This window comes from Chryseobacterium sp. ERMR1:04, from assembly GCF_001297705.1.
GTDB lineage: Bacteria > Bacteroidota > Bacteroidia > Flavobacteriales > Weeksellaceae > Chryseobacterium.
Map to the genome: position 1 here is coordinate 57,672 of NZ_LIRF01000009.1, position 99,633 is coordinate 157,304.

The 99,633-nt window shown below is 34.2% G+C and carries 96 protein-coding genes and 2 rRNA genes (1 of these 98 cut by a window edge); 60 read left to right on the top strand and 38 right to left on the bottom strand.

The features are described 5' to 3' along the window. From AMQ68_RS22990 to AMQ68_RS23015, 6 genes are all read left to right on the top strand, one after another. Positions 1–1,158, top strand: partial view of an ABC transporter permease gene (locus AMQ68_RS22990; protein WP_054512947.1) — the 3' portion only. It extends 48 nt beyond the left edge of the window; the window shows 1,158 of its 1,206 coding nt (coding positions 49–1,206); its start codon lies off the left edge, out of view; the stop codon is at positions 1,156–1,158. Positions 1,159–1,208: 50 nt separating this feature from the next. Beyond that, on the top strand, positions 1,209–2,993 hold the full coding sequence (locus AMQ68_RS22995) for an endonuclease (protein WP_054512948.1): 1,785 nt from the start codon (positions 1,209–1,211) through the stop codon (positions 2,991–2,993). 60 nt (positions 2,994–3,053) lie between these two features. After that, complete coding sequence (locus AMQ68_RS23000) at positions 3,054–3,791, top strand: shikimate dehydrogenase (RefSeq protein ID WP_054512949.1); 738 nt, start codon at positions 3,054–3,056, stop codon at positions 3,789–3,791. 75 nt (positions 3,792–3,866) lie between these two features. Continuing rightward, positions 3,867–5,672 carry a DUF349 domain-containing protein gene (locus tag AMQ68_RS23005; RefSeq protein ID WP_054512950.1) on the top strand — a complete coding sequence of 602 codons (1,806 nt, stop codon included), beginning with the start codon at positions 3,867–3,869 and terminating at the stop codon, positions 5,670–5,672. A gap of 61 nt (positions 5,673–5,733) precedes the next feature. Then, complete coding sequence (gene ribD, locus AMQ68_RS23010) at positions 5,734–6,753, top strand: bifunctional diaminohydroxyphosphoribosylaminopyrimidine deaminase/5-amino-6-(5-phosphoribosylamino)uracil reductase RibD (protein ID WP_054512951.1); 1,020 nt, start codon at positions 5,734–5,736, stop codon at positions 6,751–6,753. Positions 6,754–6,758: 5 nt separating this feature from the next. Further along, positions 6,759–7,364 carry a YigZ family protein gene (locus AMQ68_RS23015; protein ID WP_054512952.1) on the top strand — a complete coding sequence of 202 codons (606 nt, stop codon included), beginning with the start codon at positions 6,759–6,761 and terminating at the stop codon, positions 7,362–7,364. Here the strand turns inward: AMQ68_RS23015 and AMQ68_RS23020 are convergent. Further along, entirely contained in the window at positions 7,361–8,071 is a 711-nt protein-coding gene (locus AMQ68_RS23020; protein ID WP_185113414.1) for a zinc metallopeptidase, read from the bottom strand. The genes AMQ68_RS23015 and AMQ68_RS23020 overlap by 4 nt on opposite strands. A 107-nt stretch (positions 8,072–8,178) precedes the next feature. On the opposite strand from AMQ68_RS23020, the gene AMQ68_RS23025 reads away from it, so the two are divergent. The 18 genes from AMQ68_RS23025 to AMQ68_RS23105 all read left to right on the top strand — a co-directional run bounded on the left by AMQ68_RS23025 (position 8,179) and on the right by AMQ68_RS23105 (position 25,018). Beyond that, positions 8,179–9,312: a hypothetical protein gene (locus AMQ68_RS23025; RefSeq protein ID WP_054512953.1), complete on the top strand. Its 1,134-nt coding sequence runs from the start codon at positions 8,179–8,181 to the stop codon at positions 9,310–9,312. Between the two features lie 80 nt (positions 9,313–9,392). Continuing rightward, entirely contained in the window at positions 9,393–9,569 is a 177-nt protein-coding gene (locus tag AMQ68_RS25445) for a hypothetical protein (RefSeq protein WP_185113415.1), read from the top strand. A gap of 71 nt (positions 9,570–9,640) precedes the next feature. Next, on the top strand, positions 9,641–10,678 hold the full coding sequence (locus AMQ68_RS23030) for a T9SS type A sorting domain-containing protein (protein WP_054512954.1): 1,038 nt from the start codon (positions 9,641–9,643) through the stop codon (positions 10,676–10,678). A 115-nt stretch (positions 10,679–10,793) separates the two neighbouring features. Beyond that, positions 10,794–11,165, top strand: coding sequence for an NADH-quinone oxidoreductase subunit A (locus AMQ68_RS23035; RefSeq protein WP_054512955.1), 372 nt, complete (start codon positions 10,794–10,796; stop codon positions 11,163–11,165). Between the two features lie 23 nt (positions 11,166–11,188). Next, the gene (locus tag AMQ68_RS23040) at positions 11,189–11,749 is read left to right on the top strand and encodes an NADH-quinone oxidoreductase subunit B (RefSeq protein WP_054512956.1); all 561 of its coding nucleotides are present in this window, start codon (positions 11,189–11,191) and stop codon (positions 11,747–11,749) included. 5 nt (positions 11,750–11,754) lie between these two features. Next, positions 11,755–12,249 carry an NADH-quinone oxidoreductase subunit C gene (locus AMQ68_RS23045; RefSeq protein ID WP_054512957.1) on the top strand — a complete coding sequence of 165 codons (495 nt, stop codon included), beginning with the start codon at positions 11,755–11,757 and terminating at the stop codon, positions 12,247–12,249. A 62-nt stretch (positions 12,250–12,311) separates the two neighbouring features. Continuing rightward, entirely contained in the window at positions 12,312–13,535 is a 1,224-nt protein-coding gene (locus AMQ68_RS23050) for an NADH-quinone oxidoreductase subunit D (protein ID WP_054512958.1), read from the top strand. A gap of 121 nt (positions 13,536–13,656) precedes the next feature. Further along, positions 13,657–14,166 carry an NAD(P)H-dependent oxidoreductase subunit E gene (nuoE, locus tag AMQ68_RS23055; RefSeq protein ID WP_054512959.1) on the top strand — a complete coding sequence of 170 codons (510 nt, stop codon included), beginning with the start codon at positions 13,657–13,659 and terminating at the stop codon, positions 14,164–14,166. A 77-nt stretch (positions 14,167–14,243) separates the two neighbouring features. Then, complete coding sequence (nuoF, locus tag AMQ68_RS23060) at positions 14,244–15,602, top strand: NADH-quinone oxidoreductase subunit NuoF (RefSeq protein ID WP_054512960.1); 1,359 nt, start codon at positions 14,244–14,246, stop codon at positions 15,600–15,602. A 5-nt stretch (positions 15,603–15,607) separates the two neighbouring features. Beyond that, positions 15,608–16,492, top strand: a complete 885-nt coding sequence (locus AMQ68_RS23065) for a hypothetical protein (RefSeq protein ID WP_123905772.1) — start codon at positions 15,608–15,610, stop codon at positions 16,490–16,492. A gap of 41 nt (positions 16,493–16,533) precedes the next feature. Further along, positions 16,534–17,532: a 2Fe-2S iron-sulfur cluster-binding protein gene (locus AMQ68_RS23070; protein WP_054512961.1), complete on the top strand. Its 999-nt coding sequence runs from the start codon at positions 16,534–16,536 to the stop codon at positions 17,530–17,532. Positions 17,533–17,611: 79 nt separating this feature from the next. Continuing rightward, entirely contained in the window at positions 17,612–18,676 is a 1,065-nt protein-coding gene (gene nuoH / locus AMQ68_RS23075; protein WP_054512962.1) for an NADH-quinone oxidoreductase subunit NuoH, read from the top strand. A 62-nt stretch (positions 18,677–18,738) separates the two neighbouring features. Beyond that, entirely contained in the window at positions 18,739–19,296 is a 558-nt protein-coding gene (locus AMQ68_RS23080; protein WP_054512963.1) for an NADH-quinone oxidoreductase subunit I, read from the top strand. Then, complete coding sequence (locus AMQ68_RS23085; RefSeq protein WP_054512964.1) at positions 19,296–19,793, top strand: NADH-quinone oxidoreductase subunit J; 498 nt, start codon at positions 19,296–19,298, stop codon at positions 19,791–19,793. Before AMQ68_RS23080 ends, AMQ68_RS23085 begins: the two co-directional genes overlap by 1 nt. Positions 19,794–19,797: 4 nt before the next feature. Beyond that, complete coding sequence (gene nuoK / locus AMQ68_RS23090) at positions 19,798–20,127, top strand: NADH-quinone oxidoreductase subunit NuoK (RefSeq protein WP_054512965.1); 330 nt, start codon at positions 19,798–19,800, stop codon at positions 20,125–20,127. 2 nt (positions 20,128–20,129) lie between these two features. Continuing rightward, positions 20,130–22,043, top strand: a complete 1,914-nt coding sequence (gene nuoL / locus AMQ68_RS23095) for an NADH-quinone oxidoreductase subunit L (RefSeq protein ID WP_054512966.1) — start codon at positions 20,130–20,132, stop codon at positions 22,041–22,043. A 2-nt stretch (positions 22,044–22,045) separates the two neighbouring features. Next, a complete protein-coding gene (locus AMQ68_RS23100) occupies positions 22,046–23,539 on the top strand; it encodes a NuoM family protein (protein ID WP_054512967.1) in 1,494 nt (497 codons plus the stop codon). A 99-nt stretch (positions 23,540–23,638) separates the two neighbouring features. Beyond that, positions 23,639–25,018 (top strand): NADH-quinone oxidoreductase subunit N, encoded by a 1,380-nt coding sequence (locus AMQ68_RS23105; RefSeq protein ID WP_054512968.1) that lies wholly within the window; start codon positions 23,639–23,641, stop codon positions 25,016–25,018. Positions 25,019–25,188: 170 nt separating this feature from the next. On the opposite strand, the gene AMQ68_RS23110 is transcribed toward AMQ68_RS23105, so the two are convergent. After that, entirely contained in the window at positions 25,189–25,956 is a 768-nt protein-coding gene (locus AMQ68_RS23110; protein ID WP_054512969.1) for a hypothetical protein, read from the bottom strand. Positions 25,957–26,046: 90 nt separating this feature from the next. Next, a complete protein-coding gene (locus AMQ68_RS23115) occupies positions 26,047–26,799 on the bottom strand; it encodes a hypothetical protein (protein ID WP_054512970.1) in 753 nt (250 codons plus the stop codon). 532 nt (positions 26,800–27,331) lie between these two features. On the opposite strand from AMQ68_RS23115, the gene AMQ68_RS23120 reads away from it, so the two are divergent. After that, entirely contained in the window at positions 27,332–29,641 is a 2,310-nt protein-coding gene (locus AMQ68_RS23120) for a GAF domain-containing protein (RefSeq protein WP_054512971.1), read from the top strand. On the opposite strand, the gene AMQ68_RS23125 is transcribed toward AMQ68_RS23120, so the two are convergent. Both AMQ68_RS23125 and AMQ68_RS23130 read right to left on the bottom strand, forming a co-directional pair. Then, positions 29,638–30,561, bottom strand: coding sequence for a bestrophin family protein (locus AMQ68_RS23125; protein WP_054512972.1), 924 nt, complete (start codon positions 30,559–30,561; stop codon positions 29,638–29,640). The two genes, AMQ68_RS23120 and AMQ68_RS23125, sit on opposite strands and share 4 nt — an antisense overlap. A 20-nt stretch (positions 30,562–30,581) precedes the next feature. Continuing rightward, positions 30,582–31,769, bottom strand: coding sequence for a Pycsar system effector family protein (locus AMQ68_RS23130; RefSeq protein WP_054512973.1), 1,188 nt, complete (start codon positions 31,767–31,769; stop codon positions 30,582–30,584). A gap of 26 nt (positions 31,770–31,795) precedes the next feature. Between AMQ68_RS23130 and AMQ68_RS23135 the strand changes: the two genes are divergently transcribed. Then, positions 31,796–35,509 carry a metallophosphoesterase gene (locus tag AMQ68_RS23135; RefSeq protein WP_054512974.1) on the top strand — a complete coding sequence of 1,238 codons (3,714 nt, stop codon included), beginning with the start codon at positions 31,796–31,798 and terminating at the stop codon, positions 35,507–35,509. Positions 35,510–35,804: 295 nt separating this feature from the next. Next, positions 35,805–36,524, top strand: a complete 720-nt coding sequence (locus tag AMQ68_RS23140) for a hypothetical protein (protein ID WP_054512975.1) — start codon at positions 35,805–35,807, stop codon at positions 36,522–36,524. Between the two features lie 274 nt (positions 36,525–36,798). Here AMQ68_RS23140 and AMQ68_RS23145 read toward each other — a convergent pair whose 3' ends face one another. From AMQ68_RS23145 to ruvX, 5 genes are all read right to left on the bottom strand, one after another. Continuing rightward, complete coding sequence (locus tag AMQ68_RS23145) at positions 36,799–37,677, bottom strand: hypothetical protein (protein ID WP_071254945.1); 879 nt, start codon at positions 37,675–37,677, stop codon at positions 36,799–36,801. Next, positions 37,677–38,450 (bottom strand): nucleoside triphosphate pyrophosphohydrolase, encoded by a 774-nt coding sequence (gene mazG, locus AMQ68_RS23150; protein ID WP_054512976.1) that lies wholly within the window; start codon positions 38,448–38,450, stop codon positions 37,677–37,679. Before mazG ends, AMQ68_RS23145 begins: the two co-directional genes overlap by 1 nt. A 221-nt stretch (positions 38,451–38,671) precedes the next feature. Continuing rightward, positions 38,672–39,229, bottom strand: a complete 558-nt coding sequence (locus AMQ68_RS23155) for a DUF5606 domain-containing protein (RefSeq protein WP_054512977.1) — start codon at positions 39,227–39,229, stop codon at positions 38,672–38,674. An 82-nt stretch (positions 39,230–39,311) separates the two neighbouring features. Continuing rightward, on the bottom strand, positions 39,312–39,884 hold the full coding sequence (def, locus tag AMQ68_RS23160) for a peptide deformylase (protein WP_054512978.1): 573 nt from the start codon (positions 39,882–39,884) through the stop codon (positions 39,312–39,314). Then, a complete protein-coding gene (gene ruvX, locus AMQ68_RS23165; protein ID WP_054512979.1) occupies positions 39,881–40,297 on the bottom strand; it encodes a Holliday junction resolvase RuvX in 417 nt (138 codons plus the stop codon). Before ruvX ends, def begins: the two co-directional genes overlap by 4 nt. Positions 40,298–40,411: 114 nt before the next feature. On the opposite strand from ruvX, the gene AMQ68_RS23170 reads away from it, so the two are divergent. The 3 genes from AMQ68_RS23170 to AMQ68_RS23180 all read left to right on the top strand — a co-directional run bounded on the left by AMQ68_RS23170 (position 40,412) and on the right by AMQ68_RS23180 (position 42,550). Continuing rightward, on the top strand, positions 40,412–40,888 hold the full coding sequence (locus AMQ68_RS23170) for a histidine phosphatase family protein (RefSeq protein WP_054512980.1): 477 nt from the start codon (positions 40,412–40,414) through the stop codon (positions 40,886–40,888). After that, positions 40,869–41,759 carry an archaemetzincin gene (locus tag AMQ68_RS23175; RefSeq protein WP_054512981.1) on the top strand — a complete coding sequence of 297 codons (891 nt, stop codon included), beginning with the start codon at positions 40,869–40,871 and terminating at the stop codon, positions 41,757–41,759. The genes AMQ68_RS23170 and AMQ68_RS23175 overlap by 20 nt, the downstream gene beginning before the upstream one ends. Before the next feature lie 236 nt (positions 41,760–41,995). After that, positions 41,996–42,550, top strand: coding sequence for a hypothetical protein (locus AMQ68_RS23180; protein WP_054512982.1), 555 nt, complete (start codon positions 41,996–41,998; stop codon positions 42,548–42,550). Positions 42,551–42,622: 72 nt separating this feature from the next. Here AMQ68_RS23180 and AMQ68_RS23185 read toward each other — a convergent pair whose 3' ends face one another. Next, complete coding sequence (locus tag AMQ68_RS23185; RefSeq protein WP_054512983.1) at positions 42,623–44,164, bottom strand: serine hydrolase; 1,542 nt, start codon at positions 44,162–44,164, stop codon at positions 42,623–42,625. Between the two features lie 78 nt (positions 44,165–44,242). Between AMQ68_RS23185 and AMQ68_RS23190 the strand changes: the two genes are divergently transcribed. The 5 genes from AMQ68_RS23190 (at position 44,243) to AMQ68_RS23210 (ending at position 46,985) form a co-directional block, all read left to right on the top strand. Beyond that, positions 44,243–44,674: a GNAT family N-acetyltransferase gene (locus AMQ68_RS23190; RefSeq protein ID WP_241775199.1), complete on the top strand. Its 432-nt coding sequence runs from the start codon at positions 44,243–44,245 to the stop codon at positions 44,672–44,674. Between the two features lie 64 nt (positions 44,675–44,738). Further along, positions 44,739–45,188, top strand: a complete 450-nt coding sequence (locus AMQ68_RS23195; RefSeq protein WP_054512984.1) for a hypothetical protein — start codon at positions 44,739–44,741, stop codon at positions 45,186–45,188. Then, positions 45,188–45,682 (top strand): metallophosphoesterase, encoded by a 495-nt coding sequence (locus tag AMQ68_RS23200; RefSeq protein ID WP_054512985.1) that lies wholly within the window; start codon positions 45,188–45,190, stop codon positions 45,680–45,682. The genes AMQ68_RS23195 and AMQ68_RS23200 overlap by 1 nt, the downstream gene beginning before the upstream one ends. A gap of 73 nt (positions 45,683–45,755) precedes the next feature. Continuing rightward, positions 45,756–46,250 (top strand): Smr/MutS family protein, encoded by a 495-nt coding sequence (locus AMQ68_RS23205; RefSeq protein WP_054512986.1) that lies wholly within the window; start codon positions 45,756–45,758, stop codon positions 46,248–46,250. An 18-nt stretch (positions 46,251–46,268) separates the two neighbouring features. Further along, positions 46,269–46,985, top strand: coding sequence for a DUF3822 family protein (locus AMQ68_RS23210; RefSeq protein WP_054512987.1), 717 nt, complete (start codon positions 46,269–46,271; stop codon positions 46,983–46,985). A gap of 53 nt (positions 46,986–47,038) precedes the next feature. Here the strand turns inward: AMQ68_RS23210 and AMQ68_RS23215 are convergent, their stop codons facing one another. Further along, on the bottom strand, positions 47,039–48,265 hold the full coding sequence (locus AMQ68_RS23215; protein WP_054512988.1) for a PorT family protein: 1,227 nt from the start codon (positions 48,263–48,265) through the stop codon (positions 47,039–47,041). 79 nt (positions 48,266–48,344) lie between these two features. Between AMQ68_RS23215 and AMQ68_RS23220 the strand changes: the two genes are divergently transcribed. Continuing rightward, the gene (locus AMQ68_RS23220; protein WP_054512989.1) at positions 48,345–48,923 is read left to right on the top strand and encodes an RsmD family RNA methyltransferase; all 579 of its coding nucleotides are present in this window, start codon (positions 48,345–48,347) and stop codon (positions 48,921–48,923) included. Here AMQ68_RS23220 and AMQ68_RS23225 read toward each other — a convergent pair. After that, positions 48,920–49,267 (bottom strand): helix-turn-helix domain-containing protein, encoded by a 348-nt coding sequence (locus AMQ68_RS23225; RefSeq protein ID WP_054512990.1) that lies wholly within the window; start codon positions 49,265–49,267, stop codon positions 48,920–48,922. The genes AMQ68_RS23220 and AMQ68_RS23225 overlap by 4 nt on opposite strands. Positions 49,268–49,349: 82 nt before the next feature. Between AMQ68_RS23225 and AMQ68_RS23230 the strand changes: the two genes are divergently transcribed. Then, positions 49,350–49,949 (top strand): nitroreductase family protein, encoded by a 600-nt coding sequence (locus tag AMQ68_RS23230; RefSeq protein WP_054512991.1) that lies wholly within the window; start codon positions 49,350–49,352, stop codon positions 49,947–49,949. A 256-nt stretch (positions 49,950–50,205) separates the two neighbouring features. Here AMQ68_RS23230 and murI read toward each other — a convergent pair whose 3' ends face one another. The 6 genes from murI to AMQ68_RS23260 form a co-directional block, all read right to left on the bottom strand. Next, positions 50,206–51,036: a glutamate racemase gene (gene murI, locus AMQ68_RS23235; protein ID WP_054512992.1), complete on the bottom strand. Its 831-nt coding sequence runs from the start codon at positions 51,034–51,036 to the stop codon at positions 50,206–50,208. A gap of 42 nt (positions 51,037–51,078) precedes the next feature. After that, positions 51,079–52,677: a DUF4139 domain-containing protein gene (locus AMQ68_RS23240; protein WP_054512993.1), complete on the bottom strand. Its 1,599-nt coding sequence runs from the start codon at positions 52,675–52,677 to the stop codon at positions 51,079–51,081. Between the two features lie 36 nt (positions 52,678–52,713). Beyond that, positions 52,714–53,838, bottom strand: coding sequence for a radical SAM family heme chaperone HemW (hemW, locus tag AMQ68_RS23245; RefSeq protein WP_082384262.1), 1,125 nt, complete (start codon positions 53,836–53,838; stop codon positions 52,714–52,716). A gap of 50 nt (positions 53,839–53,888) precedes the next feature. Continuing rightward, entirely contained in the window at positions 53,889–54,839 is a 951-nt protein-coding gene (locus AMQ68_RS23250; RefSeq protein WP_054512994.1) for a type IX secretion system membrane protein PorP/SprF, read from the bottom strand. Between the two features lie 51 nt (positions 54,840–54,890). Next, entirely contained in the window at positions 54,891–55,955 is a 1,065-nt protein-coding gene (locus tag AMQ68_RS23255) for an RluA family pseudouridine synthase (protein ID WP_054512995.1), read from the bottom strand. A 74-nt stretch (positions 55,956–56,029) separates the two neighbouring features. Beyond that, a complete protein-coding gene (locus AMQ68_RS23260) occupies positions 56,030–57,112 on the bottom strand; it encodes a PASTA domain-containing protein (RefSeq protein WP_054512996.1) in 1,083 nt (360 codons plus the stop codon). Between the two features lie 155 nt (positions 57,113–57,267). Here AMQ68_RS23260 and AMQ68_RS23265 point away from each other — a divergent pair, with 155 nt between their 5' ends. From AMQ68_RS23265 to AMQ68_RS23280, 4 genes are read left to right on the top strand one after another with little or no spacing between them, the layout of a single operon-like run. Further along, positions 57,268–58,260: a D-alanine--D-alanine ligase gene (locus AMQ68_RS23265; protein ID WP_054512997.1), complete on the top strand. Its 993-nt coding sequence runs from the start codon at positions 57,268–57,270 to the stop codon at positions 58,258–58,260. 2 nt (positions 58,261–58,262) lie between these two features. Next, entirely contained in the window at positions 58,263–58,727 is a 465-nt protein-coding gene (gene coaD, locus AMQ68_RS23270; RefSeq protein WP_054512998.1) for a pantetheine-phosphate adenylyltransferase, read from the top strand. Positions 58,728–58,763: 36 nt separating this feature from the next. After that, complete coding sequence (locus AMQ68_RS23275; RefSeq protein ID WP_054512999.1) at positions 58,764–59,126, top strand: four helix bundle protein; 363 nt, start codon at positions 58,764–58,766, stop codon at positions 59,124–59,126. 40 nt (positions 59,127–59,166) lie between these two features. Next, positions 59,167–59,799 carry a trimeric intracellular cation channel family protein gene (locus AMQ68_RS23280; RefSeq protein WP_054513000.1) on the top strand — a complete coding sequence of 211 codons (633 nt, stop codon included), beginning with the start codon at positions 59,167–59,169 and terminating at the stop codon, positions 59,797–59,799. Positions 59,800–59,914: 115 nt separating this feature from the next. Here the strand turns inward: AMQ68_RS23280 and AMQ68_RS23285 are convergent, their stop codons facing one another. Together AMQ68_RS23285 and AMQ68_RS23290 are read right to left on the bottom strand one after the other, a co-directional pair. After that, positions 59,915–60,481: a hypothetical protein gene (locus AMQ68_RS23285; RefSeq protein ID WP_054513001.1), complete on the bottom strand. Its 567-nt coding sequence runs from the start codon at positions 60,479–60,481 to the stop codon at positions 59,915–59,917. A 199-nt stretch (positions 60,482–60,680) separates the two neighbouring features. Then, the gene (locus tag AMQ68_RS23290) at positions 60,681–61,175 is read right to left on the bottom strand and encodes a dihydrofolate reductase (RefSeq protein ID WP_054513002.1); all 495 of its coding nucleotides are present in this window, start codon (positions 61,173–61,175) and stop codon (positions 60,681–60,683) included. A 75-nt stretch (positions 61,176–61,250) separates the two neighbouring features. Here AMQ68_RS23290 and AMQ68_RS23295 point away from each other — a divergent pair, with 75 nt between their 5' ends. The 5 genes from AMQ68_RS23295 to AMQ68_RS23315 all read left to right on the top strand — a co-directional run bounded on the left by AMQ68_RS23295 (position 61,251) and on the right by AMQ68_RS23315 (position 65,692). Beyond that, positions 61,251–61,859, top strand: a complete 609-nt coding sequence (locus tag AMQ68_RS23295) for a LemA family protein (protein WP_054513003.1) — start codon at positions 61,251–61,253, stop codon at positions 61,857–61,859. Then, positions 61,859–62,290 carry a TPM domain-containing protein gene (locus AMQ68_RS23300; RefSeq protein WP_185113416.1) on the top strand — a complete coding sequence of 144 codons (432 nt, stop codon included), beginning with the start codon at positions 61,859–61,861 and terminating at the stop codon, positions 62,288–62,290. The genes AMQ68_RS23295 and AMQ68_RS23300 overlap by 1 nt, the downstream gene beginning before the upstream one ends. Beyond that, on the top strand, positions 62,271–63,089 hold the full coding sequence (locus AMQ68_RS23305; RefSeq protein WP_054513005.1) for a YgcG family protein: 819 nt from the start codon (positions 62,271–62,273) through the stop codon (positions 63,087–63,089). The genes AMQ68_RS23300 and AMQ68_RS23305 overlap by 20 nt, the downstream gene beginning before the upstream one ends. A 195-nt stretch (positions 63,090–63,284) precedes the next feature. Further along, complete coding sequence (locus tag AMQ68_RS23310) at positions 63,285–63,806, top strand: NAD(P)H-dependent oxidoreductase (RefSeq protein WP_054513006.1); 522 nt, start codon at positions 63,285–63,287, stop codon at positions 63,804–63,806. A gap of 2 nt (positions 63,807–63,808) precedes the next feature. Beyond that, positions 63,809–65,692: a monovalent cation:proton antiporter-2 (CPA2) family protein gene (locus AMQ68_RS23315; RefSeq protein WP_054513007.1), complete on the top strand. Its 1,884-nt coding sequence runs from the start codon at positions 63,809–63,811 to the stop codon at positions 65,690–65,692. Positions 65,693–65,694: 2 nt separating this feature from the next. Here AMQ68_RS23315 and AMQ68_RS23320 read toward each other — a convergent pair whose 3' ends face one another. Next, entirely contained in the window at positions 65,695–66,522 is an 828-nt protein-coding gene (locus tag AMQ68_RS23320; RefSeq protein WP_054513043.1) for a head GIN domain-containing protein, read from the bottom strand. Positions 66,523–66,580: 58 nt separating this feature from the next. On the opposite strand from AMQ68_RS23320, the gene AMQ68_RS23325 reads away from it, so the two are divergent. Both AMQ68_RS23325 and AMQ68_RS23330 read left to right on the top strand, forming a co-directional pair. After that, positions 66,581–68,722 (top strand): M3 family metallopeptidase, encoded by a 2,142-nt coding sequence (locus AMQ68_RS23325; protein WP_054513008.1) that lies wholly within the window; start codon positions 66,581–66,583, stop codon positions 68,720–68,722. Between the two features lie 642 nt (positions 68,723–69,364). Further along, a complete protein-coding gene (locus tag AMQ68_RS23330) occupies positions 69,365–69,652 on the top strand; it encodes a YchJ family protein (RefSeq protein WP_262483925.1) in 288 nt (95 codons plus the stop codon). An 83-nt stretch (positions 69,653–69,735) separates the two neighbouring features. Here AMQ68_RS23330 and AMQ68_RS23335 read toward each other — a convergent pair whose 3' ends face one another. The 3 genes from AMQ68_RS23335 to AMQ68_RS23345 all read right to left on the bottom strand — a co-directional run bounded on the left by AMQ68_RS23335 (position 69,736) and on the right by AMQ68_RS23345 (position 71,458). Continuing rightward, positions 69,736–70,236, bottom strand: coding sequence for a peptidylprolyl isomerase (locus AMQ68_RS23335; RefSeq protein ID WP_054513009.1), 501 nt, complete (start codon positions 70,234–70,236; stop codon positions 69,736–69,738). Positions 70,237–70,319: 83 nt separating this feature from the next. After that, a complete protein-coding gene (locus AMQ68_RS23340) occupies positions 70,320–70,598 on the bottom strand; it encodes a VF530 family DNA-binding protein (RefSeq protein WP_054513010.1) in 279 nt (92 codons plus the stop codon). Positions 70,599–70,609: 11 nt separating this feature from the next. Next, positions 70,610–71,458: a hypothetical protein gene (locus AMQ68_RS23345; RefSeq protein ID WP_054513011.1), complete on the bottom strand. Its 849-nt coding sequence runs from the start codon at positions 71,456–71,458 to the stop codon at positions 70,610–70,612. A gap of 72 nt (positions 71,459–71,530) precedes the next feature. Here AMQ68_RS23345 and AMQ68_RS23350 point away from each other — a divergent pair, with 72 nt between their 5' ends. From AMQ68_RS23350 to AMQ68_RS23370, 5 genes are all read left to right on the top strand, one after another. Then, positions 71,531–72,619 (top strand): sensor histidine kinase, encoded by a 1,089-nt coding sequence (locus AMQ68_RS23350; protein ID WP_054513012.1) that lies wholly within the window; start codon positions 71,531–71,533, stop codon positions 72,617–72,619. Positions 72,620–72,624: 5 nt separating this feature from the next. Beyond that, complete coding sequence (locus AMQ68_RS23355; protein ID WP_054513013.1) at positions 72,625–73,299, top strand: LytTR family DNA-binding domain-containing protein; 675 nt, start codon at positions 72,625–72,627, stop codon at positions 73,297–73,299. Positions 73,300–74,088: 789 nt separating this feature from the next. After that, on the top strand, positions 74,089–74,817 hold the full coding sequence (locus AMQ68_RS23360) for an intradiol ring-cleavage dioxygenase (RefSeq protein WP_241775201.1): 729 nt from the start codon (positions 74,089–74,091) through the stop codon (positions 74,815–74,817). A gap of 134 nt (positions 74,818–74,951) precedes the next feature. Then, a complete protein-coding gene (locus tag AMQ68_RS23365) occupies positions 74,952–75,596 on the top strand; it encodes a hypothetical protein (RefSeq protein ID WP_054513014.1) in 645 nt (214 codons plus the stop codon). A gap of 99 nt (positions 75,597–75,695) precedes the next feature. Continuing rightward, complete coding sequence (locus AMQ68_RS23370) at positions 75,696–76,199, top strand: hypothetical protein (RefSeq protein ID WP_054513015.1); 504 nt, start codon at positions 75,696–75,698, stop codon at positions 76,197–76,199. Positions 76,200–76,310: 111 nt separating this feature from the next. Here AMQ68_RS23370 and AMQ68_RS23375 read toward each other — a convergent pair whose 3' ends face one another. Together AMQ68_RS23375 and AMQ68_RS23380 are read right to left on the bottom strand one after the other, a co-directional pair. Further along, entirely contained in the window at positions 76,311–77,333 is a 1,023-nt protein-coding gene (locus tag AMQ68_RS23375) for an LLM class flavin-dependent oxidoreductase (RefSeq protein WP_054513016.1), read from the bottom strand. Positions 77,334–77,792: 459 nt separating this feature from the next. Beyond that, positions 77,793–79,934: a S9 family peptidase gene (locus tag AMQ68_RS23380; protein ID WP_054513045.1), complete on the bottom strand. Its 2,142-nt coding sequence runs from the start codon at positions 79,932–79,934 to the stop codon at positions 77,793–77,795. A 601-nt stretch (positions 79,935–80,535) separates the two neighbouring features. On the opposite strand from AMQ68_RS23380, the gene AMQ68_RS23385 reads away from it, so the two are divergent. From AMQ68_RS23385 to AMQ68_RS23395, 3 genes are all read left to right on the top strand, one after another. After that, positions 80,536–81,048: a YceI family protein gene (locus AMQ68_RS23385; RefSeq protein WP_054513017.1), complete on the top strand. Its 513-nt coding sequence runs from the start codon at positions 80,536–80,538 to the stop codon at positions 81,046–81,048. A gap of 163 nt (positions 81,049–81,211) precedes the next feature. Beyond that, complete coding sequence (ygiD, locus tag AMQ68_RS23390; protein WP_054513018.1) at positions 81,212–82,039, top strand: 4,5-DOPA dioxygenase extradiol; 828 nt, start codon at positions 81,212–81,214, stop codon at positions 82,037–82,039. 71 nt (positions 82,040–82,110) lie between these two features. Continuing rightward, positions 82,111–83,280 (top strand): carboxypeptidase-like regulatory domain-containing protein, encoded by a 1,170-nt coding sequence (locus AMQ68_RS23395; protein WP_054513019.1) that lies wholly within the window; start codon positions 82,111–82,113, stop codon positions 83,278–83,280. A gap of 124 nt (positions 83,281–83,404) precedes the next feature. Here AMQ68_RS23395 and AMQ68_RS23400 read toward each other — a convergent pair whose 3' ends face one another. The 3 genes from AMQ68_RS23400 to hutH all read right to left on the bottom strand — a co-directional run bounded on the left by AMQ68_RS23400 (position 83,405) and on the right by hutH (position 87,160). Beyond that, on the bottom strand, positions 83,405–84,913 hold the full coding sequence (locus tag AMQ68_RS23400; RefSeq protein ID WP_054513020.1) for a S8 family serine peptidase: 1,509 nt from the start codon (positions 84,911–84,913) through the stop codon (positions 83,405–83,407). Positions 84,914–85,038: 125 nt separating this feature from the next. Beyond that, the gene (locus tag AMQ68_RS23405; protein WP_054513021.1) at positions 85,039–85,485 is read right to left on the bottom strand and encodes a GNAT family N-acetyltransferase; all 447 of its coding nucleotides are present in this window, start codon (positions 85,483–85,485) and stop codon (positions 85,039–85,041) included. Between the two features lie 187 nt (positions 85,486–85,672). Beyond that, positions 85,673–87,160 carry a histidine ammonia-lyase gene (gene hutH / locus AMQ68_RS23410; protein WP_054513022.1) on the bottom strand — a complete coding sequence of 496 codons (1,488 nt, stop codon included), beginning with the start codon at positions 87,158–87,160 and terminating at the stop codon, positions 85,673–85,675. 129 nt (positions 87,161–87,289) lie between these two features. On the opposite strand from hutH, the gene AMQ68_RS23415 reads away from it, so the two are divergent. Together AMQ68_RS23415 and uvrC are read left to right on the top strand one after the other, a co-directional pair. Further along, positions 87,290–88,054, top strand: coding sequence for a hypothetical protein (locus AMQ68_RS23415; protein ID WP_054513023.1), 765 nt, complete (start codon positions 87,290–87,292; stop codon positions 88,052–88,054). Between the two features lie 213 nt (positions 88,055–88,267). Further along, positions 88,268–90,058, top strand: a complete 1,791-nt coding sequence (gene uvrC, locus AMQ68_RS23420; protein WP_054513024.1) for an excinuclease ABC subunit UvrC — start codon at positions 88,268–88,270, stop codon at positions 90,056–90,058. 57 nt (positions 90,059–90,115) lie between these two features. Here the strand turns inward: uvrC and AMQ68_RS23425 are convergent, their stop codons facing one another. Beyond that, the gene (locus AMQ68_RS23425; protein WP_054513025.1) at positions 90,116–90,934 is read right to left on the bottom strand and encodes an anti-sigma factor; all 819 of its coding nucleotides are present in this window, start codon (positions 90,932–90,934) and stop codon (positions 90,116–90,118) included. 1 nt (position 90,935) lies between these two features. After that, positions 90,936–91,445 carry an RNA polymerase sigma factor gene (locus tag AMQ68_RS23430; RefSeq protein ID WP_241775202.1) on the bottom strand — a complete coding sequence of 170 codons (510 nt, stop codon included), beginning with the start codon at positions 91,443–91,445 and terminating at the stop codon, positions 90,936–90,938. Positions 91,446–91,710: 265 nt separating this feature from the next. On the opposite strand from AMQ68_RS23430, the gene AMQ68_RS23435 reads away from it, so the two are divergent. Continuing rightward, the gene (locus tag AMQ68_RS23435) at positions 91,711–92,280 is read left to right on the top strand and encodes a fasciclin domain-containing protein (protein WP_054513027.1); all 570 of its coding nucleotides are present in this window, start codon (positions 91,711–91,713) and stop codon (positions 92,278–92,280) included. Between the two features lie 84 nt (positions 92,281–92,364). On the opposite strand, the gene AMQ68_RS23440 is transcribed toward AMQ68_RS23435, so the two are convergent. From AMQ68_RS23440 to AMQ68_RS23450, 3 genes are read right to left on the bottom strand one after another with little or no spacing between them, the layout of a single operon-like run. After that, complete coding sequence (locus tag AMQ68_RS23440) at positions 92,365–93,108, bottom strand: hypothetical protein (protein ID WP_071254961.1); 744 nt, start codon at positions 93,106–93,108, stop codon at positions 92,365–92,367. Between the two features lie 10 nt (positions 93,109–93,118). Then, complete coding sequence (locus AMQ68_RS23445) at positions 93,119–94,198, bottom strand: PorV/PorQ family protein (protein ID WP_123905773.1); 1,080 nt, start codon at positions 94,196–94,198, stop codon at positions 93,119–93,121. A 20-nt stretch (positions 94,199–94,218) separates the two neighbouring features. Then, positions 94,219–95,094: a DMT family transporter gene (locus tag AMQ68_RS23450; protein WP_054513030.1), complete on the bottom strand. Its 876-nt coding sequence runs from the start codon at positions 95,092–95,094 to the stop codon at positions 94,219–94,221. A gap of 412 nt (positions 95,095–95,506) precedes the next feature. Here AMQ68_RS23450 and AMQ68_RS23455 point away from each other — a divergent pair, with 412 nt between their 5' ends. Next, complete coding sequence (locus AMQ68_RS23455) at positions 95,507–97,135, top strand: acyl-CoA carboxylase subunit beta (RefSeq protein WP_054513031.1); 1,629 nt, start codon at positions 95,507–95,509, stop codon at positions 97,133–97,135. Positions 97,136–97,192: 57 nt separating this feature from the next. Here the strand turns inward: AMQ68_RS23455 and AMQ68_RS25170 are convergent, their stop codons facing one another. The 3 genes from AMQ68_RS25170 to AMQ68_RS23470 form a co-directional block, all read right to left on the bottom strand. Then, complete coding sequence (locus AMQ68_RS25170) at positions 97,193–97,384, bottom strand: hypothetical protein (RefSeq protein WP_123905774.1); 192 nt, start codon at positions 97,382–97,384, stop codon at positions 97,193–97,195. Between the two features lie 1,012 nt (positions 97,385–98,396). Continuing rightward, positions 98,397–98,504 (bottom strand): 5S ribosomal RNA (rrf, locus tag AMQ68_RS23465). 207 nt (positions 98,505–98,711) lie between these two features. Beyond that, a 23S ribosomal RNA gene (locus tag AMQ68_RS23470) occupies positions 98,712–99,633 on the bottom strand; the annotation flags it as partial.

Genomic DNA, 99,633 nt, shown 5'->3' on the forward strand with positions numbered 1-99,633 from the left:
AAAGGGAGTACTGCCGTTACGTTTATTACGTGGCTGGCAGTAGGAGCAATGACAGTTGCTGTAACTGCAATGTTTGTAATTATTTCTGTTTTCTCAGGACTTGAAGATCTTAATAAAGATCTTATTTCCAACCTTCATGCAGATTTAACGATCAAAAGCAGTAGCGGCAAAACGATTAAGAACCTTAATAACATTGACGAAATTTTAAAGAAAGACAAAGAGATTAGTAGTTTTTCAAAAGTTATTGAGGAAAAAATTTACATCAGCTATAACGGAAAAGGAGATATTGCCTATTTAAGAGGTGTTGACTCTGCCTATACCAAGGTAAACCCTATTGATAAAGACGTTTTTTACGGATCTTATCCAAGTTTCGATTATTCGAATGAAGTATTAATGGAAAACTCTTTAGACAACAGATTATCTATTCCTGTAGCTTCTTCAAGTAATTATGCAACCTTGTTCATGCCTAAGCCGGGAACCGGTATCATTAACAAAGAAGAAGATATTTACAATAAAAAAGACATCCTGGTAACCGGAGTATTTCCGGGAAAAGATCAATTAGACAATTACATCATTTCTCCCATAGAACTCACGGAGGAATTACTTAGTTTGCCTAAAAACTCTGCGTATCAGATCGTCATTAAATTAAAAAATCCTGATAATACAGATGCCGTAAAACAAAAGCTCCTTTCTTCTCTTGGGAAAAATATTGAAATTAAGACCAAAGAAGAAGAAAATGCAGCCTTCTGGAAGATGATCAATACTGAAAAGTTATTTATCTATCTGATTTTTGCATTAGTAATTTTCATCACAACCTTCAATTTGGCAGGAGCCATCATTATTTTACAACTTGACAAAAAGGAACAAGCTAAATCTTTAATTTCATTAGGATTCCCTTTAAGTCACTTAAGAAGAATTTATTTCTATACAGGAGGTCTTATTGTTATTTTAGGTATTATCTCCGGATTAATTCTGGGCACAGCACTTTGCTATTTCCAGCTTTATACAGAATTTTTCAAAGCCAATGAAACGCTTCCTTTCCCCGTAAGAATAGTTGGGAAAAATTATTTTACAGTAGCCATTACTGCTTCCCTATTCGGTTTCATTATTTCTTGGGTATTCTCAAAAATCAGTAAAGAGTATATTACTAAAAATTAATAATCACTATTTTTAATTTTTAGGTACCTTTACGTCCCAATTTTTTATAAATGAAACGTACTTTATTCTCTTTTTTATTGAGTTTTGCATTTATGAGTGCATTTGCTCAAATCCCTGCGGGATATTACAATGCAGCTGCCGGACTTAGCGGACCAGCACTGAAAACGAAACTAAAAGAAATCATCACAAATGGTCATCAAGATCACGGCTATAATGGTTTATGGACTGGCTATCAAACAACCGACATTGATAGAACTTACGAAAATGATGGAACAATCCTAGACATTTACTCTGAAAACCCTACAGGTCCTGATCCATATAATTTTAATTATGGAACAAACCAATGCGGGAGTTACAGCAGTGAAGGAAATTGCTACAACAGAGAGCACGTTGTCCCTCAGAGCTTATTCAATGAAGCATTACCTATGAAATCTGATATCAACTTTATTCGTGCAACTGACGGTAAAGTGAATGGGATGAGATCTAACTACCCTTATGGTAAAGTAGGATCTGCCTCTTTTACCTCATTAAATGGATCTAAATTAGGAGGTTCCGTATCACCTGGATATTCAGGGATTGTATTTGAACCTATTGATGCATTCAAAGGAGATATCGCAAGGATGATCCTTTATTTTGTAACAAGATACGAATCTCAACTTGCAGGCTTTAGTTCTGGAAACATGCTTGGAGGATCTACTTTTCCCGGACTTCAGTCATGGGAACTTAATCAGTTGTTAGCTTGGAATGCCGCAGATCCGGTATCTCAGGCAGAAGTAATAAGAAATAATGCTTCTTATGTATACCAAGGAAACAGAAATCCATACATTGATCATCCGGAATATGTTGATCAGATCTGGGGAACTGTTGTTGTAGATACTCAGGCTCCAACTGCTGCAACAAACTTAGCAGCAAACAATCCGACTTCAAATTCAATTGCTCTAAGCTGGACAGCTGCTACAGATAATATTGGAGTAACATCTTATGATATTTATGCAAATGGAGCGTTAAAAGCAACTGTATCTGGTACCCTAACTTCAACCACTGTTGCTAATTTAGCATCGTCTACAGCTTATAGTTTTTATATTATCGCTAAAGATGCAGCAGGAAATCCTTCTCCTCAAAGTAATATCGCAACTGAAACTACTCTTCCAGGGCAATCTGGAGGGAATACAGCCTGTGGAACTGAAGATTTTGAAACAATTCCTTCTACAGGTTCAGGATATGAAACACAAATATGGACAAATAATAATATTACTTGGACTGCGACAGATGCAAGAACTGATCAAACAATTTCAGGAAAAGCAATTACAATCAGAAATGGTAATCTTACAAGTTCTACCATTTCAGGAGGTATTCAAAATTTAACTTTAACAACTCAATTAAAATTTGGAGGAAGCAGTGGTAGTTTTAATGTTCTTATCAACGATGTTAATGTAGGAACAATTCCTTATAGTTCAACAGTAACGACAACAACTATCAGCAACATTAATGTAAGTGGAAATATTGTGATTAAACTTACCAATTCTTCTACTTCAAATAGAGTAGCTTTAGATGACCTTTCTTGGACTTGCAGCAGTACATTAGGAACAGTTGAAACTACAAAACAGAAAGCATTCAGTATCTACCCTAACCCGGTTAAGAATAACGAACTTTTTGTAAAAGGTGAAAACTTAAGTAAAATTTCTAAGGCTGAGATTTATGATCTTTCAGGAAAATTAATTCAAGTGATTGCTAATCCTTTTAAAAATTCAAATAAAATTAACCTTCAAGGATTTATAAAAGGAAATTACATTCTTAAAACGGATGTTGCTACAACAAAATTCATTGTAGAGTAACACAAAAAAATATTTTTAAACTAAGACCGATTTATTCGGTCTTTTTTTTATTTTTGATAGATGGATTTCAATAAAAAATTAGGCTTAATAGGAAGAAATATTTCTTATTCTTTTTCCAAAAAATTTTTCGAAGATAAATTTCAAAAGCTCATGCTTAAAGGCTATTCGTATAGCATTTTCGATTTAAAAGAAATTGATGAAGTTGAAGGCTTGTTTTCCACCCCTGATCTTTTAGGTTTCAACGTAACGATCCCTTACAAAGAAAAAATCATTGATTATTTGGATGAGTTAAGTGATGAAGCAGAAAAAATTGGCGCTGTAAACTGTGTCTTAGTTCAAGATGGAAAAAAAATAGGATACAATACCGACGCTGTTGGCTTTGAAAAAACCTTACTGCTTCATAAAAAAGCACATCAGGACTCTGCTTTAATTTTAGGAAATGGCGGTGCTGCAAAAGCAGTAAAATATGCCCTCGATAAGCACGGGATTTCCTCAAAAATCATTTCAAGAAATTCTGAAATAAATTTCGAAAACTTAGATAAGGAGACTGTTCAAAATCATAAAATCATTGTACAGTGCACTCCCGTAGGCACTTTCCCTAATGTGGAAGACTGCTTAGATTTCCCTTTTGAAGGGCTGTCAAAAGATCATTTAATTATAGATTTAATTTACAATCCAAACTACACTCAATTCATTATTAAGGCTTCAGAAAAAGGGGCTAAAACCGTGAACGGATATTACATGCTTGAACAGCAAGCAGAAAAAGCTTGGGAAATTTGGAATTTTCAAAAAAAATAACATAAATTAGTACTCTAATTGGCTTTTAGCCTATTTTTAGAGGATATTAACTCCATTCACATAATAAGATTTGCTATGACAACAGAAAATAATCTTTCTGAAAACGAAGAAAATACAATTTCTAACGAAGTATCTCAAGAAGAAACATCAGAAAACACTGTACCTGCGGAAGAAAACACACATGAAGATGAAGCAGAACATCACGAAGAGCATGCAGATACTGACATTACCCTAAGTGATGCTTTGAAAGAAATGGAAAAAATCATCAACACGCCTAATGCGGGTGAAGATTTTAGAAAATTCAATCTATTAAAAGAAAAAGCAAGTCATTTTATCCACGACGAAGTGGAAGACAAAAAGCACGAATATGCTGATGGAGGAAATGCTCCGGAAAACTTTAGTTACGAGCACCCTTTACAGGCTAAATTTTCTGCGTTAGTTAATATCTTCAGAGAAAAGCACGATGACTTCCAAAAAGGACAAGAGGAAGAACAGAAAAAAAATCTGGATCACCGTCAAAGTATTATTGAAAGACTTAAAAATCTATATACCAATTCTGAACCGGGAACTAATCTTTTCAAGTCTATTCGTGATATAAAAGAAGAATGGTCTCATGCAGGACAGGTTGCTAAGTCTGAATTCAAAATTCTTAATAATAATTACTTTCATCATTTGAATCAGTTTTATCAAATGTTGGATTTGAATAAAGAATTTTTGGAGCAGGAATACAGCCACAACCTTGAAAAAAGACAACACATCATTGCTCGTGCAAAAGAATTACAGAACGAACCTGTAATTCAGAAAGCATTAAATGAATTACAATATCTGCATAAACTTTGGAAAGAAGAAGCTGAGCCTGTAGCAGAAGAATTCCGTGAAAAAACTTGGGAAGAGTTCAAAGAAATTTCCAATAAAATTCATGAAAGAAAATCTGAACTTTCTGCAGCCATAGAATCTGAGCAAAATGCAAATTTGGAAAAGAAAAATCAGATCATTACAGAAATTAAAAAACTTTCTGAGCCTTCTGACACTCCAAATCACAGCTATTGGCAAAATTCAATTAAAAGAGTTGAAGATCTACGCTCAGAGTTTTTAAAAACAGGAAGTGTTCCAAGAAAATTATCCAATCAAAATTGGAATGATTTCAAGACAACATTGAGAGCTTTTAATACAACTAAAAACAATTACTATAAGTCTTTAAAAGGATCTCAGCAGACTAATTTGGATGAAAAATTACAATTGATCCAAACTGCGAAAGACAATATGAACAATGAAGAGTGGGATATCACTGTTCCATTGTTCAAAAAACTACAGGAAGACTGGAAAAAAATTGGCCACGTTCCAAAAAGCATGACCAATAAAATTTGGGACGAATTCCGTGATGCATGTAATACTTTCTTCAATAATTACAGAGAAAAAAGCAATGCTTCTACCGATAACTGGAAAGAAAATTACAAACAGAAAAAAGAAATTCTTGAAGATCTAAAAACAGTTTCAGACGAAGAAGGAAGTGTTGAAAGAATTGAAGCTATAAAATCTGCATGGAACAATATTGGAAAAGTTCCTAGAGATAAAATTGCTATTAATTCTGAGTTCAACAAAACGTTGAGAGAGAAATTGAAACTGAATAAGATCAATGAGCTTGAACTTAAAGAAGAAGGTTTATCAGAAATTCAATTAACAGACAAAGCAAGAAAAATAAAGAGCCAAATATCTGATCTTGAAGCTGAAATCGTAAAATTAGAAAATAATTTAGCGTTCTTCAACAAGCCTTCAAGAGAAAACCCAATGTTGAAAGACACTTTCATTATGATTGATGAAAAGAAAGCTCATTTGGAATCTTTAAAACAAAATCTCCACAAAATTATCGCTGGAGAATAAATAATTTAAAAATCTAAAAAAAGGCGGAGCAAAGAAATTTGTCTTCGCCTTTTTCATTACTATGCAGGACGAATTATATATAAAAAGATGTATCGAATTAGCTCAAAAAGCATTGGGCAAAACCTACCCAAATCCTTTGGTAGGAAGCGTAATCGTTCATAATGGAGAAATTATTGGTGAAGGCTATCATCATAAGGCCGGAGAAAACCATGCAGAAATCAACGCTATACATTCAGTGAAAAATAAAGATCTTATTCCTGAATCTACTATCTATGTTTCCCTTGAACCTTGTGCTCATTATGGGAAAACTCCGCCTTGCTCTTTAAAAATTAAAGAGCTTGGTTTTAAAAAAGTAGTGATTGGAGCAATGGACTCGCATGATAAAGTGAATGGAAAAGGCAAAAAGATTATTCAGGATGCCGGAATAGAAGTGATTTCAGGAGTATTAGAAAACGAATGCATTGAGCTTAACAAAAGATTTTTCACTTATCACGAAAAGCAAAGACCTTATATTATTTTAAAATGGGCAGAATCTGGAGACGGATTTATGGATAAAGACTTCAAGCCCTACTCTATTTCAAATTCATTGGTCAATCAATTCGTTCATCAATTAAGAGCCGACGAGCATGCTATCTTAGTTGGAACGCAAACTGCTTTGAATGATAATCCAAGCTTGACCGTGAGAAATGTTGAAGGGGTAAATCTTGTACGAATTTTAATTGATTTCGATTTAAAGGTTCCGAAAGATTTCAAAATATATAATGAGGAAGCAAAAACATTAGTTTTCAATTCAATAAAAGAAGGAACAGAAAATAATATTCATTTTATTAAAATTAAAAAAGAGAATTTCTTGTCAGATTTAATGAAAGCTTTGTACAAAGAACACATTCAATCTGTTATTATCGAAGGTGGAAGTTTTACTTTACAGCAGTTCATTGATGCCAATCTTTGGGATGAAGCTATTGTTATTAAAAATGAAAATTTGAAACTGGAGAATGGAACAAAAGCTCCTGAATTTGATTTAAAGTCTAACAAAATAGAAGAATTTAGAGATAATTCAATACAATTTTATAAGAAATAAGGGGAATGACGTTCGAATACAAAACCATAGAAAAACCCATAGAAAATACTTTATTAAAAGAAAAAGGAAGCAAGTTCATAGGGTTTGCCTTTCCTGTAAATAATGAAGTTGAACTGAAAGCTGCTTTAGAAAAAATAAGATCTGAACATCCAAAAGCAACGCATCATTGTTATGCCTTCAGAATGGGTATAAATGGAGAAAATTACAGAGCAAATGATGACGGTGAACCATCAGGAAGTGCAGGATTACCTATTTACAATCAGTTATTAGCTCATGAAATCACAAATGTTCTAGTGATATCAGTTCGTTATTATGGTGGAACCAAATTAGGGGTTTCAGGTTTAGTAAAAGCCTATAAAGAATGTGCAAAAATAACCTTGGAAGAAGCTCATATTATCACCAAAGAATTAGAAACTCAAATAGAAATTGAGTTCAATTTTAATCAACAAAATATAATCTTCACTTTGTTATCTAAATTTGATGCTAAGGTTTTAAATTTTGACGCCAATGAAAACTGTATTCTCACCGCATCATTAAAAATAGCACAAAAAGAAAACATTTCTGACAAATTGTCAGAAATGCAGAATATTTCTTTTGAATTTATAGATTAATTTCTTCTTCCTCCAAGCAATAAAGATCCCCAGTAAAGAAGTTGTACAAATGAACCGATAGCAGCGACAACATATGTTCTTGCAGCCCATTTTAAGCTATCCTGAACACCAACATATTCATCAGAAGTCACAGTTCCAGTATCTTTAAGCCATTTCATAGCTCTGTTGCTCGCATCATATTCCACAGGAAGTGTTACAAAAGCAAAAAGAGTCGTAAAGGCAAACATTAAAACACCAATCGCTAAAACAGCCGTATTTCCGTTAGGATTGTCTATAGATCTCGTTGCAGCCATAATACCAATACCGGCAATAAGAACAAACTGCATTAAATTAGAACTTATATTAACAATCGGAACCAATTTTGAACGCAATTGAAGCATCGAATACCCCACTGCATGTTGCACAGCATGCCCACATTCGTGAGCTGCAACAGCCGCCGCAGCCGCATTTCGTTGCATGTAAACACCTTCCGAAAGATTAACTGTTTTATCTGCAGGATTGTAATGATCTGTCAATTGACCAGGAACAGAAATCACCTGAACATCATTAATTCCATTATCTCTCAACATTTTCTCTGCAACTTCTTTTCCTGAAAGTCCATTTCTAAGATGTACATTCGAATAATAAGCAAACTTGGATTTCAATTTTGATGAAACATACCAGCTTACCAACATTGAAATACCAATAATAATATAATAACCAATCATTTTTATTAGATTTTTATGTGTATTTTTAAGCTTTAAGATGTAAAAACTGTGCCAAAGTATTACATTTTATTTATTTATATTTGTCCTACAATTAGCCCTATTAAACTATGTCTACAGTTGCAATTATTGAAGTAAAAACCCAAAATGAATTAAAACAATTTGTAAGGTTTCCGATGGATTTATATAAAAACAACCCTTATTATGTTCCTTCTTTTATTAAAGATGAATTTAAAATTTGGGATGCTAAAGAAAATCCGGCTTTAAACTATTCAGAGTCTAAACAATTCTTGGCAACAAAAGACAACAAAGTAGTAGGAAGAATTGCGGTTATCATTAACCATAAGGAAGAGAAAGAATTAGGGGTAAAAAAAGTCCGTTTTGGATGGATAGATTTTATTGACGACAAGGAAGTTTCGGCAGCTTTGATTCAAAAAGCAATAGACTACGCTAAGGAACATAACATCGACAAAATTGAGGGCCCTATGGGTTTCACTAACCTTGACAAGGCGGGAATGCTAACGATGGGCTTTGATAAATTAGCCACCATGATTGGAATCTACAATCACGAATATTACCCTAAACATCTTGAAGAACTTGGACTGACAAAAGAAAAAGAATGGGTAGAATTTGAAATGAATTTCCCTAAAATTTTACCTGCAAAAGTAGAAAAATTCAGTGGTTTAATTGCTCAGAAATACAAGCTTAAAGTCCTTCATTTCAAGTCAAAAGAAGAGATTTTACCATATGTAGAACCCATGTTTAAATTATTAGATGAAACTTATAAACATCTTTCTACATATACTCCGATTTCTGATGAACAAATCCAGACCTACAGAGAAAAATATTTCCCATTTATTGATAAAAACTATGTAATTTGTGTGGTTGATGAAAATCAGGAATTGGTTTCTTTCGCAATCACAATGCCTTCATATTCAAAAGCTTTGCAAAAATCTAAAGGTAAATTATTTCCATTCGGATGGTGGCATTTTTTACAAGCCAGTAAGAAAAACGACAGAGCTAATTTCTACCTTATCGGAATCCACCCTGAATACCAGAGACGTGGCGTAACCGCTATTATTTTCAAAGAAATATTTGTTCGATTTACAAGTATGGGAATTGATTTTGCAGAAACAAACCCAGAATTAGAAGAAAATAAGAGCGTACAAGTTCTTTGGCAAGATTACAATCCTGTAAATCACAAAAGAAGAAGAACATATTCTTTGAATATAAGTAATGAGTAATTGGTAATGAGTAATCTTAGCCTATTCCCAACACATTCAATAACTTCATCCGTAAAACTCTCAAACCTTACTACCAAATAATGAAGCCACATCTTATTGTTTTTGCGATTTTAATTGCAGGTTTTATCGCTTATAATTTGTTTTTGCAATCACAAGACGATAGAACAAATACCGTTGTGAACATTTTATATGCAAGTATTCTTTTTGCTTATATTTCGTTTATGGCCTATACTCTCCTTAAAAAAATGAAGAAATAATCTGATAATATGAAATTACTTCTTCTTGGATAGACTAGTTATTTGTCTTTGTCTCAAACTAATAATTCTCTATGAAACCATTTATTGTAAAAATAACTTTAATACTTTTTTTATTTTCATTAAAGTTATATTCTCAGGAATTTTATGTTAATTCATATAATCAATATTTAAATGCCGTATCAAAACTTGACATTACAACCCTAACCGCAACAAATGTTCCTTTTTGCCCACCAACAGTTTATATAGGTGAAACATATTCAGATATAGCCATTGATAGCTCCAATAATCTTTATTATGTAACGACCACCGGATTATTATACAGAAAAAAAAGTAGCGATTCAAGTTGTGAGTTTTTAGGTGATTTTACTACTATTGGTTTTATAAATTCTCTAACCGCAGACTCAGGAAATTACATATATGCTGCAGGATTCGGATACAGCAAAATGTATCGATACGATATCTCTTCTGGTACTTTCACAGTAATGGGTGATTTACCAATCACTCAATCTCCTGCGGGCGATTTATTCTTTTACAATAATCACCTTTTTTTGACAACTAACACAGGGATACTCGAGATAAATATGATGAATCCATCACAAAGCTGTCAATTTATGAGCCTTTCTATACCCGATGCATATGCAGCTTTTTCTATAGATTACGGAATTCACTCAAAAGTATATATTGTTAGCGCCACTTATCCGAATTCAACATTCTATGAAGTTGATATGGAAAATAAGATAGTAAGCGGACCCATCGGAACTTTTAATGGTAGCATAAATGGAGCAGCATCAATTTATAACTCCACTTCAACAAATTCAACTTGTACACCTCTAGCTACCCTAAATGTTCAGGAAAACACAGTAATAAATTTCTATTTTAATGTAATTAGCCCTTCAAACACTAATATTATCTGTAAAACTAATATTAATAGAAGAGAAATAACCCAAGTCCGCCTGTTTGACAATTCGGGAAGAATTATAAAAGATTTTTCAAATCAAAATACTATTGAAAGCCTAGATGTTTCAGGGGTAACAAATGGAACATACTTATTAACGGTAAGTACAAAAAATGGGGAAACGTACACAAAAAAAATAATTATAGCTAGCTAATTTTTATTGATTCTAAATTACCAGTTTTCCTGATTTTAATTCCACTTTTAAGGTTATTAATTTCATGCTTTATTCTTTATTCGCTAAATTTGCAAATTGAGATAATAATGTAAAAATGAATTTACCTGAAAGTTATATTCCAATCCTTATCCAAGCCGGTGTTGCGGTTGCTTTCGTAGCAGTTTCATTACTTGGAGCGCATTTTCTAGGTCCACAACAGAAAAAAGGAAATTCTGTTAAAAACCAGAGCTGGGAATGTGGAGTTCCTGTAGAAGGAAATGCCAGAACGCCGTTTTCTATCAAGTATTTCTTGACTGCGGTATTATTCGTATTATTCGATATTGAAATCGTATTTTTTTACCCGTATGCTGTTAACTTCAGAGAATTCGGATTTGAAGGATTCTTTGCTGTACTTACATTTGTAGCAATTTTCTTCGTAGCATTTTTCTACGTTTGGAAGCGTGGCGCATTAGATTGGGATAAATAAATAAAACTTAAGAAGAAGAAATTATGTCAGATCAAAAACCAGTAATAAGAACAGATGCACCTGCTCCCGAAGGATTTGAAGGAGAAGGCTTTTTCGCAACGAAACTGAGCAGTGTAATCGGGATGGCTAGAAAGTTCTCTCTTTGGCCTTTACCATTTGCAACGTCTTGTTGTGGTATCGAGTTTATGGCTACATTGAACCCTACTTATGATGCTTCAAGATTTGGGATGGAAAGAAACTCTTTCTCACCAAGACAGGCAGATATGTTGATGGTTTGTGGAACGATATCTAAAAAATTAGGACCTGTCCTAAAAGAAGTATACACTCAGATGGCTGAGCCAAAATGGGTAGTTGCTGTTGGAGCTTGTGCTTCAAGCGGTGGTATTTTTGACACGTACTCTGTTTTACAGGGAATTGATAAAATCATCCCGGTTGACGTTTATGTGCCAGGATGCCCACCAAGACCGGAGCAGATTATTGAAGGTGTAATGCAGGTTCAGGCTTTAGCAGAAAGCGAAAGCATCAGAAGAAGAGATATGCCTGAATATCAGAAATTATTAGATTCTTACAACATAAGCAACTAACGGAAATGACGAACGAATTTGTATTAGAAGCAATCACAAGAGAATTTCCGGAATCTGTAATCTCAAGTTCAGAACCTTACGGAATGCTAACGGTTGAAGTGAAAAAAGAGGATATCAAGAAGATCATTCACTATCTTAGAGATTCATCGTTGGAGTTTAATTTCCTTACAGATATTTGTGGAATCCATTACCCAGAATTTCCAGAGAAAGAAATAGGTGTTGTATATCATTTACATAATATGATGGCCAATTTCAGAATCCGTTTGAAAATTTTTATGTCCAGAGAAAATATCGAAGTTGATTCTCTTGTAGAATTATACGCCGGAGCTAACTGGATGGAAAGAGAAACTTTTGATTTCTACGGAATTAAATTTAAAGGACACCCTGATCTTAGAGCTATTTTAAATATGGAAGATCTTGGATACCACCCTATGTTGAAAGAATATCGTCTTGAAGATGGCACAAGAACAGACAAGAACGATAGCATGTTCGGAAGATAATATAGCTTCTGGCGAATGGCACTTAGCCAATAGCCAAAAGCAAATAGCTAAAAGCAAATATTATGAAAGATAACTCATTATCTAATATACTAAACCAGTACGACAGTAAGGAGCAAATTGATGGTCAATTATACACCCTTAATTTAGGACCTACTCACCCTGCTACTCACGGGATTTTCCAGAATATCTTAACGATGGATGGAGAAAGAATCCTTCACGCAGAGCAGACCGTGGGATATATCCACAGAGCATTTGAAAAGATTTCTGAAAAAAGAAATTATTCTCAGATCACTACCCTTACCGACCGTATGAATTACTGTTCTGCACCAATCAACAATTTAGGTTGGCATATGACAGTTGAGAAGCTAATTGGTGTTGAAGTTCCTAAGCGTGTAGACTACATGCGTGTAATTTTAATGGAATTAGCAAGAATCGGTGACCACCTTATTTGTAATGGGGTAACCGGAATGGATGCAGGAGCAATTACAGGTCTTACGTATATGTTTATCGAAAGAGAACGTATTTATGATATGTATGAGCAGATTTGTGGAGCAAGAATGACAACAAATATGGGAAGAATCGGAGGTTTTGAAAGAGATTTCACTCCAAAATTCCATGAGTTACTGAAAGATTTCTTAAAAACGTTCCCTGCAAGATTTGCAGAATTCGGTCAATTATTAGAAAGAAACCGAATCTTTATGGACAGAACCATTGGTGCAGGAGCAATTTCTGCAGAAAGAGCATTAAGCTATGGTTTTACAGGTCCTAATTTACGTGCAGCAGGTGTAGATTATGATGTAAGAGTTGCACAACCTTATTCTTCTTACGAAGATTTCGACTTTATTATTCCGGTAGGAACTTCTGGTGACACGTACGACCGTTTCATGGTTCGTCAGCAGGAAATCTGGGAATCCCTTAAAATAATCAATCAAGCATACGATAACCTTCCTGAAGGACCATTCCACGCGGATGTTCCAGATTTCTATTTACCAGAAAAAGCTGATGTTTACAGCAAAATGGAAGCGTTAATTTACCATTTCAAAATTGTAATGGGAGAAACTGATGTTCCTAAAGGAGAAATTTATCATGCGGTAGAAGGTGGAAACGGAGAATTAGGTTTCTATCTAGTGAGTGATGGTGGAAGAAGTCCTTACAGACTACACTTCAGAAGACCATGTTTTATCTACTACCAAGCCTATCCTGAGATGATTACAGGTTCTGTAATCTCTGATGCGATTGTAACAATGTGTAGTATGAATATTATTGCGGGAGAACTAGACGCATAATTTAGATATTAGAAAAAAGATGAAAGAAAAAAAGACTTTCATCACCTTATATAAAACGAATTTAGAATATTGAACTTTAGAATATTTCCTTGGTTCTTTAGTCTTTAATTAGAGATAAAAAATGAGCGAAACAATAGCTTTTAAACCGGAAAGTTTAGCACAGGTACATAAAATTATGGCGAGATATCCTGAAGGTAGACAAAAATCTGCTCTTCTTCCTGTTCTACACATAGCACAGAAAGAATTCGGAGGATGGTTAGACGTTCCTGTGATGGATTATGTTGCTGAATTATTAAGTATTAAGCCAATTGAAGTATATGAAGTAGCTACTTTTTATACCATGTTCAATATGAAACCGGTTGGTAAATATGTCTTGGAAGTTTGCAGAACGGGACCTTGTATGGTTTGCGGAAGCGAAAAAATCCTAGACCATATCAGAACTAAACTGAATATTAAGGATGGAGAAACTACTGAAGACGGTATGTTCACATTAAAGCCGGCTGAATGCCTTGGGGCTTGTGGATATGCGCCCATGTTGCAGTTAGGGAAATTCTTTCATGAAAATTTAACGATAGAAAAAGTTGACGAAATCCTAGATCTTTGCAGAGAAGGACAGGTTGATTTGGGCTAAATAAATTTTAAATTAATTAAAAAAGGCGCAAAGCAAATAGCCAAAAACTAGGAGCCACTCGCTAAAAGCATATAAAAATGAGTAAAAAACTTTTACTTAAGGACGCACATATAGAAGGTATTCGCTACTTTGAAACCTACCGTAAACAGGGAGGTTACACTGCAGCTGAAAAAGCCTTGAAAATGACACCCGAGGAAATCTTGGAAGAAGTAAAAGCTTCCGGCCTTCGTGGACGTGGTGGAGCAGGATTCCCAACAGGAATGAAGTGGAGCTTTTTGGCAAAACCGGAAGGCGTACCAAGACACTTGGTAGTAAATGCTGATGAATCTGAACCGGGAACGTTCAAAGACAGATATTTGATGGAATATCTTCCTCATTTATTGATAGAAGGAATGTTGATCTCATCTTTTGTTTTAGGTTCAAATGTTTCTTATATCTACATCCGTGGAGAATATTCTTGGATTCCGGATATCTTAGAAGAAGCTATTGAAGAAGCTAAAGCTGCAGGATTTTTAGGTAAAAACATCTTAGGAACTGGTTTCGATTGTGAAATTTATGTTCAAAGAGGTGGTGGAGCTTATATCTGTGGTGAAGAAACAGCATTGCTTGAATCTCTTGAAGGTAAAAGAGGAAACCCAAGACTAAAACCACCATTCCCTGCCGTAAAAGGACTTTGGGAAAGACCAACGGTAGTAAATAACGTTGAATCTATCGCAGCAATTGTTCCTATCATTGATATTACAGGAGCTGAATATGCTAAAATTGGAGTTGGAAGATCTACAGGTACAAAATTAATTTCTGCTTGTGGAAATATTAATAAGCCAGGAGTTTATGAAATCGACATGACCATTACGGTTGAAGAATTCATTTACTCTGATGAATATTGTGGTGGTATTGCGAACGGTAAAAAGCTAAAAGCTTGTATTCCGGGAGGTAGTTCAGTGCCAATTGTTCCGGCTAATCTATTATTAAGAACCGTAAACGGAGAACCAAGATACATGAACTACGAATCATTAGCTGACGGTGGATTTGCTACCGGAACAATGATGGGTTCAGGAGGTTTCATTGTTTTAGATGAAGACCAGTGTATCGTAGAACATACCATGACGTTGGCGAGATTTTATCACCACGAAAGTTGTGGACAATGTACACCTTGCCGTGAAGGAACGGGATGGATGCATAAAATCTTAAAGAAAATTGAGAAAGGAGAAGGAAAAATGGAAGATATCGATCTACTTTGGGATATCCAGAGAAAAATCGAAGGAAATACCATTTGTCCTTTAGGTGATGCAGCAGCTTGGCCTGTAGCAGCAGCAATTCGTCACTTTAGAGACGAGTTTGAATGGCACGTGAAAAATCCGGAATTGTCTCAGACACAAAATTACGGACTGGCAAATTACGCAGATCCAATTCCTGCTGTTGAAAAAAATGCTTAGTTAAAATGAAGAAGTTATTAGTTGTTGGATTAATGATGTCGGGGCTTGCTTTTGCGCAGGTTAAAAAAGATACATTAGAGAAAGAATATAAACTGGAGGTAGCTCCTTTGAATAAAGTTGAAAAGAAGGAGAAGCCTTTACCATTAAGCAAAAAAGGTCAGTTTTTCCTTTTCTATGGATGGAACAGAGCTGCTTACAGTAATTCGGATATCCATTTTCAAGGAAACGGTTACGATTTTCAACTGAATAATGTATCAGCGCAGGACAGACCTACAAAATTTGGAATCGTTTATATTGATCCAAGTTGGTTTACCGTAACGCAGTATAATTTCAGACTAGGATATTTTATTAAAGATAATTTAGCATTGGTACTTGGGATAGATCATATGAAATATGTGATGGATCAGAACCAGACAGTAGATTTCAAAGGTCATATTTCGGATCCTAAATATGCAGGAATGGTAGAAAACGGACAGGTGAATTTAGCAGATGAAAATTTCCTTACCTTCGAGCATACAGACGGATTAAATTATGAAAATTTAGGTCTTGAGAAATACAAAAACCTTATTCATAAGAAAAATATAGATTTAGTATGGTCTTATGGAGCCGGAATCGGGTTTATGTTTCCGAAAAGTAATGTAAAACTTTTTGGTAATGAAAGAAGTGACCGTTTTCACGTTGCAGGTATGGGAACCGATATCAGATCCAGTTTAAACTTAGTTTTCTGGAAAAACTGGATGATCAGAGTAGAAGCAAAAGCCGGTTATATTAATATGTGGGATATTAAAACCACCTTAAATAACAAACCTGATAAAGCACAACAGGATTTTGTTTTCGGACAAGTTCTGGCAGGAATCGGATATACATTTAATACGAAGAAAAATAAATAACAAAGCCTATTGCTTAATGCAGAAAGCTTAAAGCATATGATATGAGCGAAGAAGTTAAAAAATTCACAATAACTATAGACGGACAAACTACCGAAGTTTTGCCTGGTACTTCTATTCTTGAAGCAGCAAGACAAATCGGTGGAAAATCTGTACCTCCTGCAATGTGCTATTACAGCAAATTGGAAACCAGTGGAGGAAGATGTAGAACTTGCTTAGTAGAAGTTTCGAAAGGATCGGAAGCAGATCCTCGCCCTATGCCAAAATTAGTTGCGAGTTGCAGAACTAACGTAATGGATGGTATGGAAGTTAAAAATCTTTCTTCTGAAAAAGCTCAGGAAGGAAGAAAGGCGGTTACCGAATTTTTATTAGTAAATCACCCACTAGACTGTCCTGTATGTGATCAGGCTGGTGAATGTCATCTTCAGGATCTTGGGTATGAGCACGGAAATCTTCAGACAAGAACTGAGTTTGAAAGAAATACCTACGAAGCAGACGATCTTGGTCCGAATATCAAGTTGAATATGAACCGTTGTATTCTTTGCGCAAGATGCGTATTGACGGCAAACCAATTAACAGAGACTAGAGAGCACGGAATTCTTTTCAGAGGAGATCACGCAGAAATTTCTACCTATTTAAATAAAGCTTTAGATAACGACTACATCGGAAACATTATCGATGTGTGTCCTGTTGGAGCATTAACAGACAGAACTTCTCGTTTTGCAAGCAGAGTTTGGTTTACAAAACCAATGAATGCTACTTGTAAATGTGGTAAATGTTCAGGAAAAGCTGTTGTTTGGATGAAAGGTGACGAGATTGTAAGAGTTACTGCCAGAAAAGATCAGTGGGGAGAAGTTGAAGAATTCATCTGTGATACCTGCCGTTTCGAAAGAAAAGAACTTTCAGATTGGAATATTGAAGGTCCTAGACATATCGACAGACATTCTGTTATTTCATTGAATCACTATGAAAAGCCTAAAGATGAGCTAAGAGTTTTAGACAATCCAATGGCTAAGGAAATCAGTGAAAAAGACGAAAAATAATTTTAATAAGATTACAGATTTCAGAAACAGATTGAATCTAATTTCTAACTTCTAATATCTAACATCTATAAAAATAAAAATGGATTTACTTACATTTAAACTTATACTTGTACTTGCGCTTTTCTTGTTATCATTAACGATAGCAGCCTACTCTACTTGGGCAGAAAGAAAAGTTGCTTCTATTATGCAAGACAGAATTGGTCCCAACAGAGCCGGACCTTTCGGATTACTACAGCCTCTTGCAGATGGTGGAAAGTTTTTCTTCAAAGAAGACTTTACGCCTGCCAATGCAGAGAGATTCCTATTTGTATTAGGACCGGCTTTGGTAATGTTTATTTCATTAATCACAGGAGCCGTTATTCCTTGGGGTAAAAGTTTAAATATTGGAGGTACTTCTTTTGATCTACAGGTGGCTAACATTGATGTTGGTGTACTTTTTATCATCGGAATGGCTTCTATTGGTGTTTACGGAATCATGATCGGAGGTTGGGCTTCTAATAACAAATATTCATTATTAGGTGCCATCCGTGCTTCGTCTCAGATGATTTCTTATGAATTGGCAATGGGATTGGCTTTACTTTCTATCATTATGATGACAGGAAGTTTAGATTTAAAAGTAATTACAGAAAGCCAGACTACAGGAAAACTTTGGGGAGTGATTCCTTGGGTTTCCGGGATGAACTGGAATATTTTCTACCAACCAATTGCCTTCCTTGTATTCTTCGTAGCTGCTTTGGCAGAAACCAACAGACACCCTTTCGATTTACCGGAATGTGAATCTGAATTGGTAACAGGATATTCTACAGAATACTCATCAATGAAATTAGGATTATACATGTTCGGTGAATATGTGAACATGTTTATTTCAAATGCTTTTATGGTTGTTCTTTTCTTCGGAGGGTATAACTATCCTGGAATTGAGTGGGTAACTCAGCACTGGGGTGAGAACACTGCAGGAATCTTGAGTGTTGTAGCATTTTTAGCGAAAACAATTATCGGAATCTTGATCTTTATGTGGATCAGATGGACCCTTCCAAGATTTAGATATGACCAATTAATGCACCTAGGTTGGAAAACATTAATTCCAATGGCTTTGGTGAACTTAATTATTACAGGTGCTGTAATTTTAGCATTTGCAAACTAAGAAATAGATAAGAATATATTTTTAACGCTGAATAAAAATTCGGCCTAAAAAAAATAAAATAAATGAAACTTACTAACAGATCAAAAGTTGTTTCTAACAAAGAAATGACCCTTGCTGAGAAAATCTACCTCCCGGCGATTTTCAAAGGTATGGGGATTACATTTAAGCATGCTGTAAGAACCGTTATGAAAGGTGCTCCTGCAGTTTATTCGTATCCTGAAGTACAGAAGCCAAGAACGACTATCTGGAGAGGTCAGCACGTTTTGAAAAGAGACGAGGAAGGCAGAGAAAGATGTACAGCTTGTGGACTTTGTGCGGTAGCATGCCCTGCAGAAGCAATTACAATGACTGCGGCTGAAAGAACGAAAGAAGAAAAAGGCCTTTACAGAGAAGAGAAATATGCCTCAGTATATGAAATCAATATGCTAAGATGTATTTTCTGCGGTATGTGTGAAGAAGCTTGTCCGAAATCTGCAATCTATCTTACAGACAGATTGGTAGACGTGGAAACCAACAGAGGTTCTTTCATCTACGGAAAGGAAAAGTTAGTCGAAAAAATAAATGAAAGGATTGATATCACTACAAGACAATCCGAGAAACAAAAAAATGCGGTAAAATAATGGATCAGTTTTTATTTTTCTTGGTGGCGTTTTTAGCAGTGGCTAGTGCAGTGTATTTTGTATTTGCAAGAAATCCTTTATATGCTATTTTGTCATTAATTGTCACGATGTTTTCCATTGCAGGAATGTACATTCTTTTGAATGCACAGTTCTTAGCAATTATTCAGATTATAGTATATGCCGGAGCAATCATGGTATTATTCCTTTATATACTGATGATGCTTAACCTTAATAAAGAAGACGAAAGTAAGAAGAGCAATACTTTAAAATTTATTGGAGTTTTTACAGCAGGTCTTTTATTAATTGGAGTTTTAGGCGTATTCAGAGGAGTACAAGACAAACACATTGTTGCAGATAATGTAGACAAAGGGGTTGGTCTTACTAAAAATCTGGGTAGACTTTTGTTTAACGAATATGTTTTGCCGTTTGAGCTTGCCTCGATTCTTATTTTAGCAGGTATTGTAGGTGCGGTATTAATCGGTAAAAAAGATTTATAAAATTATGGGAGAAGTAAATACATTTATACAAAGCGTCCCTCTAGATTATTTCATAATTCTTTCTTCAGTATTGTTCTGTTTGGGAGTATTGGGAGTATTGTTGAGAAAAAACGCTATTGTTATTTTGGGTTGTGTTGAGCTTATGCTGAATTCTACAAACCTTTTATTAGCTGCATTTTCAGCCTACAAAGGGAATGGCGACGGACAACTTTTAGTTTTCTTCATTATGGTGGTGGCTGCTGCGGAAGTAGCAGTAGGTTTGGCAATTATTGCTATGCTATATAGAAATACCCGTTCTGTGGATGTAAGTATATTTAATAAATTAAGAGGATAAGAATGGAAAATTTAGTGTATGCAATAGTACTTTTACCACTTTTAGGTTTTCTTATTAACGGTTTATTCGGGAAAAATCTTCCAAAAATAGTTGTTGGAAGTTTGGCTACGATTGCTGTTTTCGGATCTTTCTGTATCGCAGTAAGCCTTTTCATGAATTTCGATTCTGAAAGTCAGCCTGTGATCGTAAAAGCTTTTGAATGGTTTAGAGTAAATGGAATTCAGATCAATTTTGGTTTCCAGATCGATCAATTATCATTAATGATGATTATGGTTATCACAGGAATCGGATCTTTGATTCACCTGTACTCTATCGGATATATGAGTCATGATAAAGGTTTCTATAAGTTTTTTACTTATTTAAATCTATTTATCTTCTCAATGTTATTATTAGTAATGGGAAGCAACTACCTGATCTTATTCATCGGATGGGAAGGTGTAGGATTGTGTTCTTATTTATTGATTGGGTTTTGGTATACCAACGAAGAATATGGTAAAGCAGCAAGAAAAGCTTTCATCATGAACAGAATTGGTGACTTAGCATTATTGATCGGTATCTTTATGATCGCTTCTCAAACCAATGCAGTAGATTACCTTACAGTAGCTCAAAACGCAGGGAAATTTGAATTAGATGGATCTGTAATTATCTTTATTACGGCGAGTTTATTTATCGGTGCAACTGGTAAATCGGCTCAGGTCCCTTTATATACTTGGTTACCGGACGCGATGGCAGGACCAACTCCTGTATCAGCATTGATTCATGCGGCAACGATGGTTACGGCAGGTATTTATTTAGTGGTAAGATCAAATTTCTTATTTACGTTAGCACCAACCGTTCAGGACGGAATCTTATTAATAGGATTCTTAACCGCTGCTTTAGCCGGTTTCTATGCTCTTCGTCAAAACGATATCAAAAAAGTATTGGCCTATTCTACAGTTTCACAACTTGGATTCATGTTCATTGCTTTAGGATTAGGAGCGTATACAACAGCAATGTTCCACGTAATGACGCACGCTTTCTTCAAAGCATTGTTATTCTTAGGAGCAGGTTCTGTAATTCACGCAATGAGCAACGAACAGGATATGCGTTTCATGGGAGGTCTTAAAAAGTACATTCCTATTACTCACGCTACCTTCCTTATCGGAACATTGGCAATTTCAGGATTCCCTTTATTATCAGGGATGATTTCTAAAGACGAAATTTTAGTGGCTGCTTATGCTAAAAACCCTATTTACTGGGTAATGTTATTCATTTTAGCGGCAATCACTGCAACGTATATGTTCAGACTGTATTACCTGACTTTCCACGGAGAGTTCAGAGGTACAGAAGATCAGAAACACCATTTACACGAAAGCCCGACAAGCATGACATTACCATTGATCGTCTTGGCTATTCTTTCTGTATTAGGTGGATTAATTAACCTTCCTCACTTCATCGGACACGGTCATTATGCCAAACTAATGGAATGGCTAAAACCTGTTCTTACCGAGGAAAGTTTCAAACAAATGGAAAGTACCCTTTCAGGAGTTCCTTTTAATACTGAAATGATCCTTCTTGGAGCAACAGTATTAATGTTCTTCGCTGTTTGGTTCATTGTGAAAAATACTTATGTAAATAAGAAGAAAATGGCTCTTGCTGAAGAGAACTACACCGGATGGGAAAAGCTTTCTGCTAAAAAACTATATGTAGACGAACTTTACAATGCATTAATTGTAAAAACTGTTGAAGGATTAGGACGTGGAGGAAAGATGTTTGATAAGGGAATACTAGATCGTTTCGTTGACTTTGTGGGCGAAGGCGCTGAAGACAGCGGCAGATCTATGAAACGTATCCAAAACGGAAACGTTGAGACATATATACTTATCATGTCTTTAGCTGTGGGAATTATACTGATTGTTAACTTTATACTACAATAATAATGTCTTGTTTATTATTAACATTATTGCTTTTACCTCTAGTAGGATCGGGACTGGTTTTTGCCTGGAAAGATAAATCCAGCAAATATTTAGCACTAGGAATTGCATTGGTTCAAATGCTTATTACGTTTTACATCGCTGCGGATTTCGATTTTAATCCTACCGTAGACAGTGTATTACAGCACGAGATCAATTATCCTTGGTCACAATTTATTAAAAGCTCTCTTCATTTCGGGATAGACGGGATGAGCTTGCTGCTTTTATTATTGACCAACATCTTAACGCCGATCATCATTTTATCTTCGTTTAATGAAAATGTGAGTTACAAAAACTCTTTCTATGGTTTGATCTTGCTTATGCAGTTCGGATTGGTAGGAGTTTTCACCTCTTTGGATGGTTTACTGTTCTACATTTTCTGGGAAGTAACTTTGATCCCAATTTGGTTTATTGCCGGACTTTGGGGACAGGAAAATAAAAGATTAGAATTCACTACGAAATTCTTTGTCTATACATTCGTTGGATCTTTATTCATGTTGGTAGGATTGATTTATGTTTACAATCATTCCGCATCATTTGCATTAACAGATCTATACAATGCTACATTAAACGAAACGCAACAGACTGTGGTCTTCTGGTTTATTTTCTTTGCTTTTGCAGTGAAATTACCGGTATTTCCTTTCCATACTTGGCAGCCTGATACCTATACCTACTCTCCTACTCAAGGATCGATGTTGTTATCTGGTATTATGCTAAAGATGGCAGTTTATGGAGTTCTTCGTTACTTATTACCAATTACTCCAATTCCAATTGCAGGAATTTCAGGACAAATTGTAATCATTCTTGCAATTGTAGGAATTGTTCACGGAGCATTAATTGCAATCATCCAGACAGATATGAAGAGAATCATTGCATACTCTTCTTTCTCTCACGTTGGATTGATGGTAGCAGGTATCTTTGCTTCTGCAGTAGTTACTTTAAGAGGATCATTCAACATTGAAGGTGCCGAAGGAGCTTTAGTACAAACTTTTGCGCACGGTATCAACGTCGTAGGTTTATTCTACTGTTGTGATATTTTATATAAGAGATTTAAATCAAGAGACATCAGACAAATGGGAGGTTTAGCGAAAGTGGCGCCGAAGTTTGCCGTATTATTCTTGATCATTGTATTAGGTTCAATGGGAGTTCCATTAACCAACGGATTCATCGGAGAATTTATCTTGTTGAAATCTATATATGATTTTAACGGATTAGCAGCAGTAATCGCTGGTCTTACGGTAATTCTTTGTGCTGTTTACTTATTGAGATTCTACGGAAAAGCAATGTTCGGAGAAGGAAATGATGCCGTATTAAGCACCGCAAAAGATCTATCTGCAGTAGAATTTTCTGTATTGGCAAGTATCGCAGTTTTTGTGATCTTATTAGGTATTTTCCCTCAACCGGTAATTACAATGGTAAGTAGCTCAGTGAAGTTTATCTACACAGCTATGGCTAATTAAGAAATTAAAAGATTTAAAAATTAAAAAATTAAGAGAGAGTATGAAATTTAGAAGTTATTTTTATTCTAATGCTCAGTTCTCAAATCTCAAATCTATATTATGAGTGTTTTAATTATTGTTTTCCTAACGGCAATTGTTGCGTTATTTTCAGGAGTTTTCGAACAAGGAAAATTCGCAAGATACATTGGGATTTTTGGATTAATCATCGCATTATATGTAAGCTTCATGCCAGAACTTGCTTTTTTCGAAAAGTACAGACACATGTATGACTATACTGCAAATACTGCCTTATTTACAAAAATATCAATTGTAACTACTTTATTATTATTCTTTTTGGGAGGTTTTGCATTCAGCAATCACAGAAGCCACCAGTCAGAATTATATGCATTAATGTTGTTTGCATTATGTGGAGGGATCGTACTTTTCGGTTTCCAAAACTTGGTAACATTATTCTTAGGAGTAGAAATTCTTTCCATTCCTTTATATGTAATGGCGGGTGCCAACAAAACTGATCTAAGATCAAACGAAGCTTCTATTAAATATTTCCTAATGGGTGCATTTGCAACAGGGTTCCTCTTGTTTGGTATTGCGTTTATTTATGGAAGTACAGGAACTTTCGATTTATATAAAATTCATGATTTCGGAACACAGAATCCTAAAAATGTAATGTTCATTCTGGGAGTTCTGTTGATGCTTTGTGCAATGGCATTTAAAGTAGCATTAGCACCTTTCCACATGTGGAGTCCGGATGTTTATTCAGGTTCACCATCATTGATCACAGCTTTCATGGCAAGTGTTGTGAAAATCTCAGGATTCTATGCATTATTCAGATTAATGACAATTGGTTTCGCAGGCGTTACTCATGACTGGATCAATGTATTTGGAGTATTCTTAATCATTACCTTATTCTTAGCCAACGCAATGGGTCTTGCACAGACCAATGCGAAGAGAATGTTGGCGTATTCATCAGTATCTCACGCAGGATACATCGGTTTGGTTTTCTTCGGAATGACGAGCCTTTCTACCTATAACTTAGCATTCTATTTATTTGCTTATTCGTTATCTACAGTAGGTGTATTTATGTGTTTGATCTGGGTAGAAAAATTAAAGAGAGAAACTTCTTTCGGAGCATTCAAAGGATTGGCAAAATCTGAGCCCTTATTGGCAACCGTTGCAGCGATCTCATTGCTATCAATGGCTGGAGTTCCTTTAACAGCAGGTTTCATGGGTAAATTTGCTTTATTCTCTCAGGCTATGAACGGTGCAGCTTTCTTAGTATTAGTAGCCGTTTTAGGTTCTGCAATTTCAATTGCTTTTTACCTGAGATTAATTATTGCCATGTTCTTCTATAAAGAAACAACTTTCAAAACATCAGAAAAAGTAACACTTACCTATAATATTGTTGCCGTTGTTATTATTGCTTCAATCATTATGTTAGGAGTTGCTCCTGATTTATTTGCAAAACAGTTCGGATTGTAAGATCTGAATTTTAATATACAAAAGCACAACTTTTCCGGTTGTGCTTTTTTTGTGGAATTTTATGAGAGAATTATGATTAAGAAATGGTGTAATTTCTACCTTATTTTAGTCTATATATTATCATTGTCAATATATAAAACATTTAATAATCAGGGTTGGAAACTGAACTTTTAAAAAACCTTCGCCGCCAATAAATAAGGTTCAGAGAGAATATTCCCATACGTACCATAACCACAAAGACCATACAAATTAATACTGAAATCAAAAGGATTTAGCCCCGTTGATCTGATTTCATTAGTAGAGATCACAATATAAAAGCCCCACTCGCCTTTCCATGATCCAGAAATACTCTGCCAGGTATTCCAATTGGATGTTGTGTAACTCGCCGTATATGGATTGGCTCCGTGATCAGTATCCACATCTCCTTGCCAATGTTCATTAATTCTAAGGGTAACATTAGTCGCAGGTTGTTGCAGAAGCCTAAATTGAAAAGAATGATCAACTGTAGTCCCCGTGATCGTTTCGGCAAAACGTACTTCCATATTCAGTTCAGGTATTTTTAATGTAGGTTTGGGAAAATTTTGCAGATAAGAATTTCGACCTCTGTATTTCGCTTTATATATTTTAGCCCCTTCATTACCCGTAGAGACTTGTTCGGTTCGGTTCCATATAGGAGAAGTAGTGGTTCCTTTATTTATATACATCCCCGATGCCATTGCACTGTTTCCCAAATGGTAAAGAAAGAGTCCGATTGCAGGATTTGGGATCGTAATTGCATCATCAGTACTTGCAAGTGTATTTCTTGGAATCAAAAGGCCTTGATTAGAAGATTCTAAATGTAAAGCTGAAGAAGCATCTGGTGTTGATGTTCCTATTCCTATTTGACTAAAGCCAAAAGAAACGGAACATAAAGCTACTGTTACTAAGTATTTTTTCATGAGAATGTGTTTTATTTAAAAGAAATTTGATATCTAATAATTGTTCTTAGTGTATTTGGAGGATTACTATAATATTTAAATAGCTACTATCTAAAATACTTCCGCAGCCAATGTATAAGGCTCTAAACTCACACTTCCATAAGTTCCATAACCACAAAGTCCATACATGTTCATCGAGTAATTGAACGGGTTTAGCCCTGTAGCTCTATTTTCATCAGTAGATATTACATAATAATACCCCCATTCAAAATTCCATTCAATTCCCCCAACATTTTGCCATACATTCCAATTCGTAGGAGTAAATGTAAGAAAGGTACCATACGCATTATGGCTATGTCCCTGCCAATGTCCTAATAATCTAGTTGCAACATTTACAGTGGGTACTTGTAAAAGCCTAACTTGTAAATAATTATTGGTGCCATCATCACCAAATCTCATTTCTAAGTTCATCTCAGGTATTGATAACGTCGGCTTAGGATAGTTTTGTAAGTAAGAATTACGGCCTCTGTATTTCGTTTTATAGATTTTACTTCCTTCAGTGTTAGTAACACTCTGTCCGGTTCTAGTCCAGACAGGGGCGCTAGGCGTTCCGAGGTTAATATAAACACCTGCTGATAGTGCACTATTTCCAAGATGATAGACAAGAAGACCTGTAGCCGGATTAGGAATTGTAACGGCATCCCCACTCCCACTAAGGGTATTTCTTGGAGGTAAAATACCTTTTTTAGAAGATTCTAAATGTAAAATAGAAGATGGATCAGGAGTAGTTGTTCCTATTCCTACTTGACTGAATATAAAAGAAACGGGAAATAATAGGACTATAAAAAAAATGAACTTTTTCATAATATGTGTTTTAAGTGAATGTCAATTTATTTCGTAGAATTTTGAAAATAGATATAAAACTTCATTGATATTGATTTCATTATTAGGATTTTATATTTGTATATTCTCATTTTCCCAATACGATTTAATAAGCAACTCTCCTTCTATTCTCTTTCATTCTTTCGTATAAATTTATAACCGTTTATAATAACGTTAATTTTTTAAGGGGTTAATTCCTGTTAATAAATTTCCATTTACAAATAAAATCCGTTAATAAAAACAAAATCAAATAACTAATAATCAAATCATTAAAAACAACATTATGTTAAATAAAAAGTACCCTGACTTTAGAATAATTACTAACATCACCAAAAAATAATAGTTCCAATTTTATATCTTGAAAAAGCAAAATGCCTCGTAAAAAGCCTCATCAAATTCAACGCAAGAAAGAAGGAAATATATTGGATAATTTAGATGGATTGATAGATAAAAACAGCGTGTTTACAACCCTCAAGTTGTCGTTTTTTCATAACTTTACTTGAAATTTCGGTTTTTGGCAAATTTTTATAAAAAAGAAGCTCCCTTTCAGGTCTACATGTCATTCAAAAAGTATTTGGATGTGTTAGAACATATCCGATATAACGACCGTTTGGAGTATCGCGTTAATTATGCCGAGTCATTAATTGATAAAACTAAAAATTTCAAAGAGCTTAAAGATGGCTTTCAGGATGTCACATTACTAGACAAACATGAAGACCTCATCAGGCTTTTAATGGCCGACCTTTTTCCAACAGGTTTAACCAATAATGAAATAAAAGCAGCAAGTATTCCGCTTTCTAACATTACATTTAATTATACCGAAAGATTCAAAGACATTCTTAAAGATGCAGGAAAAGACTTTGAAATAGAACTTCGAAACATCGATGATGACGAGTTTTATGTATTCTGCTGCTGCCTAATTTTACAGAGTTATTTCAAAAGAGATATAAAAAGTACCCTTCCCTTTTATTATGACATCCCAAATAAACAGGGAATCATGAAGCACTATAAAATTACGGTAAACTCAGATTTTATCGAGATCTATCCGGGGGAAAAAACAGCTATTCCCTCTGATGAAGTGTTAAATATGCTATTGGAAAATATAGATGATTTCAAGCTTTGGAAGAGATATTTCCCGCCTCAATCTTGGATATTAAAAGGCTTTACCATTATTTCTCTTGTAGATTGTACTTCAGAGGTTGCATTATCTGATCTAAAATCAAGCATGATACAGATCGACCCTGAGAACATGAATCCGGATGAAAACTTAACTGAAATATTCAAATCTTACTTTGATGTTTCTCAGCTTAATTTTGGGTTAATGCTTTTCAACAAAAAAGATCAAAGACTGGAGAAACTTCCGATCTACGAAAACTTTTTCACCAATCATATTCTAGATTTCTGGATCAATGCTTTTGATGAAGAAACGAGAAAAAATACATTTGATAATTTAAATCACAATTCTAAAGCGATTGTTGTTTCGAATGTGGATAACTTGGACGAAGAAGTAAAAAGAATCCCCTCTTTCAGTATTTTAAAAGATAATAACATCAACAGTTTCATGGTAATTCCTATCATGAGAGACAGTGAATTGTTGGCCATTATGGAGTTTACTTCTCCACAAGCGAACAGTTTCAACGGATTAAAATTAAAAAAACTGGAGTTCTTCACAGATATGATCCTTTTTTCAATCAACAGATTTAGTTTTGAAAAAAATTATCAGATAGAAGCCATTATCCAGCGAGAATATACTTCCATTCACGACAGTGTAGTCTGGAAATTCAGAAATGAAGCCGAGAAATATTTCAATGCCTCCATGGCAAAAAAGATATACACGTTAAAGCAAATTTCATTTAAAACATTAACACCACTTTTTGGTTTTTCTGATATTCGTTCTTCGTCGGAAAAGCGTTTTAATCTGATGTTGGAAGATCTTAATCAGCAAATTGATGGTCTTCATGATATTTTTGTATCCATTAATTCAGATTCAGAGAAATATTTGCTGGCTTTAGATATTTTTGAGAATGAATTAAACAATGAAATAAAAGCTGATACCGAACAACGTCTTCAAAGATTATTGAGAGATGAAATTCATCCTTACTTGCAAGGCAAATTGGAAGTACAGTCTACTGATGAACTTAAAACCAAGATCAAAGATTATTTCACTCAGGTTTTCACCCAGAATGATTTATTCTATGCCAACAGAAAAAGTTTAGACGATTCTATCACGTTGGTCAATAGAAAATTGGCGGATATTTTAGACGAAAGTCAGGTAGAAGCTCAGCAGATCTTCCCCCATTATTATGAAAGATTTAAATCAGACGGAATAGAGCATAATTTATTCACAGGGCAAAATATTGCTCCGGATCTTACGTATTCGTCAAAGATTGTGCATAAGTTGAGATATTGGCAATTGAAAACTGTTTGCAAAATGGAACAGGAATTTCAGAATTTCAAAAAAGGGCTACCGATCTCTTTAGATATTGCTTCTCTTATTTTTGTTTATAACGAAAAAATAGACATCCGTTTCCGAATGGATGAAAAACGTTTTGACGTAGATGGAGCATATAATTCTTACTACGAAATTATTAAAAAACGTCTTGACAAAGCTCATATAAAAGATTCAGCGGAAAGAATAACCTGCCCAGGAAAAATCACTATTGTTTATTTCGGAATGGAAAATCAAAAAGAATATCTCGATTATATTTCCAAGCTTCAGAAAAAAGGTATTCTTCAGCCTGATGTAGAGTTTTTAAGAGTAGAAGATTTGCAGGGAATTACAGGATTATTAGCCTTAAGAGTTTCCTTTACTCAGGAAGATTAATTCACAAAATAAGAATCCGGTTTCTTCAATTCACCTTGCGGAATATTTGCCTGCTCGAAAATGGAGAACTCGATTGTTCTGCAAATACTGTTCAACGCAAGATCATTTTCTTCTTCCCCAAAAGGCTCTGCTATTTCCTGAATAATCGCATCTAAAGCAATGAAAGTGTAACTGATCAACAACACAATTAAAGGCATCATCCAGCCCAAACTATCGACTAATCCAAAAGGTAACCAAAAGCAATACAGATACACCGTTCTGTGCAGTAAAACACTGTACGCAAAAGGTAAAGGCGTATTATAAATCCTCTCGCAACCACCGGAAATATTAGAAAACTGGTTCAGTTGATGATCCAAAGAAGTTAAGACAATCGTGTCTATATTTCCTTTTTTATTCTGTTCGCTCAGCCATTCTGCAATAAATCCTAGAATAATACTTGGAATAAATTTTTTACCTTCCAGCTGCTTAACCTGTTCAGGAGAAAGCAAGCGCAAAAGATGCTCAGTTCCGGATTTATCTCTTAACTGATAATTTAATGACCAGCAAAACGCCGAAATCATTTTTACAATTTTCTTTTTATCGTTTTGAGCTTCCGGAGAAGAATCATTAATTAATGAAAAGATCTGTCTTGTTAAAGATCTGGTTTCAATCACCAATAATCCCCAAAGTTTTCTTCCTTCCCAATAACGGTCATAACTCGCAGAATTACAAAATCCCATGAAAATGGCCAAGGCAAGACCTATCAGCGTAAAGATCGTAGGATTAAGATGAACTTTATAATCGTATATTTTCCCTTTAAAAAGATAAACCGCCAAAGAGAACAACGTGATAAGAACAAGCTGAACAATAATTTTCTTCAACACAGAACCTCTCCATATAAATAGCATTTTCAGCCAGTTCGTCCGCTGTCTTACAATCATTTTCTTAGATTAATTTTAAATTAAAGTGAAAGAAAAGCATACGCAAAAGATAAAACAGAAATAATAATTCCCACCATAAAAATCTGATACGTGATGGATAAAAGCTTATATTTTCTTTCCAAAACCTTCCCTAAATAATACAGATCTTTTACCATAGAATCATAAATATAATCTCTGTCTTTGATCAAATCTTTCATCGCATCATGATAATCATTAAACAACATCTGCTGAAAGTTTCCGAAAAACAAAAGATTTACTTTTCTATCTGCAATATCCTGCTTGGTAAACTGAGTCTTGGTAACGTTCGGTTTTGTGGATAAGATGGCAAAAATAATGGTTAAAACACTAGATAGTAACAACACAAAACTAGGAATAATAAGGTGTGCATTTTTTGGAGCATCCAGTTTCGGAACCAAAACAGAAAGACAAACCGAAATGATAATGGCATTTACAGAAAGTAAAATATTCGCTTTACTGTCGGCAATATCACTTAGTCTGGTGTGGTTATTCAATGTAATTCTGAACAACGTATCTACGCTTCTGTCTGATTTTGCTTCTTTAGGTTCTTTGGGCTCCTTTGGTTCTTTCTTAGTTTCAGAACTCTCTTTCTTCTCCTCCTCCTTTTCTAGCTTTTTCTCTATCTTTTTGATATTTTTCTTTTTGAGCGACTCCCAGTTTTCCTTTGCATAGTCCGTATAAAACTGATGTTTATTTTTAAGCATCTCAAGGTTTCCGGCGTTCCATTCGTCATTAGAAAAACATCTTACATTGGTAAGCTCCCATTCTTTTCTCAGGGCATCCGAAATATCGTTATAGTCATAACTTGCAAAATGACTGCAGTCTGCATCTTTTACTATTTTCTCTAAAAGATTCTGAGGCTGGTATGTAATTTTAGTGGCTAAAATAAGTTTCGAAACATCTTCTATATAGCTTTCAGGATAGTTTTCGTTCAGCAGAAATTTTTTCAGAATCTCAACGCCCTCCTCTTCGTGATTCTGAGGACTTACGATGTAGCCTGTATCATGAAACCAAAGTGCCAACAACACTTTTTCCTGATCCTCACTAGAGACAGGGGTGTTTTTCATAATTTCCTCTGCCTTATTTACCGTGTAGGTGGTATGAATAAAATTATGGTAAGAATATACTGAAGATAACTTATCTTTGAATAAGATTTCAACATAATCTTTGGCTTTGTGTAAAATGCTCATTCCTGAATTTTTGTTAATGTAAATTTATGAATTTATCCTTTAAAACTCATCTAAAAAAAATTTCAATTCTCCTTAGAGTATTATTGCTTGCCGGACTTCTATATTCCTGCGCAACGTATAACGTAAAAAAGGGTAAAAACTTATTTGAAGTTAAAAATTCTGATATAAAATCTGAAAACGACTTTAAAATATTCTTAGTTGGCGATGCTGGAAATGCAGACGAAATTCAGGCACAGCATACGCTAAACATTCTGAAAAATAAGCTGGATTCTGCGAATGAAAATTCTATGGTCCTGTTTCTTGGAGATAATATTTATCCTTCAGGAATGCCAGAAGAATCCGATAAAGAATATCCTTTAGCCAAACAAAAACTGGAAAACCAACTTAATATTACAAAAAATTTCAAAGGAAGAACAGTCGTTATTCCCGGAAATCACGATTGGTATCACGGAATCGACGGATTAAAAGCTCAGGAAAATTTTGTAAAAAAATATCTAAACGATAAAAAAGCGTTTCTTCCCAAAAATGCTTGCCCTATTGATGATATTAGCCTAACCAAAGACATTAAATTAATTATCATTGATACAGAATGGGCTTTAATCAACTGGGACAAATATCCAGGGATTAATAAAAACTGTACGATCAAAACCCGTGAAGATTTCTTTGATGAATTTAAAGATCTCATTAATAAAAATCAGGACAAAAGAATCATCGTAGCATTGCACCATCCTATTATCAGCAGTGGAACACATGCAGGATATAATTCAGCAAAGTCTCATCTTTTCCCTTTAAAAAGTAAAGTTCCCGCTCCCGGTGTAGCAAGCATCATCAATATTCTGAGAAGTTCTTCCGGAGCTAGTTTGGAAGATATCAACAACAAACATTACGCAGATCTGGCCAATAGATTAAAAAGTATTGTTCAGGACAAAGGAAATATCATTTTTGTTTCGGGCCACGACCACAATCTTCAATATCATGAAGAAAGAAATATCAGACAGATCATTAGCGGCGCAGGGTCTAAAACGGATCCGTCAACCATCGCAGAACAAACAGATTTCTCTTACGGAGGAAATGGTTTTGCAGTGCTGAATATCAGGAAAGATCAAAGTTCAGATGTAGAATTCTTTTCAACAAAAGATAATAAGCTTAAAAACCTGTCTCATATTTCGGTGATCTCAAAGCCTGATGTATTTGTCAATAATTATCCCAACTCTTTTCCCAAGACAATATCTTCTACTGTTTATCCTAAAAAATTAACAGAGAAAAGAAGATTTTACACATGGCTTTGGGGCGAGCATTACAGAAAATACTACGGAATGTCTATTGAAGCTCCAACGGCTAATCTTTCCGAATTGGATGGTGGCTACCAACCTTTCAGAGAAGGAGGTGGAAACCAGTCAAACAGTTTACGATTAAGAGCTAAAGACGGACAGGAATTTGTAATGAGAGGGGTGAAAAAAAGTGCTGTGCGTTTCCTTAACAATATGGCATTCAAAAAAAGCACTTTCGGAAATGAATTAAACAATACTTTCCCTGATAAGTTCTTATTAGATTTTTACACGACCAATCATCCTTTCACTCCTTTCTCAGTAGGAAATATGGCAGATAAGCTTAATATCTTCCACAGCAATCCGAGATTATTCTACATTCCGAAACAACAGGCATTGGGTGACTATAATCTCCATTATGGTGACGAGATGTATATGATTGAGGAACGTTTTTCTTCAGACCCTAAAACATTACAGTCATTAGACAATGCAAGAGATATTCTTTCAACCGATGATGTGTTGGAAAATTTCACCAAAAACTATAAATATTCTGTAGATCAGGAATCTTATATCCGAGCAAGAATTTTTGATATGCTCATTGGCGATTGGGACAGACATTCTGATCAATGGAAATGGGCAGAATATAAAGACGGAGACAAAGTAGTGTATAAACCGATTCCTAGAGACAGAGATCAGGCGTTCAGTAAATATGATGGAGCCGCGTTTAGGCTTATCATGAATGTTCCCGCTATCCGCCACATGAAAACATTTAAAGATGATATTAAAAATGTAAAATGGATCAATATGGAGCCTTATCCTTTAGATCTTATCTTCTTAAAAGGTTCTACCGAAAAAGACTGGATTGCACAGGCAAAATATATTCAGGAACATTTAACCGATAAAGATATTGATGACGCTTTTGACAATCTGCCTAAAGAAGTAAAAGATGAAACGATTGCTGATATTCAAAGAAAATTAAAATCAAGAAAAACAAAATTAGAAGATTACGCAATCCGATATTATGATGTCTTACAGGAGAAAGTTCCACTAGCAGGAACCGTAAATCCTGACAAATTTGTGATTACAAAAAATGGACATTCTGTTAATGTAAAACAATATAAAATAGGCAAAAAAGACGAATCTCCCGAGTTGGTATTTGAGAAAACCTATGATGATGCCAAGACAAAAGAACTTTGGATCTATGGGTTGGAAGATGACGACATTTATGAAGTTTCCGGAACTGGAAGACCTAAAATAAATATTCGACTTATAGGAGGTTACAACCATGATGTCTACAATGTGGAAAATGGAAGTAAAGTAAAGATCTATGATTTTAAATCTCAAAAAAACACCTACAACGGTTCGGGAACGAAACATATTTCTGACGATTACGACATCAATACTTACAACTATAAACATCCGAAATATAATTTTGTAGCGGGCTACCCAAATGCAGACTATAACCCTGATGATGGGGTGATTATTGGTTTCTTAGCCAATTACACGGTAAACAATTTTATCCGCGATCCTTATACCCAAAAACATAGTTTAAAAGCCAATTTCTATACTGCCACAGCTGGTTTTAACCTTGCTTATAAAGGAATTTTCAAGAAAGCGATATCAGGATGGGATTTTAACTTAGATGCTTCTTATTCTACGCCACGCTTTTCAGAAAACTTCTTTGGTTTGTCTAACGAAAGTGTGTACGATAAAGAAAATGTAGAGAGAGAATACAACAGAGCAAGAATTTCAAAATTCTTTTTTGCCCCTTCTATTTCTAAGAAAAGTTGGATGAATCTGGAAAACAAATTCCAGCTTACTTTTGAGGATAACAAGGTACAAAGAAATGGAGACCGTTTTGTAGACCAGTCTCCAGACGTAAGGCCTGAGGTTTTTAACAATCAGCAATTTACAGGAGTAAACTATACCTTTAGTTTTAAAAATTTAGATAATAATGCCTTCCCGACGTTAGGAATGGAATTCATTTTGAATGCCGATTGGAAAAGCAATATTTCAAATTTTGATAAAAACTTTTTAACGTTAAATGGTACCTTAACCATTGATCACAGACTTGATAAAAGAGGAAATTTTGTATTGGCCAACTCCAGCAATGCCATGTTGATCAACAATAATAATTTTGAATTTTACCAAGGAGCAAGCATCGGTGGAAATAACGGAATGAGAGCTTTTAGAAATGATAGATTCTCAGGAAGATCTTATTTTACCAATAACTCAGAAATCCGTTGGGATTTTGGAAGAGTAAGAAACAACATTATTCCTGCCAATATGGGTGTGTTAATTGGTTATGACATCGGAAGAGTTTGGAATGATAAAGAAGATTCTAACAAATGGCACCAATCTGCCGGCGTTGGATTCTGGATGAGCGTTGTCGAAATGTTCTCTGCAAGATTAAACTATTTCTACGGATCTGATGGGGGAAGAATTTCTGGTGGCGTGGGAATGACGTTTTAAAAAATAATTTATCACAAATACAGCTAAAAGCCTTAGAAAATATTTTTCTGAGGCTTTTTTAATTTAAATAATCCTCAATAAAAACTTTTTTGCATTAAAAAAAAATAAATTTTATCGCTTTTATTTCTTGAATTAGAAGGTATAAAATAAATATAACCCGTAAAGGAAATATATAATATCAACAATACATATAATACACAAGCATAGCGCAATATGTTTAAAATTAATTAAAAATATCGATTGTATAAAAAAAATTACATTTGCAACCGACAAATTAAAACAAAAAACATATTTGATGAAAAAAAAGCTATTTTGTATGGCATTATTCGCTGTATCCGTAATTCACCATGCGCAAGTGGGAATCCAAACACCTACTCCACAAAATACACTACACGTTAATGGGACGTTACAAGTCGTAAAAGATCTGAATGTAGGAGGTGATTCCAGAACGAAAGGAAATTCCGGAAATAAAGGCGAATTTTTAATGTCAAACGGAACCGGAAACACACCTGTCTGGAGAAATATAGAATCTGAAAACTTTTTAAAAGTAATTTTTGTTGGTAATAAAACAGATATAAGCCCTAGCAGCGGAAGTTATACCGGTACCGGTACCAATCCTGTAAGCACTCATGAAAGTTATTCACAAACCTATATTTATAATGTGAGTAATAAAATTGATACGGCCTATCTCACCTACAATTCCAGTAACGGAATATTTACCGTCGTAAAGCCCGGGTTTTATAATATTGTACCGTATATCACCTATGACCTAAGTTTAAATGGAAATGGATACACTGCAGGAACGGCAAACTCTTACATCCAAAAAGTTTCACCTTCTACCGTATCATTGGCGGCTATCTCAACAGGCCATGGAGAAAGAACACTCGGAATTAATCACAACTTATCTTCTATCTCTTTTTTTAATGCTGGTGAAACGTTTAGAATACGCTGTCGTTATACCCAAAGTTTCAGATTATCCAGCGGTAATATTCACATCTCTTATCTTACACCATAATTATTCAGCTTCATAAGAAGTATATATCCAATCCTCGCAAATTACCTTTGCGAGGATTTTATATTGAAAGCCTGTTTAAACTAATTAAAAAAATTAACCACAAAAGGGACAAAAGCCACTCAAAAGAATAATATTTCGACTCCGCTCAATATGCAAATATTTTTAAAAACTTATGTGCTCTTATTAGCAGTTTAATAATTAACTTAAAATACTAAAGTGTTAATCTTGTGGTTCTTTTGTGGTTAAAATAAAAAGTTGAAAACAAGTTCTTAATTTAAAAGGAGTATTTATAAACGTTCCCTCCTGTTTTCTTATCTTTTTCATCAGCAATCAGCAATGTCTTATCATCAAGAAAAACAATCGATTCTTTTTGAGAATCATGATGTAAAGGTATTTTTTGAATCTTAGCTGAGTTAAAATTATCTGCCGTAAATCCTGAAAGCACCCGTATATTTTTATGATTCAACAATACAATTTTATCTTGTGTACTGTTAATTGCCGCAGAAGTAATCGCCGCATCACTATATTTGCCATCCAGCTTTAATCTACCTATCAATTTTGCTTCAAAATCTCCTTCTTTATTCGGAACCTTAAAAACTAAGAAAGTCCCGTCAAAACCCTTACTCCTGTTTTTGGTAAAGAGATAAAAATTTCCTTTCATTTCTACGAAAGCTTCGCAGTCATATAACCAATTCGATTTTTTTGGAGGAAATTCAGTCTGTCCTTCATAATGGAATTTTGTAGTCTGAATGGCTTTTGTGGTTTTCTGAGAAGCATCTTTTAAATCTAATTTCAAGATGGAAAGATTCTGCCTGTCATTATCATTATTTCCAAAATTTCCGATGTAGATATTGCCTTGGGTATCTTTTATAATATCTTCCCAATCGTCATTCTCCGCATTTTCCACAAGAACATCGGCCACCAGTTCTCCCTGTGTATTTAGCCCATACACAACATTCTTATTTCCTTTATCTTCTATTGCCCAAATTGTTTTTTTATCCGGAGACAACGTAATCCCTGAAACTTCTTTTAGTTTTTTAGGTAAAGAAAATTCTACTTTCAACGTATCTTCTTTGGGTTGCTCAGTTTGATTTTTAGGATTACACCCTAAAAAAAGCAATGAAGTTATGGCACAAAATATATACATTTTCATTAGTTTTTATTTAATTTTTTAGCTTCCTCCCAAAGCACATCCATTTCTTCCAAAGACAGATCTTCCAACTTTAGATTTTTTTCTAAAGCGATATTTTCCATTTTTTGAAATCTTGAGATAAATTTTAAATTGGTTCTTTCCAAAGCAGAATCCGGATTAATTCCTGAAATTCTTGCATAGTTAATGAGTGAGAAAAATACATCTCCCAATTCCAGTTCCTTTTTATCAATATCCGTTTCTGCATGAAATTCGGCTAATTCTTCATCCACTTTTTTCCATGCATCTTCAGCATCGTGAAATTCAAAACCAATTCCTTTTACTTTATCCTGAATTCGGTATGCTTTCACCATACTCGGAAGACTTTTCGGTACACCACCCAAAATAGACTTGTTCCCTTCTTTTAACTTTAATTTTTCCCAGTTCTGTTTTACTTCTTCTTCATCTTTTACTTCTACATCTCCATAAATATGAGGATGGCGGAAGATCAATTTTTCATTTAAAGAATTGATGACATCAGCAATGTCAAAACTTTCTTTTTCAGAACCTATTTTTGAATAGAAAACAAGATGAAGCAAAACATCACCCAATTCCTTTTTAATCTCCTGAAGATCTCCCTGCAAAATAGCATCAGAAAGTTCATAGGTTTCTTCAAGCGTCAAATGACGAAGTGTTTCTAATGTTTGTTTCTGATCCCACGGACATTTTTCGCGCAGGTCATCCATGATATCTAATAATCTTCCGAAAGCTTCTAGTTTTTCTTGTCTGGTATTCATAGTTTGAAAATTCAAAGTATTACAAATTTAAGGAATAAGAATACAATGTGTACTATTTAATGCTTTTTGTCATTCTGACGAAGGAAGAATCTAAACTTTATTTTGAAGATTCTTCACTACACTTCGTTCCGTTCAGAATGACACAACCCCGTATCAAAACAAAAAAGCCTTGTCAAGAAAATCTCAACAAGGCTTTTATATTTACCATTCAGAGGAATGAATTATCCCATCTTTCTGTGTGTACTTTTTGTAGCTGCTTTTGCTCCAGATGAAGCTTTCGCTTTTGGAGAAGCTGGTTGAGCTTTTGGAGCCGCTTTCTTAGGAGCTTCTTTATCTGTTAAAGTAACTTCCCCAGTTGTTGGATCTAACGTTTCAGGTTCAGCTTTTACAAAACTTTCAGGCGTAATATATCCCGCTTTGTGTAAAATATTGTACCATTGAGCCAATTTCTTGATATCAGAAGCATATACTCTTTCTGTATCGTAGTTAGGAAGAGATGTACCCATGAATTCCTTCAATTCGTCATCACTAGATTTGTGAGAAATCGTTTCCTTATAATCTTGGTTTTTAGCAATATTTTCAAATACTTCAAACAAAGGAACTTCTTTATCAAACGTAAACATCGCGATATTGTCTAGCAAACTTACTTGGCTAGAGTTTCCAATGCTTACTTTCTTTTTTGAAGTAACATCTTCAATAATAAAACCGTTTCTTAATTGAGAAACTAATTTGTAAAGTCCTGGTTTTCCAGAGATTGAAATTATTTTTTCTAACAGCATAACTTTATTTTTTGTGAATGTAGCAATCGGCTCAAGGCTTTTTGCTGTTTATTATTTTCTTGTTTTTTACTTACTATTCAAACTATTTCGGAAATCTCATTTTATAGCTGATGCTTACATCACCCTGAGAAATCTTTGTTAATTTACCTTTCACTAATTTCTTTTTCAAAGAACTTAAATGATCCGTAAACAGCGTTCCTTCAATATGGTCGTATTCATGTTGAATTACGCGGGCTCTAATATCGGAAAAAGTTTCCGTATGCTTAACGAAATTTTCGTCATAATATTCTATAACGATTGTACTTTTTCTCTTAACATCCTCTCTTACATCAGGAATAGAAAGACATCCTTCGTTAAATTTCCATTCTTCACCGGATTCTTCAAGAATTTTAGCGTTAATGAAAACTTTTTTGAAATCTTTCAATTCATCCTTAATATCCTCATAATCTTCATCTTCTGCTAATGGAGAAACGTCTATGATAAATACGCGGATATCCAGACCAATCTGCGGAGCAGCCAGACCAATTCCGTTAGCACTGTTCATGGTGTCGAACATGCTATCTATCAACTCTTGTAAATCGGGATAATTCTTGTCTATATCTTTGCCTACTTTTCTCAAAACAGGATCCCCAAAGGCTCTTATCGGTAAAATCATCTTGTTCTTTGTTCTAAAAAATTTTGCAATATGATGGTTGCACTTACTTTATCTATTAATCCTTTTTCCTGTCTTTGTTTTTTGCTTTTCCCACTTTGAGAAATAAAAAACGAAGCCATTTTGGAAGTAAATCTTTCATCTAAACGATGAACGGGAACTTCTGAAAATTCTTTTCTAAATTCTTCTATGAATTTTAGAATATCAGTTTCCACCTCGGAAATATTTCCTTTTAAATCTGTGGGAAGCCCCACAACAATGTCATCTACTCTATTTTCTTTGAAATATTTTTTCAAAAATTCCATTAAAGATGGAGTTTGTACGGTATCAAGACCACTCGCAATGATCTTCATATCATCTGTCGCTGCAATACCGCAGCGAGCCTTTCCATAGTCTATTGCAAGGATTTGTCCCATAGGTTTGCAAATTTAGTAAATTTTAATGATTTTATTCGTGACGTAGTTTTTTTTATAAATCATGTTTTATTCCATTATTTTTTTTATAATTTTAATCTTCCAACAAACAGAATTATGAAGAAACTTATCCTAGTAAGACATGCAAAGAGCGACTGGCCAGAAGACACAGAGGACTTTGATAGACCTTTGGCGGACAAAGGGTTAGAAGACGCTAAGAATATGTCGGGATTTTTAAAGAACAACCAAATCTCAATAGATTATATGGTATCGAGTCCGGCTGTCCGTGCCTTGAGTACCTGCGAAATTTTTAACCAAGCGTATCAGTCTGCCATGATAACGGATGAAAAATTATACAATCCTTTGGAAAGAAATTTTGAATCTGCAATCTACGGTTTGGATGATACCCATGATTCTGTAGCTTTTTTCTCGCATAACAATGGGATTTCTAATTTTGCCAACTCTATTTCTAACGATATTTTTCATTTTCCGACCTGCGGAGTTGCCGGTTTTGAAATTGACTGCAATTCGTGGGCAGAGTTTGATGGAGCCAATAAGAAATTACTTTTCTTTTATGAGCCCGGGAAAATTTAGTTTCATTTTTAACATCTTCTTCTTATCAACTTTTATATTCCTTCTTTCCTGTACAAAGAAGGAAAAAAACTATTTTGAAGCCATTTCATTGAATGATGTAAAGCTTTCTAAGCCCATACCTGGTGAATGGAGATATGATCGGGATGAGAAATTTCAAACTTTTGAGGATTTCCAGAAAATGGAAAAGATTAAACCCGAAGCCGGAAAAAATAGTATTTATTTACAACCCATTGGAACATTTAATGATTTACAGAAGAAAGAAATTCAGCTTACCCAAGAATATCTGAAAATTTATTTTCAACTTGAAACCAAAGTTTTACCAGCTTTATCCAATGATATTTTTCCGAAATCTGTAAGAAGGATCTTTAAAGACGGGCAAGAGCAAATTTTAGCCGGATATGTGCTGAATAATGTTTTAATTAAAAGAAAACCAAAAGATGCCATTGTTTTAATGGGAATTACAGAAAGAGATCTATTCCCAAAACCGGAATGGAACTATGTCTTTGGGTTAGCTTCTTATCAGGATGGCGTTGGGGTAACCTCGATGTATCGATTTGCAAATGGAAATTTATCCGAATCAAATTTTAATAAAAGTCTCGAAAGACTCATAAAAATAAGTTCTCATGAGATTGGACATATGTTTGGGATCAGCCATTGTTTACATGCCAATTGTGTAATGAATGGAACGAATCATCTTCCTGAAACAGATTCTCATTTTGCAAGAGCGTGTTCATTTTGTCAGCAAAAACTGAGTTCAAGTAATAAGTACAACAATAAAAAACGCTTAATTGATCTAAAACAATTCTTTGAAAAATACCATCTAAATACTGAGCTTTCCCGAACACAGCAGGATGTAAACTTATTTGAATAAAAGGGCAGAATATTTAGTAAAAGTATGGCGTTTTGTATCAACTCATATTTTACCAACAAGAAATCAAACCTAATTTTTTATTCAACACCAATCAATATAATGTATAAAATTCTATATACTATTGTTTTAATAGAATATAAAATCATAAAAACGAACTTATCTTTAAATTAAATCGTAAACAATTTAAAATCATCAACTTGTGCGTAAATTTGTTTCATCAAAACAAATTTATATTTATGAAAAAAATTATCGCTGTAAGTTTACTTTCTCTATTCTTATGTATGGTAAGTTGTAACAAGAAAAACAACACAACAACAGAAAACAAACCAATAATTATAGATTCTATCCCAACATTTTCAACAACTCCAAAAGATTATCAAATCAATTCCAAAACTACCTGCTATCTACAAATACATATAGATAAAAGCTATAAAGATAGTACGATGATTTCCATTAATGAGAATGGAGGAAAAATCACAGGAAAGATATTTAACAGATATTTTGGATCTGATATAAAAGAATCTGACCAAAAAGGAAATAATATTATTGTGGCTAACTTAAGTGGTATAAAGGTAGGAGATACCCTGAAAGTTATTCAGACATTAATAAGTAATGATGAGAGCTCTAAAAACCAAGGATTTTATCTTCAAAAAAATGGATATTTATATCCCGCAAGTGGTACTTTAGTCAACAAAAATGGAATAGATATGCTTGATAAGAAAACAATCAAATTTGAATTACAGGGATACAAAATGATAGATTGTAAAATGGCGAGTAAAAATTTAAAATAAAAAATTAAAAGCCTTCCAAAATAGAAATTGGAAGGCTTTTAATTATTAAGTATTGAACTAAAAAAGTATACTTTATTTCTTTTTCAAATCCAGATCATCAAAATCAAAACTGAAATCTGTAACATCGGAAATAGGTTTTAGTTTTGCAGATACCGCTTTTCCGTTTTCATCATAATTGAAAATAATATAGGCATCAGCATCGTAACTTCTGTCGTCCCATTTTATAATGAAAGAGTTATTGGAGTATGGAAGGAGCTCCCCTTTTAATCTTGGTGAGTTTTTACATGCAATAGTATAAGTATTCCCCTTCTGAGAGATTTCTACATCTCCAAACCAAACATCATTGTATTTACCCACAAATTGTTCGGCCTTAGGCTGAAGGTTTTTATCTTTTTTAAATGACTCAGATGTTGCGAAAGCTTCTTTCTTTTGCTTTTCATAAACGGCTTCATTTTTTGTCATTCTCTCGCCATACGTTTTCAGCCAATTTCTGTCTGCCACGCCTAAATAAGAATCTTTTACCGTATTGGTAATGGTGTTGAAAGCTGCCCCTGACTGTTGGTTGGTTAAAACTACAATTCCTAATTTCAGATCCGGAATTAAAGTAAACTGCGTTACCGTTCCAATTAATCCGCCTGTATGCTGAACTTGTTTGTGACCTTTAACATCACTTAAAAACCAGCCCATTCCGTACCCATAAAAACTGGTATCATAAGGATTTTTTGCCGCTACTCTATCAGGAATCTGTAAGCTCCAAAGCTGTTGTACATTTTTATCTGAAACTAATTTTTTGCCGTCTTTCGTTGTGAAATTATTCAATAGAAATTCCGCCCAAGTCGTCATATCTATAATGTTACTCATAATTCCGCCTGCTGCGTTGGCTGTTTCATTCCAGTCGTGAGGAACTGCGATTGATTTTCCGTCTACAGGCGCATGAGCATCAATTTTATTAGTAATTGCTTTTGCTCTGTTGTAACTTCCGAAACTTGAGGTCATCCCAACAGGTTTCATAATTCTTTGTTCGATAAAATCTGCCCAACTTAATCCTGAAACTCTGTGAATCACTTCTCCGGCAACAATAAACATCACATTATTATAATCTAAAGTGGTTCTGAATGGGTTTTCAGGTTGTAAATATCTTACGTTATGTATAATATCATTTACCGTTAAACTACCTCCTTCTGGGAAAAACATTAGATCACCCTGCCCTAACCCTAAGCCTGCTCTGTGTGTCACTAAATCTTTAATGGTAACATTTTGCGAAACATAAGGATCATACATTTGAAATTCAGGAATATATTTTGAAACCTTATCATTCCAGTCTAATTTTCCTTCATCTGCTAAAATCGCTAATGCCGTACAGGTAAAACCTTTTGAGTTGGAAGCAATTCCTACCAACGTATTGGCATCCATCGGCTGCTTTGTTGTTAAAGAACGTACGCCTACTCCTTTTGAATAAATCAGTTTTCCATCTTTTACAATTCCGACTGACATTCCTGGAACATCAAAAGTTTTCAACGTATTCTGGATCAGTTCGTCCAGTTTCTTTTCTTCAACCTGCCCAAAAGAGATCAGAGAGAACAGAATAAAGAACAAAGAAAAGTTATGCTTCATTATTTTTAAATTTTTACGAAGTTAATCAATTCAACATTTATTGAGTAAATTTGGTTTTCTATAAACAAAATAAAGATTATGGTGAAAATTATTTCTGTACGACAAACCCCAGAATATAAAGATATCGCTATACAATATTTACAAAAAAGCTGGCCAGATATTTATCCAAAGATGTATGAAGATTGTATAACTCACAGCATTAATGCAGAACAGTTTTTACCACAATGGTATCTTTTAGAAAAAGAATATCAAATTATAGGTTGCGCAGGTTTAATAACGAATGACTTCATCAGCCGGGGAGATTTGTATCCTTGGGTTTGCGCTATTTTTATTGAAGAAAATCACAGAGGAAACAATTACATTTCATTACTCTTAAATAAAGCAAAACAAGATACCAGAGAAGGCGGATTTAAATACCTAAATCTTTGTACAGATCATATAGGCTTATACGAAAAATATGGGTTTCAATATATTGCTCAGGGGGTATCATCCTTGGGAAGAGGAATCTAGAATTTATCAAATTACTTTATAAAGTAATTTCAAAGCTTATCTTTGCAAAAACTAACTCAATATAATGACAGCAAAAAAGCTATTTACTTTCTTTTTATTCGTACTCAGTTTTCATTTATATTTTTCACAGGAAGCCATCATCAAAGACGATAAAGTTTTACTGGATGGAAAACAGATTTTAAAAGTTGAAAAAATCAATGTTGCTCAATATTCTTTCTTTTCTATGAAAGATGACGAGGAAGTTCTGCTTTATAAATATATGGATAATGAAACTCCAAAATATGTAAACGATGATTATTTTATCCTTAATTTCCTTACAGAGAAAGTTAAAATAGAATCAACTGATATTGCAAAGATTGCCAATTTCATGAACTCAAGAAAAGGAATGGAAAAATTGATAAGATGGCTCATCAAAGAAAGAGTGCTTACTCATGATGGAGAATTAAATCCTGAGCGTGTTGCCATTTTCAAAGAAAAATATGATGAAAATATTACCGAAAGAACTGTTAGATAATGACTAAAATCCTCCTCCTTTCCGACTCACATTCTTATATTGATGACCGAATTCTAGACTATGCCCAACAGGCTGATGAAATTTGGCATTGTGGAGACTTTGGAAATCTTGAAGTTATTGAAGAGCTCGAAAAAATAAAGCCTTTAAAAGGTGTTTACGGAAATATAGACAACACAAAGATCCGATCTGAATTTCCGGAAGTAAACCGTTTTTTTTGTGAAGACTTAGAAGTATTAATGATTCACATCGGAGGTTATCCCGGAAAATACACCCCTTTAGCAAAAGAAGAAATTGCTGAAAAAACTCCTAAACTATTTATTTCAGGGCATTCCCATATTTTGAAAGCCATGTATGATAAAACGAACAAATTACTTCATCTTAATCCTGGAGCTTGTGGAAAACAAGGCTGGCACAAAATGAGAACAATGATGCGTTTTGTGGTTGAGGGAGAAGAAATAAAAGATCTTGAGGTTATTGAATTGGGACCGAAATAACTTTAAATTTGCATCAAGGATCTAAATATAAGATTCAACTGGTGTCTGAGTGACAAAATTGAAAATAATAAAAATGAAGATTGGTGATAAAGTTTCTGTGGTAGATGAAGACTTAAGCGGAATGATAACTTCTGTGCACGGAAACACTGTGGTTTTTAAAGATGAATATGGCTTCACCTATCAATACCAAGCAGAAAAATTGGTTCCGAATAATGCTTCTATCTACGAAAATATGAAAGTAGAAAGAAAGCCGGAGCCGAAGAAAGTGACGTCAAAAAAGCATCATAAAAATCAGTTAGTATTGGACCTACATTTTCATCATCTAGTAAAAAACCCGAATGATTATGATAGCTTTGAGAGACTTTTTCTTCAAAAAGAAAAGCTGTTGGAAGTCATCAGCTTTTGCAGAAAGAATAATTTAAAAAGATTAGAAATCGTTCACGGAATAGGTGATGGCGTTTTACAGAGAATGGTCATGGATGTTTTGGAGAGCCAAAGCAAACTCGATTATTATCATAAAGAAATACTTCATCATCAATCGGGTGCGGTAATGGTAGAATTTCACTAAATTTGCAACAATTGTAATATGAACGTACTTAATTTACTTTTTACCAAAGACGGATTGATCTACCAAATTGCTAAGAACAAGAGCATTTTGGAGGAAAAATCTTATTTTGTTACAGAAGAAACTCCAGAAAATTTTATTACTGATCAACTGGATAATGTTCTGATAAAACAAAGATTTGACGAAATTCATGTAATCTCGTCGCTGAACCATTTTACGTTGATGCCTGAAGGATTTTCAGAGCATGATGCAGGTTTTGAACTCATTGCCTACAACGCTCCCGTTGATAAGGAAAATGAAGAGCTGATGCTTTCTGTGAACAAGAAATTTAAGGTTCAGTTTTATTATACCTTCCCGAAAAATTTTTATAATAAGATAAAAGAATTGGCGATTCCGGTTCATTTTAATTTTTCAGGTGAGAAGTTTTTAAATTCGATTACGAACAAAAACAATAAAGAAATTCACATTAACCTTTACCATAACCAATGTGAGTTCTTTGCCATTGACAATAAAAAAATAATCTTATACAATAATCTGGATGTAAATTCAGAGGTAGATTTTCTTTATTTTGTAATGTTTACATTAAGCAAAATAGATTTTGGAATTAATGAAACCAACTTTTTTGCTTACGGAGAAACCACTGAAAATGAAACCTTTATTTCAGAATTACAAAAATTTGTAAAGAATCTGAAAATTGTATTTGATAATATTCCTAATAAGAATTTCATTTTAAATTAAAAATAAAAAAAGGAATGCAGAGCATTCCTTTTTTATTTTCTGTGTTGAGTATATTAAAATAATGTATATCCAAAAATAAGAGAGATTGTTTTATAATCTGACTTAATATCCTTCCCTAAAATATCCCTTTTTGTATGATAATTAAATTCTAAACTATATCTATTATCATATTTATAGCCAATTCCAAATGCAAAATTAATATTAGGTTCTAATTTAAACTTTCTTGGAAGATAATTATATTCTTCATAAGTAATCTCTGATCCACCTAAAACAACATCATAAACAAAAGAAGCATTGACGAAAACCTTTGATTTAGCACTAATAAAACTATAATGCCTAATTCCTAAAGGAACTTCTATCGAAGAATACTTTAATGTTGTTTTATTAGGTACTGCTTCATTTAGTATTGTTTTTGTAGTATATTCTTTTTCAGAATTATAGTATTGATAAGTTGGTTCTATAATTAGAGCCCATTTATTATTATTAAAAGGCATTACAAATTCAGCTTCAACTCCTACTCTAAAATTGGTTTGATTTCCAAAATCTGTATTATATAAACTTTGGTTATCATTACTTGATATTGCCAGAGAAGAAAAGTTAACTCCAGGTCTTATAGATAAATGGAATGATTTTTTTTCTGATTTTTTTTCAAAACTTTTATAATTTTCATTTTTACAAGTATTAAATCTAATAAAAAATTCTTTCAAATCCGATTCTCTATATTGAATACTTAAAATTTGAGAATCATTGATATCATCACAATCTGATAAACTTTGCATTTGTTCAATAAACATATTATTTTTAGCAACCTGTGTATCTGATATTGAATATTTTTTATAAACTAGTGGTTTAATGTCAGAATCTGTTTGATAAAAAAAACGTCTTACATCTTCATAAGAATATTGATATAACGTATATTTCCCTTCAACTAGGGCTTTAAGAAAAACAGTTTTTTTAGTAAATATTGGATCTTTACTATCACTTAAGGTACTAAGATTATCACTCGACATTTCAACTTCGACATCAGCTCTTACATATTTTACTTTCCCTTCAATTTCAAATTCCTTAACAACGCTGATTCCTTTTAATTTTGAAGCACTTGTTGCATCATTTTTAAATTCAAACTGAACAAGGCTTCTACCCCATTCCATATTTTTTATCAATCCTTCAACTTTACTACCTTGATTATCGATATAATATCCTTTTTCAAAGACATTCTGACCAAATGATTTAACACTAAAAATGGCCAACATCACAAATGGCAGCAGATACTTTCTCATAGTTATAATTTTTAAGTTGCAAAAATAGATATTTATATAAAAGAAAGAGAATTTTACTTATAATAATTACCTTTGCATAATGTACAGAATAATATCCGGCAGATGGAAAGCCAAAAAAATAGCAGCTCCAAAGAATTTTGATGTAAGACCCACAACGGATTTTGCCAAAGAAGCTTTGTTCAGCATTTTAGAAAATACGTATGATATGCAGTCGATTTCTGTTCTGGATCTTTTCGCAGGAATTGGGTCTATTACTTTCGAATTTGCGTCAAGAGGTTGTAAGGATATCGTTTCTGTAGAAATGAACCCTAAACATACAAGCTTCCTTAATTCCACCGCTTCAGAATTGGATATGTCTTCACAAGTAAGCGTTCAAAGAGGGGATGCTTTTGATTGGTTAAAAAAATTCAGAAACAAAAAATCTTTTGAGATCGTTTTTTCTGATGCTCCTTTCGAAATGGAAGAAAAAAAATACCACGAACTTATTTCTTTAGTTTTACATAACAAATACCTAAAAGAAAATGGCGTTTTGGTTGTTGAGCATCAAAGCAGAATGAAATTTGATCATCCCAACTTTTTAGAAACCCGAAAATACGGAAACGTAAGTTTCAGTTTTTTCAAACCTAATACAGTAGAAACAGATAACCAGGAAATTTAATTCTTGGTTATTTTTTTTGAAATATCTACAGCATCCTGCCCCCATTTTGCAATTTCAGTTAAGACAGGAAGCAATGTTTTTCCAAAATCAGTTAATGAATATTCTACCATTAAAGGAGGCTTTTTTGTGTAAACCTTCCGATCTATAATATTATCTTCTTCCAATTGTTTTAATTGAAGACTAAGCGTTCTTTCTGTAATGGTAGGAATTAATTTCCTCAGTTCATTATATCTTTTGGCACCATCAATTAAATAAAACAAAATTACCGCTTTCCATTTTCCGCCTATAAATCTCATCGTTACGCTGGTGCAGCAAGGATAAGGCTTGTTGTCTACTGTATACATTTATACTATCATTTTTTACCGTTATTGCAAAGTTAATAAACTTAAATTAATTTTGTAACTATAAAAATGATAGTATAAAATTATGAGTTTTTTAGAAAAAATGAAAACGAGGTATACCGTAAAAAAATACAATCCTCAAGGAACAATTAGTGAAGAACAAGTAACTCAATTGAAAGAAATATTGAACCTAAGCCCATCTTCGATTAACAGTCAACCATGGAATTTTGTCTTTGTGAGTAATCCTGAAATCAAAGAAAAATTAGGGGAAGCTTCTTATTTTAATAAAAATAAAATTATAGAAAGTAACCAGATCATAGTTTTTCAGGTATTAAAAAATTCGGAAGATTTTGAAAAGCAAATTGAAGCAACCTTGCCGGAAGGTTCTATCAATTATTACAATAATTTTGTAAAATCAAAAGGAGAAGCTGCTATCCAATCATGGCTTAGACATCAAGTGTATTTATCTCTTGGAGTGCTCCTTTCTGCCTGTGCCAATATGGATATAGATTCTACCCCAATGGAAGGAATTGAGCCAGAAAAATATGATGACATCTTAAAAAATGAAAAGTATGAAACCTTATTTGCTGTGGCAATTGGAGAAAGATCTGAAGATGATAGCAATCAACCTAAAGTAACCCCAAAGACAAGATTAAAAGCCGAAAAAGTAATTCTAGAGTTTTAATATTTTAACCGAAAAAGAGACAAAAGCTATACGCTGATTTTTAACAATTGTTTAATTGTTAGAAAACAAAAGCCATTCAAAATAATAACATTTCGACTCCGCTCAATATGCAAATATTTTTAAAACTTAGATGCTCTTATCAGCAGTTTAATAATTAACATACTAAAGTGTTAATCTTTTGTTTTGTGGTTAAATTTTAATGAGTTTAAATAGACTTAAATACAAAAGCTGTTTCGGTTTGAAACAGCTTTTATTTTTATAGTACTTTAAGTTCAAGATCGATGCTCTTACCGAAGAATTTCTTAGAGATCTTCTCAAAATTCTTAGTGATATCTGAGAGATAAAAATGATAATTCGGTTTTGAATTGCTATCATTTAAAAGATGATACTTGTCTAAAATAATCTTCAAATGGTTGGTTACAATATTAGGAGAATCTATAACCCGAACACGGTTTCCGTAATACTGCTTGATTTCGTCAATCAGTAAAGGATAATGTGTACATCCTAAAATCAACGTTTCAATATTCTTTAGTTTATTATTGCTTAAATAATTATAGATAATAGCATGCGTGATTGGATGATTTTTAAAGCCTTCCTCAATAGCAGGAACCAATAAAGGGGTTGCTAATTCATCAACTTTAATCCATTTATTATGCTTTCTAATACTCTTTTTATATAACCCCGAATTCACCGTTGCTTTCGTAGCAATAACGCCGACATTCGTATGAATTTCGTAGGAAACTTTTTCGGCAACAGGATTTATTACATCAATCACAGGAACTTTTCCTGCAACAGATGCCATCACTTCATTCAAAGCATTTGCTGTCGCCGTATTACAGGCAATTACAATCGCTTTACAGTTTTGCGCCAACAAAAAGTTGGTGATCTTTGTAGAATATTCAATGATCGCTTCTTTTGATTTCTCACCGTACGGAAGGTGTTTTGTATCTCCAAAGTAAATCAGATCTTCATGGGGAAGAAGTCTTTTTATTTCTTTAGCTACCGTTAACCCTCCAACTCCACTATCAAAAACTCCGATAGGCTGCTTAGGTGAGAGATGCGAGTAATTTTCTTTTTTAGTTTTCAAGTGAGCTGAAATTTTATACAAAAATACTGAATAGTTCGTAATTTAATTAAGATTACTGATAGAATAATCTTTCGGATATCTTACCTTATAGCTTATTCTAATTTTCTTTGTTTCAGATGCAGAAATTTTAAGATTCCAAGTTAAAAACCCTTTTTCTTTATCGAGCTCTGCACCATCTGTTTGAAGCAATTCTACTTTTACATCTTCATTTTTACTTAAAGGAATTTGGTCCTTCATCTCAATATTAATTGCTTCTTTCTTATTATTTCTAACAATAATATCATAGGTAAATGTTTTCTCTTGGTATGAAGAGAACAATTTAGTGCTTGATTTGTCATCAACAATCTCTTTGCGAACACTTATTTTTTTATCATCCCCTAAGGTAATACTCAATTCATCTGTTATCTGATCAGGGTTAATTTTTGTTTCGCCCACATACATATTCTCAAATATCACACTTGCTTCTCCCGGAATTAGATTATATTGATTAAAATCTTTAATTCTGGCTATTAAAAATGCATTTGTATTTTGTCTTGGAGCAGTATAATATTTATAAATTACAGGAACTTTAATTTCTTTTAGCGTAATAAAATGATAATCACTGCTTGATAGAACATCATAAGGAATATCTACATCAAAACTCGTGTTCAGAAGGTTTTCTTTAGATACAAATCTCTTGCTGATTCCTACCACCGCAACTTCTTCTATTCTTGTTTCCCTCATAGTATCTCTATGTTTTGAATAACCTTGTATTAGAACTTTATCTGCATTTTTAAAGGATTCTAAAAACCATGGTGTCAAGACAGGGGCATTATTACTTGTAGATGATCTTGCATTAATCAAAGAAAGCTTTACTCCTTTCCAATCTTGTCCCGTTGTTTGTAAAACCTTTGCTTTAAATGTAATATCTAAAGGCTCAGAAAGTTTATTTCCTTTAACTTCATAGAAAGGTTCCCACGAAACATTTCCTGTAAGATATCCAATATCCATTTTTACGTTTCCTGAACCGGTATTGAATACCTTTAAAAGTAAAACACTTTTAGAACTGGCATCTCCAGTTTTAGAAACTTCTCTTAATTTTGTATTAAGCCTATCAAGCTTACGTTGATTTTCTTCACTTTTCTTATAAATATCAACCAAAGCAGTACTTATTTCAGTTCTCTTTGATTTATAATATTCTGTAAGTTGCATTAGCTGGGCAACGCTTGAAGAACTGCTTCCTACCAAAAGTCCTTGATTTTTATCCAGAAGTTCTAACGTTTTTTCACTCGTTTCTCTTTCAATATTGAGCTTAGAAATCATATTGTTCATAAGAGTAATACTATCTCCAATAATCTTAGAACGAGGGTTTACACTTTCTAAATTTTCTGAATAATAATTATTTACATACTGCACTGAAAGAATGTTAATATTTTTATTATTCGAATTGATCTGTATTGATTTTGGAAAAACATTATCTGATATATTTGTAATTACAATGTCTGAAGAACCTCCAGGTAAAGAAAAACTAGCCGAACCTTGCAATTCAGCAGAAGTTCTGTAAATGTTTACTGCATTCACTTTCACTTTGGCAAAAATTGGTTTTTGAGAAAAGGATAGAACAGCAAAAAATAAACAGATAAGTTGTAAATATTTCTTCATGGTTTATAGTTTATGGTTTTTAATTTTTAATATAAATTAGATAATAAATAAGTCTGAAGCAATCCCATCTGCCATAAACCAATGTTTCTCAGGAATCTTAAGGTGATTGTTTTCAACGACTAAAATACCGTCGGAAACCTTAGATTTAATATCATTTTGAAACGTATCTAAAATCTTATTTGAGAATTTATGATTCAAACTTTCAAGATCTACGCCCCAAATTGTTCTCAACCCAATCATGATCATTTCATTAAATTGATCTTCCAGAGAAAGAATTTCGGTCTCTTTAGCGATAATATTTGAGTTTAATTTTTTAATGTATTGTTGATTATTGGCGACATTCCAACTTCTTGTATCATGTCCGTTGTAAGAATGTGCAGACGGACCTATTCCCAAATACTCTTTATATTTCCAATATGAAGAATTATGCCTTGAATAAAAGCCTGGTTTAGCAAAATTGGAAACCTCATAATGATCAAACCCATGATCTTTTAGGAAGTCTGAGAGATAATAAAACTCTTCATTCTGCTCTTCTTCTTTAGGATTGGCAACTTTTCCTTTTGAGATCCAGTTTTCCAATGCTGTTTTTGGCTCAACAGTCAGCGCATAAGAAGAAATATGAGGTACTTCTAAAGCAATGGTTTTTTTTAGATTCTGTTTCCAGATTTCAAGATTAGAAGTTGGTGAACCATAAATAAGGTCTATACTTAAGTTTTCAAACCCAAAATCCTGAGCTCTTTTAATAGAACTTTCTGCTTCGGAAGCATTATGTGCACGATTCATCAATTTCAAATCTTCTTCAAAGAAACTTTGAGTTCCTATTGAAAGACGATTCACATAAGAATTTGATAACCCTTTTAAAAAGCTTTTATCTAAATCATCAGGGTTGGCTTCTAAGGTAATTTCAATATCCTTATCAAAACTGAAATGCTTTAACACCTCATCAATCAAAGAATTGATCTCATCAACAGAGAGAATGGAAGGCGTACCACCTCCAAAGTAAAGGGACTGTAAATTTTTATTCTGCAGTTCGTCTTTTCGTAAAAAGATCTCTTTCTTCATTGCAGCAAGCATTTCATCCTTAAAATTTAAAGATGTTGAGAAATGAAAATTACAATAGCTGCATTTTTGTTTACAGAACGGAATGTGAATATAAATCATAAAAAAAGCTCTGAAAAAATCAGAGCTCAAATTTATTTAAATTAAATTGATTAATATCTATAACCTCTATGATTAATGAAGTTATCAAAGTTATACCCCAATCCAATCATGAAGCTATTCCCTCCATACGTCTGAATATCAGACAATCCAAGGTTATAACTAGCACCTACCATAAATTTATTAAATCTTACTTTAACAATTGGAGAGATACTTAATTGTTGGCTATCAAATCTATTCTGAACAGATCTATAGTTTACTCCGAACGAGAACGAATTGATATCGTTAAAGAATGTTGCCATTAAGTTGTAATCAACAGTTCTTGTAGAGTTGGTATTAAGGTTGATCAATGCAGATGGTGTAACATACATATTATCTGCAAAGTGCCAATCATATCCTAAGTTTAAGAAGAATTTGATTGGAGAAGGCTCACGACCGTTAACAATAGACTCATCATTCGATAGAGCGATGTCATTAACAGAAACGCCTGCAAAGATATTGTGATACGTAGCTGCTACCCCAAAGTTGGCATAAGCCATAAAGATATTGCTTTCAGCACCTTGTAATAAAGGGTCAGACGCATCTTCAGTGTTAATTTTTGAATAATCAAAATTCATATTATACAAGCTTACACTTGTACCGAAAGAGAATTGATCTTTTCTGTCTCCTTCACTGCTAAGAGGAATGAAATATGAAGCACCAGCCGTAATACCTCCAGCCGAGATAGGTCCATTACTATCTCTAAAAACAGAAATACCAGCCCCTAATCTATCAAAGATATTCGCATTAATCCCAACTGATTGTACATTTGGAGATTCGCTAAACTTTGAAAATTGTTGTTGGTAGTTAAGATTAAGCTGAACATAGTCCGTTTTACCGTATTGTGCAGGGTTGAACAGGAACTCACCATCCAAAAGATATTGTTGATAGTATGGTAATGTTTCTTGTGCTTTATATGCATTTGACAAAAGAGCCAAACACACCATAGCATATAGTTTTCTCATAACAAATCTTGATTTCAATTCAACAAATATAAAAAAATTCTCAATATATTTTTAGTTTTCTAAATAATTTCTCCATTTTTTTACGGCATCCGTCATATCTTGGGGCATTGGGCTCTCAAAATACAATTCCATTTTTGTTGTAGGATGTATAAATCCTAAAGTATGAGCATGAAGAGCATGTCTTGGTAAAATTTCGAATACGTTTTTTATAAATTGCTTATACTTAGGTAAGTTAACTCCTCGTAATGGCGTATGACCTTCATATCTTTCGTCATTAAACAGGGTATGACCAATATGTTTGAAGTGCGCTCTTATCTGATGGGTTCTTCCCGTCTCTAATTTGCATTCCACCCAAGTCATATACTTAAATCTTTCAAGGACTTTATAATGGGTTACTGCATGCTTGCCGTGGCTTCCGTCTACATAAGTATGCATTTGCATTCTATTTTTAGGATGTCTACCGATGTGGCCGGTGATTGTTCCTTCATCATCCTTCACATTCCCCCACACAAAAGCCCAGTATAATCTTTTGGTTTTTCTTTCGAAAAACTGTTTTGCAAGAAAACTTAAAGCATATTCATTTTTAGCAATTACCAATAAGCCTGAAGTATCTTTATCAATTCTATGCACCAATCCTACTCTATCCAGATCAGACTTTTGGTTATTTTGTTCAAAATGATAAGCAAGGGCATTTACTAACGTTCCGTCCCAGTTTCCAAATCCCGGATGAACTACCATTCCCGGATTTTTATCTACCACCACCAAATCATCATCCTCATAAACAATATTAATTGGAATATTTTGTGGAACAATAACATTCAACCTTGGAGGATGGGCCAATAATACAGAAACATGATCGCCCGGCTTTACACGATAGTTTTGTTTTACCGGTAATCCGTTAACCACAACATTTCCGGCTCTGCACGTTTGTGAGATTTTGTTTCGTGAAGAATTCTGACGGTATATTAATAGAAACTTATCTATTCTTAACGGTTCTTGTTTTTTATCAACAGTGATATTAAGATGCTCATACAATCCGCTATTCTCCTCTTCAATATCAATATTGTTGGGATCTAACAATTCTTCATCTAAAAAATCTTCGTTATCTTCTGTCATTTCTTTTTATTTTTTTACACAAAAGGCTTCAACATTATGAAAGTTGAAGCCTTAATTGTTATGATAAATTTTTATTATTCTACGACTACTTTTTTAGCTTTAGGCTTTTGAGCGGGTTGCTGTGGAGTATTTGTAGGTGTTGTTGATTTATTACTACTTCCTGTATTAGCAGTGTTAGTGCTTGCAGAAGGTTTTGGTTTTTCAGTTGTAGATGCAGCAGGTTTCGTTGCCGCAGGCTTAGGCTCTGTCTTTACTGGTTCTGTTTTATGAACCGGAACCTGAACAACAGGAGCTGCTTCTTGAGGAGCTGGATAGTTATGAGCTTCTTCGTAACGTACAGGAGGCAGTGAAGTATCAACCTTCATTCTGTATATAGAATTTAACTGTTCAATTTTTGCATTCAGTTCAGCCGGTGTTTTCTTACTTGCCCAAAGATCTATCTGCATTCCCTGGTCCCTGACATCTCCTGAAGCAGGATCCTGATAATAAATAATATCAGATTCATCTTTACTTCCGTCCTCATGTTCTACAAGACCTACTTCAAACATACTTCTTGCAATAACGCCTCGTGCTTCTTTCACTGTTAACCCTACCACATTTGGTATTGAGATATTTCTCATTGGCCCAGAACCCACAACCACATCAATGGTTGAGAATCTAGGAATCAATGTTCCAGGTTTTACTGCATTTCCTTTGAATAATACTCTAAGAATAGCATCTTTCTGAATACTTGGTTCAAAAATAGTATCTCCGATTTTTAATCCTACCTGATTTATTCTTTGGAAAGCTAAACCTGAATATTTATTAATCACATCCGGAATGGCTACAGGAGCCCAAGTTCTCGGATTAACTCTTAGCTGAATGGCTCTACCATCTTTCACACGGGAACCCGCAGATGGAGACATTTTAAGAACCTGAAAAGGTCTGTATTTTGGATCATAAGTAGCACTATCTACTTCATAATCTAGTCCTGTGTCTTCCAATATCTTGACAGCATCATAGACCGATTTATTTACTACATTTGGAACTGGCGTTTCCTGACCATGTTTCGTATGGTATTCTAACCAACGAAATGTAAGCCACACAAGGCCTACAAAGACCACGATAGCTAACAATACGTTCAGTAAAACTCTCCAATTGAAAAGTGATTTAAGCATACTTAAAAATACTTTAATTATAACCGCAAATATAATTAATAATTTTAGAATGTCCTTTTTATTTAACACAATTCATTTTTGAATTCAAATTTTCGGAATTTCACTTATTGCATTACATAAAATCATTAAATTTGCCTCAATTGATACTATAGGTTATGAGCAAAAAAAGTGTTGCCGTAGTTATGGGAGGCTATTCCGACGAATATGTTGTCTCCCTAAAAAGCGGTCAATTAATTTATGATTCTTTAGACAGAGATCTATATAATGTATATAAGGTAGTTATCCTTAAAGAGGAGTGGTATTTTCTAGGTGAAAATGATAAGAAATATGCCATTAATAAAGGGGACTTCTCTGTAACATTAGATAATAATGAGCAGCTGACATTTGATGTTTGCTTTAACATTATCCATGGAACTCCGGGCGAAAATGGAATTTTACAAGCGTACTGGGATGCTATCGGGCAAACCTATACAGGATGTGATTTTTATCAAAGCGCTTTAACATTTAACAAAAAAGATACGTTAGCGGTATTGTCAAAATACGGAATTCCTTCTGCGAAAAGTGTTTATTTAAGAAAAGGAGAAGACATTAATGTAGATGAGATCATCGAAAATCTAGGACTTCCTGTTTTTGTTAAACCTAATCAGTCTGGTTCTTCTCTGGGAATTTCTAAAGTAAAAGAAAAGTCTGAATTAATTGCTGCAACAGAAATTGCCTTTAAAGAAGATGATGAGATTTTAATTGAAAGTTTCTTAGACGGAATGGAAGTTTCAGTAGGCGTTATAGACTTTAAAGGAGAAACCATTGTGTTAGGAATTACAGAAATTGTTCCTCAAAATGAGTTCTTTGATTACGAAGCTAAATATGAAGGCGCTTCCGAAGAAATTACCCCTGCCAGAATTGATGCCGAAACTACAAAAAGAGTGGAAGAAATCTCAAAAAGAGCCTACGATTCTCTAGGAATGAGTGGCTTTTCACGCAGTGAGTTTATTTTGATGGACGGTATTCCCTATATGTTAGAAATGAATACAAACCCTGGATTTTCTCCGGCAAGTATTCTTCCTCAACAGGCAAAAATCTATGGAATTTCTATCACAGATCTTTGCGGAAATGAAGTTGAAAAAGCTTTAGCTAAAAAATTAAAGTAAGTATGAAAATTGCTGTTTTCCCGGGATCATTTGATCCTATCACTTTAGGACATTACGACATTATTGAAAGAGCGGCTCCGCTTTTTGATAAATTAATTATTGCCATTGGGCAGAATTCTCAGAAGAAATACATGTTTCCCCTGGAAAAAAGGGTGGAATTTATTCAAAATTCTGTTGCCGAATTCCCCAACGTAGAAGTAGATTATTTTGAAGGTCTAACTGTTGACTTTTGTTTTGAGAAAAATGCTCAGTACATTCTTCGAGGATTAAGAAATCCTGCAGATTTTGAATTTGAAAAAGCCATTGCTCACACCAACAGAACCTTAGCTCATAAAAAATTAGAAACCGTATTTTTATTAACCTCATCAGGAAAATCATTCATCAGCAGCAGCATCGTGAGAGAAATCATCAACCACGGCGGCGAGTATGAATTATTGGTTCCTGAAGCAGTAAGAGTGAAATTATAAATAATGAGTAATTGGTAATACGTAATATTTAATACGATGGATTTTAATCAACTATTTAGAGACAGAACCAAAAATTTCTCTATTTCCATTATTAAATCATTATCATCATTACCTTATTCTGATGCCCTTTCAATCATTAGAAAGCAAATTATAAGGTCTTCCACTTCTGTAGCTGCAAATTATAGAGCAGTTGCAAGAGCCAGATCTGAAAAAGAAAGATTTGCTAAAATCTGTATTGTTGTTGAGGAAATTGATGAAACTCAACTTTGGTTGGAAATAATTGAGGAACTTGGATATCTAAGTCCTGAAAATATTTTAAATTTAAAATCAGAATGTGAAGAACTCGTAAAAGTAATGACAACCTATAAATTTAAATTATCACAAAATAAAACGGAATAATTTATATCACTCATTACCAATTACTCATTACTCATACTATATGCACGAACAGTTCAATTTTGCCATAGAAGTACTCGGAACGATTGCCTTTTCAATGTCGGGAAGTTTTGCAGCGATGCAAAAACGTCTTGATCCGTTTGGGGTACTTATTATTGCCTTCGTAACTTCTGTTGGAGGCGGAACTGTTAGAGATTTATTATTGGATATTCCTGTTTTCTGGATGCACGACCTGTTAACCTGTGGCGTTATCATCATTACAAGTATTTTCACAATGATATTTAAATCACTGGAGAAAAACTTTAAAGTGACTTTATTTATTTTTGACAGCTTCGGATTGGGATTGTTTACCATCATTGGCGTTCAAAAAGGCTTACATGTAGATATCCATCCTTTAATATGTATCGGATTGGGAACTATTACAGGCTGCTTCGGAGGGATTATTCGGGATATTTTATTGAATAGAATTCCCTTGATCTTTAGAAAAGAAATTTATGCTACCGCTTGTATTGTCGGTGGTTCAGTGTTTTTATTACTCACAAAATATACTACACTCTCTTATACTTTCATCCAGATTTTCACCATTTTATTAATTGTTGGAATCAGAACATTAGCCGTAAAATACCATTGGCAAATGCCAAAATTCTATGGATATGATCATAGTTCGGAAATGTAATTATTAATTTCAGCCCATACTATTCTTACCTTTTTAATAAAACCCTTATCGGTTAAAAATAAAAAATGCACCTGAAAAATCAAGTGCATTTATATATTTATGTGAAAAATCTATATTAGAATTTCCCTCTCTGTCTCATATGAGGATTGTGTACGTGCTTTTGCATTGTTGGCATTTTCAACTGATCTTTCATCATTTTGATTTGATCTGTCATCATTCCTGCACTATCCAATCTTTTTGCTTCCTCCAGTAGTTTTTGACCTTCCTGCTTTCTTCCTTTAGAAATAGCTGCAGCAGCCAAGTTTAACGTAGCCATTGCTCTGTCATGCTTCATATTCAAGCCATATTCCAACGCTTTTCTCATTAACGGTTCTACTTTCGTAGGGTGTTCCTGCGCTAAAGTTAAACCTTGTAGATAATGAAAATAACCGTACTGAGATTTATGAAGCTGACCTTGATAATCCTTAATATTACTTAAGTATACCACGGCTTTATCCATATTTTGTTTTCTCAATTGCCAGAATGCCAAAAGGATATATTCGTTTTTAAAGAAAAGAAAAATAGGCAATGCGGCAAGAAGAAATACTACGATTCCCCAACCTAGGCTTCTTGTGAAGATCATTAAATAAAGACCTGCAATAATAAGAAGTGCTGCAATTACAATTTTTATGTACTTATTCATCTGTTATATGTATATTTTATGGGTCAGATGGAACACTCGTTACGATCATATTCCTTTCCAGAGAAAGCTCTTTGTCGTGAGTGTTTCCTTATTAAAATTTAAGAAGTGCAAAGATAAGAAATTCGGTTGGTAGTTAATGGTTGTTTGTTGATGCTTTCTGGTTAAAAATTTCATGCATTTCAAAACAATCAACAGTCAACTATTTACCTTCAATTCTTTCAAATGTTTGAAAATAGAAATCATATTGATTTTTCTCATCTTTTTCATGAAAGACTTCCTCCGTTTTTTTCCAGATCTTTTCATTAATCTTCGGAAAGAAAGTATCTGCTTTCAAATCTGCTTTCACGAGAGTAACTATAAGTTTATCAGCAATCTCCATTGTTTGTTCATAGACATTCCCTCCACCGATAATGAAAACCTCTTCATCGATCTTTTTCGCAAATTTTACGGCTTCTTTAATACTTCCTACAATCAGAATTCCTTCTTCAAACCAGTTCTTCTTTCTTGAAATAACAATGTTGGTACGATTAGGAAGTGGCTTCCCGATACTTTCATATGTCTTTCTCCCCATAATAATCGGATGCTCCGAAGTAAGATCTTTAAAATGTTTTAAATCTTTCGGAAGATGCCAAAGTAATTGATTTTCAAAACCAATTTCATTCTTCTCTCCCATTGCCACCACTATTGTTGTCATTAAAATAATTTTCTGCAAAATTAGCACATAATTTGTATATTTGGTTAGCACAAAAAATATTAAAAAAATTAAACTATGAAAAATAAAGGTTGCCTGAGCGCCGGAACCATCGGTATTGCTCTCCTTATTATTGTTGTCGTTGTCTTCTTCTGGGGAAAGAATGGATATAATAATTTTGTAGACCAAGAACAAACGGTCAATGCAAAATGGTCTAATGTAGAGACTGTTTATCAAAAAAGGGCCAATCTTATTCCTAATCTGGAAAGAACCGTAAAAGCGTATTCTAAATTTGAACAGGAAACATTAACTAAAGTTGTTGAAGCACGTTCTAAAGCGACTTCTATCAATATTGATCCTACGAATATGACAGAAGCTGATATGGCTAAATTTCAGGCTGCGCAGGGAGAATTATCAGGATCTTTAAGCAGATTAATGGCTGTTGTAGAATCTTATCCCAACTTAAAAGCAGACCAACAATACATTAATTTCCAAAGAGAATATACTGCTATTGAAAATAGTATCAGAACTGAAACGGTTTACTACAACGATGCCGCTAAGGTTTACAATACATCAATAAAAACTTTCCCAAATAATATTTTGGCGAATTTTACCAACTTTAAAGAGAAGCCTTACTTCAAAGCTGAAGCAGGAGCTCAAAAAGCACCAGACGCTTTCTCTGAATAATGGATACTTTCTTAACAGATCAGCAGATAGCTTCCCTCGTGGAAGCTATTCAATCCGCAGAAAAACATTCTACAGGCGAGATAAGAGTGCATATAGACTCTAGTACTACTGAAGATCAAAATGCACAGAGGGCATTTGAGGTTTTTAAAAATCTTTGCCAGAATAAAACTGCAGAAAGTAATGCTGTGCTTTTTCATGTAAATTTTGGAAAAAAGTATCTTACCATTATTGGGGATATCGGAATCCACGATAAAGTATATCAATCTTTTTGGGATCATCTGCATGATGATATCACTTCAGAATTTGCTAAAGGAAACTATTATCAGGCTTTAAAAAGTGCCATTCTTAAAACAGGCACTGAACTAAAAAAACATTTTCCTGTAAGAGGAGAAAACCCCAATCAACTTTCTAATGAGATTACGTTCTCTTAAAATAGTACTATCATTCGTATTGATTTGCTTTTACACTTTTGTATCAGCACAATATACGATTCCCCCAAAGCCCGCAATTTTGTATCCTGTTGTTGATGAAGCTAATTTATTAACAAAACAGGAAAAAGATCAGCTTAATAACAAGCTGATAAAATTTGCAGATTCTACCTCAACAGAAATTGAAGTGATAATCATTCCTTCGACTAAAGGAGAAGACATCAATTTTCTGGCAACCATGTTTGGTGAAAAATGGGGAATCGGAAAAAAAGGCGTTGATAATGGCGTTGTTTTTTTAATTGCAACCGAAGATCACACCATGTCTATTCAACAAGGAAGAGCAGTTGAACAATATTTAACAGCATCCGTTACTGGGCAGATCTTAGATTACCTGGTTACTCCTAACTTCAAACAGGGGAAATGGTATCAAGGAATCAACCAAGGGACCTCAGCCATTATGGAAGCTGTACAAGGTAAATTTAAACCGATAGCCCAAGACAATGGAGGAAATGGAAGTACTTTAAAAATAATAATTATCGCATTTGTGATCTTACTTATTCTTAGCATTCTTTTTGGAAACAAAGGCGGCGGAAGAGGTGGAAATAATGACGACGACGATGATGTAGTTATCACAAGAAGAGGTCGCAGAAATTATCCCGGCGGATTCTTTCCTTTCCCAGGTAGTTTTGGAGGCGGAGGATTCGGTGGCGGAAGTTCTGGCGGTGGCGGCGGATTTGGAGGCTTTGGAGGCTTTGGCGGTGGCGGAAGTTTTGGCGGCGGTGGCGCTTCCGGAGGATGGTAATTCAGAAAGAGACCAATAAAATATAATCGGGCAGCTATTGTCCGATTTTTTTTTATTTAAAATCCTAAAAATTCACCATTTTTTTATCTTTTCTTAACATTAAATTCATTTTTACATACTAAAAACTTAATAAAAGCACCTTAAAAACGTCTTTAATTCAATCTTTTTTTATTATATTTACTGAAAACAGGTTTTATGAAGAAGACGTTGGTAGTTTTTGCACATCCTTATCTAGAGCACTCAAACTCGAATGTAGAGCTTATCAATTTCTATGTTCGCCACCAACATTTTACACTCAGAGATCTTTACGAAGAATATCCCGATTTTCATATTGCAGCCTTCAGAGAAAGAAAGCGACTGAAAAATTATGACCGTTTTATTTTTCAATTCCCAATCATCTGGTTTGGAGTACCTCCCCTATTGAAGTTATGGATTGATGAAGTTTTTGACCGGGACTGGCTGCTAGAAGGTGAAGATAATCCTTTGGAAGGCAAGGAAGTTCATATCCTTGTGACTACAGGCGGAAAGGAAAGATCTTTTACCAAAACAGGAACCTATCAATACACTATTGATGAGCTCATCAGCGGATTGATTGTTTCTTTAAACGTTTTCAAAGCCAACATCAAAAATATAAAGATCGTCTACGAGGCCAGCAAGCTTTCAAAAAAAGAGATCATTTTACATAAAAAAGAATTCACCGAACTCCTGAACCAATAAATATGGAATCTACTTTAGCAATGAACACATTAATTTTCTTAGGCGTTGCCATTATTATGGTTCCGCTCGCTAGAAAATTTGGGCTAAGTTCTGTCATTGGTTATATTTTTGGAGGAATTATTATCGGTCCTTATGTTCTCAAACTTACCGGAAAAGATGTAGATGGAATTATGCACGCCAGCGAATTTGGTGTTATCATGCTGTTATTTCTGGTTGGGTTGGAATTAGAACCCAAAAAGTTCTGGGACATGCGGAAGAAAATAGTGGGACTCGGGCTCACCCAAATGCTGCTTACGATCTCCCTTTTATTTTTGGTTTTCATTAGCGTAGGATGGAGAATAGATATAGCCATTTCCGTTGCCATGTGTTTTGCCTTATCTTCCACCGCCATTGTTTTACAGACTTTACAGGAAAAAAATAACCTTAAAACATTAGCCGGAGAAGCCTCCTTCTCTACCCTTCTGTTTCAGGATATTGCAGTAATTCCTATTCTGGCTGTTTTACCTATTATTGCTAATTATAAAGCAGATCACAGCGATAATAAAGTACAGGTCTTAATCCAAAAACTTCCGGAATGGTTACAGGCCGGAACCGTAATCTTTGGAGTCGCGATTCTTATTCTATTAGGAAAATATGTTTTCGTTCCTTTTTTAAGATATGTTTCAAAATCTGGAATGACGGAGCTTTTGACAGCCTCTTCCCTATTTCTGGTTATCGGTGTATCAGAATTAATGGTAGCCATTGGCTTATCTCCCGCTTTAGGAGCCTTCCTAGCAGGCGTAATGTTGGCTAACAGTGAGTTTCGTCACGAATTGGAAGCACAGATCGATCCGTTTAAAGGGCTTTTGCTCGCCGTCTTTTTCGTGAGTGTAGGCTCTACCATGAATTTTAATATCATTCAACAAGATCCTACCTTTATTTTCAGTACTGTATTTGCTGTTTTAACCGTGAAATTCTTCGTGTTATACGCGATTGGAAAATTTTTCAAAATAGATACTCCACAAAGCTTATTTTATGCTTTTGCGCTTTCTCAGGTGGGAGAATTTGCTTTTGTATTAATTAATTATGCTTCCAACCTCTATCTTTTAACCCCTGAACTCAATGCGCAAATGATGGCTGTAACGGCAATCACAATGTGTATCACTCCTTTCCTTTTAATCATTAATGATAAATTTATTACCCCGAAATTCATTAAGAAAATTCCGGAAGAAGAAAATGATTTTAATATTCTGGATAATGATGTAAGCCAAAAGAAAATCATCATTGTAGGTTTTGGACATTTTGGAAGTACGGTTGGTCGTTTACTGAAAGCATCTAAAGTTTCAGCAACCATTTTGGATAGAGACTCTGACCGTGTGAAACTATTAAGAAGCTACGGTTTTAAAGTGTATTACGGTGATGCGAGGAGAATTCCTATTTTAAGAGCTGCAGGAATTGAAGATGCCGAACTTTTGGTGCTATGCCTGGATGATGCTGAGGATAATAAATACATTGCAGATCTTGTTCGCGAGCATTATCCAAAGGTGAAAATTTTTGTAAGAGCAAGAAACAGGCTTGATGCATACACCTACCTCAACAATGGGATTGATCATATATACCGTGAAACCTTGGGAACAGCCGTGGATATGGCCGTAGATGTTCTCCACGAAACCGGGATGAGGAAATATGCAGCAAGACGTCTTGGACAAAGATTTATGTCTATTGATAAAGCGTCTATCAGAAGATTGGCTAAAGCAAAAGAAGATGATGAAATTCTTCTGTTTACCACAAAAGAAATCCTCCAAAGAGAGGAGGAATTATTGGCATTTGATAATCTTAATTTTGATAATAAAAACTGGGAAGGTTCATCATCTACAGACGATGAAGATGAAGAACCTCCTGTTTAATTTTATTTGATATTGACGCTTCCGCCACTACTTTCATCTTTCTTAATATTGGTAACGTTTCCTCTTTTGTAAACATTTACACTTCCACCAGATGAAGCTTCTGCATCTATGCTTGATGATGCACTGATTTCTACACTGGCACCACTTGAAGCATCCGCTTTTAAATTGTCAGCTAAAAAATCTTTTGCAGAAATACTACTTCCTGAAGAAGAGCTTACCTCCACTTTTTTGGCCTTACCGGAAATGTTGATGCTTGCTGCTGAAGAAGCTTCAACATCTAAATCAACTGCCCAGATCTTTCCATCAAAACTACTGCTGCTATCTGCTTTAATGTCGAATTCATTAGCTTCAAGATTCCCTGTGATACTTGCAGCACTCGATACTTCAACGTCTGTTTTTTCTTGGGTAAATTTATCTTTGATATTAATGCTTGCCGCAGAGTTAGCAATCAATTTAGAGAAATCTTTAACGTAAATTTTAGCTTTAACATTGTGACCGTCCATTACTCTAATCCCCGATTTGTAATGAATATGTACTTTACTTCCAATTTTATCAATTAATATTTCATCAATAATATTGGCAGGTGCATATACTACGACTTTCTCTGTTTCAGATTTGATAATTTCAGCGTCAATAGCCTGAGAAACCTCAATCTCATCAAAATCTCCAATATATTCTTTTTCCTGACCGGGCCCATGGTCTTTATTGGTCACCTTATCTACCCAATTGCCTTTTTCATTACTTCTGTCGTTACCGTTTCTCTCATGTTTATCATTACACGACGATAACAAAACGAAGGCTGAAAAAATAAAAATAGTTGTTGATCTCATATTTACGTTTTTATACTTTAAGTTTTTAATATCTTTATACTTTAATAACAACTAATTTATGAAAAATATTACATCGGTATTATTAATTTCTGCATTAGCATTTAATTACTCTTGTACTACAATGAAAAAAACCGATAATCAACAGGAAATTCCTGCACCGGACGCTTCTCTTTCATCAAATCCTTTTATGAAAAAAAGCAAACTTCAATATGAAGCTCCCGAATTTGATAAAATTAAAAATGAACACTTTAAACCGGCTTTTGATTTTGGATTAAAACAGCATGACGCTGAGATTTTAAAAATCGCTAACAATCCTGACGCTCCAACTTTTGAAAACACCATCGTTGCTTTAGAGAAAAGTGGGGAGATTTTGAAAAGAACCGTTATTGTATTCTCAAACCTTACCAGTGCGAATACAAACCCAACTTTACAGGCTTTAGATGAAGAATATGCTCCAATTTTTGCAGCACATTCTGATAAAATGTATCTGAATGACAATCTTTACAAAAGAATTAAATCAATCAAAGAAGATGGTTTAGACCCTGAAAGTAAGAGATTAGTACAATATTACAAACAGAATTTTGAAATTGCAGGAGCCAATCTTTCTTCTGCGGATAAAGAAAAATTAAAGCAGGTAAACCAAGAATTAGCCTCCCTTTCCACACAATATGCCAATAAATTATTGGAAGCTAGAAAAGTAGGTGGTGTTTTCTTTTCTAATGCAAAAGAATTAGACGGACTTTCAGCTGACGAAATTGCTGCTGCAGCAACCGATGCAAAAACTGCAGGAAAACCAGGCCAATATCTTTTAGCGTTACAAAACACAACTCAGCAACCTCTATTACAAAACCTTACCAATAGAGCAACCAGAGAGAAATTATTCAAAGCTTCTTGGCTAAGAGCTGAAAAAGGTGATGGAAATGATACCAGAGAAACGATTGAAAAACTGGCAAAATTAAGACTTAAAAAAGCGCAGATCTTAGGGAAGAAAAGTTTTGCAGAATGGAAATTGCAAGATCAGATGGCAAAAACGCCTGAAGCGGCTACCAACTTAATGAACCAAATTGCAACGCCTGCTGTAGAAACAGCAAAACGTGAAGCAAAAGATATCCAGGATCTTATTGATCAACAAAAAGGAGGTTTCAAGGTTGAACCTTGGGACTGGACTTTCTATGCTGAACAGGTAAGAAAAGCGAAATTCGATTTAGATGAAAATCAAATCAAACCTTATTTTGAAATCACTACTGTTTTGGAAAAAGGTGTTTTCTTCGCTGCTGAAAAATTCTATGGATTGACTTTCAAAAAGAGAACAGATCTTCCGGTTTATCATCCTGATGTGGTAACGTATGAAGTTTTCGATCATGATGGAAAATCTATTGCCATCTATTATTTAGATTTCTATACAAGAGATTCTAAAAACGGTGGAGCTTGGATGAGTAACTTCGTTGAGCAGTCTTATTTATTAGGCACAAAACCAGTAATCGTCAACTGTTATAATTATCAGAAACCGGCTCCGGGAAAACCTTCATTAATTAGTTTTGATGATGTTTCCACTATTTTCCATGAATTTGGTCACTCTATCCACGGAATGTTTGCCAGTCAGAAATATCCATCGCTTTCAGGAACAAATGTACCGAGAGACTTTGTAGAATTCCCTTCTCAAATTAATGAACATTGGGCTTTAGATCCTATTGTTTTAAAGAACTACGCGCTTCATTACGAAACCAAACAGCCTATTCCACAAGCTTTAGTTGATAAAATTAAAAAAGCAGGAACATTCAATCAAGGATACATGACAACAGAATTAGTTTCTGCTGCCGAACTTGATATGGATTGGCATACGGTAACGAATGAAAGTCAATTAATCCCTGTTTTAGATTTTGAAAAACAATCGTTAACAAAACACGGATTTACATTAGCAACCGTTCCACCAAGATATCACACGCCTTATTTTGCTCACATTTGGGGAGGTGGATATTCAGCAGGATATTACGCTTATTTATGGTCTGAAACATTGGATAACGATGCTTGGGAGTGGATTGAAAAAAATGGTGGTTTAACAAGAGAAAACGGAGACCGTTTCAGAAAATATATTCTTTCTGTAGGTAATTCTGTTGACCTTAATCAGGCATTCAGAGATTTCACAGGACACAATCCGGATATTAAACCTTTATTGAGAAACAGAGGTTTTATTAAATAAATTTTTAAAAGCATTCATTGATTTGGATGCTTTTTTTGTTTTATTTAAACATTATCTTTTTTACGAATGATACCGTTTAATCTCTCGCAGATTTTGCAGATAACGCGGATGCTTACGTTTAATGTTAAATCTGCTCGATCTGCTCGACAAATAAAAAATATTCAGGATTTTTGTATTTCAAAGATTAGAAAAAATGAACTATTCTTCCGGCTCAAGAAGAGAATTTTTTAAAGCATTCATTTGGATGCTTTTTTATTTTAAATGGTAGATGTTTTTTATTTCCCACAGATCGCACAGATGTTTGTGTTATATTTTATCATAAATAAAAAGATTATACGCAATAATCTGTGGAAAAAATACTTATATATAAGTTTTGGCTAAAGCCAATTGGAATTAATATTTTGTTTAAACGGGCTTTAACCCGTTTCTACTGATACAAGATTTGTGCTATTTGTGAAAAAATATTCGTGTAAATTTGTGTTTTGAAAATTAAAATTAGAAAAAATGAACTGTCCTTGCTGCTCAGGAAAATCTTATGAAGAATGTTGTCAACCTTACCATACAGGAGAGAAAAATGCCCTACTGCTGAGGCTTTGAGATGTTGTCACTTCCATACAGGAAAATGCACCTACTGCTGAGGCTTTGATGCGTTCAAGGTTTTCGGCATTTGCTATTCCCAATGGAAAATACCTGATGGAAACAACATCTCCAAGCAAAAGACAATTTCATAATACAAAAGATTTGCAGGAATGGGGAGAGATTAATGAATGGACAAAACTGGAAATTGTGGACAAAACTTCTGTCAGCAAAGTTGAATTTAAAGCTTTTTATACTGACGAAAGCGGCCAAAAGCAGGTTCATCACGAATTATCAAAGTTCAAAATGATCCAAAACCGTTGGTTTTATGTGAGTGGAGAATTTTTAGAATAAAAAATAAAGTCCGATAAGAATCGGAAATAAAAACAAAAAAAAAATAAAAAATGTCCGATAAGAATCGGACATTTATATTGTTTTTAGTGAGCATCAGTTCCGTCAACACCATGAGCGTGACCGTGTGATAATTCTTCTTCTGTTGCAGGACGTGTGTTTAAAATTTCTACTTGGAAATCTAGCACTTTCCCAGCCATTGGATGGTTAAGGTCTGCTACTACAGCTTCTGGTGTTACCTCAACTACAAATGCCTGGAAGTTATTTCCTTCATTATCTGTTAAAGGTAAAATAGCTCCTACTGGTGGAATTCCAGCTTCGTTAAACATATCTATTGGCAATTGAGCAATAGCATCCGGTTGTTTTTCACCGTAAGCTTCTTCTGGCTGAATTACAAAAGCTGCTTTATCACCAGCTTTCAAACCAAGGATATTTTGTTCAAACTTAGGAATCATCATTCCCATACCGTATAAGAATGTAAGTGGATTTTCTTCTGTTGTTTCTTCTACAAGAATTTTATTTCCATCCTCTTCGATAGTGTGAAGTATATACTTTACAGCTACAACATGATTGTTTTCAATTGTCATATTTTTTCTTTTTTTCGTGAGCTTTTTTCACGATTAACGGCACAAATATACTATTTTTGAAATTATTGACCGAAGAAATACCTTCAAAGAACAATCTCAAACCTAGTATTTTTAGTTTCCACTTTTGGGCTCATTCTTTTTTTCTGTCTTAGCACATAAAGATACAGGCTTTCAACTTTAGTTCTTGCCCAATCTGTTTTTCGCAAAAACTTCAGAGAAGAATTGATGCTCGGATTATCTGTAAAACATTTGATATTGATTTGCTGTCCCAACTTCTCAAATCCACCGTAATATTCTACCAGCTCTTCAAGAATAGCATCGAGTCTTTTTCCGTGTAAAGGATCTTTCGCTTTTTCGTGCATATTTTCTATTCTTAATTTTTGTTACTATTATTTTTATCAGATTTCTCAATCATTTCGGTCAATTTCTTAAAATCCTTTTCATTCATGATCACAAGATTATTTGTTTTATTTCGCCACATACTTACAAAGTCTTTAGATACTATAAAATATTCTTCCCAATTGGTAAATTTATAATACAGCATTAACGTACAAATATCGGTAGGCGTTATGGTTTGCCAATTTTCCAATACATGAGAATGAAGTCCTGAAATGGTATTCTCTACTTTTTCATCTTTCATACTCTGAATAATAATTCCTTTATGAAGTTTCTCAACATTCTTAACTTCATTTTTATCATTAAAACTAATCAGGTAATCATTTCCAAAAACAACGATATTGTCTACCGAAGGACCGGTAACAGCATATACCCTCTTCACATTATCTTTCGTAATAATAGGAATTAAATTCATACTCGTATTATTATAATGTTTGAAAATAGTATCTGTCTTCACCTGCTCGTTGGCATTTTGTCTGATGGTAAAATAATCTAATTCTCTTGTTGTAAAATCTCTTTCTATTAAATCTAGTTTTGCATCTCTCGGATTGTAGTTGGCAGGGAATGCAACTGTAGCTAAAACCTTATTGTTTTTAGAAAAGAAAATACATTTTGGAACGCCTCCATCTATATATGAAAAATAGCCCACCACATTTTCCATTTTATCATAATTTGCTTTCAAAACATCCGTTCCGTACCAGCTTGCCATCTCGCTTCTGTAAAGCTCAATCCCCTCTTCCTGGATCTCCTTCGCTCTGACTTTCAAGTCCTGAGCACTGATAATTGTTCCTAGTAAAGTGAATAAAGCAAGCCATAAATTCCTCATATCATATTTTGTTTTAACCAAAAGTAGGGCTAATATTCTCAATAATCTTTAAACTTTTTATATTTTAGTTTCATGAAAAAAGTAGGACCACATATTATTCTGATTCCATTGCTGTTAACTATTCCCATCGTTTCATCCCCAGATTTTGATGGTAGTTTATCCGTTTTCAGGGTTTCTCCTTTTCAAAGAGAGTTTATTCGTTTCATTTTAATTATCATTTTTTTCTACTTAAACTTACTTATTTTTTTACCGAAATTTTACAGTAAAAAGAAATACTTCACTTTCATTATCTGCATTGTAATAAGCTTTATCATCATGGTTTTCTTACCTTATTACTGTACTTCCCAAAATATCGAAGAGATACAACAGCCTTCAATGATGCCTGAACTTCAAATGCTACCTCCTCATGGAAATAGGCCTTCACCACCAATGGATGGGCGTCAATCCTTTGAAAGCTTCGGGCATAGAAATGATGGCTCTTATTATCAGATGATCTTTTCTTCGCTCCTCCCCTTTCTGTTCTCTTTCTTATCATCCCTTTTTATTTACAGAAATAATGAGAAAAAAGAATTGGAAAGATCCAAAGCCAAAGCCGAATTATTAAACTTAAAATATCAACTACAACCTCATTTTTTATTTAATATTTTAAATTCTATTTACTCATTAGCCTTGCTAAAATCAGACGATGCACCTAATGGAATTTTGAAACTTTCCAATGTAATGCGGTATGTGGTTCAGGAAAGCAGCAAAGATTTTGTGGAATTTACTCAAGAAATTAACTATTTAAAAGATTATATTTCCCTTCAACTCATGAGAACAGACAGCAGTTTAGATTTTTCTTATACTGAAATGGTAGAAACAAAGGATCTCCATATTGCCCCTTTCATTTTGGTTAATTTCATCGAAAATGCTTTTAAATATGGATTCAATGCTGCAGAAAATTCAAAAATATCTGTGAATGTAATCGTTCAGGAAGGTATCTTACACTTTAGCGTTTTTAATAATATTGTTAATCATACTATCACTGATGAAGCCAGTTTAAAAGTCGGTTTAAAGAATACTATTGAACATCTGCATCAGGTTTATCCTGAAAAACACACGTTGATAATCCGTAACAATGTGATAACTTATGAAGTCGATTTAAAAATTAATTTAATCTAAAAAATATGATAAAAGCCATTGCTTTGGACGACGAAATTCTTGCGCTAAAAATCATTGAAAATTATGCCGGAAAAATTGAAGATCTCTCGTTAGAAAAAGTCTTTAATATTCAGAGTGAAGCTCAAAAATACCTCAACAAATTTCCTGTAGACCTCATCTTTTTAGACATTGAAATGCCTTCCAAAAATGGAATGGATTTTTATAAAAATATCTCTCAAAACACAAAGGTGATCTTTACAACAGCGTATTCGGAATATGCCGTGGATGCTTTTAATATCAATGCCGTAGATTATTTACTGAAACCTTTTTCTTTTGAAAGATTTAAATCAGCTGTTGAAAAAGTGAAAATCAACGCCGATAATGATGAGGTAAAATATCTTTCCATTCGTGCAGATTATAAACTTCATAAGATCAATTTCAATGACATTCAGCTGATTGAAGGTTTGGACGATTATATTCAAATTCATTTAAAAGACCATTCTAAGATCACCGCTCGCTCTTCCATGAAAAATATAATGGAAAAACTTTCTGAAAAGGATTTTGTGAGGGTTCATCGCTCTTATATTGTTCCTGTACAGACTATCAAAACCATCGTTAATCGTAATATTCACATCGGGGATTTTATTATTCCGATTGGAGAAACGTATAAGGAAGAAGTGATGAAGATTGTGAATAAATAGCTTTCTTATTTTGTTTTACAATAACCGGTGAATCTGTCATGCTGAATGGAACATAATGGAGTGAAGAATCCCTATCCAATTTTTGAATTGCGCTATTGAGATCCTTTTAGGATGACAAACTGTATGGCAATGTTGACTATTGAAAATAACGGTACCCACTAACTATGATGCTCTACGTTAATTTGCACTTTTTTAAGTATTAAGGCAAACCTAACAGGTTTTCGAAACCTGTTAGGCTTAGACGCGATGAGGATTGTGAATAAATAGCTTTCTTCTTTTGTCTTACAATAAACAGTGAATCTGTCATTCTGAATGAAATATAATGGAGTGAAGAATCTCTATCCTATTTTTGAATTGCGTTATTAAGATTCTTGTAGGATCACAAACTTTATGATGATAGTGATTATTGATATGAACGGCAAAAACCCTAGCCCTGATTGGAGCGACATCCTTTTTTGTTGCGGCCGGAGCGAAGCGGAGGCCGTAACAAAAAAGATACAGCGGAAAGCAGGAAATAGGTTCTGAAAAATAGGTGATAAATAATGGGTAATGAGTAATAAAAAACCATTGAGATTCTTCCTTCGTCAGAATGACAATCACAGTGCTAATACGATGTACAAAGCATATATTAATTCTTAACGTTTCTTAAAAAATTCGCTTTTACCGACACATTTCATCCGTTTACCTCATAAATTTTTGGGGAAGGTATTTTGAAAATACATTTGGGATATCAAAATTGAAAAGATAGCAACCCTATCCTTTTAATTTTTAACCTTAAAAACCCGTATTATGAAAACAATGAATAGAAAGTCCTTTTTAAAAAGTCTGGGTTTGGCGGGCGTAACAGCAGTTGCAGCTCCCCTTTTAATCCACTGTGGAAGTGATGATGATGTAATAGATTCATCCACTACTTCATCCGGATCATCTACAGGATGCTCGGTAACAAATTCTGAAACAGAAGGTCCATTTCCTACAAAAACACCGTCCAGTTTGGTTCAGAGCAATATTATAAGCGACAGAACCGGAGTTCCTTTTACCATTGCTATTACCATTCAGAACGTGAATGCTAGCTGTGCCAATTTACAAGGGGCTCTTGTGGATATCTGGCATTGCGATAAAGACGGAAATTATTCTGAATATGGAGGAACAGGAATGCAACCCACCAATTACACATCGGTACACTTTTTAAGAGGAAGACAAACTACGGATACTAATGGAAAGGTTAATTTTACTTCTATTTTTCCGGGTTGGTACAACGGAAGAGCGACTCATATTCATGTTCATGTTTACAACACAGCGGGACAATCACTTTTAGTGACTCAGATTGCGTTTCCTGAAGGAAGTGACAGCGCAGTGGTCTTGGTAGGTGCAAGCGCAGGCTACAAAGGCATGAACGGATATACTTATAATTCGAATGATAACGTGTTCAGTGATGGAACCTCCAATGAAATGTCCAGTATTTCAGGAAGCGTAAGCGGAGGTTTCGCTCTGGTCCATACCATAAAAGCTTCGGCTTAAAAATCAGAAGTTGTTTAATTAGTTTCCACAAAAGCACAGGTTTCCATCGATCGAAACTATATATATGTGAAGTGTTGAAAATCAAAAGCAGATGTTGATCTGTGCGATGTGGAAATATTTAAAATAAAGAAATTATGTTAGTTCAAAGCCCATCCAGAATATTTAAATCAGATCTCACTTTTTGGAAAAAAGAAAATGCTTGTGTGATCAAGGAAATATTTACTGATAAAGGAAATTCTAACCTAAGAAAAGTTTCTGAAATTATTGTAGATGAAAACGGAACCTATGATTTTCAATCTCAAAAGAACGGCATTATTCTCTTGATTGTTTTGTACGGCGAAATTGTAATTAATGATTTTGAGAAACCCATTTCAACAGAACAAATTTTCACGTTAAAATCGAGTGAAAGTAATTTTTTAACCTTAAAAAATAATCTTCCAAGTGAAAAAGCAGATGTTTTGATTTTAGAATTAAAAAGTAAAAACCCAGAAAGCTCTTTCTCGATTGAAAACTTGAATTTGAATAAAAAAAATACATTAATTCAAATCTCGAAAAACTTAGAGTATCCGAATTTTATTGGATTGTATGAAGGCAGAAAAGAACAGGAATATTTTTTATATGAAAAAGGAAAATCTGTTTTCGGAATGGTGATCAACGGTGCTTTTGAATTTCAAAATAGATTGATGGAAACCAGAGATGCCATGATTCTTACCGAAATTGAAACATTGGAGTTTGAAGGCTTGAGTGAAAATGCCCTTATTTTATTTTTAGAAGTTTGATAAATAGTAAACTTTAAGTGTTAGATATTTTCATATCATTTGTTTTTTGTACCAGGGCAGACGTGGAAAACTGCCCTTTTTTATTAAAAATTTAGTCTCATGAAAGCAAAAATAAAATTGACATTCCGAATTGTAATCCATCAAGAATCTACCCTACCTTGGGATAAATATGTATTTGAAGACACATATTTCGAGTATAAAATTCAGCATCAGGTTTTTGACGACAAAGAAAATGCAGTGAAAAATTACTGGGAATTGTTAGCTAAAAATCCACATGCAGAAAGAATCCCTTTTTTGTTGAGTTCATCGGTCGTTAATTATATTTCTCAATTAAACGGAGAGATTAAAAGTCTTCCAGATGTATTGGGAAATACATTTTTCCCTGTTGAAAGCTTTAAATTAGACCTCATCAGTTCCCATACAGAAGATCCTTCGAAACATAAGATCGGACTTACCTTCTACACTCCCGAATTATCATTACTTGATATTATTGACAATAAATATCTTTTAAGTAAAAATAGTAAGCCTGAAAATGGCTTTGAGACTTTTATGTTTGCTTTTCATCCTCAGGTATCCATTGCTTATTATAGTGTGGATAGTTAATATGTGAATATTGTCAGAATTAGATACTATTCTTGGTTAAGTCAAATTTTTTAAGGCTTTTCTATCTGTAAAAAAAGCCTCCATTGAAAAATTCAACAGAGGCTCGTTTTATTAGTTTTGAACAATTGGTTTTACTTTTCCACCAAACAGTTCAATAGATTTCATCATGATGTCATGAGCCGGATCACCAATATCCATATGTCCTATAAATCTCGTGATTCCGAAAATTTCTTTCATGTACGCAATTTTATCAGCTACTTCTGCCGGACTTCCGATGAATAAAGCGCCATCTTTATTTCTTCCGCCATCATACTGCATTTTCGTGTAGGGAGACCAACCTCTGGAAGCTCCAATCCTATCCATTTGAGATTTATAATTATTAAAATATCCGTCTACAACATTTTGATCATCACTTACAAAAGTGTGAGAATGAATCGCAATCTGCATTTTAGATACATCATGTCCTGCCTTTTGATATTCCTGCTTATAAAATTCAATTAAATTTTTAAACTGAATGGGCATTCCTCCAATAATCGCAACCACCAAAGGCATTCCCAATTGTGCAGCACTTAAAACTGATTGTGGTGTTCCTCCAACCGCTCTCCAGATAGACAATTTTCCATCGTTTTTAGCTCTTGGATATACCGTTTGATTTTGCATCGGCGCACGAAGCTTTCCAGACCATGAAACATTTTCTTCTGAATTGATTTTTAATAACAACTCTAATTTCTCATCGAAAAGCTGTTCGTAATCATTCAAAGAATATCCATACAACGGAAAAGATTCTATAAAACTTCCTCTTCCTACGAATATTTCTGCCCTACCATCTGATATTAGATCTAATGTTGAAAAATCTTCATATACTTTTACAGGCTCAGATGAACTCAACACCGTTACCCCACTTGCTAATTTTATATTTTTCGTGATACTTGCTGCCGCTGCCAAAACCATTTCCGGTGATGAAACTGCATAATCAGGACGGTGGTGTTCTCCCATGGCAAAAACATCAATTCCCACCTCATCCATTGCTTTTACCTGCTCAAGAATTTCACAGATTTTAACACCTGCATCTCTATATTTTCCGGTTGTCTGGTCAAAAGACAAATCGCCAAACATTCCTATTCCTAATTCCATATTTTTTGATTTTTAGATAGGACAAAATTACGGTTATCCATCTTCAAAAACATTGATCGATGGTAAGAACGGATCTTGTTCTTTTTCTTTTAAAAGTCTACAAGTATTTTTGCTTTCAGAATAAAAATATAAGTGGAGTGAAGAATTTTTTAATGCAAGGACGCAAAGATTTTTTACCAATATTATGTTTTTAAGGCGCAAGGATTTTATCTTCGATAAAATTTTATACACTATATTTTGAAAATTTTCGATTTTCTGGTGTCTTAGAACAATATCATCATCAAAATCCTGTTCCGGTGTCTTTGCGGTTCTCTACCCTTACAAAATCTCTTTCAGGTTGTCATTCTAGAATAAACTAGATCTTATTTACGTTCAAAAAACTTTTCTCAACACTCAAATTCCCTAGCTCATTAAATTCTTGAAACAAAAAATCCAGCTAATGAGGCTGGATTTCAATATTTATTTCTTCAAATTCTGATCAAAATAATCTGTTACTTTCTGCATTAAATGCACTCTGTCTTTTCCGATCACATTGTGTGGATGTCCCGGATAAACGAAATAGTCTAACTGAACTCCGTTATCTACTGCAGACTTGATGAACTTCATAGAATGTTGCCAAACCACCACATCATCCTGAGCACCGTGGATCATTAATAATTTACCTTTCAAGTTCTGAACTTTATCTAATAAATTAGCCGTGGCATATCCTTGTGGATTTTCCTGTGGCGTGTCCATATATCTTTCACCATACATGATCTCATACATGCTCCAATCGATTACCGGACCTCCTGCAACCCCTACCTTGAAAACATCGGGCTGACGAAGCATGAAGCTTGTTGTCATAAATCCACCAAAGCTCCATCCATGGATTCCCATTTTTCCAGCATCTACATAAGGAAGAGATTTTAAATAATCTACTCCTTTCATTTGATCATTCATTTCAACTGTTCCTAAGTTTCTGAAAACAGCCTGCTCGAATTTTAGTCCACGGTTAGAAGAACCTCTTCCATCCATTGTGAAAATAATATATCCGTTTTGCGCCATATATTCATACCAAAGATTTCCTGAAGCCGGGAAAGTATTGGCTACCAACTGTAAGTGTGGTCCGTTATACAGATAAACAATTACCGGATATTTTTTGTTAGGATCAAAATTCGTTGGAAGAATGATTTTACCATATAATGGTGTACCGTCATCTGCTTTCAGGTTTACATTTTTAATTTCAGGTCTCTGATAATTTTTCAATGTATTTTCAGCTGTAAGAATATTATCAACTTTCAATGTATTGGTATTGATAATATTGGCCACTTTCGGGGTATTGGCATTGCTGTAGATATCATATAAATGATTTCCATCACTGCTTAAAACTCCTGTGTGAACTCCTTCTGCATTGTCTAAACGCTCCATTTTAAAGCTCGTCCAGTTGATTTTATACAAATGCTTTTCTAAAGGAGTTTCTTTGGTAGAAGTAAAGAATATTTCTTTTTTCTTTTCATTGAAACCTAAAATATCGGTCACCAACCAATCTCCTTTTGTGATCTGAGAAACCAATCCTTTTTCTAAGCTATAGTGGAATAAATGATTGTATCCCGTTCTCTGACTTTGCCAAATAAAGTCTGTATTAGAATTCGGGAAGAACGTTAGCGGATGTTGAGGCTCAACATATTTGTCATTTGTTTCTTCAAACAATGTTTTTACTAAATTTCCTGTAGCAGCGTCATACTGATTCATTTTCATATGATTCTGACCTCTGTTCAACACTCCAACAAAGATGTATTTAGAATCAGGACTCCAGGTAATTGCTGTTAAATATTGATCTTTCTCCCCTTCCACTTTTAGGAAAGTCGTTGACTGGTTTTTAATATTATAAACCCCCAATGTAACTTCGTGAGACTTTTGTCCCGCCATTGGATATTTGATATTATGATTCACCGCAGGCGTTACCGACCAATCGATCACAGGATAATCTGCAACCATTGTTTGATCCATTCTATAAAACGCTACACTTTCTGAATTTGGAGATGGGAAAATTCCTGTGTCAATTCCGAATTCATTTCGGTGAACATTCGCAGCACCGTTCAGGATGTTGTCGTTGGACTCATTTGTAACAGCAACGGCTTTTCCATTTTTATTAACAAATAAATTATTCTTTACTGTATACGCAAAAGTCTGATTATCGCTAAACATTTTTACGTTGGCCGCATTTTCATCTAAAGAAGCTGAGCTTTTTACTTTCCAGTCGCTTCCAGATTTATCAACCCAGATCATTTGATCATTCGCGTTGAAGTATCCTTGAGATTTACTGATAAATTTGATCTGCGGAACTGCCTTTAATTTTTTGTCTGAAAAACTTCTGTTTAACTGCGTCAAAGAAACCAAAGTATCTTGTTTTGCCGTCTTTAAATCCGTAATCAAATATCCTCCTTTCACTGCCTGAATGTAAGACTTACCATCTCCAGACCATGAAAACTGAGAAATATTTTTCACCGCTAAGTTCGTTCTCAACCCGTTTACAGCCTCCGCCATCGTGAATTTCTGAGTCTGAGCAAAAACTGATCCGCCCAAAACTACCATCAATAAAGAAAATCTATGTAATTTCATTGTATAAAATTGAATCCACCAAAAATAAGAAATAAAAATCATCCGTTAAGAAATGTTAAATTAAAAGATTCGTAAAATAGGATTAATCGTTTGACGGAAATTAATTCTTAACTTCATGGTAGGATTGGTTGATGATTTTTAGTTGGTTTTTACAACTTTTTCAGCAATGATTGTACGGTATCTTTGTCATTCAGAACGGAACATAGTGGAGCGTGGAATCTAAATTCATGCTGTAATTATAATGGTTGAGATTCCTACGGAATGACAAAGTGAGTGGTAATGGATATGTTATTTTAATTAGATTGCTTCGTTCCTCACAAAGACAAATAGTAATGATGGCGACCACTACCCTAGCCCTGATTGCAATGAAAATCCTTTTTTGAAAAAAAAGATTGCAATGGAAAGCAGGAAACAGCTTCAAAAAAATAAGTAATGAATACTTGGTAATGAGCAATAGATTTCTCCTTCGCCAAAATGACAGTTAGCTTACATGATCATAACAAAAATTAGTAGAAAATCATTTCTTATCCTACGTCAATGATTTGTACCTAAGTCTTATCCTACATTTGTATCATAATTAACAATAACAAAATATATTACAATGGCAACAAAATGGAACCTAGACCCAACGCATAGTGAAATTACTTTCAAAGTAAAACACATGATGATCTCTAACATTAAAGGAAGCTTTACCAACTTCACGGCAGAAATTGAAGCTGAAGATGATACTTTCGCTAATGCTAAAACAAGTGCAACGATTCAGACTGACTCTGTTTCAACACATAATACAGACAGAGATAATCACCTGAAATCTGCAGAATTTTTCAATGTAGAAGCTAACCCAACCATTACTTTCGATTCTCAGGCATTGAACGGTGATGTAACAGGAAATTTAACAATCAACGGAATTACAAAACCTATCACTCTTGATATTGATTTTGGAGGTATCAATGTTGATCCTTGGGGAAATACAAAAGCTGGTTTTTCTTTTGAAGGAAAAATTAACAGAAAAGACTTCGGATTAAACTGGAATGCAGCGCTTGAAGCTGGAGGTGTTATGGTAAGCGAAGATGTAAAGATTGCCGGAGAATTACAGTTTGTAAAACAAGCATAATAAAAACGGATTTTTGGGGAGCCCCGAAGGGGCGACATATTCAAGAATAGGATGTAATCCTATTAAAATAAAAAACACCTCAAATGTCCAAAAAAATTTAATCATAAAAGGTTCAGGGATTTTCTAAAAACCTTGAACCTTTTTCTTTTTTTAATATTATAGTATGAACCTCAACGATCTACAAAACATCAGTGACAATTTTCAACGTACACAAAGAATGCCTGTTTTATTTCTTGGGCATGGTTCACCAATGAATGCTATTGAAGAAAATCAGTTTGTGCAAGGTTTCAGAAAAGCCGCAACGGAAATTCCGAAACCAAATGCAATCTTATGTATTTCTGCCCATTGGTATACGAAGGGAACTTTTGTGACGGCAATGGATATGCCGAGGACGATTCATGATTTTGGAGGTTTTCCGAAAGCATTGTTCGATGTAGAATATCCTGCTCCCGGAAGTCCGGAATTGGCGAAAGAAACATCTGAACTTTTATCTCCCATTTTGGTTGAAGAAGATCATAATTGGGGATTGGATCACGGTGCATGGTCAGTCATCAAACATATGTACCCTGATGCAGATATTCCTGTGATTCAATTAAGCATTGATTATACGAAACCTCCACAATATCATTTTGAGTTGGCTCAGAAATTAAATAAACTTCGCGAAAAAGGTATTCTTATTATCGGAAGCGGAAATATTGTCCATAATTTAAGACTAATCGACTGGAAAAATATTGATACGGTTGGAGCCGGCTGGGACTGGGCGATTGAAGCCAGAGAGAAAACCAACAATTGGCTTTTGGATGGTAATTTCCAACCTATTATTGATTATCAAAAACAGGGAACATTTTTACAGTATGCCGTTCCTACTCCGGATCATTATTTGCCGTTGATCTATACATTAGGATTGAAAGATAAGGCGGAAAATTTAGCTTTGTTTAATGATGAACTCATTGGTGGTTCGTTGAGTATGACGAGTGTGAGAATTGGTTAAATTATTTTCATTAATCGAATATTTAATAAAAACTTTTTTTATCACTATAAATATAGTAATATTGTTTTACCATGAAAAAAACGATATTACTATTTCTGCTTTTACTCCCTTTTTATAGTTCATTTGCCCAGATCATTAAAGGTACTGTCGTAAATGATGCCGAACAGAAAATTGCCAATGTCAATATTTATCTGGACGGAACAAAAATTGGTACTACCTCCAAAGAAGACGGTACTTTCAGTCTTAATTTATCCTCACAAACCATAGGAAGTCTGGTTTTTCAAAAGGAAAATTATGAAACTTTTACTACGAACCTTGCTGAAGTTCTTCACAAAACATTGAAAGTTATTTTAATTAAAACCAATACCATTGAAGAGGTTAGAATTATTCCGTATACTGAAGAAGCCTATAAAAATTACATCAATTATTTCCTGGATACTTTCATAGGTTATGATAGAGAAAATGTAAGGATTAAAAATCAGCGGTCTTTAAAATTTGCCTACGATAAAGCCAATAAAACCCTGAAAGTAAAAGCTCCACAAACTTTAATTATCGAAAATAAAAACTTAGGCTACGAGATACAATACAGCCTCATTAGCTACTCTGCCGATTTTGATTCTAAAATGGTAAATTATATCGGAACAAGCTTTTTTAAAGAAACAAAAAACTCAGATAAAGTAAAGCTTAACAGAATGAATGCTTTTGACGGAAGTTTACTGCATTTTTTCAGAAGTATTTATAACAATAAGATTTCCGAAGACGGATTTATAGTCAATAAAGTGGTTAAAATTCCCAATCCGAAATACCCAACTGATGAAGAACTAAAAACGTTGAAGAACTATTCGGAGATGATTAAAAATTCAAGAAACATACATATCCCCGAAGATATTAGTGATATTCTAAGACGAAAAAATAATGAAAAGCCTTTTGCGCTGGCAATCACAAAAACAAAAATTCCAGATTCTGATTATGTAAAACGATCTGGTGATAAAGTACTTTTTAGCTTTGCCGATATGCTTCAGGTTAATTATCCTAAATATTTTTTTGAACGTAAAGGAAAAGATTTTATTAAAAGTACGATCCCTGTGATGTTGTCTTCCTTTCTTCATCCCGAAGGTGAAACATTTGAAGTTTCAAAAGATGGTAACATCACCACTCCAGATTTACTTATCACTGAAGGAGATTTCTCAAAAAATAAAATTGAAAATATGCTTCCTTTAGATTATCAGCTAGGAGATTAATGCAGACTTATTTATAGTAATAAAAAACTTAACCACAAAAGTTGCAAAAGATCTTATCCATGCACATTTAAGCATTCAATCTTTTGTTCCTTTTGTGGTTAAAGCTAAATTTTCAGTTTAAATCTTACTGAACTGCCTGTAAAACATTAATATTTCCGTAGCCATAATCTGAATTTGGATTTGGATAATACGTTGCAGACTGTCTCATTTTATTCAAGACCTGTTCTCTTGTCCATGATGGATTTTTAGACCAAACCAATGCTGCAATTCCTGCTGTAGAAGCAGTAGCCACAGATGAACCGCCCACATAATCGGTTTGCGCATTATAATAACTTAAAACCGGAATATTGCTTCCTGAAGCTCTTTCCATTTGGTAGGTAAAATCAATCTCAGCTCCTGAATGGCAAACATCACATTTCTGATTAGATGTATTTTCTTTCACTCCGGTGATTGCTTGTGTTTCAGGCATCCAGGCAGGGAAAATAACCCCGACAAAAGTAGTGAAGCTTGTAGAAGTTCCGCCTGCACAGAAAATTAATTTCCCTTTAGAATAAGCATATTTTACTCCATCTTCAATTTTACCCACTGAAAAAATGTGTCCCATAGACATGGAAATAATTTTCACACTGTTGTTATTGGCCAATTCTGTGAAAGCTATTTTCACTCCGTTTTGTTCGTGGTATCCATCCAAAACAACATTGGTTGCAGCACGATAAGCAATTAAATTCGCATTATAAGCCACTCCCACAGGTTGCCCCTGATTATTTCTTGGAGCCGCCATTGTTGAAGCCATCTTTGTTCCGTGTCCGCATTGATCGTTGGGTCCGTCGTAGCCTGTAGCCCAAGGCCAAACAGAATCTACATGCACTCCAACTTTGCTGATTGTTCTTCCGGATGATGATCCATTATTAAAGCTACTTCCCAACAAGTTTTGCTCCGGAGAAACTCCGGTATCAATTAAACCAATCGTTACTCCGGCTCCCGTGCTATAGCTCCAAGCACTGGTAATATTATGTTTGTAAAAAGACCAAGGGGCCTTTGCGTTGGGCGTTACAGTTGTATAGTCGGCTGCATTTAAAGCAATGGATTCAAATCCGCATCCTGAAGAACTTCCGCTAGATTTTGCGGTACCGTTGAATTTACTTTCATTTTCGAAATAATGATAATCCGCCGGTTCCAGATAACGAATATTCTTCATTTTACGAAGAGCAATTACCGTTTCCTGCTTTTCAATGGCAACATCTATTTGGTTGAGGTATTTGTCAGCAGTAAGTAAAACTCTCCCTTTTTCCTTTCCTTCATATTTCTCAATAAGCGCTAGAATTTCATTTTGAATTTGCTCATTATCAGAAGACAGACTTCTGTCAAAGTCATCTTTAGAAGAACCAAAGCCAATAGAAGCTACTTTGTTTCCCTGAAAAATAGAACTCCACACAAGATGGTCGGAAGATTTTGCCCATGAGAATGATCCTGTGTTTTTGATAGACTCATTAATTTTCCCGTTAATTTGTTTTGCATCGAGAGGATCTTTTTGCGCAACCTCAATTTGGGTTACCTGATTTTGAAGTTCGTCTCTGTTACATGAAACTGCCACAAAAAGCAGAAACATCACATAAAATACGTTTTTTTTCATATAAATAATTTTGGTTTGGAACTTCAAGATATCATTTTATATTGAATTACAGATGTTTGAAAAATTAAATTAACATTATCTGCATATCAATTTTCATGAAGCTTTTCTCAAAATTTTCATATGAATTAAAGGCATTTTTCGTAGCAGACGCTATTATCAATTCCGATGTATTGCCCGTAATTAGGAATTCTTTGATAGTCACTTTTTTCATACAAAGCAATGGCTTCAGGTTGCTTGATCCCTGTTTCCAAGACACATTTTTTATAACCTATTTCCTTGGCCCAATTTTCTAATTCTTTTACGATCATTCCTGCCAATCCTCTTTTTCTAAAATCCGGATGCGTGTACATTCTTTTGATCTCCGCCGTATTATCATCAATTTTTTTAAAAGCACCGCAAGCCGCAGGATGATTATCTATATACATCACGATACAGTTTTTGATCATATCAATTTTGTTGAATTGATGATAAAATGCGTGATCCTCTCCATCACGTATGGCTAAATCGGCATCAAGATATTTTACTAAGTTTTGAAAATCTATGTTTGAGGAATCAGTTTTCGTTATTGACATCGTTTTATATTATTAGTAGTACAAAAATAATTGATTTATTTTATGCTCCCATTAATTTTCAGATGATTCAGATTTAAAGACACACACATAATCATCTGCTAAATCAGCCTGATCAGCGAGAGAAAAATTTAAAACAAAAAAGCTCCCTTTTTCAAGGAAGCTCTCATTATATTATTATGTTTGAAAATTAATTCACAACAAATTTTCTATCATTAATCAATTCAGCAATAGCAAGCATGTCTTTCCCAATTAATCTGTCTTCTTCCAGTTTGTCAACTTTAGAACGGATTAGGGTAAAGTTTTCTTCAATAATTTTTGAACATTTCGCAGGTCTTCTAAATTCAAGTCCTTGTGCAGCAAACATTAATTCCACTGATAAAATATTAACCAAATTCCCAAGAACCTGATTGAATTTTCTTCCTGAAATACTTCCCATCGAAACATGATCTTCCTGACCTAAACTTGTCGGAATTGAATCAGCAGAAGCAGGGAAACATAGTGTCTTATTCTCTGTTACCAACGCTGCAGAAGTATATTGAGGAATCATGAATCCTGAATTTAGCCCAGAGCTTTCTGTTAATAATCTTGGTAAACCGTATTTTCCTTCCAATAATAAGTAACTTCTTCTATCAGAAATATTTCCTAATTCAGCCGCAGCCAATGTTGCATAATCTAAAGGCATTGCCATTAATTGTCCGTGGAAGTTTCCTCCTGAGATAGATTCTTCGGCACTTAAAACAATTGGGTTATCTGTAACAGAATTTAATTCTGTGTTTGCCATTAATTTAAGATGTTCAAAAGCATTTCTACTCGCTCCGTGAACCTGAGGAACACATCTCATAGAATAAGGATCCTGTACACGCTCACATTCTTCATGAGCCTTCATGTTTTCAGAACCTTTTAAAAATTTAACCATTCTGGCAGCCACTTTTTTACTTCCTTCAAACGGTCTGATGTCATGAAGTTCCTTTTTAAATGGACTTTCAGAACCTCTGTAAGCTTCTAAGCTCATGGCAGCAGTTAAATCAGCAAGATCCAACAGGTATTCGAATTTCTCTAATCCTTTGATGGCATGCGCCAAAATAAACTGAGTTCCGTTAATTAATCCCAATCCTTCTTTTGGACCTAAAGTCAACGGTTCAAGATTGTGTTTCTCTAATATTTCAGCAGTTTCGAAAATCTGATCTCCTTGCCAAACTTGTCCTAACCCTAAAAGAGGTAAAACCAAATGCGATAAAGGCGCTAAATCTCCCGAAGCTCCAACAGAACCTTGCTCAGGAACTACAGGAATGATATCTTTCTCCAACATGGTAATCAATCGCTCGATTACTTCCAAAGAAACCCCCGAAAAACCTTTTGATAATGCATGCACTTTAGCAATGATCATGATCTTTGAAAATTCTTTATCAATAGGCTTACCTACGCCTACCGCGTGAGAAATAATTAAGTTATATTGTAATTGTGCTGTTTCATCAGCAGAAATTTTGGTATCGCAAAGAGGTCCAAAACCTGTATTGATTCCGTACACACATCTGTCGGACTCTACAATTTTCTGAACATTTTTCTGAGATTTTAAAATTTGATCTTTTGAAGCTTTATTAAGTTTCGCTTTTTTTGGATTTTTGCAGATTTCCAATACATCATGGAAACTGAAAACATCTATTCCGTATATCATTGTCTTAATTTTGCTTAAAATTACACTTTTAACAACAACTGTAAAAGTAAAATTTCAGCCCGCATTTATTTTTCAAAACAAGTGATTTAATTTATTACTTTTACGTCCTAAAATAAAAAACAATAACCCATGAAATTTAAAGCTTTACTGCTTGCCTTCTGCTTTGTAAGCGTTGCATCTTTTGCTCAAGACAAAGTAAAATACTCTAAGGAAGAGAAACAAAAAATGGAAAAATATCTTTTTAACGAAGGATTCAACACACCATCTCCTAAGAAAACATCTACCATCATTTTAAAGGACGGAAGTACTCACAAAGGATTCTGTAGTAAAATTGATACTAAAAAAGGACAAATCTTTGAAGTATCCATTAAAGACAGTATCTCAAAAAAGAGCATGACTTTCAATGCTGAGCAAATTGATGAAATGTATGTATACCCTAGCAATGCCGAAAAGTTTGCAAAAGTGGCTAAATATATGGGGAACATCAGAAATATTGGAACAAAAAGTTTAAATAAAAGTACAACAAATGGTCGTATTTATTTTGTAAACCAAACTGTTTCTCTAAAAAATAAGAAAGACGATAAAGAATTTTTAATGCAGGTAATCAACCCTGGATTTGACGATATCATTTCTGTTTACCACGATCCCAGAGCGAAAGAAACGGGAGGTGTTTCATTTGGTTATGGTCCTCAGTTAGGCGGTGGGGTTATCAAATCTTTTTATGTAAAAAAAGGAGATAAAGTAATGTGGCTTCACAAAGATGATTTTGAAGACAACTATGATTTTCTTTTTGGTGACAACAAAGAATTCATGAAAAAATATCCTAAAAAATCTGTTGAATGGGACTACTTAAGTTTCTTAATCAACGAGTACACTCAGATGACAAACGGATAATATACCCAATTATATAATGTACAAAGCTGTAGAAATTTTCTGCAGCTTTTTTTGTTTTATGAAATCTAGCTTGAAGTTATCGTAAAAATCCTCTTATTCTTTACAAACTTAATTTAATGCATAAGAATCATTAAGTTTCTTATCTAAAATTTAAAATAGGTTAAAAAAATATTAGTATCAACAGATAAAAGCAAAATTCCGTAATTTTGTTCTATGAATCCTTCTTTAGAATTACAACTCAAAACTTTACCTTCCGAACCTGGTGTCTATCGTTATTACGATAAAAATGAGCACTTATTGTATGTAGGAAAGGCTAAAAATTTAAAGAAAAGGGTTCTCTCCTATTTCAACAAAAATCTACCGGGATACAGAACAAAAATAATGGTTGCAAAGATCCAGCGATTGGAAACAACCATTGTAAACAGCGAATATGACGCCCTTTTATTGGAAAACAACCTGATAAAAGAACATCAGCCATTTTACAATGTCATGCTGAAAGATGACAAAACTTATCCCTGGATCTGCATTAAAAATGAAAATTTTCCCAGAATATTCTTAACAAGAACGAAAATTAAAGACGGCTCAGAATATTACGGACCGTATGCAAAAGTGCGTCCTGCAAAGATTTTATTGGAAACGATTAAACATATTTATAAGCTTAGAACTTGTAATTTAAATTTAGCGCCAACCAAAATTTCAGAAGGAAAATATAAAGTTTGCCTTGAGTATCATATCAAAAATTGCGAAGGACCTTGCGAGGATTTGGAAAGCAAGGAAGATTATGATGAAAAAATAGATGCCATCCGTGGAATTGTAAAAGGGGATTTCCGAAAAGCAAAAGAATATCTGGTTAATCAAATGATGAAACATGCTGAAAACTTACAATTCGAGCAAGCACAGATCATTAAAGAAAAACTGGATATTCTGGAAGATTACCAGTCAAAAAATACCGTTATGAATCCTAATATAGACGATATAGATGTATTTGGAATGACGAGTGATGAGACGGCTGCATATGTGAATTTCTTTAAAATAAGAAACGGAAATATTATTCAGAGTTTCACCACAGAAATTAAGAAAATTTTGGAAGAAACCGATGAAGATATTCTGGAAGAAGCGATGATTGAAATTCGTCAGAAATTCGATTCAGATTCTAAAGAAGTGCTCCTTCCTTTTCATTTAACTGTTGAAATTCCGAATGTGAAATTGATCGTTCCCAAAATGGGCGATAAAAAACGAATTGTTGAACTTTCTGAGAAAAATGCCAAAGAATATCGTTTAGAAAAATTAAAACAAGTTCAAATAATAGATCCGGAAAGACATACCAACCGAATCATGGCAGAGATGCAAAAATTGCTGAGAATGCCTGTTGAACCAAGACATATCGAAGGTTTTGATAACTCGAATATTCAGGGAACCAATCCTGTTTCAGCCTGCGTTGTTTTTAAAGATGGAAAGCCAAGCAAGGCAGATTACAGAATTTTCCACCCAAAAACCGTGGAAGGAGCCAATGATTATGCTACGATGGAGGAAGTCATTTACCGTCGTTACAAAAGATTACTGGATGAAGGCGATGCTCTACCACAATTAATTTTGATTGATGGAGGAAAAGGGCAGCTTTCTTCGGCTGTAAAAAGTTTAAGATTATTAGGTCTTTATGGAAAGATTACGATTGTGGGAATCGCCAAAAGATTAGAAGAGATTTTCTTCCCTGAAGATCCCATTCCTTTATATCTTGATAAAAAATCTGAAACCCTTAAAATTCTTCAAAGAGTTCGAGATGAAGCCCACCGTTTTGGGGTAAAGCATCACAGAACCAGAAGAACAAATTCTACCATCAAATCTGAACTGGAAGAAATTCCGGGAGTGGGAGAAAAAACAATTGAGTTGCTTTTATCTAAATTAAAGTCGGTAAAACGTATAAAAGAGTCTAATCTAGAGACCTTGGAAGAAATCCTTGGAAAGAGTAAGGCTAAAGTAATTTGGGAATTTTTCAATCCATAAAAAACAAAAAAGCTCTTGAATCAAGAGCTTTTTATATATTATCATTTAATACGAATATTAAACTTCACCCATTACATACATATTTTCCATAGTCGGCGTTTCGCTTCCTCCTTTTTTCTCAAGAGTTATAGCAAAAGCCTGAGCATTTTTTATGTTGGCAAGAGCAATTTTACTGTCTTTATCTTCTGAGTACATTCCTGCACTTACAGGTTTACCGTCCGCAATGGCCCAAAGCTGATATTGCATTCCTTCAGGAGCTTTTGGTAGGCTGTCTGCATTTAAGTAGACTTCTTTAGATTTTTTATCCCAGAAAACCATTGCTTTAGAATCAGCATGTTTTTCTACTCCTTTCAACATCACCATCTGCATATCCGGTCCTGACAACATTTGCCATTTTTCCTGCATTTTTTGAAGGGCTAAATCCTGAGATTGTTTCTCTGTCTCTAGTTTTGTAATGACCTTTTTATTTTCAGATTGAGTATTCATCCAGAATAAATTCCCTGCAACACTCACTAAAAACAGTACAGATGCTGCAACAGCACAGGTTTTCCAACTGTAACTTTTCTGAGTTGTAATCTCTTTTACATCATCCTGAACTTTCAGATCTGATTTTGATTCTGAAACTACGGGCCTTATTTCTTCAACAAGCTGCTCCTGCTGAATTTTATTCCAAATATTAGATTTTAAATCATTTGGAGGAGTCACAGCCTGAGCCGTCGCTAAATCTTCCAAAGTTTTTTGAGCTTCTTCAAAAGCTACTTTTACTTCAGCATTGTTCTTCATCACACACTCCAAAATACCTGCCTCCTCGGGAGAAGCAAAGCCTAGAATATAAGATTCTAAAATTCCGGATGATATGTATTCCTTAGTGTTCAATTTATTGATAATCTTTTAATAAATCCTTTAATTTTATCAATGCATTCCGCATTTTCGTCTTCACCGTACCTAGCGGTATCTTCAGTTTTTCGGATATTTCGTTTTGAGTATACCCCTGATAATATGCCAGATCTATAAGCTCCTGCTTATCAATTTCCAAACCTTCAAGCACATTTTTAAACCCGATAAAATCGGATGTTTTATTAGTCGTTGAAAGCTCTGTACTGTTATATACGAAATCAGGGAGTGGTTGGTTTTTAAGCTCGTTTTGGAAACCTTTTGATTTTAAATAATCTATTGCCGTATTTCTGGCAATATTAATCATCCAGGTATAAAATCTTCCTTTGCTAGCATCATACTGAAGAATGGCATTCCAGATTTTTACAAAAACATCCTGAATAACTTCTTCTGTATATTCTTTTGATTGTACAATTCGGAATATCACACCATACAGCGCGCCGGAGTAATGGTCATACAAATAATGAAAACCAGCTTCGTTTTTATCTTTCAATAAAACGATAAGTTCCTCTTCCGAATAGTTTGTTTTAATAACGAATATTTTTCAAGTCAAATGTAATAAAATAAACCGTAAAATAAACTAAAACTAAAAAATCTTTTACATCGTAAATGATTATGGAATTTATTGAGGCTTTTATTAACCCCGAAAAATTTATTTACACAAAAAAAATAGTTTTTAAATCTAAAATAGAATCCACCTCGTAAATGGTAGGTAAGAATAAGAAATCAAACAATATTTAATTTAAAAAATCAAAAAAATGAATACAAGATCAAAAATCGCAGTTTTAGGAATGGTAGCTTTATCATTTGCTTTCAGTGGAAATGTAACTGCACAGGCAATGAAAGAAAAAACAGTAATGGTAGGTGGAGCAGCAATGTATCCTTCAAAAAATATCATTGAAAACGCTGTAAATTCTAAAGATCATAAAACGTTGGTAGCAGCAGTAAAAGCAGCTGGCTTAGTTGAAACGCTAGAAGGAAAAGGTCCTTTCACGGTATTAGCTCCTACAGATGCAGCATTTGCAAAGCTTCCAAAAGGAACAGTGGATAATTTGGTAAAGCCTGAAAATAAAGCGACTCTTACTAAAATCTTAACATATCACGTTCTTGCAGGAAAATACAGCGCTAAAGATATTTGGGCTGCAGTAAAAGCCGGAAACGGAAAAAGCATGATGAAAACAGTAGAAGGTGAAGATGTTACTTTCTGGACCAAAGGAAAAGATCTATATGTTACAGATGCTAAAGGAAACAGCGCAAAAATCACAATATCTGATGTTAATCAGTCTAATGGTGTAATTCATGTAATTAACACTGTTTTAATGCCTTAATTTTTTTATGGTTTAATATTATTATAAAACCCCTTATCAGATTTGATAAGGGGTTTGTTTTGTTTATTTTTTGAGGAAAAAATTTTACTTGCCAGAAAAAATTTCTTTAGCATATTCTCCATTGGCCTGAGGAATTTCAATGATAATATTTCCATTTTCAAAATAGCCAATCGTAAGATCTCCATTTTCCAATTTTACTCTAAAAACATCTCTTTTTGTTGTTGCTTTAAAAGTAGCAAAAGGTATAGAACTATTTGGCTTAACTAAAATAAAATGATTATTATCTATTTGTACTTTCTGTACATCCAGTTTTCCATTACTGTATTTTCCCCCATTGCTTTCTACAACTTGTGAAGAAACAACTGAGTTATTATTATTCGTAGAAGTTGTCGTTTCATTCTGTGCAACAATAACAATTGGATTAGAAACAGGAACTGCAACTAATGCTTGCTTTAAGGCATCCTGAAAACCTTCTTCAAATTCTTTAATAATTGAGCTGCCTTTTGATTGTAATATAACTTTATCATTACAATCTTTAAATTGTAATGATACCTTATTTCTTAAAAAGCCACTATCATCTAACAAATTACTACTAAGAACATTACAGGGATTCTCTTTAGCTTCTATTGGCCATAATTCTTTTTGACCTTGGGGGATAATTATATATTTCTTAGCTTTTAATGACTTAGTTACAGAATTCGCCAATCCAAAATCTTCTTTAAAATCGGAAAATTTCCCAGGAATAGAAACATATTTATAATCGGAAACTTTTTGCCCAAAACCAATGATTGAACAAATTGTAAGAATAAGTATTGATAGTTTTTTCATTTTTAAAATTTTAATCATTTCTAAACGTTCCCATATCTAATTTAAGGGAGAAGAAATTTGAATAGAAATTAGATCCTCCAATTCCTGAATTTGTAATGGCATAATCTAACGTAAGACCTCTATATTTAATACCGATACCTGCACTTGGTTGGAAAGATACTTTTCTTTTTAAGTCTTCAATATCCGTAATATTTTGAAATCTGTTGACTCCTAATCTTACAAAGATCATTTTTTGATAGCCCAATTCCGCTCCTGCATAAGGCGTAATACTTGCAAAATCTGTTGATACAAGAGCCGCGGTTTTCGCAAAATCTACATTAATACCTGCTTCTGGTAAAACATAAATGCTGCTATTAATATTAAAAACCTTACTCGCACCAACATTTAGTTTAGGCATCGTAAGTTCCATTTTATCTTTTGGTGCAGGGTTAAATTCTACTCCATCTACAATCGTAGAAAGTTCTTTTTGGTTAACACTCCAAAAGTTAACAGTAGTAGTTGCATCTCGAAGCATCCCTCCGAATTTCCACCCATTATCTGCTTTATAGATTGCCCCTACATCAAACCCAAATCCATAACCACTTGCAAATTTACCTACATTTCTATAAACAATTTTAGCATTTACTCCGATATCCAATTTCGTATTTCCTGCAGGATTAAAAGCATAAGAAATAATTGCGGCATAATCAGACTGTGAAAACTTAGTTATTTTATCGTAGTCAATATTTCCTTCGGGGTCGATCAATTGTGTCGTATTCAAAATATTATCAATTCCCAATCTTACCACTGAGACTCCGAAAACACCTGTTTCTAGTACTTTTGCATAGGCCAGATAATCATATTTAGCAATCGATTCGAAATACTCTGCGTGCATTGCTGCTCCTTGCCAGTCTCTTTCTATCGCCATTAAACCTGCCGGGTTCCACATTGGGGAATATACATCATCCTGATTGGAAATTACAGCTCCACCCATCGCGAGACCTCTGGCTCCTGCTCCGATATTTAGAAATTCATTGGAATATTTCCTTATTATTTGAGCCTGAGAAGTCCCAAATAATACGAAAGAAGCAAGTAAAAAATATTTTTTCATCATATAAGTTTGATGCTTAGTTAAAGTTTTTTTGTTTTTCTGGCTTTTATTAATCCATTTGCAATGATTGCCAGTATCATAACACCTGATGCTATATAAAAAACAGGGCTCATCTGTTCTGATTCTCCAAAGATAAAAAAAGCTAGTATAATTCCGTAGACTGGTTCTAAATTAACTGTTAAAATTAATGTAAAGGGCGAAATATATTTCATTAGATTAACCGATTCCAGCATCGGAAAAGCTGTAAAAACACTCGCTAATAAGCATATTAACGCAATATCTCTATAACTTATTTCATTCATCTGAAAAATTTGACCACTCAATGAATAAAATATCAATAAAACGAGCCATCCACAGAATATTTCATAAAAAATAATGTTTCCAGACGTCGTTTTACCAAACATCTTCCCATTAAAAACAGAAAAGATAGTTCCAAAAATGGCACATAAAACACCATACATAATTCCTTCCTTAAATTGGAACTCTGTTTTAAAAATCAATAAAATACAGGAAACAATTACCACTCCCATGAGGACTTCTGAGATATCGATCTTTCTCTTAAAAATAATAGGTTCTAAAATGGAGGCAAATAATGTTGATAATGATAAACAGCTTAACGCTATAGAAACATTAGAAACTTTAATGGAATAAAAGAAGCAATACCAATGCAACGCCATGGCAACTCCTATTGCTGCCAGCTGGAAAAATATTTTCTTAGAAACCTTTATACTTTCTTTTTTGTAGATTCTAATAAAAGCATATAAAAAAATAGCAGCGAAGAGCATTCTGTAAAATACAAGAATATCTGCATTAGCATGAATTAGTTTTCCAAGAATTGCAGTGAATCCCCACAAAAAAACAATTAAGTGTAATCTAAAAAGCGCTAATTTTTGCATATCCTATCTTCTTTTAATTTTAAATAGGCAAATTTACAAATAGGCTTTTACAAATCTTATAAAAAATACAGATTTACTTCAATTAAATTTAATAAATTATAAAAGATACTGATACCGAATTCATTTTTATTTGAAAAGAACGTGCATTCATAAAAAACCCTGAAAGTTTGTTCAACGTTCAGGGCCTTCAAATAATAAACTATTAAAAAAATAAACTAGGAACTTAGAGTATTCTATAGAGAATATTATCCCTATAACTCTGTTGTAAAGTTAGAAAAAATATCAGCCATTTAAAATATTTTTGTGTTAAATGTTTCACAAAATTCTGAAAACCAATCTATTAAACGCTTGTTTTATTTAAATTCATAATCCTTTTAAAAATAGTATCTTTAGCCGTAAAAAATTAAAATTTATGGATATTGAATTCAACAAGCGAGAAGATCAAAACAGATTAAAACTATCCGAAATAAATAGACGACTTGCTGAAATAAAAAAAGGAGGAGGCGAAAAACGACTTCAAAAACTTCGTGATGAAGGAAAAATGACGGCAAGAGAAAGAGTTGAATATCTTCTTGATAAAGATTCAGATTCCATAGAAATTGGTGCATTTGCCGGTTATGAAATGTACGAAGAGCACGGCGGTTGCCCAGCTGGTGGTGTTGTAGTTGTTATGGGCTATGTTTCTGGAAGACAATGTTTAGTGGTTGCTAATGATGCCTCTGTAAAAGCTGGAGCTTGGTTTCCAATTACAGGAAAGAAAAATCTGAGAGCTCAGGAAATCGCCATGGAAAACAGACTTCCAATTATTTATTTGGTAGATTCTGCAGGAGTATATCTTCCAATGCAGGATGAAATTTTCCCTGATAAAGAGCATTTCGGAAGAATATTCAGAAATAATGCTAAGATGAGCTCTATGGGAATCATTCAGATTTCTGCTGTAATGGGAAGTTGTGTTGCTGGTGGTGCTTATTTGCCTATCATGAGTGATGAAGCCATGATTGTTGAGAAGACAGGTTCTATTTTCTTAGCAGGAAGCTATTTGGTAAAAGCTGCTATTGGAGAAACGATAGATAACGAAACGCTTGGTGGAGCTACTACCCACTGTTCAATTTCAGGAGTTACAGATTATAAAGCTAAAGATGATAAAGACGCTTTAAATAGAATTAAAAACATCATGAAATCTCTCGGAAGTACTGAAAAAGCAGGCTTCGATAGAATTGAAAGTTTTCCACCAAAAGAAAATCCAGATCATATTTTCGGAATCGTACCTGTTTCAAGAGCAGATCAATATGATACATTGGAAATTATTAAATGTATGGTTGATAATTCTGAATATGAAGAATATAAGCCAGATTATGGTAAAACAATTATATGTGCAACAGCCAGAGTTGATGGTTGGTCTGTAGGAATTGTTGCTAACCAAAGAAAATTGGTAAAAAGCGGTAAAGGAGAAATGCAGTTTGGTGGAGTTATCTATTCAGATTCAGCCGATAAAGCAACAAGATTTATTGCTAACTGTAATCAAAGAAAAATTCCTTTAGTCTTCCTACAGGATGTTACTGGTTTTATGGTTGGTTCAAAATCTGAACAAGGAGGAATCATTAAAGACGGAGCAAAAATGGTAAATGCCGTTTCTAATTCTGTCGTTCCTAAGTTTACAATTATCACAGGAAACTCTTATGGAGCAGGAAATTACGCAATGTGTGGCAAAGCCTATGACCCAAGATTAATTGTTGCATGGCCTTGGGCAGATTTAGCCGTAATGGGTGGATCTCAAGCTGCAAAAGTTTTAGCGCAGATTCAAGAGTCCACATTGAAAAAGCAAGGGAAAGAAATCACTAAAGAAGAACGTGATGAAATTTTAAATAGCATTTCTAAAAAATACCAAAAACAAACAGAATCCAGTTATGCTGCGGCAAGGCTTTGGACAGATGCCATTATCAATCCTACAGATACCCGAAAATGGATTTCTATGGGTATTGAAGCTGCAAATAATGCTCCTATTACAGAGAAGTTTAATTTGGGAGTTATACAGGTTTGATAAATTTATTTTATAAAATAATAAATGGCTATCTCAGATTTTGAGATAGCCATTTTATTAATAGTCTTTGCACTCTTCCGGACTCATTCCAAGCATAATACAACATCTGTATCTGGTCACACAAAACCCATTTGGAAAACCTGGATTGCTATAACACTGCATAAAAGCAGGATCATCCGGGCACATAGGATTTCCATTTCCTTTAAGTGATTTTAAACTTTCTCTTGAAATCTTAATTAGATTTTTCATAGTATCTTAGTTTCTAATATTTCCTACTCTATTTAAGCTTTTCGGATAACGCTTTTCTAATATACTAATTTTTCAATACATAGTGAATTTTAACGCCAATAATTATACTATTTTTATAACTAATAGATTCACAAAACATAACAAACTAAAATAGAAAATAAAATTAAGTAGATAAATTCAAAGTCTTTAAAATTTCAACAAATAGTAGTAGCTCAAGTTTTCCTATTTTTCAGGAGCTATTTCCTGCTATCCGCTCATACTCCTCACGCCAACGCGCTCCAACGCTTAAACCCTCACCTTTTTCAACTCCATGTTGCGGGGTAACCGCTGCTATCAGGGCTAGCGTTTCCGTCTGATTTTCATTTCTTATCGCAAAATCACCCCTCAGTTTGTCATCCCGTAGGGATCTAGATTCGAATCTTTCCACTCTATAAACCTAACAGGTTTTAAAAACCTGTTAGGTTTGTTATAACAACCAGAAAACCATGTTTCAATATCTCATTTTTTATACCTCTTAACTCAACAACAAACAAAAAAATCTACAACTAAATGAGTCGGAGACAATGTATAATCAAGTTGTGTTTTTACTGATTACATTTAATATGATAAAAAGAGATTGCTTTACTTCGTTCGATAGAAGCCTTAAGTTTGAGGATAAAAATCTCTCGCAGATTTAGCAGATCAAGCAGATTTTTTAATGAATGAATGAAGAAAGAATAGATGATTATTGGTCTAAGTGTAAATGCAATAAAATGATTTAAAAGGAATAGTTGAGATCCTTCCAGGATGACAAAAAGAGCGGGAGGCTTTTGAGATTGTTAAAGAGATTACTTCGACAGGCTCAGCACAGGCTAGCTTCGTTCCTCGCAATGCCAGCATGACTTAGGATTTCTTATTACCCATTGCCTATTACTTATTATTCATATATTAAGATGTTTGGGTTGTGGAATTTCTTTGGGTATGTATCAAAAAAAAGTCTCATACAAATAAATGTATGAGACTTTTAAATAAAAACTGGCGGCGACCTACTCTCCCGCTTTCGCAGTACCATCGGCGCTGGTGGGCTTAACTTCTGTGTTCGGAATGGGAACAGGTGAGCCCCACCGCTAAAACCACCCTAAAGGCGTTATATGAAGGTTCGAGGGATTAGGGGTTAGGCCTTAGCATTACGCTAAATCCTGATACCTTTTTCCTGATACCTTATTTTATCGATAAAAACAGTCACAAAGACAAAACCTTTCTTGCACTTGCTAGCAATTCTTGAGATAGGTTTTTAATGTAATATTAATGATTACTCATTTGATGATTATATTTATTCCTTTTAATAGGCAATAAATCTACGGGTAATTAGTACTACTCGGCTATGCTGTTACCAACTTTACACCTGTAGCCTATCAACGTCGTCATCTCCAACGACCCTTAAAAGATGTCTCATCTTGAGGCGAGTTTCGCACTTATATGCTTTCAGTGCTTATCTCTTCCAAACGTAGCTACTCAGCGGTGCTCCTGGCGGAACAACTGATACACCAGAGGTTTGTTCAATTCGGTCCTCTCGTACTAGAATCAAGCCCTCTCAAACATCTAACGCCCGCAATAGATAGAGACCGAACTGTCTCACGACGTTCTGAACCCAGCTCGCGTGCCACTTTAATGGGCGAACAGCCCAACCCTTGGGACCTTCTCCAGCCCCAGGATGTGACGAGCCGACATCGAGGTGCCGAACCTCCCCGTCGATATGAGCTCTTGGGGGAGACTAGCCTGTTATCCCCGGAGTACCTTTTATCCTATGAGCGATGGCCCTTCCATACGGAACCACCGGATCACTATGTCCTGCTTTCGCACCTGATCGACTTGTAGGTCTCACAGTCAAGCACCCTTATGCCATTACACTCTACGCACGGTTACCAAGCGTGCTGAGGGTACCTTTGAAAGCCTCCGTTACTCTTTTGGAGGCGACCACCCCAGTCAAACTACCCACCACGCAATGTCCTTCTAAAAGAAGTTAGGCTCCAAGTAAGTAAAGGGTGGTATTTCAACGTTGACTCCACAAACACTAGCGTGCCTGCTTCAAAGTCTCCCACCTATCCTACACATTACTTACTCAAAGTCAATACGAAGTTATAGTAAAGGTTCACAGGGTCTTTTCGTCCCATTGCGGGTACTCGGCATCTTCACCGAGACTACAATTTCACAGAGCTCATGGTTGAGACAGTGCCCAGATCGTTACACCATTCGTGCAGGTCGGAACT

Coding starts and splice junctions, on each gene's coding strand:
- AMQ68_RS23325 (WP_054513008.1), top strand. CDS start 66,581: ATGAAAAATATTACATCGGTATTATTAATTTCTGCATTAGCATTTAAT.
- AMQ68_RS23435 (WP_054513027.1), top strand. CDS start 91,711: ATGAATACAAGATCAAAAATCGCAGTTTTAGGAATGGTAGCTTTATCA.
- AMQ68_RS23105 (WP_054512968.1), top strand. CDS start 23,639: ATGAGTGTTTTAATTATTGTTTTCCTAACGGCAATTGTTGCGTTATTT.
- uvrC (WP_054513024.1), top strand. CDS start 88,268: ATGAATCCTTCTTTAGAATTACAACTCAAAACTTTACCTTCCGAACCT.
- AMQ68_RS23005 (WP_054512950.1), top strand. CDS start 3,867: ATGACAACAGAAAATAATCTTTCTGAAAACGAAGAAAATACAATTTCT.
- nuoK (WP_054512965.1), top strand. CDS start 19,798: ATGGGAGAAGTAAATACATTTATACAAAGCGTCCCTCTAGATTATTTC.
- AMQ68_RS23335 (WP_054513009.1), bottom strand. CDS start 70,236: ATGACAATTGAAAACAATCATGTTGTAGCTGTAAAGTATATACTTCAC.
- AMQ68_RS23170 (WP_054512980.1), top strand. CDS start 40,412: ATGAAGAAACTTATCCTAGTAAGACATGCAAAGAGCGACTGGCCAGAA.
- ruvX (WP_054512979.1), bottom strand. CDS start 40,297: ATGGGACAAATCCTTGCAATAGACTATGGAAAGGCTCGCTGCGGTATT.
- AMQ68_RS23320 (WP_054513043.1), bottom strand. CDS start 66,522: ATGAGATCAACAACTATTTTTATTTTTTCAGCCTTCGTTTTGTTATCG.
- AMQ68_RS23190 (WP_241775199.1), top strand. CDS start 44,243: ATGGTGAAAATTATTTCTGTACGACAAACCCCAGAATATAAAGATATC.
- AMQ68_RS23355 (WP_054513013.1), top strand. CDS start 72,625: ATGATAAAAGCCATTGCTTTGGACGACGAAATTCTTGCGCTAAAAATC.
- AMQ68_RS23140 (WP_054512975.1), top strand. CDS start 35,805: ATGAAAAAAAAGCTATTTTGTATGGCATTATTCGCTGTATCCGTAATT.
- AMQ68_RS23115 (WP_054512970.1), bottom strand. CDS start 26,799: ATGAAAAAGTTCATTTTTTTTATAGTCCTATTATTTCCCGTTTCTTTT.
- AMQ68_RS23205 (WP_054512986.1), top strand. CDS start 45,756: ATGAAGATTGGTGATAAAGTTTCTGTGGTAGATGAAGACTTAAGCGGA.
- AMQ68_RS23220 (WP_054512989.1), top strand. CDS start 48,345: ATGTACAGAATAATATCCGGCAGATGGAAAGCCAAAAAAATAGCAGCT.
- AMQ68_RS23200 (WP_054512985.1), top strand. CDS start 45,188: ATGACTAAAATCCTCCTCCTTTCCGACTCACATTCTTATATTGATGAC.
- AMQ68_RS23030 (WP_054512954.1), top strand. CDS start 9,641: ATGAAACCATTTATTGTAAAAATAACTTTAATACTTTTTTTATTTTCA.
- AMQ68_RS23415 (WP_054513023.1), top strand. CDS start 87,290: ATGAAATTTAAAGCTTTACTGCTTGCCTTCTGCTTTGTAAGCGTTGCA.
- AMQ68_RS23215 (WP_054512988.1), bottom strand. CDS start 48,265: ATGAGAAAGTATCTGCTGCCATTTGTGATGTTGGCCATTTTTAGTGTT.
- AMQ68_RS23125 (WP_054512972.1), bottom strand. CDS start 30,561: ATGATTGTAAGACAGCGGACGAACTGGCTGAAAATGCTATTTATATGG.
- AMQ68_RS23230 (WP_054512991.1), top strand. CDS start 49,350: ATGAGTTTTTTAGAAAAAATGAAAACGAGGTATACCGTAAAAAAATAC.
- AMQ68_RS23135 (WP_054512974.1), top strand. CDS start 31,796: ATGAATTTATCCTTTAAAACTCATCTAAAAAAAATTTCAATTCTCCTT.
- AMQ68_RS23195 (WP_054512984.1), top strand. CDS start 44,739: ATGACAGCAAAAAAGCTATTTACTTTCTTTTTATTCGTACTCAGTTTT.
- AMQ68_RS23020 (WP_185113414.1), bottom strand. CDS start 8,071: ATGATTGGTTATTATATTATTATTGGTATTTCAATGTTGGTAAGCTGG.
- AMQ68_RS23255 (WP_054512995.1), bottom strand. CDS start 55,955: ATGACAGAAGATAACGAAGATTTTTTAGATGAAGAATTGTTAGATCCC.
- hutH (WP_054513022.1), bottom strand. CDS start 87,160: ATGATATACGGAATAGATGTTTTCAGTTTCCATGATGTATTGGAAATC.
- AMQ68_RS23000 (WP_054512949.1), top strand. CDS start 3,054: ATGGATTTCAATAAAAAATTAGGCTTAATAGGAAGAAATATTTCTTAT.
- AMQ68_RS23315 (WP_054513007.1), top strand. CDS start 63,809: ATGGAATCTACTTTAGCAATGAACACATTAATTTTCTTAGGCGTTGCC.
- AMQ68_RS23365 (WP_054513014.1), top strand. CDS start 74,952: ATGTTAGTTCAAAGCCCATCCAGAATATTTAAATCAGATCTCACTTTT.
- AMQ68_RS23240 (WP_054512993.1), bottom strand. CDS start 52,677: ATGAAGAAATATTTACAACTTATCTGTTTATTTTTTGCTGTTCTATCC.
- AMQ68_RS23280 (WP_054513000.1), top strand. CDS start 59,167: ATGCACGAACAGTTCAATTTTGCCATAGAAGTACTCGGAACGATTGCC.
- AMQ68_RS23145 (WP_071254945.1), bottom strand. CDS start 37,677: ATGAAAATGTATATATTTTGTGCCATAACTTCATTGCTTTTTTTAGGG.
- AMQ68_RS23400 (WP_054513020.1), bottom strand. CDS start 84,913: ATGAAAAAAAACGTATTTTATGTGATGTTTCTGCTTTTTGTGGCAGTT.
- AMQ68_RS23405 (WP_054513021.1), bottom strand. CDS start 85,485: ATGTCAATAACGAAAACTGATTCCTCAAACATAGATTTTCAAAACTTA.
- AMQ68_RS23290 (WP_054513002.1), bottom strand. CDS start 61,175: ATGACAACAATAGTGGTGGCAATGGGAGAGAAGAATGAAATTGGTTTT.
- AMQ68_RS23130 (WP_054512973.1), bottom strand. CDS start 31,769: ATGAGCATTTTACACAAAGCCAAAGATTATGTTGAAATCTTATTCAAA.
- ribD (WP_054512951.1), top strand. CDS start 5,734: ATGCAGGACGAATTATATATAAAAAGATGTATCGAATTAGCTCAAAAA.
- AMQ68_RS23015 (WP_054512952.1), top strand. CDS start 6,759: ATGACGTTCGAATACAAAACCATAGAAAAACCCATAGAAAATACTTTA.
- AMQ68_RS23175 (WP_054512981.1), top strand. CDS start 40,869: ATGAGCCCGGGAAAATTTAGTTTCATTTTTAACATCTTCTTCTTATCA.
- AMQ68_RS23350 (WP_054513012.1), top strand. CDS start 71,531: ATGAAAAAAGTAGGACCACATATTATTCTGATTCCATTGCTGTTAACT.
- AMQ68_RS23080 (WP_054512963.1), top strand. CDS start 18,739: ATGAAACTTACTAACAGATCAAAAGTTGTTTCTAACAAAGAAATGACC.
- AMQ68_RS23440 (WP_071254961.1), bottom strand. CDS start 93,108: ATGAAAAAACTATCAATACTTATTCTTACAATTTGTTCAATCATTGGT.
- AMQ68_RS23305 (WP_054513005.1), top strand. CDS start 62,271: ATGAGATTACGTTCTCTTAAAATAGTACTATCATTCGTATTGATTTGC.
- def (WP_054512978.1), bottom strand. CDS start 39,884: ATGATTTTACCGATAAGAGCCTTTGGGGATCCTGTTTTGAGAAAAGTA.
- AMQ68_RS23070 (WP_054512961.1), top strand. CDS start 16,534: ATGAGCGAAGAAGTTAAAAAATTCACAATAACTATAGACGGACAAACT.
- AMQ68_RS23345 (WP_054513011.1), bottom strand. CDS start 71,458: ATGAGGAATTTATGGCTTGCTTTATTCACTTTACTAGGAACAATTATC.
- AMQ68_RS23395 (WP_054513019.1), top strand. CDS start 82,111: ATGAAAAAAACGATATTACTATTTCTGCTTTTACTCCCTTTTTATAGT.
- AMQ68_RS23035 (WP_054512955.1), top strand. CDS start 10,794: ATGAATTTACCTGAAAGTTATATTCCAATCCTTATCCAAGCCGGTGTT.
- hemW (WP_082384262.1), bottom strand. CDS start 53,838: ATGATTTATATTCACATTCCGTTCTGTAAACAAAAATGCAGCTATTGT.
- AMQ68_RS23340 (WP_054513010.1), bottom strand. CDS start 70,598: ATGCACGAAAAAGCGAAAGATCCTTTACACGGAAAAAGACTCGATGCT.
- nuoE (WP_054512959.1), top strand. CDS start 13,657: ATGAGCGAAACAATAGCTTTTAAACCGGAAAGTTTAGCACAGGTACAT.
- AMQ68_RS23285 (WP_054513001.1), bottom strand. CDS start 60,481: ATGAATAAGTACATAAAAATTGTAATTGCAGCACTTCTTATTATTGCA.
- AMQ68_RS23265 (WP_054512997.1), top strand. CDS start 57,268: ATGAGCAAAAAAAGTGTTGCCGTAGTTATGGGAGGCTATTCCGACGAA.
- AMQ68_RS23310 (WP_054513006.1), top strand. CDS start 63,285: ATGAAGAAGACGTTGGTAGTTTTTGCACATCCTTATCTAGAGCACTCA.
- AMQ68_RS23275 (WP_054512999.1), top strand. CDS start 58,764: ATGGATTTTAATCAACTATTTAGAGACAGAACCAAAAATTTCTCTATT.
- AMQ68_RS23450 (WP_054513030.1), bottom strand. CDS start 95,094: ATGCAAAAATTAGCGCTTTTTAGATTACACTTAATTGTTTTTTTGTGG.
- AMQ68_RS23455 (WP_054513031.1), top strand. CDS start 95,507: ATGGATATTGAATTCAACAAGCGAGAAGATCAAAACAGATTAAAACTA.
- ygiD (WP_054513018.1), top strand. CDS start 81,212: ATGAACCTCAACGATCTACAAAACATCAGTGACAATTTTCAACGTACA.
- AMQ68_RS23110 (WP_054512969.1), bottom strand. CDS start 25,956: ATGAAAAAATACTTAGTAACAGTAGCTTTATGTTCCGTTTCTTTTGGC.
- AMQ68_RS23050 (WP_054512958.1), top strand. CDS start 12,312: ATGAAAGATAACTCATTATCTAATATACTAAACCAGTACGACAGTAAG.
- AMQ68_RS23045 (WP_054512957.1), top strand. CDS start 11,755: ATGACGAACGAATTTGTATTAGAAGCAATCACAAGAGAATTTCCGGAA.
- mazG (WP_054512976.1), bottom strand. CDS start 38,450: ATGAATACCAGACAAGAAAAACTAGAAGCTTTCGGAAGATTATTAGAT.
- AMQ68_RS23380 (WP_054513045.1), bottom strand. CDS start 79,934: ATGAAATTACATAGATTTTCTTTATTGATGGTAGTTTTGGGCGGATCA.
- nuoH (WP_054512962.1), top strand. CDS start 17,612: ATGGATTTACTTACATTTAAACTTATACTTGTACTTGCGCTTTTCTTG.
- AMQ68_RS23025 (WP_054512953.1), top strand. CDS start 8,179: ATGTCTACAGTTGCAATTATTGAAGTAAAAACCCAAAATGAATTAAAA.
- AMQ68_RS23065 (WP_123905772.1), top strand. CDS start 15,608: ATGAAGAAGTTATTAGTTGTTGGATTAATGATGTCGGGGCTTGCTTTT.
- AMQ68_RS23260 (WP_054512996.1), bottom strand. CDS start 57,112: ATGCTTAAATCACTTTTCAATTGGAGAGTTTTACTGAACGTATTGTTA.
- AMQ68_RS25445 (WP_185113415.1), top strand. CDS start 9,393: ATGAAGCCACATCTTATTGTTTTTGCGATTTTAATTGCAGGTTTTATC.
- AMQ68_RS23225 (WP_054512990.1), bottom strand. CDS start 49,267: ATGTATACAGTAGACAACAAGCCTTATCCTTGCTGCACCAGCGTAACG.
- AMQ68_RS23360 (WP_241775201.1), top strand. CDS start 74,089: ATGAAAACAATGAATAGAAAGTCCTTTTTAAAAAGTCTGGGTTTGGCG.
- AMQ68_RS23250 (WP_054512994.1), bottom strand. CDS start 54,839: ATGAGAAAACTATATGCTATGGTGTGTTTGGCTCTTTTGTCAAATGCA.
- AMQ68_RS23085 (WP_054512964.1), top strand. CDS start 19,296: ATGGATCAGTTTTTATTTTTCTTGGTGGCGTTTTTAGCAGTGGCTAGT.
- AMQ68_RS25170 (WP_123905774.1), bottom strand. CDS start 97,384: ATGAAAAATCTAATTAAGATTTCAAGAGAAAGTTTAAAATCACTTAAA.
- coaD (WP_054512998.1), top strand. CDS start 58,263: ATGAAAATTGCTGTTTTCCCGGGATCATTTGATCCTATCACTTTAGGA.
- nuoF (WP_054512960.1), top strand. CDS start 14,244: ATGAGTAAAAAACTTTTACTTAAGGACGCACATATAGAAGGTATTCGC.
- AMQ68_RS22995 (WP_054512948.1), top strand. CDS start 1,209: ATGAAACGTACTTTATTCTCTTTTTTATTGAGTTTTGCATTTATGAGT.
- AMQ68_RS23155 (WP_054512977.1), bottom strand. CDS start 39,229: ATGCTGTTAGAAAAAATAATTTCAATCTCTGGAAAACCAGGACTTTAC.
- AMQ68_RS23210 (WP_054512987.1), top strand. CDS start 46,269: ATGAACGTACTTAATTTACTTTTTACCAAAGACGGATTGATCTACCAA.
- AMQ68_RS23370 (WP_054513015.1), top strand. CDS start 75,696: ATGAAAGCAAAAATAAAATTGACATTCCGAATTGTAATCCATCAAGAA.
- AMQ68_RS23375 (WP_054513016.1), bottom strand. CDS start 77,333: ATGGAATTAGGAATAGGAATGTTTGGCGATTTGTCTTTTGACCAGACA.
- AMQ68_RS23295 (WP_054513003.1), top strand. CDS start 61,251: ATGAAAAATAAAGGTTGCCTGAGCGCCGGAACCATCGGTATTGCTCTC.
- AMQ68_RS23185 (WP_054512983.1), bottom strand. CDS start 44,164: ATGAAGCATAACTTTTCTTTGTTCTTTATTCTGTTCTCTCTGATCTCT.
- AMQ68_RS23445 (WP_123905773.1), bottom strand. CDS start 94,198: ATGAAAAAATATTTTTTACTTGCTTCTTTCGTATTATTTGGGACTTCT.
- AMQ68_RS23180 (WP_054512982.1), top strand. CDS start 41,996: ATGAAAAAAATTATCGCTGTAAGTTTACTTTCTCTATTCTTATGTATG.
- nuoL (WP_054512966.1), top strand. CDS start 20,130: ATGGAAAATTTAGTGTATGCAATAGTACTTTTACCACTTTTAGGTTTT.
- AMQ68_RS23100 (WP_054512967.1), top strand. CDS start 22,046: ATGTCTTGTTTATTATTAACATTATTGCTTTTACCTCTAGTAGGATCG.
- AMQ68_RS23040 (WP_054512956.1), top strand. CDS start 11,189: ATGTCAGATCAAAAACCAGTAATAAGAACAGATGCACCTGCTCCCGAA.
- AMQ68_RS23300 (WP_185113416.1), top strand. CDS start 61,859: ATGGATACTTTCTTAACAGATCAGCAGATAGCTTCCCTCGTGGAAGCT.
- AMQ68_RS23385 (WP_054513017.1), top strand. CDS start 80,536: ATGGCAACAAAATGGAACCTAGACCCAACGCATAGTGAAATTACTTTC.